The organism is Pyxidicoccus trucidator, assembly GCF_010894435.1.
GTDB lineage: Bacteria > Myxococcota > Myxococcia > Myxococcales > Myxococcaceae > Myxococcus > Myxococcus trucidator.
On sequence record NZ_JAAIXZ010000001.1, the window covers coordinates 278,322 to 393,664 of the forward strand.

The 115,343-nt window shown below is 71.4% G+C and carries 89 protein-coding genes (1 of these 89 only partly in view); 50 read left to right on the forward strand and 39 right to left on the reverse strand.

Features of this window, described 5'->3' with window-relative positions:
• The first annotated feature begins 54 nt into the window (after positions 1-54).
• The gene (locus tag G4D85_RS01245) at positions 55-13,761 is read left to right on the forward strand and encodes an amino acid adenylation domain-containing protein (RefSeq protein WP_240359113.1); all 13,707 of its coding nucleotides are present in this window, start codon (positions 55-57) and stop codon (positions 13,759-13,761) included.
• Positions 13,762-13,807: 46 nt separating this feature from the next.
• Here the strand turns inward: G4D85_RS01245 and G4D85_RS01250 are convergent, their stop codons facing one another.
• From G4D85_RS01250 to G4D85_RS50170, 4 genes are all read right to left on the reverse strand, one after another.
• A complete protein-coding gene (locus tag G4D85_RS01250; protein ID WP_240359008.1) occupies positions 13,808-14,587 on the reverse strand; it encodes an outer membrane lipoprotein-sorting protein in 780 nt (259 codons plus the stop codon).
• Positions 14,587-15,885: an ABC transporter permease gene (locus tag G4D85_RS01255; RefSeq protein WP_164007086.1), complete on the reverse strand. Its 1,299-nt coding sequence runs from the start codon at positions 15,883-15,885 to the stop codon at positions 14,587-14,589. Before G4D85_RS01255 ends, G4D85_RS01250 begins: the two co-directional genes overlap by 1 nt.
• Before the next feature lie 5 nt (positions 15,886-15,890).
• Positions 15,891-17,936, reverse strand: coding sequence for an FtsX-like permease family protein (locus G4D85_RS01260; protein ID WP_164007088.1), 2,046 nt, complete (start codon positions 17,934-17,936; stop codon positions 15,891-15,893).
• A gap of 120 nt (positions 17,937-18,056) precedes the next feature.
• Positions 18,057-21,995 carry an SDR family NAD(P)-dependent oxidoreductase gene (locus tag G4D85_RS50170; RefSeq protein WP_275900259.1) on the reverse strand — a complete coding sequence of 1,313 codons (3,939 nt, stop codon included), beginning with the start codon at positions 21,993-21,995 and terminating at the stop codon, positions 18,057-18,059.
• Positions 21,996-22,079: 84 nt separating this feature from the next.
• Here G4D85_RS50170 and G4D85_RS01270 point away from each other — a divergent pair, with 84 nt between their 5' ends.
• Complete coding sequence (locus G4D85_RS01270) at positions 22,080-23,612, forward strand: class I SAM-dependent methyltransferase (RefSeq protein ID WP_240359009.1); 1,533 nt, start codon at positions 22,080-22,082, stop codon at positions 23,610-23,612.
• 92 nt (positions 23,613-23,704) lie between these two features.
• On the forward strand, positions 23,705-24,688 hold the full coding sequence (locus G4D85_RS01275; protein WP_164007091.1) for a fatty acid desaturase family protein: 984 nt from the start codon (positions 23,705-23,707) through the stop codon (positions 24,686-24,688).
• On the opposite strand, the gene G4D85_RS01280 is transcribed toward G4D85_RS01275, so the two are convergent.
• From G4D85_RS01280 to G4D85_RS01295, 4 genes are read right to left on the reverse strand one after another with little or no spacing between them, the layout of a single operon-like run.
• Positions 24,663-25,829 (reverse strand): pyridoxal phosphate-dependent aminotransferase, encoded by a 1,167-nt coding sequence (locus tag G4D85_RS01280; RefSeq protein ID WP_164007094.1) that lies wholly within the window; start codon positions 25,827-25,829, stop codon positions 24,663-24,665. The genes G4D85_RS01275 and G4D85_RS01280 overlap by 26 nt on opposite strands.
• A gap of 24 nt (positions 25,830-25,853) precedes the next feature.
• Positions 25,854-27,356: a class I SAM-dependent methyltransferase gene (locus G4D85_RS01285; RefSeq protein WP_164007096.1), complete on the reverse strand. Its 1,503-nt coding sequence runs from the start codon at positions 27,354-27,356 to the stop codon at positions 25,854-25,856.
• A 54-nt stretch (positions 27,357-27,410) separates the two neighbouring features.
• A complete protein-coding gene (locus tag G4D85_RS01290) occupies positions 27,411-28,433 on the reverse strand; it encodes an ABC transporter permease (RefSeq protein ID WP_164007100.1) in 1,023 nt (340 codons plus the stop codon).
• On the reverse strand, positions 28,430-29,374 hold the full coding sequence (locus G4D85_RS01295; protein ID WP_164007102.1) for an ABC transporter ATP-binding protein: 945 nt from the start codon (positions 29,372-29,374) through the stop codon (positions 28,430-28,432). The genes G4D85_RS01290 and G4D85_RS01295 overlap by 4 nt, the downstream gene beginning before the upstream one ends.
• 109 nt (positions 29,375-29,483) lie before the next feature.
• Between G4D85_RS01295 and G4D85_RS01300 the strand changes: the two genes are divergently transcribed.
• The 7 genes from G4D85_RS01300 to mhpA all read left to right on the forward strand — a co-directional run bounded on the left by G4D85_RS01300 (position 29,484) and on the right by mhpA (position 36,265).
• Positions 29,484-30,305: a lysophospholipid acyltransferase family protein gene (locus G4D85_RS01300; RefSeq protein ID WP_240359010.1), complete on the forward strand. Its 822-nt coding sequence runs from the start codon at positions 29,484-29,486 to the stop codon at positions 30,303-30,305.
• On the forward strand, positions 30,302-31,234 hold the full coding sequence (locus tag G4D85_RS01305; protein WP_164007106.1) for an SDR family oxidoreductase: 933 nt from the start codon (positions 30,302-30,304) through the stop codon (positions 31,232-31,234). Before G4D85_RS01300 ends, G4D85_RS01305 begins: the two co-directional genes overlap by 4 nt.
• Positions 31,235-31,326: 92 nt before the next feature.
• Positions 31,327-31,800 carry a very short patch repair endonuclease gene (locus tag G4D85_RS01310; protein WP_164009017.1) on the forward strand — a complete coding sequence of 158 codons (474 nt, stop codon included), beginning with the start codon at positions 31,327-31,329 and terminating at the stop codon, positions 31,798-31,800.
• A 63-nt stretch (positions 31,801-31,863) separates the two neighbouring features.
• Positions 31,864-33,045, forward strand: a complete 1,182-nt coding sequence (locus G4D85_RS01315) for a DNA cytosine methyltransferase (RefSeq protein WP_164007108.1) — start codon at positions 31,864-31,866, stop codon at positions 33,043-33,045.
• Positions 33,035-33,697, forward strand: a complete 663-nt coding sequence (locus G4D85_RS01320; RefSeq protein WP_164007110.1) for an Eco29kI family restriction endonuclease — start codon at positions 33,035-33,037, stop codon at positions 33,695-33,697. Before G4D85_RS01315 ends, G4D85_RS01320 begins: the two co-directional genes overlap by 11 nt.
• Before the next feature lie 10 nt (positions 33,698-33,707).
• Entirely contained in the window at positions 33,708-34,541 is an 834-nt protein-coding gene (locus G4D85_RS01325) for an Eco29kI family restriction endonuclease (protein ID WP_164007112.1), read from the forward strand.
• A gap of 128 nt (positions 34,542-34,669) precedes the next feature.
• Complete coding sequence (mhpA, locus tag G4D85_RS01330; protein WP_164007114.1) at positions 34,670-36,265, forward strand: bifunctional 3-(3-hydroxy-phenyl)propionate/3-hydroxycinnamic acid hydroxylase MhpA; 1,596 nt, start codon at positions 34,670-34,672, stop codon at positions 36,263-36,265.
• A gap of 13 nt (positions 36,266-36,278) precedes the next feature.
• Here mhpA and G4D85_RS01335 read toward each other — a convergent pair whose 3' ends face one another.
• Positions 36,279-36,863: an SRPBCC family protein gene (locus tag G4D85_RS01335; protein ID WP_164007116.1), complete on the reverse strand. Its 585-nt coding sequence runs from the start codon at positions 36,861-36,863 to the stop codon at positions 36,279-36,281.
• A gap of 312 nt (positions 36,864-37,175) precedes the next feature.
• Here G4D85_RS01335 and G4D85_RS01340 point away from each other — a divergent pair, with 312 nt between their 5' ends.
• From G4D85_RS01340 to G4D85_RS01365, 6 genes are all read left to right on the forward strand, one after another.
• Complete coding sequence (locus G4D85_RS01340) at positions 37,176-38,402, forward strand: endonuclease domain-containing protein (RefSeq protein ID WP_164007118.1); 1,227 nt, start codon at positions 37,176-37,178, stop codon at positions 38,400-38,402.
• On the forward strand, positions 38,389-39,387 hold the full coding sequence (locus G4D85_RS01345) for a hypothetical protein (protein WP_164007120.1): 999 nt from the start codon (positions 38,389-38,391) through the stop codon (positions 39,385-39,387). Before G4D85_RS01340 ends, G4D85_RS01345 begins: the two co-directional genes overlap by 14 nt.
• 24 nt (positions 39,388-39,411) lie before the next feature.
• Positions 39,412-42,993: a helicase HerA-like domain-containing protein gene (locus tag G4D85_RS01350; RefSeq protein WP_164007122.1), complete on the forward strand. Its 3,582-nt coding sequence runs from the start codon at positions 39,412-39,414 to the stop codon at positions 42,991-42,993.
• Between the two features lie 124 nt (positions 42,994-43,117).
• Positions 43,118-44,572, forward strand: a complete 1,455-nt coding sequence (locus G4D85_RS01355; RefSeq protein ID WP_164007124.1) for an anthranilate synthase component I family protein — start codon at positions 43,118-43,120, stop codon at positions 44,570-44,572.
• The gene (locus tag G4D85_RS01360; RefSeq protein ID WP_164007126.1) at positions 44,569-45,138 is read left to right on the forward strand and encodes an anthranilate synthase component II; all 570 of its coding nucleotides are present in this window, start codon (positions 44,569-44,571) and stop codon (positions 45,136-45,138) included. Before G4D85_RS01355 ends, G4D85_RS01360 begins: the two co-directional genes overlap by 4 nt.
• Positions 45,139-45,960, forward strand: coding sequence for an aminotransferase class IV (locus G4D85_RS01365; RefSeq protein ID WP_164007128.1), 822 nt, complete (start codon positions 45,139-45,141; stop codon positions 45,958-45,960).
• Here the strand turns inward: G4D85_RS01365 and G4D85_RS01370 are convergent.
• Positions 45,957-46,826, reverse strand: coding sequence for a LysR family transcriptional regulator (locus G4D85_RS01370; protein ID WP_164007130.1), 870 nt, complete (start codon positions 46,824-46,826; stop codon positions 45,957-45,959). The two genes, G4D85_RS01365 and G4D85_RS01370, sit on opposite strands and share 4 nt — an antisense overlap.
• A 113-nt stretch (positions 46,827-46,939) precedes the next feature.
• On the opposite strand from G4D85_RS01370, the gene G4D85_RS01375 reads away from it, so the two are divergent.
• Positions 46,940-47,557: a hypothetical protein gene (locus G4D85_RS01375; protein ID WP_164007132.1), complete on the forward strand. Its 618-nt coding sequence runs from the start codon at positions 46,940-46,942 to the stop codon at positions 47,555-47,557.
• A 32-nt stretch (positions 47,558-47,589) separates the two neighbouring features.
• On the opposite strand, the gene G4D85_RS01380 is transcribed toward G4D85_RS01375, so the two are convergent.
• The gene (locus G4D85_RS01380; protein ID WP_164007134.1) at positions 47,590-48,384 is read right to left on the reverse strand and encodes a pseudouridine synthase; all 795 of its coding nucleotides are present in this window, start codon (positions 48,382-48,384) and stop codon (positions 47,590-47,592) included.
• 186 nt (positions 48,385-48,570) lie between these two features.
• Here G4D85_RS01380 and G4D85_RS01385 point away from each other — a divergent pair, with 186 nt between their 5' ends.
• The 4 genes from G4D85_RS01385 (at position 48,571) to G4D85_RS01400 (ending at position 52,134) form a co-directional block, all read left to right on the forward strand.
• A complete protein-coding gene (locus G4D85_RS01385; protein WP_164007136.1) occupies positions 48,571-49,011 on the forward strand; it encodes a hypothetical protein in 441 nt (146 codons plus the stop codon).
• A gap of 14 nt (positions 49,012-49,025) precedes the next feature.
• On the forward strand, positions 49,026-49,526 hold the full coding sequence (locus G4D85_RS01390) for a phage holin family protein (protein WP_164007138.1): 501 nt from the start codon (positions 49,026-49,028) through the stop codon (positions 49,524-49,526).
• Complete coding sequence (locus tag G4D85_RS01395; protein WP_164007140.1) at positions 49,472-50,785, forward strand: hypothetical protein; 1,314 nt, start codon at positions 49,472-49,474, stop codon at positions 50,783-50,785. The genes G4D85_RS01390 and G4D85_RS01395 overlap by 55 nt, the downstream gene beginning before the upstream one ends.
• A gap of 92 nt (positions 50,786-50,877) precedes the next feature.
• On the forward strand, positions 50,878-52,134 hold the full coding sequence (locus G4D85_RS01400; protein WP_164007142.1) for a threonine/serine exporter family protein: 1,257 nt from the start codon (positions 50,878-50,880) through the stop codon (positions 52,132-52,134).
• An 18-nt stretch (positions 52,135-52,152) separates the two neighbouring features.
• On the opposite strand, the gene G4D85_RS01405 is transcribed toward G4D85_RS01400, so the two are convergent.
• Complete coding sequence (locus G4D85_RS01405) at positions 52,153-52,569, reverse strand: DoxX family protein (RefSeq protein WP_164007144.1); 417 nt, start codon at positions 52,567-52,569, stop codon at positions 52,153-52,155.
• A 117-nt stretch (positions 52,570-52,686) separates the two neighbouring features.
• On the opposite strand from G4D85_RS01405, the gene G4D85_RS01410 reads away from it, so the two are divergent.
• On the forward strand, positions 52,687-53,874 hold the full coding sequence (locus G4D85_RS01410) for an AI-2E family transporter (RefSeq protein WP_164007146.1): 1,188 nt from the start codon (positions 52,687-52,689) through the stop codon (positions 53,872-53,874).
• Between the two features lie 85 nt (positions 53,875-53,959).
• On the opposite strand, the gene G4D85_RS01415 is transcribed toward G4D85_RS01410, so the two are convergent.
• Positions 53,960-55,639, reverse strand: coding sequence for a lamin tail domain-containing protein (locus G4D85_RS01415; RefSeq protein WP_164009019.1), 1,680 nt, complete (start codon positions 55,637-55,639; stop codon positions 53,960-53,962).
• A gap of 202 nt (positions 55,640-55,841) precedes the next feature.
• The gene (locus G4D85_RS01420) at positions 55,842-56,312 is read right to left on the reverse strand and encodes a YqaA family protein (protein WP_164007148.1); all 471 of its coding nucleotides are present in this window, start codon (positions 56,310-56,312) and stop codon (positions 55,842-55,844) included.
• Between the two features lie 230 nt (positions 56,313-56,542).
• On the opposite strand from G4D85_RS01420, the gene G4D85_RS01425 reads away from it, so the two are divergent.
• From G4D85_RS01425 to G4D85_RS01435, 3 genes are all read left to right on the forward strand, one after another.
• A complete protein-coding gene (locus G4D85_RS01425) occupies positions 56,543-56,845 on the forward strand; it encodes a hypothetical protein (RefSeq protein ID WP_164007150.1) in 303 nt (100 codons plus the stop codon).
• Between the two features lie 149 nt (positions 56,846-56,994).
• Positions 56,995-58,146, forward strand: coding sequence for an oxygen-binding di-iron domain-containing protein (locus tag G4D85_RS01430; RefSeq protein WP_164007152.1), 1,152 nt, complete (start codon positions 56,995-56,997; stop codon positions 58,144-58,146).
• A 23-nt stretch (positions 58,147-58,169) separates the two neighbouring features.
• The gene (locus G4D85_RS01435; protein ID WP_164007154.1) at positions 58,170-59,246 is read left to right on the forward strand and encodes a serine/threonine-protein kinase; all 1,077 of its coding nucleotides are present in this window, start codon (positions 58,170-58,172) and stop codon (positions 59,244-59,246) included.
• Here G4D85_RS01435 and G4D85_RS01440 read toward each other — a convergent pair.
• From G4D85_RS01440 to G4D85_RS01450, 3 genes are all read right to left on the reverse strand, one after another.
• Positions 59,230-59,901, reverse strand: a complete 672-nt coding sequence (locus tag G4D85_RS01440) for a hypothetical protein (protein WP_164007156.1) — start codon at positions 59,899-59,901, stop codon at positions 59,230-59,232. The two genes, G4D85_RS01435 and G4D85_RS01440, sit on opposite strands and share 17 nt — an antisense overlap.
• A 1-nt stretch (position 59,902) precedes the next feature.
• Positions 59,903-60,706 (reverse strand): DUF2339 domain-containing protein, encoded by an 804-nt coding sequence (locus tag G4D85_RS01445; protein WP_275900267.1) that lies wholly within the window; start codon positions 60,704-60,706, stop codon positions 59,903-59,905.
• A gap of 114 nt (positions 60,707-60,820) precedes the next feature.
• Positions 60,821-62,188, reverse strand: a complete 1,368-nt coding sequence (locus G4D85_RS01450; protein ID WP_164007160.1) for an MFS transporter — start codon at positions 62,186-62,188, stop codon at positions 60,821-60,823.
• Positions 62,189-62,258: 70 nt separating this feature from the next.
• On the opposite strand from G4D85_RS01450, the gene G4D85_RS01455 reads away from it, so the two are divergent.
• The 3 genes from G4D85_RS01455 to G4D85_RS01465 are packed head-to-tail and all read left to right on the forward strand — an operon-like array spanning position 62,259 to position 64,500.
• Entirely contained in the window at positions 62,259-63,191 is a 933-nt protein-coding gene (locus G4D85_RS01455; protein ID WP_164007162.1) for a LysR family transcriptional regulator, read from the forward strand.
• A gap of 32 nt (positions 63,192-63,223) precedes the next feature.
• A complete protein-coding gene (locus tag G4D85_RS01460; RefSeq protein WP_164007164.1) occupies positions 63,224-64,012 on the forward strand; it encodes an endonuclease/exonuclease/phosphatase family protein in 789 nt (262 codons plus the stop codon).
• Positions 64,013-64,032: 20 nt separating this feature from the next.
• On the forward strand, positions 64,033-64,500 hold the full coding sequence (locus tag G4D85_RS01465; protein WP_164007166.1) for a TfoX/Sxy family protein: 468 nt from the start codon (positions 64,033-64,035) through the stop codon (positions 64,498-64,500).
• Between the two features lie 36 nt (positions 64,501-64,536).
• Here the strand turns inward: G4D85_RS01465 and G4D85_RS01470 are convergent, their stop codons facing one another.
• The 3 genes from G4D85_RS01470 to G4D85_RS01480 form a co-directional block, all read right to left on the reverse strand.
• Entirely contained in the window at positions 64,537-65,286 is a 750-nt protein-coding gene (locus G4D85_RS01470) for a hypothetical protein (protein WP_164007168.1), read from the reverse strand.
• A 138-nt stretch (positions 65,287-65,424) separates the two neighbouring features.
• The gene (locus tag G4D85_RS01475) at positions 65,425-65,973 is read right to left on the reverse strand and encodes a hypothetical protein (protein WP_205525377.1); all 549 of its coding nucleotides are present in this window, start codon (positions 65,971-65,973) and stop codon (positions 65,425-65,427) included.
• 63 nt (positions 65,974-66,036) lie between these two features.
• Positions 66,037-67,674, reverse strand: coding sequence for an AMP-binding protein (locus G4D85_RS01480; RefSeq protein WP_164007172.1), 1,638 nt, complete (start codon positions 67,672-67,674; stop codon positions 66,037-66,039).
• A 308-nt stretch (positions 67,675-67,982) separates the two neighbouring features.
• Here G4D85_RS01480 and epsC point away from each other — a divergent pair, with 308 nt between their 5' ends.
• Positions 67,983-68,828, forward strand: coding sequence for a serine O-acetyltransferase EpsC (gene epsC / locus G4D85_RS01485; RefSeq protein WP_164007174.1), 846 nt, complete (start codon positions 67,983-67,985; stop codon positions 68,826-68,828).
• Positions 68,829-68,876: 48 nt separating this feature from the next.
• A complete protein-coding gene (gene cysK, locus G4D85_RS01490; RefSeq protein ID WP_164007176.1) occupies positions 68,877-69,800 on the forward strand; it encodes a cysteine synthase A in 924 nt (307 codons plus the stop codon).
• Positions 69,801-69,804: 4 nt separating this feature from the next.
• Here cysK and G4D85_RS01495 read toward each other — a convergent pair whose 3' ends face one another.
• A complete protein-coding gene (locus G4D85_RS01495) occupies positions 69,805-70,941 on the reverse strand; it encodes an aminotransferase class V-fold PLP-dependent enzyme (protein WP_164007177.1) in 1,137 nt (378 codons plus the stop codon).
• A 155-nt stretch (positions 70,942-71,096) separates the two neighbouring features.
• Between G4D85_RS01495 and G4D85_RS01500 the strand changes: the two genes are divergently transcribed.
• From G4D85_RS01500 to G4D85_RS01510, 3 genes are all read left to right on the forward strand, one after another.
• Positions 71,097-72,563, forward strand: a complete 1,467-nt coding sequence (locus G4D85_RS01500) for a c-type cytochrome (protein ID WP_164007180.1) — start codon at positions 71,097-71,099, stop codon at positions 72,561-72,563.
• A 377-nt stretch (positions 72,564-72,940) separates the two neighbouring features.
• The gene (locus tag G4D85_RS01505) at positions 72,941-74,227 is read left to right on the forward strand and encodes a LamB/YcsF family protein (RefSeq protein ID WP_164007182.1); all 1,287 of its coding nucleotides are present in this window, start codon (positions 72,941-72,943) and stop codon (positions 74,225-74,227) included.
• Entirely contained in the window at positions 74,227-75,105 is an 879-nt protein-coding gene (locus G4D85_RS01510; protein WP_164007184.1) for a 5-oxoprolinase subunit C family protein, read from the forward strand. Before G4D85_RS01505 ends, G4D85_RS01510 begins: the two co-directional genes overlap by 1 nt.
• A 33-nt stretch (positions 75,106-75,138) precedes the next feature.
• Here G4D85_RS01510 and G4D85_RS01515 read toward each other — a convergent pair whose 3' ends face one another.
• Positions 75,139-75,714 (reverse strand): Uma2 family endonuclease, encoded by a 576-nt coding sequence (locus G4D85_RS01515; RefSeq protein WP_164007185.1) that lies wholly within the window; start codon positions 75,712-75,714, stop codon positions 75,139-75,141.
• A 289-nt stretch (positions 75,715-76,003) separates the two neighbouring features.
• On the opposite strand from G4D85_RS01515, the gene G4D85_RS01520 reads away from it, so the two are divergent.
• The 6 genes from G4D85_RS01520 to G4D85_RS01545 all read left to right on the forward strand — a co-directional run bounded on the left by G4D85_RS01520 (position 76,004) and on the right by G4D85_RS01545 (position 83,780).
• Positions 76,004-76,555, forward strand: coding sequence for an RNA polymerase sigma factor (locus tag G4D85_RS01520; RefSeq protein WP_240359013.1), 552 nt, complete (start codon positions 76,004-76,006; stop codon positions 76,553-76,555).
• Positions 76,552-77,319 carry a hypothetical protein gene (locus G4D85_RS01525; RefSeq protein ID WP_240359014.1) on the forward strand — a complete coding sequence of 256 codons (768 nt, stop codon included), beginning with the start codon at positions 76,552-76,554 and terminating at the stop codon, positions 77,317-77,319. Before G4D85_RS01520 ends, G4D85_RS01525 begins: the two co-directional genes overlap by 4 nt.
• 32 nt (positions 77,320-77,351) lie before the next feature.
• Positions 77,352-77,918: a hypothetical protein gene (locus tag G4D85_RS01530; RefSeq protein WP_164007189.1), complete on the forward strand. Its 567-nt coding sequence runs from the start codon at positions 77,352-77,354 to the stop codon at positions 77,916-77,918.
• A gap of 80 nt (positions 77,919-77,998) precedes the next feature.
• Entirely contained in the window at positions 77,999-80,872 is a 2,874-nt protein-coding gene (locus tag G4D85_RS01535; RefSeq protein WP_240359015.1) for a CHAT domain-containing protein, read from the forward strand.
• 99 nt (positions 80,873-80,971) lie between these two features.
• Entirely contained in the window at positions 80,972-82,327 is a 1,356-nt protein-coding gene (locus G4D85_RS01540; protein ID WP_164007191.1) for a hypothetical protein, read from the forward strand.
• Between the two features lie 103 nt (positions 82,328-82,430).
• Entirely contained in the window at positions 82,431-83,780 is a 1,350-nt protein-coding gene (locus G4D85_RS01545) for a cation:proton antiporter (protein ID WP_164007192.1), read from the forward strand.
• Here G4D85_RS01545 and G4D85_RS01550 read toward each other — a convergent pair.
• Positions 83,761-85,371 carry a sigma 54-interacting transcriptional regulator gene (locus G4D85_RS01550; protein ID WP_164007194.1) on the reverse strand — a complete coding sequence of 537 codons (1,611 nt, stop codon included), beginning with the start codon at positions 85,369-85,371 and terminating at the stop codon, positions 83,761-83,763. The genes G4D85_RS01545 and G4D85_RS01550 overlap by 20 nt on opposite strands.
• Before the next feature lie 223 nt (positions 85,372-85,594).
• Between G4D85_RS01550 and G4D85_RS01555 the strand changes: the two genes are divergently transcribed.
• The 3 genes from G4D85_RS01555 (at position 85,595) to dps (ending at position 87,286) form a co-directional block, all read left to right on the forward strand.
• Positions 85,595-86,149, forward strand: coding sequence for a peroxiredoxin (locus tag G4D85_RS01555; RefSeq protein ID WP_164007196.1), 555 nt, complete (start codon positions 85,595-85,597; stop codon positions 86,147-86,149).
• A 6-nt stretch (positions 86,150-86,155) separates the two neighbouring features.
• Entirely contained in the window at positions 86,156-86,680 is a 525-nt protein-coding gene (locus tag G4D85_RS01560) for a carboxymuconolactone decarboxylase family protein (protein WP_164007198.1), read from the forward strand.
• Between the two features lie 87 nt (positions 86,681-86,767).
• A complete protein-coding gene (gene dps / locus G4D85_RS01565) occupies positions 86,768-87,286 on the forward strand; it encodes a DNA starvation/stationary phase protection protein Dps (protein ID WP_275900268.1) in 519 nt (172 codons plus the stop codon).
• A gap of 165 nt (positions 87,287-87,451) precedes the next feature.
• On the opposite strand, the gene G4D85_RS01570 is transcribed toward dps, so the two are convergent.
• The 4 genes from G4D85_RS01570 to G4D85_RS01585 all read right to left on the reverse strand — a co-directional run bounded on the left by G4D85_RS01570 (position 87,452) and on the right by G4D85_RS01585 (position 92,026).
• The gene (locus G4D85_RS01570) at positions 87,452-88,195 is read right to left on the reverse strand and encodes an immunity 52 family protein (protein WP_164007202.1); all 744 of its coding nucleotides are present in this window, start codon (positions 88,193-88,195) and stop codon (positions 87,452-87,454) included.
• Positions 88,196-88,207: 12 nt separating this feature from the next.
• A complete protein-coding gene (locus tag G4D85_RS01575) occupies positions 88,208-89,815 on the reverse strand; it encodes a Tox-REase-5 domain-containing protein (protein WP_164007204.1) in 1,608 nt (535 codons plus the stop codon).
• The gene (locus G4D85_RS01580; protein WP_420821687.1) at positions 89,805-91,187 is read right to left on the reverse strand and encodes a hypothetical protein; all 1,383 of its coding nucleotides are present in this window, start codon (positions 91,185-91,187) and stop codon (positions 89,805-89,807) included. The genes G4D85_RS01575 and G4D85_RS01580 overlap by 11 nt, the downstream gene beginning before the upstream one ends.
• A 368-nt stretch (positions 91,188-91,555) precedes the next feature.
• Positions 91,556-92,026, reverse strand: coding sequence for a hypothetical protein (locus G4D85_RS01585; RefSeq protein ID WP_164007206.1), 471 nt, complete (start codon positions 92,024-92,026; stop codon positions 91,556-91,558).
• A gap of 407 nt (positions 92,027-92,433) precedes the next feature.
• Between G4D85_RS01585 and G4D85_RS01590 the strand changes: the two genes are divergently transcribed.
• Both G4D85_RS01590 and G4D85_RS01595 read left to right on the forward strand, forming a co-directional pair.
• Positions 92,434-93,240 carry a hypothetical protein gene (locus G4D85_RS01590; RefSeq protein WP_240359016.1) on the forward strand — a complete coding sequence of 269 codons (807 nt, stop codon included), beginning with the start codon at positions 92,434-92,436 and terminating at the stop codon, positions 93,238-93,240.
• A 121-nt stretch (positions 93,241-93,361) separates the two neighbouring features.
• Complete coding sequence (locus tag G4D85_RS01595) at positions 93,362-94,654, forward strand: pyridoxal phosphate-dependent aminotransferase (RefSeq protein ID WP_164007208.1); 1,293 nt, start codon at positions 93,362-93,364, stop codon at positions 94,652-94,654.
• Between the two features lie 56 nt (positions 94,655-94,710).
• On the opposite strand, the gene G4D85_RS01600 is transcribed toward G4D85_RS01595, so the two are convergent.
• The gene (locus tag G4D85_RS01600) at positions 94,711-95,307 is read right to left on the reverse strand and encodes an SAM-dependent methyltransferase (protein ID WP_164007210.1); all 597 of its coding nucleotides are present in this window, start codon (positions 95,305-95,307) and stop codon (positions 94,711-94,713) included.
• On the reverse strand, positions 95,304-96,740 hold the full coding sequence (locus tag G4D85_RS01605) for an APC family permease (protein ID WP_164007211.1): 1,437 nt from the start codon (positions 96,738-96,740) through the stop codon (positions 95,304-95,306). Before G4D85_RS01605 ends, G4D85_RS01600 begins: the two co-directional genes overlap by 4 nt.
• A 348-nt stretch (positions 96,741-97,088) precedes the next feature.
• Between G4D85_RS01605 and G4D85_RS01610 the strand changes: the two genes are divergently transcribed.
• Both G4D85_RS01610 and G4D85_RS01615 read left to right on the forward strand, forming a co-directional pair.
• Complete coding sequence (locus G4D85_RS01610; protein WP_164007212.1) at positions 97,089-98,348, forward strand: MFS transporter; 1,260 nt, start codon at positions 97,089-97,091, stop codon at positions 98,346-98,348.
• Positions 98,349-98,510: 162 nt separating this feature from the next.
• Complete coding sequence (locus G4D85_RS01615; RefSeq protein WP_164007213.1) at positions 98,511-99,278, forward strand: hypothetical protein; 768 nt, start codon at positions 98,511-98,513, stop codon at positions 99,276-99,278.
• Positions 99,279-99,348: 70 nt separating this feature from the next.
• On the opposite strand, the gene G4D85_RS01620 is transcribed toward G4D85_RS01615, so the two are convergent.
• The 4 genes from G4D85_RS01620 to G4D85_RS01635 form a co-directional block, all read right to left on the reverse strand.
• Positions 99,349-99,741, reverse strand: a complete 393-nt coding sequence (locus G4D85_RS01620; protein ID WP_164007214.1) for a hypothetical protein — start codon at positions 99,739-99,741, stop codon at positions 99,349-99,351.
• A gap of 29 nt (positions 99,742-99,770) precedes the next feature.
• On the reverse strand, positions 99,771-100,922 hold the full coding sequence (locus G4D85_RS01625; protein WP_164007215.1) for a zinc-dependent alcohol dehydrogenase: 1,152 nt from the start codon (positions 100,920-100,922) through the stop codon (positions 99,771-99,773).
• A 105-nt stretch (positions 100,923-101,027) separates the two neighbouring features.
• The gene (locus G4D85_RS01630; RefSeq protein WP_164007216.1) at positions 101,028-101,699 is read right to left on the reverse strand and encodes a DNA-3-methyladenine glycosylase family protein; all 672 of its coding nucleotides are present in this window, start codon (positions 101,697-101,699) and stop codon (positions 101,028-101,030) included.
• Positions 101,700-101,757: 58 nt separating this feature from the next.
• Complete coding sequence (locus G4D85_RS01635) at positions 101,758-102,246, reverse strand: hemerythrin domain-containing protein (RefSeq protein ID WP_164007217.1); 489 nt, start codon at positions 102,244-102,246, stop codon at positions 101,758-101,760.
• A gap of 462 nt (positions 102,247-102,708) precedes the next feature.
• Here G4D85_RS01635 and G4D85_RS01645 point away from each other — a divergent pair, with 462 nt between their 5' ends.
• The 3 genes from G4D85_RS01645 to G4D85_RS01655 all read left to right on the forward strand — a co-directional run bounded on the left by G4D85_RS01645 (position 102,709) and on the right by G4D85_RS01655 (position 106,372).
• A complete protein-coding gene (locus G4D85_RS01645) occupies positions 102,709-104,829 on the forward strand; it encodes an ATP-binding protein (RefSeq protein WP_205525378.1) in 2,121 nt (706 codons plus the stop codon).
• Positions 104,826-105,236 (forward strand): response regulator, encoded by a 411-nt coding sequence (locus G4D85_RS01650; RefSeq protein ID WP_164007219.1) that lies wholly within the window; start codon positions 104,826-104,828, stop codon positions 105,234-105,236. Before G4D85_RS01645 ends, G4D85_RS01650 begins: the two co-directional genes overlap by 4 nt.
• A 140-nt stretch (positions 105,237-105,376) precedes the next feature.
• Entirely contained in the window at positions 105,377-106,372 is a 996-nt protein-coding gene (locus G4D85_RS01655; protein ID WP_240359017.1) for a GvpL/GvpF family gas vesicle protein, read from the forward strand.
• A 27-nt stretch (positions 106,373-106,399) separates the two neighbouring features.
• On the opposite strand, the gene G4D85_RS01660 is transcribed toward G4D85_RS01655, so the two are convergent.
• The 5 genes from G4D85_RS01660 to G4D85_RS01680 are packed head-to-tail and all read right to left on the reverse strand — an operon-like array spanning position 106,400 to position 112,495.
• Positions 106,400-107,509, reverse strand: a complete 1,110-nt coding sequence (locus G4D85_RS01660) for a hypothetical protein (protein ID WP_164007220.1) — start codon at positions 107,507-107,509, stop codon at positions 106,400-106,402.
• Positions 107,506-109,377, reverse strand: a complete 1,872-nt coding sequence (locus G4D85_RS01665; RefSeq protein WP_164007222.1) for a motility-associated ABC transporter substrate-binding family protein — start codon at positions 109,375-109,377, stop codon at positions 107,506-107,508. The genes G4D85_RS01660 and G4D85_RS01665 overlap by 4 nt, the downstream gene beginning before the upstream one ends.
• Positions 109,374-110,096: an ABC transporter permease gene (locus tag G4D85_RS01670; protein ID WP_164007224.1), complete on the reverse strand. Its 723-nt coding sequence runs from the start codon at positions 110,094-110,096 to the stop codon at positions 109,374-109,376. The genes G4D85_RS01665 and G4D85_RS01670 overlap by 4 nt, the downstream gene beginning before the upstream one ends.
• Positions 110,093-111,022: an ABC transporter ATP-binding protein gene (locus tag G4D85_RS01675; protein WP_164007227.1), complete on the reverse strand. Its 930-nt coding sequence runs from the start codon at positions 111,020-111,022 to the stop codon at positions 110,093-110,095. The genes G4D85_RS01670 and G4D85_RS01675 overlap by 4 nt, the downstream gene beginning before the upstream one ends.
• Positions 111,023-111,073: 51 nt before the next feature.
• Entirely contained in the window at positions 111,074-112,495 is a 1,422-nt protein-coding gene (locus G4D85_RS01680) for a TIGR01777 family oxidoreductase (protein WP_164007229.1), read from the reverse strand.
• Positions 112,496-112,526: 31 nt separating this feature from the next.
• Here G4D85_RS01680 and G4D85_RS01685 point away from each other — a divergent pair, with 31 nt between their 5' ends.
• Positions 112,527-113,489, forward strand: a complete 963-nt coding sequence (locus G4D85_RS01685; protein WP_164007231.1) for an L-threonylcarbamoyladenylate synthase — start codon at positions 112,527-112,529, stop codon at positions 113,487-113,489.
• A 665-nt stretch (positions 113,490-114,154) separates the two neighbouring features.
• Here G4D85_RS01685 and G4D85_RS01690 read toward each other — a convergent pair.
• A protein-coding gene (locus G4D85_RS01690; RefSeq protein WP_164007233.1) for a M24 family metallopeptidase crosses the window boundary here: on the reverse strand, positions 114,155-115,343 show its 3' portion. Its footprint extends 23 nt past the window's final position; only the last 1,189 of its 1,212 coding nucleotides appear in the window; its start codon lies beyond the right edge, outside the window — the gene reads right to left on this strand; it ends in the stop codon at positions 114,155-114,157.

Below are 115,343 nucleotides of genomic sequence, written 5' to 3' on the forward strand. Positions count from 1 at the left end.
GGCCTGGAGCGCGTCGAGCGCGAGGCCAGCTTCTTCCACCTGGGCGGCCACTCGCTGAGCGCCACGCGGCTGGTGGCCCGGGTGCGCCAGTCCTTCGGCGTCCAGCTGCCCCTGGCTGCCTTCTTCTCCTCGCCCACCGTGGCAGGGCTGGCCCGGCAGTTGGCCTCGCTCCAGGCCGCTTCCGCCGAGCTGCCGGAGCCCACTCCTCTCCCCGCCGACGCTCCGCTCGTGCTGTCTCCGGCTCAGGAGCGCCTGTGGTTCATCCACCAGCTCCAGCCCGACTCCGGCGCCTACCACATCCCCCAGGCCGCGGAGCTGCGCGGGGCGGTGGACACCCGTGCGCTGGACTCGGCGCTGCGGTGGTTGCTGGAGCGGCACCCCGTGCTGCGCACCACCGTGTCCTCACTGCAGGGGCAGCCTCACGCGGCGCTGGCGCCCGTACCCTCCCAGGTGCTGCACGTGGAGGGCGCGGCGGCGCAGCCCGGATGGATTGCCCAGAGACTGCACCAGGAGTCATGGCGACCGTTCTCGCTGGAGCGCGGACCGCTGTACCGCTTCCTCCTGCTGAGGACCGGCGAGGAGCGGCACGTGCTGCTCGCCGTCTTCCACCACCTCGTGGTGGACGGGCTCTCGCTGGACATCGTCCTGCGAGAGCTGGGCGAGGCGTATGCCGCCTTCCGTCAGGAGCAGCCGCCCACGGCGGCTCCCGTTCCGCTCCACTACGCCGATGTGGCCGCGTGGCAGCGCTCGGAGGCCGTGCACGCGCGTGACGAGGCGCAGCTGACGTACTGGAAGCGTCAGCTCACCGGGGCCCCGGAGCTGCTCCAGCTCCCCACCGACAAGCCCCGTCCCGCCGTCCTCACGCACCAGGGCGACAACACTGGTCTCCACGCGCTGTCTCCCGCGCTGGCCAGCGCCGTGCGCGCCTTCTGCCGCGAGCACTCGGCCACGCCGTTCATGGTGCTGTACGCCGCGTTCTCCGCGCTGCTGTACCGCTACTCGCGCCAGGACGACTTCTGCGTCGGCACTCCCGTCTCCGGACGCACCCACCCCGCCACCGAGGGCGTCGTCGGCCTGCTCGCCAACACCGTCCCCCTGCGCACCCGCGTGGACACGGCCACCTCCTTCGCCTCACTGGTGGCCCAGGTGCGGGGCACCACGCTGGAGGCGCTGGCCCACCAGGACGTCCCCTTCGAGCGGCTCGTCCAGGCGCTCGGCGTGGAGCGCAGCCTCAGCCACTCGCCCGTGTTCCAGGTGATGTTCGACCTGCACCGGCCGCAAAGCTCGCTCGCTGGCGCCTTCGCCGCGCTCCAGGCCCAGCCGGTGGCCGTCGACCTGCGGGCCAGCCCGTTCGACCTCGCGCTGAGCGTCCTCGAGGGCGCGGACGGCTTCGAGGTCTTCCTGCGCTACAGCGGCGAGCTGTTCGAGTCCGCCACCGCGCGGCGGCTGCTGGAGCACTACCCGCGCCTCCTCGCCGAGGCCGTCGCCGCGCCTCACACGCCTGTCTCCCGGCTGTCGCTGCTGTCGGCCGACGAGCGCGCCCGCGTGCTGCGCGAGGCCCGTCCTCCCACGCACGACTTCGACCTGCGCACCTGCCTGCCCGAGCGCATCTCCGCCCACGCCCGCCAGTCTCCCGAGCGCGTGGCCCTCGCTTCCTCCGACGTGCGCTGGACGTACTCGGAGCTGGAGGCGTGGACGAACCGCGCCGCGCGTCGGTTGGTGGCCCAGGGCGTGAAGCCCGAGTCGGTGGTCGCGGTGCTCGGCCGGCGCAGCGAGGCCACCGTGCGGGCGCTGCTATCGCTGCACAAGGTCGGTGCCGCCTACCTGCCCCTGGATGCGCAGCTTCCCCCGGCGCGGCTGGGCACGCTGCTGGCGGAGAGCCGCGCGCCGTTCATCCTCGCGCTCGACTCCGAGGAGTCGCCGCTGTCCGAGGTGCTCTCGCAACTGCCCGAGACGACCCGGCCTCGCGTGCTGTCCCTGTCCACGGAGGACCTGGCGGCGGAGAGCGCGGAGCCCGTGACGGCGCGCGCCACGCCCGCGACGCTCGCCTACGTGCTGTTCACCTCCGGCTCCACCGGCACGCCCAAGGGCGTCATGGTGGACCACCGCGGCATGCTCAACCACCTGCTCGGCATGCAGCGTGGGCTGGAGATGGGCCCCGAGGACGTGCTCGCCCAGACGGCGCCGCTCTCCTTCGACATCTCCATCTGGCAGATGCTGGGGGCCCTGGCGGCCGGTGGCACCACCCACGTGGTGGAGGACGACGTGGTGCGCGAGCCACCCCGCCTCGCCGCCGCCCTGCGAGACGCTGGCGCCACCGTGGTGGAGCTGGTGCCCTCGCTGCTCCAGGCGCTGCTGGAGGACCCGGTCGAGGCACCGCTCCCGGCGCTCCGCCACATGCTCACCATTGGCGAGGCCCTGCCGCCCGCCACGTGCCGCGACTGGTTCGAGCGCTACCCGCGCGTGCCGCTCGTCAACGCCTACGGGCCGGCCGAGTGCGCCGACACCGCCACGCTGCACCGGATGCACGCGCCGCCCTCGGGCGCCGGCACTCCCATTGGCACGCCCAAGGCGAACATGGAGGTATACGTCCTGGACGACGCGCTCCAGCCCGTGCCTCCAGGCGTGCCCGGAGAGCTCTACATCGGCGGCACCGGCGTGGGCCGTGGCTACGTGGGCCGTCCGGACCTCACCGCCGAGCGCTTCGTGCCGCACCCGTTCAGCGCCGAGCCCGGCGCGCGGCTGTACCGCACGGGAGACCGGGGCCAGTGGAACGAGGACGGCACGCTCGGCTTCCTCGGCCGCGTGGACTTCCAGGTGAAGGTGCGCGGCATGCGCGTGGAGCTGGGCGAGGTGGAAGCCGCCCTGGCTTCCCTGCCCGGCGTGCGCTCCGCCGCCGTCACCGTCCAGCGTCGGGGGCCCGGCGACTCGTGGCTCGTCGCCTGGGTGGTGCCCGCTGCCTCCGACGTCTCCACCGAGTCGCTCCAGCACGCCCTGGCCCGCGTCCTCCCCGCGTACATGGTGCCCTCGCGCTGGGTGCTGCGCCCCTCTCTTCCCCTCACCTCCACCGGCAAGCTGGACCGCAAGGCCCTCGCCTCGCTGCACCTGGACGACACATATAATGATGCGCCCTCCGCGGGCGGCCCCGCACGCGGCCCCGTGGAGGAGCTGCTCGCCCAGCTCTTCGGCCAGGTGCTCGGCCTGGAGCGCGTCGAGCGCGAGGCCAGCTTCTTCCACCTGGGCGGCCACTCGCTGAGCGCCACGCGGCTGGTGGCCCGGGTGCGCCAGTCCTTCGGCGTCCAGCTGCCCCTGGCTGCCTTCTTCTCCTCGCCCACCGTGGCAGGCCTGGCCCGGCAGTTGGCCTCACTCCAGGCGGCTTCCGCCGAGCTGCCGGAGCCCACTCCGCTTCCCGCCGACGCCCCGCTCGTGCTGTCTCCGGCTCAGGAGCGCCTGTGGTTCATCCACCAGCTCCAGCCCGACTCCGGCGCCTACAGCGTCGGTCAGGCCGCCGAGTGGAACGGCCCCGCGGACCTCGAGGCGCTGGATGCCGCCGCGCGGTGGTTGCTGGATCGCCACCCCGTGCTGCGCACCACGGTGTCCTCGGTGCATGGACAGCCACACGTCGCGTTGGCCCCCGTGCCCTCGCGCGTGCTGCACGTCGAGACTGTTGCCGAGGGCCCCGACGCCCCCGTCCTGCTCGCCCGGCGCATCACCGAGACGAGCCAGCGGCCATTCCCCCTGGAGCACGGGCCGCTCTATCGCTTCCTGCTGCTGAAGGCCGGTGGAGAGCGGCACGTGCTGCTCGTCGCCTTCCACCACCTCGTGGGCGACGCGCTGTCGGCCGGACTCCTCCTGCGCGAGCTGGGCGAGGCGTATGCCGCCTTCCACCAGGGCCAGTCCCCCGCGCTGCCCCCCGTGCACCTCCACTCCGCTGATGTGGCCGCGTGGCAGCGCTCGGAGCCCGTCCTCGCGCGTGACGAGGCGCAGCTGGAGTACTGGAAGCGCCAGCTCGCCGGAGCGCCGGAGCTGCTCCAGCTCCCCACCGACAAGCCCCGTCCCGCCGTCCTCACGCACCAGGGCGACAACACCGGCTACCACCCGCTGCCCAGGGCCCTCTCCGAGGACCTGCGCGCGTTCTGCCGCCAGCATCAAGTCACCCCGTACATGGTGCTGTACGCCGCGTTCTCCGCGCTGCTGTACCGCTACTCGCGCCAGGACGACTTCTGCGTCGGCACTCCCGTCTCCGGCCGCACCCACCCGGCCACCGAGGGCGTCGTCGGCCTGCTCGCCAACACCGTCCCCCTGCGCACCCGCGTGGACGCGGCCACCTCCTTCGCCTCGCTGCTCGCGCAGGTGCGCTCCACCTCGCTCGACGCCCTGGCCCACCAGGACGTCCCCTTCGAGCGGCTCGTCCAGGCGCTCGGCGTGGAGCGCGGGCCCGGCCATGCGCCGCTCGTGCAGGTGATGTTCGACCTGCACCGCACCGAGCTGTCCGCCGCCAGCGGGTTCCATGCGCTCGGCGCCCGCCGCGTCCCCATCGAGACGTGGACGTGCGAGGTGGACCTGTTCCTCACCGCCATCGAGGTGGGGGACGGCTTCGAGGTCTACTTCCAGTACAGCACCGACCTGTTCGCGCCCGGCACGGTGGAGCGGCTCCGCAACCACTACATCCGGCTGCTGGAGCACGCGGTGGCCTCGCCGCGCACCTCCGTGGGCGAGCTGTCCCTGCTGTCCCCCGCCGAGCGGGAGCAGGTGCTCCACGCCTTCAACGCCACCGAGCGTCCCTTCGACGCGGAAGCCACCATCGTCTCCCTGCTGGAAGCGCAGGTGGCGAGCACGCCCGACGCGCCCGCCGTCGTCGCGCCCGAGGGCACGCTCACCTTCCGTGAGCTGCACGCCCGGGCCTCGCGGCTGGCGGCGCACCTGGCCGCCGCGGGTGCCGGGCCAGAGGCCGTGGTGGGCCTCTGCCTGGAGCGCTCGCTGGACGCGGTGGTGTCGCTGCTGGCCATCTTCTTCAGCGGCGCCGGCTGCCTCCCGCTGGAGGCGTCGCACCCGCCGGCCCGGCGCGCGGCGCTGCTGCGCCAGGCCCGCGCGCGGCTCGTCGTCAGCCGTCCTTCCCTGTTCGAAGGTGTGGAGCCCGGCGTCCCCCTGGTGACGCCCGACGTGCGAGGCGAGGTGGCCCCGCTGCCCGCGCCCCGGCCTCCGCGCGCCGAGCACCTCGCATACCTCCTCTACACCTCGGGCTCCACCGGCGAGCCCAAGGGCGTGGAGCTCACGCACCGCAACGTCGTGCACTGCTTCGCGGCGTTCGACACGTACTACGCCACGCGGCCGGGAGACTGCTGGGCCTCGTCGGGCAGCCTGTCCTTCGACATCCACCTGGAGGAGCTGCTCTTCAGCATCACCCGTGGCGCGCGCACCGTGCTGCGCGAGGTGGGCCCGCTCGGGCTGGGGCGCGACATCCTCCGCCACGGCATCACCCACGTGGTCATCACCCCGTCCTCGCTGGCCACCGCGCTGGAGGAGCCCGGCGCGCCGGAGTCCTTCCGCGCGCTCAAGGTGCTCGTCACCGGCGGCGAGGTGCTGCCGGATTCGCTGGTGCAGCAGCTGGCGCTCACGGACACCCGGCTGGTCAACACCTACGGCCCCACGGAGACGAGCATCAACGTGGCCGCCGAGGTGACGCTGGCGGACCGGCCCGTGCGCCTCGGCCGTCCGCTGGACCGGTGCCGGGTGTACGTGCTGGACCCGCTCGGCGAGCCCGTGCCCCCGGGCGTCCCCGGCGAGCTCTTCATCGGCGGTACGTGCCTGGGCCGCGGCTACCGCGACCGCCCGGACCTCACCTCGGACCGCTTCGTGCCGGACCCGTTCTCCGGCGACACCGGCGGCCGGCTGTACCGCACGGGAGACCGCGTGCGCTGGTTCGGCGACGGCACGCTGGGCTTCCTGGGCCGCACCGACTTCCAGGTGAAGGTGCGCGGCGTGCGCGTGGAGCTGGAGGAGGTGGAGGCCGCCCTCCTGCGCCAGCCCGGCGTGCGGCAGGCCGCCGTGGTGGTGCGCGGCAGCCAGCGCGACGCGCGGCTGGAGTCCTTCCTCGTGCTGGAGGACGGCGCGGCCGGCTCGGTGGAGCGGCTGCGCGAGCTGCTCGGGCGCTCGCTGCCGGACGCCCTGGTGCCCTCCCGCTTCTTCGTGCTGCCCGCCCTGCCCCACACCACCAGCGGCAAGGTGGACCGTCAGGCACTGGCCGCGCTACCCGTGCCAGCGCCGGAGTCCGCCCCCTCCTCCGGTGAGCGTCCGCGCGGCCCGGTGGAGGAGCTGCTCGCCCAGCTCTTCTGTCAGGTGCTCGGCGTGCCACAGGTGCGGCGCGAGGACGACTTCTTCCACCTGGGCGGGCACTCGCTGGCCGCCACCCGGCTGGTGGCGCGCGCGCGACAGGCCTTCGACGTGGAGCTGCCGCTGCGGGCCTTCTTCTCCGAGCCCACCGTGGCGGGCCTCGCGCGCGAGCTGGAGGCGCGGCGCGGCACCTCGACGGGCCTGCCCGCGCCCACGCCGCGTCCGGAAGACGCCGCGCTGGCGCTGTCGCCCACGCAGGAGCGGCTGTGGTTCATCCACCAGCTCCACCCGGGGACCAGCGCCTACCACCTCGCGGAGTCCGTGGAGCTGGAGGGCGCGCTGGACGCCTCCGCGCTGGAGCATGCGCTGCGCTGGCTGGTGGAGCGGCATGCGGTGCTGCGGCTCGCCGTGCCGTCGCGCGACGGCAAGCCGGCTCCCGTGGTCCTCCCGGTGCCCGCGAGCGTCCTCGAGGTGGAGGTGGCTGCCTCGCCAGAGGAAGCCGGCGCGTGGGCGCGGGACGTGGTGCACCACCCCTTCGACCTGGAGCACGGCCCCCTCCACCGCTTCCGCGTGCTGCGCACGGCGCCGGAGCGGCACGTGCTGCTGCTGGCTTTCCATCACCTCGTGGTGGACGGGCTGGCGCTGGAGGTCCTGCTGCGTGAGCTGGGCGTGGCGTATGCCGCCTTCCGCCAGGGACTGGCGCCCACGCTTCCCCCGGCGCGACTGTCCCACGCGGACGTGGCCACGTGGCTGCACGGTGAGCCCGTGCGCGCGAGGGACGAGGCGCAGCTCGCGTACTGGAAGCAGCAGCTCGCGGGCGTCCCCGGCCTGCTGCGGCTTCCCACGGACAGGCCCCGGCCGGCGGCCCCGCTGCTCTCGGGCGCCACCACGGCGGACCACCCGCTGCCCGCCAGCACCGTGCAGGCGCTCAACGCCTTCTGCCGCAAGCACCAGGTGACGCCGTACATGGTGCTGCTGTCGGCCTTCTCCGCCCTGCTCCACCGCTACACCGGGCAGCAGGACTTCTGCGTCGGCACTCCCGTCTCCGGCCGCACGCACCCGGCGCTCGAAGGCGTCGTCGGCCTGCTGCTCAACACGGTGGCGCTGCGCACGCGCGTGGCCCCGGACGCGTCCTTCGCCGAGCTGGTGGCCGGAGTGCGCGCCACCGTCCTGGAGGCGCTGGCCCACCAGGACGTGCCGCTGGACCGCATCGTCCAGGCACTGGGCGTGGAGCGCGCCGCCGGGCACCCGCCCCTCTTCCAGGTGATGTTCGACCTGGTGCGGCCGGAGCGCACGCTGGTGGAGTCCTTCCCGGACCTGCGCGCGCGCCCGCTGCGCACCGAGCTGCTCACCAGCCCCTTCGACTTGTCGCTGTGGGTGGCGGACTCCGGTGACGGCCACGCCCTGGCGCTGCGCTACGGGACGGAGCTGTTCGACGCGGGCTCCGCGGAGCGGTTGCTGGGGCACTACGTCCGCCTCCTCCAGCACGCGCTGGACGCACCGTCCACGCCCGTCTCCGCGCTGGAGGTGCTGCCGGACGCCGAGCGCCAGCACCTGCTCGTGGAGTGGAACGACACCCGCGCGGACTTCCCGCACGAGAGCACCGTCCACGCGCTCTTCGAGGCCCAGGCCCGGCGCACGCCGGACGCGCTGGCCGTCTCCTACGACGGCACGCGGCTCACCTTCGGCCAGCTGGAGGCCCGCGCCAACCAGCTCGCCCGGCACCTGCGGGGGCTGGGCGTGCGGCGGCAGGTGCTGGTGGGCCTGTGCCTGCGCCGCTCCGTGGACATGGTGGTGGCGCTGCTGGGAGTGCTGAAGGCCGGCGGCGCCTACGTGCCGCTGGACGCGTCCCACCCCGCCTCGCGCCTCGCCTTCCTGATTGAGGACACCGGCGCGCCCGTCCTCCTCACCGAGGAGGCGCTCGCGGACACGCTGCCCGCGTCACATGCGCTCGTGCTGAGCCTGGATACGGAGTGGGCGCACACCGCCGGCCGTGAGTCCGAGGCTCCGCTGGAGCCGGAGGCCACCGCGAGCGACCTCGCGTACCTCATCTACACCTCCGGCAGCACCGGCCTGCCCAAGGGCGTCATGGTGGAGCACCGGGGCGTGGTGAACTACCTGGACTGGGCCCGCCGCGCGTACGCCGTGGACGAGGGCTCGGGCGCCCCCGTCCACTCGTCGCTGGCGTTCGACCTCACCGTCACCAGCCTGCTGCTGCCGCTCGTCACAGGCCAGCCCGTGGAGCTGGTGCCAGAGCAGGAGGGCGTGGACGGCCTGGCCGCAACGCTGCGCGCGGGAGCGGACTTCAGCCTGGTGAAGCTGACGCCGTCGCATCTGCGCCTGCTGGCGGAGCAGCTCACGCCGTCGGAGCGCGCCGGACGCACGCGCGCCTTCGTCGTCGGTGGCGAGGCGCTCACTTCGCAGGCAGTGGAGGCGTGGCGCCGTCACGCGCCGGGCACCCGGGTCATCAACGAGTACGGCCCCACGGAGACGGTGGTGGGCTGCTGCGTGTACACGGTGGACGGCGAGACACCGGTGGGGAGCACGGTGCCCATCGGCCGCCCCATCGCCAACACGCGCCTCTACGTGCTGGACGCGCACCTGCGGCCGGTTCCGGCGGGGGCTCCCGGGGAGCTGTTCATCGGCGGCGTGGGCGTGGCGCGAGGCTACTGGCGCCGCCCCGCGCTCACCGCCGAGCGCTTCGTGCCGGACCCGTTCTCGTCCGAGCCCGGCGCGCGCATGTACCGCACCGGAGACCGCGTGCGGCTGCGTCCCTCGGACGAGCTGGAGTACCTGGGCCGCACCGACTTCCAGGTGAAGGTGCGCGGCCACCGCGTGGAGCCGGGCGAGGTGGAGGCGGCCCTGTGCGAGCTGCCGGGCGTCTCCGCCGCGGTGGTGGTGCTGCGGGACGACGGCCCCGCCGGGCCTCGGCTCGTCGCCTACGTCGAGGGCGAGGGCCAGCGTCCCGACCCGGCGGCCCTGCGCGGCGCGCTTGCACAGCGGTTGCCCGCGCACCTGGTGCCCTCGGTGCTGGTGGCGCTGGACGCGCTGCCCCTGACGCCCAACGGCAAGGTGGACCGTGACGCGCTGCCCGCGCCGGAAGAGGCGCTCTCCGGCACGACGGGTGACGACTTCGTACCCCCTTCCACCCCCACGCAGGAGGCGCTGGCGGCCCTGTGGTGCGAGCTGCTGGGCGTGCGCCGCGTGGGCGCACGGGATGACTTCTTCGAGCTGGGCGGCCACTCGCTGCTGTCCGTCCAGCTCTCCTCGCGAGTGCGGGAGCGCCTGGGCGTGGAGCTGCCCGTGGCGGCCCTCTTCGCCACCCCCACGCTGGAGGCCCTGGCGGCGCGCATCGACGCCTCGCCCCGGCTGTCCACGCCCACCGTGCCCGTCGTCACGGCGCGCCCGGAGCGCATCCCCGCGTCGCTGGTGCAGGAGCGACTCTGGTACGCGATGCAGCTGCCGGAGGCGCCGCCCTTCGTCGTCGTCGCGGCGCTGATGTTGGAAGGTCCGCTGGACGGCGCGCGCATGGAAGCGGCGATGGAGGCCGTGCTGGAGCGCAACGCCACGCTGCGCACCACCTTCGGGCTGGAGGAAGGGGCCCTCGTCGCGCGGGAGCACCCGGTGACGCGGCCGGTGCTGGTCCGGACGGACCTGTCCTCCCTGCCGGCGGATGAGGCCCTCACCGCCGCGCGCGCCATCGCCACGCGGCATGACCGCGAGCACTTCGACATCGCGCGCGGGCCGCTGTACCGCTTCGAGCTGGCACGCCTGGACGCTCCGGGCACCCGCCACGTGCTCGTCGCGTCCATGAGCCACCTCGTCAACGACGGCATCGGCATGGGCGCCTTCCTGGAAGAGGTCGCCGCCGCCTGGGACGCCGCGGGGACGGCGCGGCTCGCGGCCTCGAAGGACCCGCGGACACCGCTGCTGCCCCCGGCCCCGCTCGCCTACGCCGACTTCGCGCTCTGGCAGCGCCGGCCCGAGCACCTGCGCGAGGTGGACGCCTCCGTCGAGACCTGGAAGCAGGCGCTGGCGCACGCGCCCGCCGTCCTCGACCTGCCGCTGGACTTCCCGCGCCGCGCCCCGGCGCTCAACGCGAACATGCGTCCGGAGCCGCTCACCCTGGGCCCGGACGCCATGTCCGCGCTCCAGGCCCTGGCCCGGAGCGAGGGCGTGTCCACCTTCACCGCGGCGCTCGCGCTGGTACAGCTCTGGCTGCACCGGCTCAGCGCCCAGCCGCACGTGGTGGTGGCGTCGCCCTTCTCCGGCCGCGTGCTGCCCGGCACGGAGCGACAGGTGGGCTACTTCGCCAACGTGCTGCCGCTGTGCACGGAGGTGGCCGGAGCGCCCTCCTTCCGCGCGCTGCTGCGACGGACCTGGGATGTGGTGGGGCATGCCACGGCGCACCAGGAGGTGCCCTTCAAGCGCATCGCGGACGCGGCGCAGCCGGACGCGGCCCGCACCGCGCCGCCGCTGGCCCAGGCGCTGCTGCTGCTGGACAGCCCGGCCTCCTTCGGCCTCTCGGGGCTGCGCGCCTCGTACCTGGACGGAGAGAGCATCTTCCCCGCCTATGACGTGGTGGTGCACCTCATCGAGCGTCCCGAGGGCGGCACGCTGGGCTTCCTCGCCACCGACGGGGCCCTCTTCACCGCCGCCACCTCGCGGCGCATGGCCCGCGCCTTCGAGCAGCTCTTCACCGAGGCCGTCCGCGCTCCGGACTCCTCCCCGGCCCGCCTGCCCCTGCTGTCCACCGAGCAGCGCGCCCAGGTGCTCGCGTCCCTCAGCGGAGGCCCCCAGTCCGTCCCCGCCGGGGCCTGCATCCACACCCTCTTCGAGGCCCAGGTGCGTCGCGCTCCGCACGCGCCCGCCGTCGCGCACGGCGACAGCACGTGGAGCTACGCGGAGCTGAACGCGCGCGCCAACCTGCTGGCCGCGCACCTGCTCGCCCAGGGGCTCCGGCCCGAGGAGCGCGTGGGCGTCATCATGGAGCCCTCCAACCAGGGCATGGCCGCGCTGCTCGGCATCCTCAAGGCGGGCGGCGCCTACGTGCCCCTGGACGCGGGCTGGCCGGAGCCTCGCAAGCTCGCGGTGCTGGAGCGCTCCGGAGTGCGGCGGCTGTGGGTGGACGCCGAGGCGCTCTCCGCGCACTTCGACCTCGTGCCCGTGGTGGAAGTCCCTCCGAGCCCGGAGCACGTGGCGGAGGACCTGCGGCCCGGGCCCCGGGCCGTGGCGGACTCGCAGCTCGCGTACATCGTCTTCACGTCCGGCTCCACCGGCGAGCCCAAGGGCGTCATGGTGGAACACCGCTCGGTGGTGAACCACAACGTGGCCCTGGCCGCGCGCTTCGGCCTGCGCCCCGGCGACAGGATGCTCCAGTTCGCCCCGCTCAGCTTCGACGCCGCCGCCGAGGACCTCTACCCGCCGCTGGTGGTGGGCGCCACGGTGGTGATGCGCAGCGGACTGGTGCCCGCGCACGTCATGACGCCGTACCTGGAGGAGACGGGCATCACCCTCATCAGCCTGCCCCCCACGTACATCGAGGAGTGGATTCGCCAGATGGAGTCCCACGGCCAGCGCGTGCCCGCCCGCCTGCGGCTGCTGGCCCCCGGCGGCGACGTGCTCAAGCGTGAGACGTTCGAGGCCTGGGTGCGCGTGGGCGGTGGACATGCCCCGTGGCTCAACGTCTACGGGCCCACCGAGTGCACGATTACCTCCGCCACCTGCGACATTCCCGGCGCGGAGGGGCTCGGCACCGACGCCACCTTCCCCATCGGCCGGCCCATTCCACGCGTCCACGTGCACCTGCTGGACGCGCACATGGAGCCGGTGCTGCCGGGCCTGCCTGGCGGCGTGTACATCGGCGGCGCGGCGCTGTCGCGCGGCTACCTGGGCGCGCCGCACCTGACGGCCGAGCGCTTCATCCCGGACCCGTTCTCCTCCGAGCCGGGCGCGCGCATGTACCACACGGGAGACCTGGCCCGGCTGCTGCCGGACGGGCGCCTGCGCTTCCTCGGCCGCGCGGACCACCAGGTGAAGATTCGCGGCTTCCGCGTGGAGCTGGCCGAAATCGAGGCCTGCCTGCGCCAGTTCCCGCTGGTGGAGGAAGCGGTGGTGCTGGCACGCGCCGGTGCCTCCGGACAGCAGCAGCTCCAGGCCTACGTGCAGGCGCCGCCCGCCACGGTGCGCGTGGACGCCCTGCGCGAGCACGTGGCCGCGCGGCTCCCCTCGTACATGGTGCCCGCCGCGCTCGTCGTCATGGAGGCGCTGCCCGTCAACGCCAACGGCAAGGTGGACCGGCACGCGCTGCCGGACCCGGAGTCCCTCGCGCCTCCGGCCCCCGCCACGCCCGAGCCCGACAGCGCCGGGGAGCACCTGGAGACGCCCTTCCGCACCACGCTGGAGATGGCGATGGAGCGCCTGTGGCGCGAGGTGCTGGGCCGCGAGGTGAGCGCTGGCGACGACTTCTTCCAGGTGGGCGGCGACTCCATCCTCGCCATGCGGCTGCTGGCCCGACTGGAGGAGGAGCTCGGCGTCCCGGTGCCGCTGGCCACCCTGTTCCAGTCCCCCGTGCTGCGGGAGACGGCGGACGCCGTGCGCGAGCTGCTGGAGGAAGGGCCGCCGCGCTCCAGCGTGGTGTCGCTGTCCGGCAAGGCCACGCCCGCGGACGCGCCGCCCATCTTCCTGTTCCACCCGGCCGACGGAGAGCTGCACTACTACCGCTACCTCACCCCGCTGCTGGAGCCCCGGCTGCGCTGCTACGGCGTGCAGGCGCCGGAGACACTGACGAAGCACACCTACGCCACCTTCGACGAGCGCATCGCCGCCTACGCGAAGGACGTGCGCGCCGTGCAGCCCCAGGGGCCCTACCGGCTCGCGGGCTACTCGTACGGTGGCTACCCGGCGCTGGGCGTCGCGGCGGCGCTGGAGGCGCAGGGCGAGGAGGTGGAGTTGCTGGCCCTGGTGGACGCACTGCCCGCGGCGGAAGGCGCCCGCGCGCCGGAGGACCCGGTGCGAGCCCTGGCCGAGGAGTTCGGCGTGCTGGACGCCGCGCTGGAGGCGGAGCTGGCCACGCTCGGCGCCGAGGCGCGCTGGGAGAAGGTGACGGCGCTGGGACGCGGGCTGGGGATGATTGCGCCGCACTCCCAGGTCGCCGACCTGCGCCGCATCTGGCGCGTGCTGGGCGAGGTGCTGGTGCCGCAGGTCATGGGCTGGAAGGTGCCCACGCTCCGCGCCAAGGTGCTGCTGTTCGCCAGCGCCCCGTCGCGCGCCCTGAACGGCGAGGCGCTGGGCTGGGAGCGCCACTTGCCCGGCGAGCGGATGGTGGTGGTGCCGCTGGGCGGCTCGCACTTCGGCACGTTGCAGCCGCCGTGCGTGGAGACGCTGGCGTCCCGGCTGCTCGCGACGCTGGACGGGACGGAAGGCTGAGGGCCGCGGAGGTCCGCGGCCCGGTGAGTCCGAGAGCTCCGGGGGCTTAGCGCCGCCGGGCCTCCAGCCACGCCTTGGTGAAGATGTTGGCGTCCAGCGGCGCCAGCGTCACCTCGTCGTAGCGCACCAGCATCTGCGTGCCTTCCTCCTCCTCCGTCTCCAGCACTTCCTTGAAGTGGAGCACCATGGCCCCGGAGGCCGGGTCCTTGATGCGCTGGTAGCTGCGGACGATGTCGGTGCGCAGCGTGCGGCCGGAGGCCGTGTAGCCCACCCGCTTCACGATGTTGTTCTGCGGGTCCACCCACAGGCGCATCAGCGGGAAGGTCACCATGGTGTTCCTCGCCGTCAGCAACAGCTTGCGGTAGGCCACGCCGCTGACAGTGTCGTTGCCCTCGTCCACGGCGGAGTAGTCCTCCGCCAGCCGGGAGCGGTCGAAGTCCGCCTCACAGGTGAAGGTGTTGAGCAGGTTCGTGCGCTGGGTGTTGCGCCGCCACGAGCCGGTGGTCGGGTCGTAGTCCCACAGGTTGCGGCCGATGCGCAGCGTGCCCATGCCGGCCAGGTGCCTCGGCTGGGTGGACAGGAAGAGCAGGTCATTCGCCTTCTCGCGGCGGTAGACGTGGACCTCCAGCGCGCGCTTCGCGCCGTCCTTGCGCGTCTCGAAGAGCCGGATGACGCCCTTGTAGTCGCTGGTGAAGGACATCTTCTTGTCGATGTGGCTCAGCAGCGCATCCGGAGCCAGCCGCTTCTCCTCTTGCGCCGCGGCCAGGGCGGGCAGCAGCAGGACGCAGCCAAGCAGCAGGGCGGACAGCCGGGGGCGTGCGTTCATCACAGGGACTCCATGGCGGAACGGGGTGGAAGGGAAGCAGCCCGGAAGGCGGGCACCAGCGAGGCCAGGCCCGCGCCCAGCGTCACGAGCACCACCGACGCCACCGCATGCGGCAGGGCCGGCGCCAGCGGCAGCGTGCCGCTGAAGAACAGGGTGGAGAGCGCGTCTGGCAGCGGCAGCACGTCGCGGAGCAGCACGCCCAGCCCCGCCGCCGCGCAGGCGCCCGCCACCGAGGCCACCAGCCCCAGGAAGAGCCCCTCCAGCACGAAGGCGACCACCAGCGCCCGGCGGTGCATGCCCATGGCGCGCAGCGTGCCAATCTCCCGCGTCCGCTCCCGCACCGCCACGCTCAGCGAGACGAACAGGCCCACCACCACCACCGCGAACACCACGCCGCCCACCAGCACCAGCAGCAGCCCCAGTCCCTGGTCGACGAAGTCGAGGAAGGCCGCCTCGTCCTCCCAGGTGCTCACGTCCAGCCGCTGGCCGGCCCAGCCCTCGCGCAGCAGCGGCGACAGCTTGTCGCCGTAGGCCTCGTGCGCGGCGGGAAGCACCTCGAAGCCCGCCTTCCGGAGCGCGCCACGCAGCTCGCCCGCCAGTGGCTCCAGGTCGTCGATGCCGTCACAGGTGAGCTGGAGCACGCTGGCCGCGTCGGGCCGGAAGCCGTACAGCTCGCGCAGCGTGGCGTTGGAGACGAGCAACCCGGCGGACTCGCCCAGCACTCCGGCGCGCTCCAGCACGGCCACCACCTCCAGGTCCACCGCGTTCCGCTTGCCGCCCGGCATCTGCACGAAGAGCGTGGCGAGCTCCCCCACCTCCACCTGGAGCCGCTCCGCCAGGGACGTGGAGAGCGCCACCGTGCGCGGCGCCTCCAGCCCCTCCAGCCGGCCCGCGCGCGGGCGGAAGAGGGACAGCGAGTCGCGCTCACGCGCCACGTCCAGGCTCATGAGATAGGAGCGCACCCGGTGCCGGCCCGCGCCCGCGGTGGCCGAGCCACGGCCCCGCTCACGCACCTGGCAGTCCGCGGGCACGTGCGGCTGGAGGGCGGAGCGCACGCGCGCGGTATCGCCCACCACCGGAAAGAGGGAGTCGGGGTTCTCCTTGAAGTAGCCACCCACGTTGAGGTCGCCGCTGAGGTACGTGCGCACGGCCTCGCGCTGCGCCGCGGCCACGCCGGCCTTCAGGGACATCACCCCCACCAGCACCGCGCTGGCGCCGGCCAACACCACCAGCAGCAGGAGCCCCCGCTCGCGGTGGGCCAGGAGGTTGCGCAGGGCAATCTGGAAGAGCGCGCGCATGTCGTTCAGCCCTCACCCTTGCGCATCGCCGCCACCGGCGCCACCGCGCTGCCGCGCCAGGCGGGCACCAGCGCCGCCACCACCACCACCAGCGTCACTCCGAGCACCACCACCCCGGTGCCTCCCAGCGCCAGCTCCGGACGCAGCACCGGCCCTCCCAGGAAGAACTGCAGCGAGCCATCCTCCACGGCCACCCCGTCACCCATGCCCAGCCGCAGCAGCGAGGCGCCCAGCACCGCGCCCAGCAGGCTGCCCGTACCGCCCAGCAGCAGCCCCTCCAGCAGCAGGGAGACGAACACCTCGCGGCGCTGCATGCCCACCGCCCGCAGCGTGCCCACCTCCGCCACCCGCTCGCGCGCCAGCAGCAGCAGCGTGCCGGCGGCGACGAGCGCCACGAAGGAGGACAGCAGCAGCGCGAACAGCAGCAGCACCGCCTGCGCCATTCCCACCAGCCCGCCCAGCAGTCCGCCCGCCTCCTGCCACCCCACGGTGGCCAGGGCCGCGCCACCCGGGAGCGCGGAGATGCGGGCGGCGAGGTCCTCGGGCGCCACGTCGGGCGCCAGCACCACCGCGGCCTGGGACACGCCGCCTCCGGTGAGCTCGCCCTCGGTGAAGGTGTCCGGCAGGGCCACCGCCTGCTCGAACTGGGGCGCGCCGCCGTGCTCCGTGCCCGCCTCCGCGTCGACGATGGCCGGGGGCTGGAACTCGTCCAGCGAGGCGCGCGGCCCCTCGGCGTCCTTGCCCATGCCGAACGACTCGAGCAACTGTCGCGCCTCCGCCTTCTGGGCCTCCGTGGGCCGGCCGGACAGGTGGCGCGCGGAGACCAGGTCCACGACGCTCATCATGTTGACGCGGCCGTCATCCCCGCCGAGCCCCTTGAAGCGGAAGGTGCCCCACAGGCGCACCGGCACCACGGCGCCCTGCTCCAGCGGCGTGCGCAGCGCGAGCGTGTCCCCGGGCATCAGCCGGTACAGGGGCAGGTGCGGCACCAGCTCGCCCTGGAACTGGGCGTAGCGGGCGTCGAAGTTGGCGTCATCCATCTTCAGGAAGCGGGACAGCAGCGCCTCCAGCTCTCCCGTCTCGCCCAGCGCCCGCGCCAGCGCGGCCTGGAGCGCCGTGGCGCGCTCCACGTCCAGCCGCGCCACCAGGTCCGGCACCTCCGCGACGTTGCGCTCCACCAGGGTGCGCAGCCCCTCGTCCTCGGCCAGGGTGGCGCCCTTCTGGCGCTCGCGGCGCAGCTCGTCCAGGCGCGTGGCGATGCGCAGCTTGAAGTTCTCCTCGTAGGTGGCGTGCCCCATGACGAGGCCCCGCGTGCCCGGCGGAGGAAGCTGCCCCGTGACGAGCTCGAAGCGGGGGAAGGCCCGGGCGAAGCGCGCCACGTCCGTCCCCAGGTAGTCCACGGCCAGCTCCTCGCCCTCTCCAGCCTGCCGCGCCACGCGGTTCTCCAGCACCTCCAGCACGCCCATGGGGTCCTGCGGGAAGCGCTCCCAGAAGGCGGGCGTGGCGGCCTCGCGCAGCACGACCAGGTCGTCCGCGAAGGCGGGCTCTTCCGCGAAGGCCTCACTGCGCCGGTCCACATCCCGGGCCGCACGCTGGAGCGTCAACCGCAGGTCCTCGCCCAACCGCCGCAGCCGCGCATCGCGTGCCTCGGAGGCGGGCTCGCGGGCCACGCCGCGCAGCACGGCCAGCTTCTCGTCCAGGGCGTTGCCCCGGAAGGTGGCGCCCATGCCCAGCTCCAGCGGCACCACCTCCTTCACGCCGGGCAGCGCGCGAAGCTGGGACTCGACGGTGGGGTAGTCCGGAATGGGCACCAGCTCCGGGACGCCTCCGGGCCCGACCACCACCAGCGGCACGCCCGGGGAGGCGGCGGCGTAGACCTGGAGGTCGCCGGCGCCGCTCTCGATGAGGCTGCGCCGCGTGCCCTCATGGATGCTGCGGACCAGGGACACGCCCGGGGTGAGCAGCGCCGCCGCTCCGGCCGCGAGCAGCCCCACCACCCAGCTGCGGGGACGGGCCAGCACACTCTGTACGGTGAGCCACCACAGCGTCACGAGGGCTCCTCACTTCGTTGCCGCCACCGGGAGGGGGGAGCCCGGAGGTACGGGGGCCTCTGCCCCGCGCGGGGACGGTACACCGGAGGACGCGGGCGGACCACCCTGGCCCCGCCCCGCTCAATCCGGCCGCAGCACGCGCAGCAGCAGGTCCACCTGGGCGTCGGTGAGCACGGACACGTCCACCTGCGCCAGGTCCACCACCTGCCGGACATGGGCCGCCAGCGCCGAGGCCGTGGGGTGCTCGAAGAGGGTCGCCTCGCGCAGGCGCAGGCCGGTGCGCTCGTTGATGCGCGCCACCACCCGGGTGGCCTGCAGCGAGCTGCCTCCCAGCGTGAAGAAGTCCGAGCCTGCTCCCACGCCCCCCGCGCCGAGCACCTCGTGGAAGGTCTCCATCACCAGCGCCTCGAAGGGGCCCGCGGGCGCGTCGTCACCAGCGCCGGAGATGCGCGCCGCCAGCGCCTCGCGGTCCACCGCGCCGTCCTCGCGCCGGGGCAGCCCGGACAGGGAGTGGAGCACGGCATTCACCGGGTGCGTGCTGACCTCAGCAGCGACGTGGAAGACATGGGCAGCCTCCAGGGGACGGCCCTCGCCCAGGCCCGCCTGCCGCCAGGGCCACGCGGAGGCTTCCACACCGGCGAGCAGGTGGGCCGGGCCATGCTCCGCGCCGAGCGCGAGCGCGGCCAGTGCCTGGGCGGGCTCCAGCACGCGGTAGCCGGGCGGCGCGGCACCCAGCGAGCGCGCGAGTCCGGTGTCACGCACCTGGCTGAGCGAGACGGCCACGGCGCGCCGTCCCTCCTGGACGAGCCGCTCCGCCAGCCGCTCGAGGAAGCCGGTGGCGGCGCAGTAGCCCGCGTGCCGCCCCGCGCCCAGCGTGCCCATCAACGAGGCGGCGAAGACGAGCACCGCCCGGGGCCGCTCCCGAAGCGCATCCACCACGGCCAGCGCGCCCAGCGCATGTGCCCCGGCACCGCGTGCCAGTCCCACTGGTGTCTCGTCAGCCAGCGCGGTGGGAACCAACATGCCGGCGAAGTGGAAGGCCCCGTCACACGGCTGGTTGAAATGGTCCTCGGCCCGGCGCACCGCCTCGCGCAGCGCGGCAGCGTCCGTAACATCCACCTGCGCGTAGAGCGCCTCGCGGACTTCTCGCTCCAGCTCCTCGGCCTCCGGACCGCGCGGGCGACGTCCCACCAGCAGCAGTCGCGCCCCCAGCGCGCGGCGCAGGTATCGCGCCCACTCCCGTCCCAGCCCTCCCAGCGCGCCCGTCACCAGGTAGAGCCCGCCGCGCATCAACTGGCGAGGCTCCGCGAGCGCGGGAGGCATCCAGGGCGAGAACGTCCGCTCCCATCGCTGGCCGTCGCGCCACGCCACCTCGCGCGCGGCGTCCATGCTGGCCAGCTCCTCCGCGACACACCGGGCGGAGGACTCCGCTCCGGAGGGTGTCCACACCACGCGAGCCTCCAGGCCAGGCACCTCCGCCGTCGCTGCCCACGCGAGACCGGGCACCATGAGGTGCCCCACCCCGCCTTCAATGGAGGTCGGCCCGCTGGCGAAAGCCGAACCCTCGCCAGCCTCCGGAAGCACCGCCAGCAATCGCACGGGAGCGGTGGCCGCCCACGGAGCCAGCGCTTGCACCGTTTGCAGCACCGGCGCCACCGCCGCCGACAGCGAAACCCGCCCCAAGCTCCCCGAAGCCACCACCACGTCCTCGCAGCGCGAACCCCGGGCCCACAGGGACTCCAGCGTCGCCCCCAGCGCACCCGCGTCTCCTGGCTCCACCCCCACCACCTCGCGCCCGGCGGCCAGAGCGCGCAAGGCCGCGACGACCCCCTCCTCCGCCACGACGACCACGGGCCCGCGCGCCCCACCACCGCTCACCTCGGGAAGTGCCCTGGGCACCCACCGCGCCACGGCAAGACACCGGGGCAGCGTCGCGGGGCCACCCAGCACGCGCTCCGCCCGGCGCCGCTCGGTGGCCAGCTCTCCGGCATCGAAGCGGCGTCTCAGCTCGGTGCGCCCGCGCTTGCCCAGCTCGGTGCGCGGCACCTGGTGTCGCTCCAGGGGCACGATGTACGCGGCCTGGAGACCCAGCCCCCGTCCCACCCGCTCGCGGATGGAGCGCAGCAGCTCCGCCAGCGGAGGCGCGTCGGGAGTCGGCACGAAGAGGACGACCAGCTCATCCGTCTGCGCCCCCGCACCGCGCGTCGGACAGGCCACGGTGTACGAGGGCAGCACCCCGGGCACCTCCTCCACCACCGCCTCGATGTCCTGCGGGTAGACGTTGTTGCCATGAAGGATGAGGACCTCCTTCTGGCGCCCGGCGATGCACAGCTGGTCTCCCCGGAAGACGGCCAGGTCTCCGGTGCGCAGCCACCCACCCTCCGCGAAGGAGCGGGCGTTGAGTTCCGGGTCATCCAGATAGCCGGCCAGCACCTGGGCGCCGCGCACCTGGAGATGTCCCACGGTGCCCTCCGGCACCACCGCGTCCGCGTCGTCCACCACGCGCAGCGCCGCGCCCCGGGGAGGCGGCCCCAGCTCCGCGGCGCCCTCGGTGGGGTGGGCGCGCACGCCACGCGTCACGGTGAAGTAGGACGACGTCTCCGCCATGCCCCAGCCCGGGCAGACCGCGTCCTCGCGGAGCCCGAACGCGCGCAGGGGCCTGACGAAGCGCTCCATGGTGGCGGGAAGGACGGGCTCGCCTCCGCAGGCCAGCACCCGGACGCGCGACAGCTCCCACGCGCGACGCACGCCATTCTCCAGCCGGTCCGCCACCAGCCCGAAGGCGAAGTTGGGCGCCCAGCTCATCGTCCCACCGAACTCGGTGAGCAGGTCCAGCCAGCGCGTCACGTCCGCCAGCACGTAGTCGCGCGCCACCAGCACGTGCGGAGTCCGCGTGCGCAGCGCGAGCAGGTGCGGGTACGCCGTCCCCGCCACGTGGTCCAGGGGCATCCAGCTCACGCCCACGTCCTCGGGGAGGTACCAGCCGCCAGCCACCATGCCCTCGCCCATCGCCATGAGGTTGGCATGGGTCAGCACCACCCCCTTGGGGCGCCCGGTGCTGCCGGACGTGAAGGAGAGGATGGCGGGCGCCTCCGGCTCCACCGAAGCGGGGCGTCCCGGACTCACGCCCTCCAGCGCGGAGGGCGCCAGCGTCTTCAGCCCCATCGCCTCCAACGGTCCGGCCGCACGAGCATCCGTGATGACGGGCGGGCTTCCCAACCGCTCCGCCACCGACAGCAGTCGGGCGATGCCGGGGTGGGCGCGGTCCAGCGACGACGGCAGCGCCAGCGGCACCGGCACCACGCCGCCGAGCGTGCACGCCCAGAAGCCCCGCACGTAGTCCCCGGGACGCTCCACGGCGAGCACCACCCTGTCCCCGGCCCGCACGCCGCGCGCCTCCAGGCCGCCCCACATGCGGAGCGCCGCGTCCCACAGGCCCGCGAAGGTCAGCGTCTCCCGCCGGCCCTCCACGTCGAGGAAGGTGATGACGCGCTCCGGGCTCTGCTCCACCGCCTGGCGCAGCAGCTCGACGAGCGTCTCCGGCGCCCCGGCGGGCCGTTGACGCGGCCCCGAGTCGATGAGGGAAGGCCCACCCGACACCTGCACCGTCGTCGCGACAGCAGGCTCGGAGGGAGCCGGCGCGTCGGCCCCCGTTCCCCTCGGCAGCAGGGACTCCGGCAGCAGCGCATCGAGCGGCTCGAACGTCTCCTCTTCCCGGCGAGGCCCCACGAGCGCCACGGCCTCGGCGCCCGCCTGACGCAGCGAGTCCTCCAGGTGCTGAAGGCGCGAAGGCACGGGAGCGTCCAACCGCGCGAGCGCCTCGATATCCACCGCCCCGGAGTCCCGTCGCGGCAGCGCGTCCACCAGCGCCACCGCCGGGGCCGCCGTGCCCAGCCGCTCGCGAAGGAGCGCCACCAAATCCTCGGAGCGCACCGCGCGGCGGGGCACCACCCACGCCACCGCCTCCGAGCCCTCACCCGCCACCCAGACGTCCCGGACCCGTGAGTCTCTCCGGAGCAGCTCCTCGGCGTGACGACCCATCCGCGCTGGCGATTCCATGCCTTCATCCTACCAGCGCTCCGGGGGTCACAACCCTCCCCCCGGGTTGCGCGCATGGGAGCGGAGCGACGAAGCTGTCAGTCCATGTCCGCCCCCTCCAGCGCCGAGTCCCCCTCCCTGGCGCAGTCGCTCCACTTCTGGGCCCGCAACGCCTCCAACGAGTCGGCCCTGCTCCAGGCTTCACTGCGCCTGGGCCTCTTCGACGCACTCCCCGTGGAAGGAAGCGGCGAGCCGGTGACGGTGGCGCGGCTGGCGGAGACAGCAGGAGCCTCCGCACGCGGAGTCCGCTCCCTGCTGGAGCTGCTCGTCTGCCTGGGCTTCGCGCGGATGGACGACGCCCGCCACTTCAGCCTCGCGCCGGCCACCGCCGCCCTGCTGAAGGACCCGGCCTTCCGAGCGCGCCTCGAGGCGGAGCTGCCCTGGTGGGCCCCGCTCGGCCTGCTGGACGAGGCGGTGAAGCGGGGTGAGCCGGTGGAGCACGGCGGGCGCCCCTGGGACGTGCTGGGCCACTACCGCGCCCTCCTGCTGGACGCCCCCCAGGCCTCCTCCCCCGGAGCCGAGGACTTCTTCGACCGCTTCGCCCGGAGCGCGGCGCGCACCCAGCTCCTCATCAGCGCGGGCCGGCTGGGCGTGCTGGAGCTGCTCGCCGCGTCACCGCGCACGCTGCCCGAGCTGGGCGCGGCCACGTACCTGACCACCACGGGCCTGCGAGTCCTGGTGGAAGGACTCGCGAAGCTCGGCCTCGCCCGTGAGGAAGGCGGAGCCTGGGGCCTGTCCGCGGAGGCGCGACAGCTCCTGGAAGGCAAGGCGCTGGCGTACCTCGTCCGCTCACTGTCCGTGTCCGCGCAGTACTGGGAGGCGCTGGGCCGGCTGGACGAGACGGTGCGCCACGAGCGCTTCGTATTGGACTTGAAGGACCCGGAGGTGAGCCGCCGCTTCTACGCGGACAACTCCAACCAGATTACCGCCGTGTTCGCCTCGCACTTCCAGCTCAGCCGGCGGGCGGCGGCCACGCTCGCGCAGGCACGTCCGCTGGAGGGCGCTTCGGTGCTGGACATCGGCACCGGCTCCGGAGTGTGGGGCGCGGCCTTCGCGCGTGCGACGCCCACCACGCACGTCACCTACTTCGACCAGGCGGTGGTGCTGGAGCAGGTGCGCCGCAACACGGAGAGCCTCAAGGTGGCGGACCGGGCGCGCTTCTGGCCCGGTGACTTGTTCACCCAGGACTTCGGCGCCGGGGCCTTCGACGTCATCATCCTGCCGCAGGTGCTCAACGTGCTGCGCCCGGAGGACCTGCCCGGCATCTTCGCCCGCGTGGCGCGCGCTCTCCGGCCGGACGGCGTGCTGCTCATCGCCGAGTACGTGCTGAACGAGCGCCGCGACGGCCCGCTGGACCACCTCTACTTCGGGCTGCGGCGCTTCATGACCAACGAGGGGGACCTGCTGTCCGCCTCCGAGTACGGAAGCCTGCTGTCGGACGTGGGCCTCACCCAATCCGTCTGCATCCCCCTGCCCACGCAGGAGATGCTCCTCGCCGCGCGCCCGGGGGTGGCACTTCCGACCCAGCTGGCCCCGGCGGACAGCGTGCCGCGTCAAGAGTCGCCGCGCCGCGCGTGAGGGATTTTCGGCGCCGTCCCCTTGCCGCTGCGAACACCCGCCGGTAGCGTCCAGGTCTTCCCCGCGTACGAGCCTGCCCCCGGAAGGTCCCGATGCGCGCCGTGCCCCAGGTGGACAGCCCCGGCCTCCCCAGCCAAGGCACCGCGCCCGAGGCCGGAGTGCGTCCGGACTCCATCGCCGCGCGGCTGCGGGCCCGGTACGCGCGCCACGTCGTCTCCCTCGGCTACGAGCCCCAGTCGCTGCCCACCGCGGTGGGCCACCTGGGAGTGCACGTCGCCCTCGGGGTGGTGGCCGCGCTGGCCACCGTCGCGCTGACGCGGTGGCAGCCGGTGGTGGGCTGGGCGCTGTACCCGCTGGCGGCCTTCTTCATCGGCACCCGCTTCCGCGCGCTCGGCAACATGCTGCACGAGGCCTGTCACGGCATGCTCGTGCGCGGCAAGCGCCGCAACCGCATCCTCGGGCACCTGCTGGCCATCATCGACCTCACCGCGCTGGAGCCCTACACGCGCGAGCACTTCACCCACCACCTGCACCTGGGTGACCCGGTGAAGGACCTGGACTTCGTGCCCCGCAGCCGCTTCGGCTTCGCGGACCCGAGCCGTCCCTTCCTGCGTCACCACCTGCTGCGGCCGCTGCTGCTGCTCCACCTGCCCTCCTTCCTGCGGCCGGTGTTCTTCCACCGCACGGACCCCTGGCGGGTGACGCTGGTGCGGTGGACGTTCCTCGCGGGGCTGGTGGCGCTGGCCCACTGGGGCATCGGCTGGAAGGCCTTCCTCCTCTTCTACGCCCTGCCCTACCTGCTGCCCTACCAGGTCATCCGCTACTGGTCGGACGCGGTGGACCACGCGGGCATCATCGGCTCCGAGGACGAGTTCCACCGCTCGCGCAACCACATCCTCTCGTGGGCGCCGCTCAACCCGGTGCTCTTCCCCCGGCACGACGTCTACCACCTGACGCACCACCTGTTCCCGGCGGTGCCCACCGCGCACCAGGGCCACGTGCACGCGCTGCTGATGCATGACGCGGACTACGCCGCGCGCGAGCACTCCTTCAGCGCGCTGTGGCGCGCTCGATAGCCTCCAGCGCCTCCGCGAAGCGCTCCGGGGCCATGCCCAGGCCCAGCCGGAAGCCGTACCCCCGCTCCAGCGGGTGCGTGCCGTCGAGCTCGCCCACCTCCATGGCGCTCAACGGCAGCACGAACACGCCCGCCGCCGAGAGCGCCGCCAGCCGCGCCTCATTCCCCTCCGCATCGGTGACACCGCGCAGGCCGATGCAGGTGACGAGTCCTCCGGAGGGCGCCGCGCCGTACACGCCGCGCGAGCGCTCCAGGAAGGCGCTCAGCGTGGCGCGGTTGCGCCGCCACCCGTCCCGGGCGAGGCGCAGCGCGGGGCTGTCCAACTCCTTGAGCACCTCGTGGGCAATCCACTCGGTGACGGGGTTCACGGTGTGCGTGGTGTAGTTCTTCTCGTTCTGCATGCCGGCCAGCACGGCCGTGTCGCCCACGCACCAGCCGATGCGCAGTCCCGGGCAGCCCAGGCACTTGATGAACGAGCCGGTGACGAAGGTGCGCGAGCCCGGCCGGTACACCGTGGCGCCCAGCACCTGCGTGTCCGACGACAGGAAGCGGTAGTGCTCATCCCCCACCACGGTGGCACCGGCGGCCTCCGCCCAGCGGGCCACCGCGTCCAGCAGGGCCGGCTCCAGCACCAGGCCCGTGGGGTTGTGGGGCGTGTTGAGGATGACGACCTCGGGGCGCTCGCGCTCCAGCCGCTCCAGCCACTCGGCCGTGTCGACGGAGGGCACGCCGCGCGCGTCCCAGCGCACGGGCAGGCGGACCACCTCGGCGCCCTGCTGCATGGGCAGCTCATAGAGGAGCTGGAAGGCGGGCCACGCCAGGGCCACCCGGCGCGGGCGGAGCTGGCGGAAGAGCAGCAGCAGCGCCTCGCTGGTGCCGGTGGTGATGAGGACGTTGTCGCGCGTGGCGCCCGGGTGCATGGCCGCCACCGAGTCCCGCAGGTCCGCGCGCCCCCAGTTGGGGCTATCGTTCAGCGGCGTGGAGAGGAAGACGTCCGCGGCCCGCTCGGGGCTCACGCCCGAGCCGCCGAGCAGCTCCCCCACCGTGACGGGACGGCCACCGGACTCACCCAGGTTGTAGCGGGCCGTGAAGCGCGAGCCCTCCAGGTAGTCTTCCATGAAGAAGGTACGCAGCGGGTCCATGGTGCTCTCCAGGCGGGAAGCGGGTCAGGCGGCGGTGGCGGAGTCGGGCCAGGCGACGTCGCCCCGGTGGGCGATGACGACCTGCTGAATGGGCATGTCGAAGCCGCGCGAGGCGGTGAGCCCCACCGGCTCCAGCAGCGCGCGGAAGTCCGGCAGCGACAGCACGTCGCCCTCGTTGGACACGTAGCGCCGCAGCGAGAAGTAGAGCGCGTCCAGCGGGCCGTCGCGCCGGTCCGTCAGCAGATAGCCGGAGATGAGCAGCAGCCCACCGGGCCGGAGCGCGCGGGCCAGCTGCCCGAAGAAGCGCGGCAGCTCACCGGGCGGCAACGCGGGGATGATTTGCGGCAGGAGGATGACGTCGTACGTGGCCTCGCCATAGTCCACGCCCAGGCAGTCTCCGGCCCACAGCTCCGAGCGGGCATCCAGCTTGAGCCGCGCCAGGTGGGGCCGCACGGCCTCCAGCACATGGGGCGAGTCCAGGTAGGTGACATGGGTGGTGGGGTCCACCAGCCCGAAGGCCGCGCCCCACACGCCGGAGCCGGTGCCCACGTCCAGCACGCGGGCGCCCGCGAGGGGACGCATGCGGCGCGCCAGCTCCGCGGCCTTGCGGCTCAGCCGCAGGTGCGAGGCGAAGATGCTGGAGATGCGTGAGGCGTTCTCCTGGTAGACGCGGCGCGCGGTCTCCGGGTCCCTCAAGTCCAGGCGGAACCGCTGTTCCCTCACGGCCTCGTCCAGGTGGCCGAGCGCCTCCCAGTAGACCTGCGTCGCCGGCAGCGCCCGCTGGATGTACGGCACACTCGTGGCGTCCAGCGCCAGCGCCGCCGTGGGTGAGAAGCCCCAGCGCCCGTCGTCCTCCCGACGCGCCAGCCCCATGGCCCCGAGCACCGCCACCAGCAGGCCCAGCCCGTCCGGGTGCACGCGCAGCTCGCGCGCCAGGTCCTCCACTGCCGAGGACCCCGTCACCCAACGCTCCAGCAATCCCACGTCGGAGGCCGCCGTCAGCACCTGGGTGCGCAGGCCATTGCGCACGGCCCGGTCCTCATAGTCCGACTCGGAAGGACTCTGGCCCGAGGGCGCCTCCGAGAGGAACGCCGAGCGGTAGGCGCCGAGCACGTCCCGCGGCGTCCCCTCCCACGTCACCGGGCTTCCGGTGCGAACCGCCTCCGTCAGCCGCGCCGCCACGTGCCACCCGCGTCGAGCCTCCTCCAGGCGCGCCAGGAAGCCAGGTGAGCGCAGGAAGCCGGCCTCCTCTGGGAGCGAGTACCCCCGGCCGGGCTCGAAGTGGACGAAGCCCAGCCCGACCAGCGGCTCCACCACGGCGCGAACACCGCGCACGGCGCAGCCCATCCGCGTTGCGAGGGCCTCCAGCGGAAGCGGCGCCCCGCCGATGGCCTCGGGCAGGTGCGTGAAGAGGCCGAGCGCGGGGGCGGCCAGCAGCGCGGCCGACTCGTTGCTCGCGTCGCGGGCCCAGAAGTTGAGGCGCCGGACGAACTCGGGAGGAGGGGCCGCGGAGGGGGACTCACTCAAGGAGGACTCCTGTCGGTTGCGAGCATGCGAGTGGCCAGCGGTGCCATGCGGGCGTCAGTTCCATCGGAAGATGCGAAGGGCGGTGAAGAAGAACACCACGCTCCAGCCGGCGAGCAGCGTCAGGGGCATGCCGAGCGCGGCGAGCCCCGCGCCGTCCAGCATGATGCCGCGCAGCGCCTCGTTGAGGGGCGTCAGCGGCAGCACCTGGACCACGGGCTGCATCCAGGCGGGGAGCCGGTCCGTGGGGAAGAAGACGCCGGAGAGGAACACCATGGGCAGCGTGACGAGGTTGAACACGCCGTTGGCGGACTCCTCGTTGTCGATGCGGCTGGCGGCCAGCAGGCCCAGGCCGGCGAAGCACGAGCCACCCAGCAGGACGACGCCGACGAAGGACGCATAGCTGCCCACCATGGGCACGTGGAACACCCACCGCGCGAAGGCGCAGAAGAACGCGGCCTCCAGCAGGGCGAAGACGCCGCGCGCCAGGACGAAGGCAGCGAAGAAGTGGCCGCGCTGCATGGGCGTCGCGCCCAGCCGCTTGAGCAGCCGTCCGGAGCGCATGAAGACCAGCGGCAGCGCCAGGGTCCAGATGCTGGTGGACATCAGCGACAGGCCGAGCAACCCGGGGACGAGGAAGTCCACATAGCGGCTGCCGGGCTCGGACACGCGCGTGGTGCGCAGCCGGGCCGGCGCGGGCCCACCGGGAGCCAGCGCGGACTCCGCCAAAAGCCGCGCGGAGAGGCCCTCGGGCTGGCTCGGGTCCACGAGCAACTCCGGCTCCGCGCCGGGCAGCACCACCAGCGCCACCCGGCCCTGCGTGAGGCGCCGCCGCGCCTCGTCGTGAGACAGCCGCACCACCTCCAGCTCGGGCGAGGCGGCCAGCCGCTCCGCCAGCGCCTGGGCGCCCTCGCGCTCCACCACGGCGACCTTCACCGTGGGCGCCTCCTGCCGCTGGAAGGCGGGGCCCAGCACCAGCGTGGCGACGATGGGGAAGGCGAACGTCCAGAACAGCACCGACGGCTGGCGCCACAGCGGGCGCATGCGCAGCAGGAAGAGCTGGGCCAGGGGGTGTGTCATGCGGCCTTCGCCTCCTCTCGGAGCGAGCGGCCCGTCAGCCCGAGGAAGACGTCATCCAGCGTGGGGCGCCGGGTGGACAGGTGCCGCAGCACGCCGCCGGCCGACTCCACCTCACGCAGCAGGGCCGGCAGCGCCAGGTGCAGCTCGCGCACGCGGAGGCTGAGGCGCGAGTCCTGCTGCTGCACTGTCACCACCGATGGCAGCCGCTCCAGCCGCTCCAGCGGTGGAGGGGGCACGGCCTCGAACTCGATGACCTGCTCGGCGCCCAGTCCGGCCACCATGTCGCGCGGTGTGCCCTGGGCGATGACGCGCCCGTGGTCGATGATGACCAGCCGGTCGCAGAGCACCTCGGCCTCTTCCATGTAGTGGGTGGTCAGCACCACGGTGCACCCGCGCCCCTTGAGCCCCGCCACCACGTCCCACACCGCGCGGCGCGACTGCGGGTCCAGGCCGGTGGTGGGCTCGTCGAGGAAGAGGACCTCCGGGTCCGCGACGAGGGCCAGCGCCAGGGCCAGGCGCTGCTTCTGGCCGCCGGACAGCGAGGAGATGCGGGCGCGGCGCTTCTCCTCCAGCCGCACCCCGGCGATGGCCTCGGCCACCGGCAACGGGCGCGTGTAGAAGGAGGCGAACAGCGTCACCATCTCCTCCACGGTGAGCACCTCCACCAGCCGTGTCTCCTGGAGCGTCAGGCCGATGCGCTGACGGAGGCGCTCCGCATCCCGCTCCCAGGAGAGGCCCAGCACGCGCACCTCGCCCGAGGTGGGGCGCTGGAGTCCCTCCAGAATCTCCACGGTGGTCGTCTTGCCGGCGCCATTGGGTCCGAGCAGCCCCAGGCACTCGCCCCGGCGGATGGCGAGGTCGATGCCATCCAGGGCCACGGCGTCACCGAAGCGCTTGACCAGGCCCTTCACCTCGATGGCGAGCTCGTCCTTGGATGTCATGAGGGGTTGGGGGGCTGTCCGGCAGTATGGCGCAACGGCCGGCGGGTGCCCACCCAGGGAAAGCTGGGAAAGCAGCGGGACCGCGCAGGGGGTGCTACCGTCACGCGCCGTGTCCCAGAGCGACTCACTGGAAGCGCGGGTTGAACGGCTGGAGCTGCCGTTCAACGAGTACGGGGTGGACCCCTATGGCATCTCCAAGCGCCACCTGAAACAGGCGCTCCAGGTGTTTGCCGCGCTGTACCGGTACTACTTCCGGGTGCGCTGCTTCGGCATCGAGCATGTCCCCGCGCGAGGCCGGGGGATGCTGGTGGGCAACCACTCCGGCGGCGTGGCGGTGGACGGGGCCATGGTGCTGACCTCCACCCTGCTGGAGATGGACCCGCCCCGGCTGGCGCAGAGCATGGTGGAGCGCTTCCTCCACAACCTCCCCGTGTCCTCGCTGTGGGCCAGCCGCACCGGCCAGTTCACCGGCCTGCCCGAGCACGCGAAGCGGCTCCTGGAGGACGACCGGCTGCTGGTCATCTTCCCCGAGGGCGCGAAGGGGACGGCCAAGCTCTACCCCCAGCGCTACTCGCTGGTGGACTTCGGCACGGGCTTCGTGCGGCTGGCGCTGCAGACGCGCTCGCCCATCATCCCCTTCGCCTTCCTCGGAGGTGGCGCGGCCATCCCCACGGTGTTCAACGCCCGTGCGCTGGGGAAGCTGATGGGGGTGCCCTACATCCCGCTCACCCCGTGGGTGCTGCCGCTGCCGCTGCCGGTGCAGCTCGAAATCCATTACGGCGAGCCCCTCGTCTTCCATGGCACCGGGGACGAGGAGGACCATGTCATCGAGGGTTACGTGCAGAAGGTGAAGGCGCGCATCGCGGGGCTCATCGAGCGGGGCCGCGCGCAGCGTCACGGCCGTGGGCTGGTGGGGAGGTTGCTGCCATGAGGGTGCTCATTCCGGGCATCTCCGGAGGAATCGCGCGCAAGCTGGCGCTGCGGCTGCATGAGGCGGGGCACCAGGTGGCGGGCATCGACATCCGCCCCTGGGAAGAGGCGCGCGAGGTGGGCATCGAGGTGTTCCGCGGCGACGTGCGCAAGCGCGCGGCGGAGGACGTGTTCCGGCGCTGGCATCCGGACGCGGTGGTGCACATGGCCACCGTCACGGCCTTCACGGTGCAGGGGGCGGAGCGCGGCCGCATCAACCTGGACGGCACCAAGGCGCTGTTCGACCACTGCGCGACGCACAGCGTGAAGCAGATTCTGTTCGTGGGGCGGCACACGTTCTACGGGGCGGCGCCGGACTCACCGCTGTACCACTCGGAGGACGAGCCGCCACGGGCCCTGGAGGCCATTCCCGAGCTGGCGGACCTGGTGGCCGCGGACCTGTACGCGGCGACGGCGCTGTGGCGGCTGCCGAAGGTGACGACGACGATATTGCGGCTGCCGTACACGCTGGGAGCGCCGGGCACGGGCACGCTGGCGTCCTTTCTGAAGGGGAGCCGGGTGCCGCTGGTGCTGGGGTATGACCCGCTGTTCCACGTGCTGCAGGAGGAGGACGTGGTGGCGGCGCTTCAGCTGGCGCTGGAGAAGGGGCCGAGGGGCATCTTCAACGTGGCGGGACCGCCGCCGATTCCGCTGTCGGTCATCGTCCGGGAGACGGGACGCATGGGGGTGCCGCTGCCGGCGCCGGTGCTGAGGCTGCTGCTGGGACGGGGCGGCTTCCCGCGGCTGTCGGTGGGAGCGCTGGACCACCTGCGCTTCCCCATCGTCGTGGACAACCGCCGCTTCCTGGAGGCCACGGGGTTCCAGTTCCAGCACAGCGTGGCCGACATCCTGCGCCTGTACCGCGAGTCGGCGCCGGTGCCTCGGAGCTAGCGCGAGCCAGGCAGCGTGTGAAAGGAGACACGCACGCCGCCAGGTAGCCCAGAGCGGGCCCCTGGCGACGCATCATCCACGTGGCCTCCCGCATGGACACGCTGACGCCCAAGCAACGCAGCGAACGGATGTCCCGGGTGCGCAACAGGGATACGAAGCCCGAGCTGCGCGTACGGCGCCTCGTGTCGGCGATGGGCTACCGCTACCGGCTCCAGTACAAGAAGGTGCCTGGGCGCCCCGACCTCGCCTTCCCTGGCCGCAAGAAGGCCATCTTCGTGCACGGCTGTTTCTGGCACCGGCATCCAGACCCGACGTGCCCCCTCGCGCGCGTGCCGAAGTCCCGGCTCGACTTCTGGATGCCGAAGCTGGAGGGGAACCGCGTACGGGATTTGCGCAAGCTTCAGGAACTGCACGCCCTCGGATGGTCCGCGCTCGTCATCTGGGAGTGCCAGCTGCGCGACGAGGACGCGCTTCGCGTGAGCATCCGCGAATTCCTGGATGCACCGCCGCGTCCCCCTGCCCCCACGTCAGGCGTCCCCGCTTGGAAGAATGCGACGCCCCTGTAGCACCGCGGCTCGACGCATGAACCCCTTGCGCTTCGGGGCCAGGATCGACATGGATACTCCGCCATGAACTCCATCGAGCTGTTCACCGGCGCGGGTGGACTGGCCCTGGGTACGCACCAAGCCGGGTTCCGTCATCGCGGTCTTGTCGAGTGGAACGAGGACGCCTGCGACACGCTCCGCAAGAACGCGAGCGCCAACGCGGTTCCCGGAATCGACCACTGGCGGATTCACCACGCCGACATCCGCATCCTGCCCTTCAACATGTTCGGGAACGGGGACATGGACCTCGTGGCGGGCGGAGCGCCGTGCCAGCCCTTCAGCCTGGGCGGCAAGCACCGCGCTCAGGACGATGCTCGCAACATGTTCCCGGAGTTCGTGCGCGCGGTGCGCGAGCTGCGGCCCCGCGCCTTCATCCTGGAGAACGTGAAGGGGCTCCTGCGGGCGAGCTTTCGCAACTACTTCGAGTACATCAAGCTCCAGCTGACGTACCCCACCCTCACGAAGAAGCACCTCGAGGACTGGACCGACCACCTCGCGCGCCTGGAGAAGGTACACACGCGAGGCCGCTTCCCAGGTGTTCACTACAACGTGGTGTCTCAGTTGTTGAACTCCGCCAACTATGGCGTGCCCCAGCAGCGCGAGCGGGTCTTCGTCGTGGGCTTCCGCGCGGACACGGGCCTGGAGTGGAACTTCCCCGAGCCCACGCACAGCGAGGACGCCCTGCTGTGGGACAAGTACATCAGCGGCGACTACTGGAAGCGGCACGGGCTCAGCCCACGAGACCCTGGAAAGGGCGTGGCGCTGAGCAGCGTGCGGATGCGTGACCTGGAGGACGGCGAGCCCCTCAAGACGAAGCCCTGGGTGACGATTCGCGATGCCCTCGCGGACATGCCCGCCCCGCGCGCGGACCGCGAGTCGAAGGAGTTCAGCAACCACCGGCTCATCCCGGGAGCGAAGGTGTATCCGGGCCACACCGGAAGCCCCATTGACCAGCCCTCCAAGACGCTCAAGGCGGGTGTCCATGGCGTGCCTGGCGGCGAGAACATGATTGCCTACGAGGACGGCAAGGTGCGGTACCTCACGGTACGCGAGGCAGCACGCGTCCAGACGTTCCCGGACACGTGGCACTTCGAGGGCGCGTGGTCCGAGGCGATGCGGCAGCTCGGCAACGCGGTGCCCGTGGGCCTCGCGGAGGTGGTGGCGAAGAGCGTGGCCGCGAAGCTGGAGAGCACCGGTGGCCACTGACTCCGGTGACGAATACAACCCGCTCGACTACGACAATCTCACCAAGCACTGCGTCCAGGAGCTGATGCTCCGGGGGCCGGACTCGCTCGACTTCCCCGAGCCCTTCACCGGCTCCGGCGTCTACGCGCTGTTCTACAAAGGGAGCCTGGACCTCTACCGGCCCATTCGCTCTCCCAAGGCCGAATGGCCCATCTACGTGGGCAAAGCCGTTCCTCCTGGGGCGAGGAAAGGCGGGAAGACCTCGCGGCGCTCGAAGGCGCTCTATTCGCGTCTGCGGGAGCACCACGAATCCATCAGGACGGCCAAGAACCTCGACCCCAAGGCTTTCCTATGTAGATATCTGGCCGTGACCCCGCTGTGGATCACGATGGCCGAGCGGCTCCTCATCGAGGACTTCCAGCCATTGTGGAACGTCTGCATCGAGGGCTTTGGCCTGCACGACCCGGGAAAACGTCGTTACGAGGGGCAACGGAGTTGGTGGGATGTCCTTCACCCGGGGCGAAACTGGGCCGGGCGACTACCCCAAGGGCCCCGTAGCGCGGCCAAAGCGAAGCAACGGGTGCGGGACTTCTTGAAGAACCACAAGCCCGGGTCTCGTATGCCAGCGCTTCGGGAAGACCCTTCGCGCTTCATGCAAGATGACGAAGACTGAGAGCGTTTGAGTGGACCCGACTGATCTGAAGGAACTCGCCAAACGCCTTGAAGAAGTACTGTCGGGCATTCCTGAGGATGCACTTGGGGAACTGCCTCGCGGCACCCAGAAACATCTGGACCAGATAGACAGCGTTCTTGCTCGCATTCGAGACCGACTGTCACCTCATTCCGACGTCCAAGAGCCGCCATCGTTCTTCGACCCCGCCGACCCGCGCCTTTTCGGCGCGTTCGCGGCACTGGCGCTCGTTGGACAGGATCGCAAGTCCATGGCTTCGTTCGGGAGGCCCAAGTTCTACGGCTCTGGAATCTATGCAATCTACTACATGGGGGACTTCGAGCCGTATGAGCCAATCAGCGATACAGAACACCCCATCTATGTTGGCAAAACCGATCCCGCCAAGCCGCATGCCAAGTCGACGCGTGAGCAGGGCACCAGCCTTTGGGAACGCCTGACCAAGCATAAGTCCAACATTGGCCTGGCAAGCACCCTACGGCTTGAGGACTTCGAGTGTCGCTATCTTGTGGTCGCGAGCGGATGGCAAGTTGCAGCAGAGAGTGCGCTTATAGGGTTGTTCAAACCGCTCTGGAACAAAGAGACGAAGGTTGTCCTCGGATTTGGCAAGCACGGCGACGCCGCCGACACCCGCAGGAACACAAGATCTCCCTGGGACACACTGCACCCGGGACGCAAGTGGGCTGACAATGAAGCCACCAAGGACAGACTGGAAAAGCACGCGATAGAGGAGCGCATCAAGAGACATTTCCAGGATTCGCCTCCAGTCCCTAACGCGGACGAGATTTTACATGCGTTCCTTCAAAGCGTGAGCATGCGCACGAAATAGTTGCGAGCAGAGCCGGCTGAACCATCGAGCCGCCACGCTCTCGACGGCTGCGCCGCATCACGGACCCCTGGCGGTCGTACAGGTCGGTATAAACTCACCGGCCGTAGGCAGATTTCCGGGGGGAGCACATGGCGGCGAACACCGAGGAAGTAGACGTCATCATCGCGGGAGGCGGCCCGGTGGGACTGCTCACCGCCAACCTGCTCGGCCTCCACGGAGTCCGGGTCCTCGTCCTTGAACGCGAGTCCACACCGCACGGCCAGCCACGGGCCTTCTCCTGCGACGACGAAGCCCTGCGCATCTACCAATACGCGGGGCTCATCGACGCGCTGAGGCCGGACCTGCGGCAGAGCCGCCACGTCACCTTCACGGGCGTCGGACGTCACCCCATCGCGCAGGTCCGCCTGAGCGAGGTGGACTTCGGCTTCGGCTACACGCCGCTCTGGTTCTTCTACCAGCCCCTCCTGGAGAAGGCGCTGCGACAGGGGCTCACCCGCTTCGAGCACGCCGAGCTACGCCAGGGCACCGAAGTCGAGGCCCTCGAACAGGACCATGCCGGAGTCACGGTGCGCACCCGCGACACGGCCACGGGCGTGCGAGGCGCCGTGCATGCCCGCTACCTCATCGGGTGCGACGGAGGCCGGAGCACGGTGCGCGGTCTCCTGAGCATCCCCCTGGAGGGACGCAGCTACGAGGAGCCGTGGATTGCCATCTACGGCACCGTGCCCGAGGCGGATGCCCCAACCGAGACCAGCATCGTCTGCGACCCGCACCGGCCCGGCTTCGTCGGACGGGGCCCCGTGGGCCAGTTCCGCTGGGAGTTCCGGCTGCGCCCCGGTGAGACACCCGAGGAGATGGTGCAGCCCAACTCGGTCCGCCGGCTCATCGCCCCCTACGTGAACCCGGAGAAGGTGCGCGTGGAGCGCGCGCAGCTCTACACCTTCCACTGCCTCGTCGCGCCACGCTGGCGGGAGGGCCGCACCTTCCTCGCGGGCGACGCGGCCCACATGATGCCGCCCTTCATGGGCCAGGGCCTCGTCTCCGGCCTGAGGGACGCCGCCAACCTCACCTGGAAGCTGGCGCGAGTCCTTCACGGACAGGCCCCGGAGGCCCTGCTGGACACCTACGACCAGGAGCGCCGCCCGCACGTGCAGGCCATGCAGGATGCCACGGTGCGCCTGGGCTACGTCTTCCAGGCGCGCAATACCCCCATGGCCCTGCTCCGGGACACCCTGCTCCGCGGCCTCCAGCTCGTCCCGAGCGTTCGCCGCTTCGTGGAGGGCTTCGGCTTCAAGCCGCCTCCCTCCATCGAAGAGGGCTGGCTGCTGGGAGGCCGCCGCTCCGGACGAAGCGCGCCGGAGGGCAGCTACTTCCCACAGCCGCGAGTGCGGCTCGCGTCCGGAGAGGAGCGACTGCTGGATGACGCGCTGGGCTCCGGGTTCGCCGTGCTGAGCCGGAAGAACGGCCCGGCCACGGAGGCGGCACGAGACCTCGCGGACGCGCTCGACGGCAAGGCCATCACCGTGGTCCCCGCGGGCCTGAGCAGCACGGAGGAAGGGAGCGTGGAGGACCACACCGGAAAGCTGGCGGAGTGGTTCACCCGGCACGGCGTGGACGTAGCGGTGGTACGCCCGGACCGCTTCGTCTTCGGAGCGGTGCCGCTGGCCCGGCTCCCCGAGCTGCGCACCGCCCTGCGCGCCACCCTGCGCATCGACCGCGACTGAATCGCTCGACTGCTCAGAGCGCCAGGGCAGGCGCGGCTCGCGCCGCCGAGCCCTGCGCGGGCTGCTCCGTCCCGGACTGCACGGCGGTGTTGAGGTTGGCGAGGCCCTCCTCGAAGTTCTTCCCCAGCAGCGCGTCCATGTCCATGAAGGCGGAGATGGCCTTGCCCATCAACGAGTTCTCCCCCTCCATGCTCCACGTCACCCGGGTTCCAGTCCCGGAAGGCACGAGCGTGAAGGTCGCCTGGTTCGTGGCGGCGAAGGGCTTGAAGAACTCGAGCTTGAGGGTCACCAGTTCGCCGGGCCGGCTCTCCAGGATGGTCATGCGTCCCTCCCCGGCCTTGCTGTTCCCGGTCCACGCATAGACGGCCCCCGGACCCGAGGAAGGCCCTTCGAAGCGCCGCTCGATGTTCGGATCGAGCTTCTCGTAGGGCGACCACTGCCCCCACTGGTGAAAGTCATTGATCATCGCGAAGACGGTGTCCGGGGGCGCGTGAATCTGGGCGCTCCGCTCGATCCGGAAGTGGTCCGGACGCGAGCGGATGAAGAGGACCACCGCGACGATGAGGACGACAACGACGACTCCAATCAGCTTTGCCATGAGAGCAACCCTCTTTCGAACCGCGAACCTGGGAGCCGGACGTCCGCTCCAAAATGACGTCGAATAAGGGGCCGGGAGATCGACACGTCGCCCGGTCTTTCTGCACGGCACGGCCAACCCCGCGGAATCGCACGTCCCTCGCCGGCTGACCGAGCACCTCCCGTCCGAGCTGACGCAAGCGCTCGCATGGAGGCCTGCCGACCGAAGCACGACAATCCCAAGGCCCCCAGACTTGCCAGCGAGCCGCCCGGAAGCGCAGGCTTCCGCCCCACTGTGACGGGTCGCTGCCACGCAACCCGTGGGGGAGTCTGCTTGCTGTTGCCGGTGCACACCGCGCTGCTCGACTCGTTGGACCGGCATGCCCGGCGGCGAGCGGAAGGCATTGCCACGCTGAGCACCCTCGTGGGTCCCCCCGAGCAGGGGCTCGCGGTGCTGACCGGGTGGATCCACCGCAAGGGCCTGAGCGTCGTCGTCGCGGAAGGTGACGACGCGCGCGCGGTGGTCCGCACCTGGGCCACGGCGCTCGCCCGGGAGCGGGACCTGACGTCGGACGCGGAGTCCTTCGTCGTCCTCTCCCAGCCCACGAGCCCCCGGCGCGAGCTGCTCTTCCGGGGCAAGACGGTCCACGAGCGCCGCATCCTCCTGGACGGCCTGACGCCCCCACACTCCGGGCCCGCCACCTGGGAGCTGTGCCGGAGCCTGCTGGAATCCCCTTCCCTGCCCTCCGCCGGAGCCGGAGCCCTCCCCGCCGCGGTGAACGACGCCATCGAGCAGGACCCGCTCGCGGCGCTCCAGTCCCTGCTGGCCCTCGTCCCCTCGGGAAGCGCGCCCGCGCTGCGAGTCCGTGCCGGGCCGTCCGACTTCCGCGCGCTCCGTACCGCCGCGTCACTCTGCGCCACGGCCCCCGCGCTCACCACGGTGTGTGTGCTCGCGCCGGAGTCCCTCGCCGAGCACCTCCGCCGAGGAGAGTCCCGCGTCCTCGCCATGCTGCGAGAAGGCCTGCTGGACCTGCCGGAAGCGACTCCCGAGATACGGGCCGCGACACCGACGAGCGCGGTGGCTCCGACGCTGGCCCGGCTCCAGCAAGAGGGCACGCCGGAGCCCATCATGGAGCTCTACGCGGAGGCGGCCCGCGCCATGACCTCCGGGCGCAGGGAGGCGGACGACCAAGCCCGCAGCGCGGCCGAGCGCTACCTGAAGGCCCAGCTCCAGGGGCGTCCCACCACCCACAACCTCTTCAAGCCCAACGTCCGCGTCGACGTCGGCGACCACCAGCGCCCGTTGGAAGTGGACCTGCTCTGTCGCGAGCTGCGGCTCGCGGTGGAAATCGACGGGTACTTCCACTTCCGCGACGCGGAGGACTTCCGGAGAGATCGCCGCAAGGACGTCGCACTGCAACGCGCGGGCTACTGGGTTGTCCGCTTCCTCGCCGACGACGTCGTCACCCGGCTGGAAGAGATTCTCGAAACCCTCGACACGCTGATTGCCGCCCGGAGGCACGAGTCCTCCGGGAAGGAGACCCCACATGGAAACCGCTGACACCCGGCTGACAGGGCTCGCCCTCTCCTGGTTCACCACGCGCACCGAGCGGCGCGGCACGCGCAAGGAGCTGGAGGGCGCGCTGCGGCCCTTCGTGGAGCACCGCCTCAGCCGCGCCGAGTGGAAGGAGCGCTTCGACACGCTGCTGGAGGCGCTACTCGCCAACGGGCTCGCGACGGAGCGTGGCCGCAGCGGCCTGGAGCTGACGAAGGAAGGCCAGGCCCGGGCGCTCGCGTTCCTCTCCCTGGAGCAGCTCCCGCGAGGGCTCACCTGGAAGAAGCTGAAGGCGACGTACCTGCTGGCCCGAAGCCTGGACCTGTCCCCCACGAAGCCGGTGCTGGCCCGGCTGACGGACGCCGATGGAGTCCGCGCGGCCCTGCTCAAGCGCCAGTACCCGGTGGAGGACACGGACGCCCCCTCCCTCGCTCAGATGAGGGACCGGCTGTTGTGGCGCCAGCTCGGGGTGGAGACGGAGCGGCCCTTCTCCCTGAGCGCAGTGCAGGCCCACCTCCTCGGGAAGCTGCTGGACGCGGAGACGAAGGACCCGCGCAAGGCGGTGGAGCAGCTCGCGGCCCGCGCTGCCGGTGCCGCACGGGTGGACGCGGAGGCCGTGCGGCTGGCCGTGCTGCGCCGGTGGGCCCTGCCCGAATCCGAGCCCACGCCCTCGAACAGAGCCACTGCAGCGGAGCGGGACACCGAGCCCCAGGACTCCGTGCCGGACTTCGCCGAGCGGGTGCTCGCGGTGGCGCGGGCGCTGCCTACGGGCCGCTTCGGGCAGAACAAGGTGTTCATCTCCCACGTCTGGAAGGCGCTGCAGCCGGAGTGGGCCAGCCGCGAGGCCTTCGACGTGGCGCTGCTGGAGGCGAACCGCACGCGCCAGTTGTCCCTGACGCGAGCGGACCTCGTGTCGGCCATGGACCCCCGGGACGTGGCCGAGTCCGAGGTGCGCTCGTACGGCGCCAGCTTCCACTTCGTCGTCGTCTAGCCCGTCATCCTTCCTGGAGCGCCCGTGCCCATCGACCCTCGACTCGAGGCCTTTCTCACGGATGGCCGTGAGGTCTTCAGCAGCGTCCAGCAGGGCCAGCACCTCTGGCAGGCGGACCCGTTCGACGTGGAGGCCCTCAACGCGCCGGCCCGCCGCGCCTTCAAGCGGTTGCTGGAGCGCGCCGCGTCCGACACACCTCCAGACGCAGGTCGCCTGCTGCTCCTCCTGGGAGAGTCCGGCAGTGGCAAGACGCACCTGGTGCGGGCCTTCCGCAACCTCGCGCACGGCCAGCGCCAGGGCTTCGTCGGCTACATGCCGATGACGGTCGATGCGACCAGCTATGACCGCTACATCCTCTCCAACCTCATCGACTCGCTGGACCGTCCGTATGGCGGGGCCACGGGAGATGACAGCGGGCTGATGCGGCTGTCGGACGCGCTGATGGCGAACTGCAAGAGCGCCTTCGCCCCGCTCATCCCGGACGAGGATGTGCTGGAGGACGAAGAACTGCACGGCACCATCCACGCGGTGGCCGACGAGCTGCTGGAGGACGCGCGCTTCCAGACGGTGGAGGTGGACCTGCTGCGCGCGCTCATCTACCTGCAGCGCAGGGACCCGCGCATCAGCCGCCGCATCTTCCACTGGCTGCGCTGCGAGGAGCTGTCCGCGGTGGACCGCAAGGTCATCGGGGAGCTCATCCCCCGCACGGCGGACGACGGGCCGGCGCGGATGGTGGAGCACCTGGGACGGTTGATGGGCGCGCTGGGCCAGGCGCTGGTCCTGTGCGTGGACCAGGTGGAGGACTTCAACGACTTCGAGGAGCGCCCGCGGCTGGAGAGCTCCTTCCGCAGGGCGATGAGCAGCCTCTCCGCCATCGCGAGCCGGGTGCCCCGGGCGGTGGTCGTCGTGTGCTGCCTCTCCGACTACTGGGTGGACATGCGGCCGCACCTCACCCAGTCGCTGGTGGACCGCATCGAACACGACCCGGAGCCGGTGCACCTGGAGCAGACGGTGACGTCCGACACGGCCCGCGACATCGCGGCGAGGCGGCTGCGCGCGCTTTACGAGCTTCGAGGCGTGGCCATCGACCCCACGAATCCGACGTGGCCCATTCCCGCCAGTGGCTTCGATGAACTCGGAGGCCAGCGTGCGCGCGACGTGCTGAACGAGTGCCGCCGCTACCGCGAGCGGGCACTGCAGGACCAGCAACTCCCCGAGACCTTCCCCCTGGTCCGCCCGAAAGCAGGGCCCGCAACCACCACCAAGGACACGTCCCCGCCGAAGGTGAACCTGGACCAGGCCTGGACCGACTTCAAGGCCACGTACAGGCCACAGCTTCCCGAGGAAGCCTCGGACATCGCCATGCTGCTCGCCTGGGCGATTGAGCTGGGCAGTGACGAGCTTGGAGGCTCGCCGCGCTTCGCCGTCAAGCCGAAGGCGGATGAGGCCATGGACGTCACCGTGCAACCGGACGGCGGCAAGCTCCATGTCGCGCTCTGTGAGAGGGACACGATAGGTGGAGCGCTCGGCAGACAGATGGCCGAGGCGCTCAAGGCGGCCACCGGCAAGACTCCGGTCCTCGTGCGGACCTCCGACTTCCCACCTGCGAGGCCTGGGGGCCTCGTCGCCGAACAGCTTGGCCTGCTCACCCGCAAGGGCGGGCGACGCGTCGTGCTGGGGGATGGTGAGCTCCGGGAACTTGTCGCGCTGCGGGAGTTCCGCAAGGACCATGAGGGCAAAGCAGCGCTCACGGAGTGGAGCCGCACGGCCCGTCCCGTCACCCGGCTGAAGTCCGTGGGAGACATCCTCGGCCTGGAGCGACTGGGCGCCAGCCCGCCGCCCTCATCGCCTCCTCCCTCGGAGCCGACGCCACGGAACACCGCAACGGGCGGCACCCAGAGCGCCGCGTCGCGCGCCGAACCGCGCGGCGCACAGGCGGCACGTCAGTCGAACCTGTTCGCGGATACGAGCACCACACCCTTGCTCCGCGAGGACACCGGCCATGGAGCCAGGGCCGAAGCCACCGGCGCAAGCACCGCCTCACGTCCGCAAGCCGCGCGTCAGGAGTCTGCCACTCGCAAGCCCCCGCCCTCCCCTGGGGCCCCCGATGACGCGCCGATGGGGCTCACGGTAGCGGGCTCCATGCTCTCCTCGTCCTCGCGCACGGCGACTCCACCAGCGGGCACACCCGTCCCCGCGTCCTCACTCGCGGTGACGCCACCGGCGGGCACACCCGTCCCCGCCGGGCTCCAGCTCCGCAAGCACTCGGTGACGCCCACGCCCGTTCCAGCGGCTCCGCGAGAGCTGCTCACCGGCCCGGTGCGCCTGGGCGCCTCGGAGGGCTTCTTCACGCAGACAATCTCCCTCGAACCCACGGAGCTGACGCGGCACAGCGCCTTCCTGGGCGGCACGGGCAGCGGCAAGACGACGCTGGCGCTCAACGTGCTGGAGCAACTGCTGCTCCAGGGCGTGCCCGCCATCCTCATCGACCGGAAGGGGGACCTGGCCACCTACGCGCGCGAGCTGTCCTGGCAGGAGAAGCTGGAGGAGCCCTCGCTCAACGAGCGGCGGCGCCTGCTGCGCGAGCGCGTCGAGGTGGCGGTGTACACGCCGGGCCGCTCGGACGGGCGGCCCCTGGCCATCCCCGTGGTGCCCCGGGGCCTGGAGACGCTCCCCGCCGAGGAGCGCGAGCAGGGCGTGCAGCAGGCCGCGGACGCCATCGCGGGGATGCTCGAATACAAGAGCGGCCCCAATGACAAGGCAGCGCGCGCACTGCTCGCCCAGGCGCTCCGCCTGCTGGTGCAGCGCCCGCTCGGCAGGGACGTCACGCTGGAGCTGCTTCAGCAGTTCGTCGCCGACCAGGACGAGTCCCTGCTGCAAGAGGCAGGCGGACTCCCACCGAAGACGTTCTCCAAGCTGGCCCAGGACCTGGAGGTGCTCCGCCTCAACCTCCGCTCCCTGCTGGCCGCGGGCGGCGAGCGACTGGACCTGGAGGAACTGCTCGGGCGTGGTGCCGCGGGCACTCCGGGCAAAACGCGGCTGAGCATCATCAGCACCAAGTTCCTGGGCGACAACAACCGCATCCTCTTCTGGGTGTCGCAGCTCCTGCTGGAGACGAACCGGTGGACGAGCCAGCATCCCGCGTCCCAGCTCCAGGCGGTGCTGCTCTTCGACGAGGCGGACCTGTACCTGCCGGCGACGAGCAAGCCCGCGACGAAGCAGCCCCTGGAGGACCTGCTCAAGCGCGCGCGCTCGGCGGGAGTCGGGGTGATGCTGGCCACGCAGAGCCCGGGAGACCTGGACTACAAGTGCCGGGAGAACGTGCGCACCTGGTTCGTGGGCCGGGTGAAGGAGGACAACGCCATCAAGAAGCTGCGCCCCATGTTCACCGAGGCCCGCGTGGACGCGGACGCGAAGCTGCCCTCCCAGAAGCAGGGCCAGTTCCACGTGCTGCGAGACGGCCAGGTGCAGCAACTCAAGGCGGACCGCTCCGTCATGCGCACCGAGCAGCTCGCCGAGGATGAAATCCTCAAGCTCGCGCGCCAGACGCTGGAGAAGGGCCGGAGCACGCCCACCGGCACACCGAAGGCCGGCGGCTCGCGCTGAGACACGAGCCGTGGCCCGCGCCCCTCCCAAGAGGCGCCCCGGTCCCCCACGGAGCCGCCAGTCATGCGAGCCCGTGGACGCGGCACGGACGCGAACGGAGGTTCCTGCTAGGAAGCGCCCCGGCATGGACCTCCCGTCTCCTTCCCCCAACACCTCCGACCGGGCGCACTTCGAGGCGCTCGTGGCCCGGGGCTACAACCAGGTGCCGGTGGTGCGGCGGCTGGCGCTGGGGACGCTCCGCCCGACGGACCTGCTCCGGGCCCTGCCCGCCGGGCACCGCTTCCTGTTGGAGAGCACCCGCGTCAGTCCGGAGGGACGCTACTCGCTCCTCGGCTCGCGTCCGTTCCTCCGCTTCACGGCGAAGGCTGGCCAGTGCTTCCTCGACGGTGTACCCCAGCCGGGCGAGCCCCTGGACGTGCTGCGCGGCCTGCTGCGGCGCTGGCGGGGCGTGCGCCTGCCAGGACTGCCCCTCTTCTGCGGTGGCGCGGTGGGCTTCTTCGCCTACGAGGCGAACCACTACTTCGAGTCCCTGCCCCGCCACCCGCGAGACGACCTGAAGCTCCCGGACATCGCGCTGTCCTTCGTGGACACCTTCCTCGCGGTGGACCACCAGGAGGGCCAGGTGCTCATGGTGGCCACCGGCTCGGACTGGGAGGACTGCGCGCGGCGATTGGAGCCGCTGGAGGCGTGCGTGCGCCGGGCCGTCCCCACCCCGCCACCGGCGCCCACGTCCCTTCCAGCGCCGACGGTGGAGTACCGCTCCAACTTCACGCAGGAGGCCTACCTCACCGCGGTGGAGCGCGTGCGCGAGTACATCCGCGCGGGAGACACCTATCAGGTCAACCTCTCGCAGCGGCTGGAGGTGGACTTCCCGGGCGAGCCGCTCGCGCTCTACGAGACACTGTCCGCCACCAACCCCGTCCACTTCGCCAGCTACCTGGAAGGTGACGGCTTCCAGGTGGTGAGCGCCTCACCGGAGCGGCTGGTGCGCGTGGAGGAGGGCCGGGCGATTACGCGCCCCATCGCGGGCACGCGGCGCCGGGGCACACCGGAGGAGGAGGCCCGCTTCGTCCAGGAGTTGCGCACCAGCGAGAAGGAGCGCGCCGAGCACGCGATGCTGGTGGACCTGGAGCGCAACGACCTGGGCCGCGTCTGCGCCTACGGCACGGTGGAGGTGGCGAAGCTGATGGAGATTGTCGAGTACGCCCACGTCCTCCACATCGAGTCGGAGGTGACGGGAACGCTCGCGCCGGGGATGGAGCCGCTGGACGTGGTGGGCGCGCTGTTCCCCGGGGGCACGATTACGGGCGTGCCGAAGATTCGCACCATGCAGCTCATCACCGAGCTGGAGCCACACGCGCGGGGCCTCTACACGGGCTCGCTGGGCTACCTCTCCTTCACGGGGGAGCTGGACCTGAACATCGTCATCCGCACGCTGGTGGTGAAGGACGGCCGCGCCTACGCGCAGGTGGGCGGCGGCATCGTCCACGACTCGCAGCCGCGCCAGGAGTACAAGGAGACGCTCAACAAGGCGCGCTCGCAGCTCCTCGCGCTGTCGGCGTGTGGGAGGACGGAATGATTGTCCTCATCGACAACTTCGACTCCTTCACCTTCAACCTCGTGCAGGCGCTCGGTGCGCTGGGGGCGGAGCTGAAGGTGGTGCGCAACGACGCCATCACCGTGGCCCAGGTGGAGGCGCTGCGTCCGGACCACATCGTCATCTCCCCCGGGCCCTGCACTCCGGCCGAGGCGGGCGTGTCCCTGGACGTCATCCGCGCGTTCGGCGGACGGGTGCCCTTGCTGGGCGTGTGCCTGGGGCACCAGTGCCTGGGGCAGGTCTTCGGAGCGAAGGTGGTGCGCGCTCCGGTGCCGGTGCATGGGAAGACGGCGGAGGTGGAGCACTCGGGCCAGGGCGTGTTCCGGGGCCTGCCCGCGCCCTTCACCGCCGCGCGCTACCACTCGCTGGTGGTGGAGCGGGAGGGACTGCCGGAGTGCCTGGAGGTGACGGCCTCGCACGACGGGCTCATCATGGGCATGCGGCACCGCGAGCTGCCGCGACTGGAGGGCGTGCAGTTCCACCCGGAGTCCTTCCTCACGCCCCAGGGGCCGAGACTGCTCGCCAACTTCCTTGAGCCGGAGCGCTGAATGTTCTCCACGGTGGCGGTGGACGGTGAGGTGCGGCGCTGGGAGGACCTGCGCCTGCACGACTTCGCACAGGGCTTCTTCTTCGGCGCGGGCTTCTTCACCACCTTCCGCATCGACGCGGGCACCCCACTCTTCCTCGCGCGCCACCTCGCGCGGCTCCGGGCCAGCCTCGCGGCCTTCCCCGGCGCCGTCCGAGCGCCCGCACCGGAGCAAGTCTCCGAGGCCACGGTGCGCGACACGCTCCACCGCTGCCTGCACACGGATGCGGCGCTGGGACCGGGCTTCACCGGCGTGGGCAAGCTGTCCGTGAGCGACGGCCACGTGCTGCTCACCTTCCGCCCGGCGGCACCCGACGCGGAGCGCCTTCAGCGCGAGGGCCGCACCCTGGACACAGTGGAGCCGGGCGCCTACCGGCGCGGAGAGCGCACGCTGAACCACAAGGGCCTCTCCTACTTCCGCCAGTACGCGCTGATGCAGCAACTGCCCCTGCTGGGCAACGAGGCCGGCGAGGTCTGCGAATTGCCCACCGCCAACCTCTTCTTCCACCTGGACGGCGCGCTCGTCACCCCGCCGCTGGACGCGCCGTGCCTGCCGGGCATCGTCCGCGAGGTGCTCCTGGAAGCAGGACACGTGGGCGGCCTGCCCGTGGTGGAGCGCCCAGTGCCCCTCGCACGCCTCGCGGACGTCAGCGCCTGCGTCTTCACCAACTCCGCCGTCCTGGCCACGGGCGTGCCGCGCCTGCTCGGGCGGGAGCTGCCCGGAAGCCTGCCGCTCGCGGAGGAAGCCAGGGCCCTCATCGAAGCCGCGGCGCGGCGCCGCTAACGCCCGAGCGTCTCCCTCAAGAAGTCCTTGAGCACCTGGACTCGCGGCGGCACCGCCCTTCCGGGCCGTGACACCAGGAAGAGGGGTGCATCCCGGAAGGCGGTATCGGGCAGCAGGCGCACCAGCGAGCCCAGGGCCACGTCCTGCGCCGCGAGGAAGGTGGGTAGGAGCGCCACGCCCCCTCCCGCCCGGGCCAGCTCCGCCAGGAACCCGAAGTCGGAGCACTCCACCGACGCGGCCGGAGGTGGCCTTCCGCTCCCCACCCCGAAGGGCCCGCGTCCGCGGGGCGGCGGGGGCCAGAGACACTCGTGGCGTTCCAGCTCCGTGAGCGTGGAGGGAGCGCTCCGGCGCTCCAGGTACCGGGGCGACGCGAAGAAGCCGGCCTCCAGGTCCATCAGCTTGCGCGCGACGAAGGTGCCGGCGCCGGGGCGGCCGACGCGCAGCGCGAGGTCCACGCCCTTCTCCAGCAGGTCCACCACCTCGTAGGAAAGCACCGCTCGCACGCGCACCAACGGGTGCCGGAGCCGGAACCGGGCCAGCACGGGCGCCAGCAGCGCGCGGCCCACATCCGGGGGCGCGGTGAGCGTCACCTCACCCGTGGGCAGGGTGGGCTTGTCGGGCGTGCCCTCCACGGCGACCCGGAGTCCGGCGAGCAGCGGCGCCACCTGGCGCAGCAGCGTCTCCCCCTCCGCGGTCAGCCGCACCGAGCGCGTCGTGCGCGCCACCAGCGTGGTGCCGAGCGTCTCCTCCAGGGCCCGCAGCGCGCGGCTCACCCGAGACTTGTCGAGCCCCAGCCTCGCGGCCGCCTTCGTGAAGCTCTGCGTCTCGGCGACCGCCTGGAACACGGTGAGGTGGTTCAGGTCCATTGTTGCCTGCATACAACAGTGAGTTGAGGGATTCGCGGATTGTTGCGAGCGCGGCCCAGGCGCAAGGTGCTCCACGAGCATCCCGCTCCCTGACGCCCTTCCACGAGACGACCATGACCCTCCGGATTTCGATGACGCTGCTGGTGCTCCTCACGCTCGCGGGCTGTGGCTCCTCGCGCGGGGGGATGGTTCCCCTGGACGTCGGGCCCGGTCCGGAGCCCGTGCTCACCCTGGTGTGGGTGGGCCGGGGAGAGGCGGAGCTCCTGGAGGGTGGAACCTGGAAGCGCATCCCCGAGTTCGACTACGACTTCACCGTGGAGCAGCGCCGATACGCCGGCCACTGGGAATCGGTGAAGAGCCTGCGCCGCCGCCACCCCGGCTATGACGAGAGCGCGGGGCCCCGGGAGCAGACGATGTTCTTCCGGCTCGACTACACCGCGCCGGACTCGCAGCGCCGCGTCTCCAGCGCCATCCACTCGTCGCTCGGTAAGGGCACCGGCCACACCGACCCCGATTTCCGTGAGGCCGTCATGGAGCTGCGCCCTGACATCAGCCGCTTCGCGCCGTTCAATCGCTACCGCATCTCCCAGGTGTATGCGTACGAGCGGGGCACGCTGGAGGAGACTGTCGAGCTCCTCGACGGAGAGACGCCCTGGGTCCGCAACACCGAGAAGGCCACCCTCTACGCCCCGCACCAGTTCACCGCGGCCCCCACCTCCGCGAGCCGGTAGGCCCGCTCGCGAACACGTCCACGGGGCACACCTCAGCGGAACCCCAGCCCTTCCGCCACCTCCTCCTCCCTCAGCAACCGCCAGTCGCTCTCGGCCACATCCAGCACCACGCCGCCCACGGCCTCCCGGTGCAGCGCGAGCACCGGGTGTCCCACGGCCGCCAGCATCCGCTTCACCTGGTGGTGCCGTCCCTCGGTGAGGGTGAGCTCCACCACGTCCGGCTCGCGCAGCCTCGCCCCGGCGGGCCGCGTGGGCCCGTCCTCCAGCACCAGTCCGTCCCGCAGCGCCTGCAGCGCCGCCTCCGGAGGACATCCCTTCACGCGCGCCACGTACCGCTTGGGCAGGTGCGTCTCGGGTGACGTCCCGTGCCGCACCAGCCTCTCATCGTTGGTGAACAGCAGCAGCCCGGTGGTGTCCCTATCCAACCGCCCCACCGCGAGCCACTCATAGCCGCGCAGCTCCTCGGGCAGCACCGCGCGCAGCCGCTCGAACACCGTGCCCACGCCCTCCGGGTCCGAGCCGTGCACCACCGGCCCCGCGGGCTTGTGGAACGCCAGCCCCAGCAGGCGGGCGGTCAGCTCGCGTGCCTGCCCGTCCACCCGCACCTCCGCGCCGGGCCTCACGGGCGCGAAGGGCTCGCGCTCCACACGCCCCGCCACCTCCACACGTCCCTCGCGAATGGCGGCCTCGGCCTCGGCGCGGGGCAGCACGCCTGCCCGGCCCAGCGCCCGAGACAGCCAGTCCGCGCGGCCGTCCGCGGCCAGGTCCTCGGGCCCCCGGCGCCGGGCCGCCTCCAGCCACTTCGGGGTTCGCTGTCTGCGTGCCATCCGCTCGCCTCCTGCTCCGCTCATCCCACGGCCGGCGCTTCCTCTCCCGCCTGCCCCCCCTTCGAGGCTGCCGTACCGTCGAGCAGCAAACGTGTCGTGCCTACCTTCAGGAACAACGGGGCGCGGGCACTAGGGCGCCGGGCAGCCCCCTCTCGACAGGTCATCAAGCGCACTGGAGGAGACTGCATGGGCAGCGTACTTGAAGGTTCCAACGTTCAGGGCAGCAACTACTCGCCGCGGACCGGAGTTGCCACCGGAGTCTCCGATGGACCGCACTCCGCGGGCGGCATCGCGCAGGCCGGCAAGGAGCAGGTGAAGCACCTGGGCGGCGTCGCCAGGGACCGCGTCATCTCCCAGGTGGACAGCCGCAAGGGTGAGCTCGTCAAGGGCATCCAGGGGCTGGTGTCCTCGCTGGAGACCGTGGCGAACAACGACGAGGCCGCCATCGCGCGCCCGCTCCTCACCAGCGCGGTGGGGCTGCTGCGCAAGACGTCGGACCGGCTGGAGAACGGCACCACCGAGGAGCTCCTGGCGGATGCGCAGGAACAGGTGCGCCAGCGGCCCGGCCTGTTCGTCGTGGGCTGCGTGGCCGTGGGCTTCGCGCTCGGCCGGTTCATCAAGGTCTGACGGAGGGCACGCGGATGGATCCAACAATTCCAAGAAGTGACGGAGACGGGTTCCGGGCACGGGGAGACGGTGGCTCGGACACCCGGGACTTCAGCTCCGACAGCGCCTTCGGGAGCCGCGGCTTCGGAGACCTGTTCTCCGAGTTCATGGAGCAGGGACGCCGCCTGGTCCGCGCCGAGGTGACGCTGGCGCGCGCCGAGCTGCGCGCGGAAGTGAAGAAGGCGTCCGCTGGTGCGGGGCTGCTCGCGGGTGGCGGCGTGGTGCTGCTCCTCGGAGCGCTGACGTTCGTCGCGTTCCTGGTGGCGGCGCTGGCCGAGCTGATTCCCGTGTGGGCGTCGGCCCTCATCGTGGCGGTGCTGCTGCTGGCGGTGGGGGGCGCGGTCGCCTGGGCGGGCCTCGGGAGACTGAAGCGCATCCATGGACCTCAACGGACGATTCAAACCCTCAAGGAGGATGGGCAATGGGCGAGCAGGACCGCGCACTCCATGAAATCGCAGATGCACGGGCACGCCTGAGCGAGCTGGCGGATGAGCTGGCCCGCAAGGCCGAGCCGGACCGCCTCAAGGCAATGGCCCATGAGAAGGCCGAGGAGCTGAAGGTGCGTGCCAGGGAGTTCGCCGTGGAGAAGACGGCCGAGCTCAAGCAGCACGCCAAGGATGCCGCCGTGGAGAAGGCCACGGAACTCAAGACCCACGCCAAGGAGACAGTGATGCAGAGGACCACGGAGCTGAAGGAGCGTGCCGACACCCCGAAGGGGTGGAGCCTGCTGGGTGCCCTCATTGGCGCCGGCGTGGGGTCGGCCCTGATGCGCAAGGCCTTCACCCGGCGCGAGGAGCACCGGTACGAGGACGACCGTGACAACCGGTGGCGCGACGAGGACCGCTGGCGCTACGACGGCATGCGCGCCGCGCGCACCGACCCGCGCTACTCCGACGAGGACCGCTATGCCTCCGCCGAGCGGAGCGACATTGGCTATCGCGACGTGGGTGACTACCAGGGCGCGTCCGTCGGCTACCAGGGCGTCTCCTCCAACTACGACGTAGGGAGCGTCGACTACGACCGCTCCGCCGACACCGGTGGCCTCAAGGCGCGCGCCAGCGAGACGGCTTCCAACGTGAAGGAGCGCGCGTCCGAAGCGGCTCACTCCGTGAAGGAGCGCGCCGTCGACGTGAAGGACCGAGTGATGGGCAAGGCCTCCGACGTGCGTGAGCGCGCCTCGGGCTCGATGGACCACCTGAAGGAGCGGGCCTCGCACCTGCGCGAGCGCATCCCCTCGCGCGACGTGGTGCAGTACCGCACCACGGACTGGTTCAACCGCACGGTGGACGAGCAGCCCATCCTCCTGGCGCTGGGCGGCATCGCCCTGGGCATGCTGGCCTCCACGCTCATCCCCGTGTCGAACAAGGAGCGCCGCCTCATCGAGCCGGCCAGGCGCCGCGCCGAGGAGGGCATCTCCCACCTGGGCGACCAGCTCAACCAGAAGCTCCAGGGCAGCGAGGAGCCGTCGTCCGACTACGAGGGCCGCCAGGGCTACTCGGGCCTCTCCGGGGCGTCGGACCTGAACACCCCCGCCAGCACCACCACCGGCTTCGGGGCGAGCAGCATCAGCAGCCCGGTGAGCTCGAGCGGGCTCGGCGCCACCTCGTCGCCCCCCACCTCCGGCGTGAGCGTGGCGGGCACCGAGGACAGCGCGGACGCCCTGGCCTCGCCGCCGACGGGCACGTCCCGCATCCCCCCGCTGCCGCCGCTGGATGACGTGACGAAGGTGCACTGAGCCACGGAAGGCCTGAAGTCCAGCCAGGGGAGCAGCGGTCCGTCACCGGGCCGTTGCTCCCCTTCCGTTTGACTGGACCCGGGGGGTCTGCCATGTGCGCCGCCGTGGCCGTCCCTCCCGAGCTCGTCGCGTCCCTGCCCCCACCCCCACCGGGCCCCGCCGTGGCCTTCACGCTGCGGCTGGCCGAGGCGCTGCACCGCTACGGCACGCCCGCCCACCGGCTGGAAGGGCTGATGCAGCGCGTGTCCGAGCGGCTGGGCCTGGAGGGCCGCTTCTTCTCCACCCCCACCTCCCTCTTCGCGTCCTTCGGCCCGCCGGAGGCGCTGCGCACCAGCCTCATCCGCGTGGAGCCGGGGGACATGGACCTGGAGCGGCTGACGCTGCTGGACGTGCTGACGGACGACGTCATCCAGGGCCGGCTCTCCCCGGCCGAGGGCGCCCGGAAGGTGGAGGAGATTCTCGCGCTCCCGGCCCGCTTCGGCACCGCGCTCCAGCTCCTCTGCTGGGCCCTGGCCGGCGGCGCCGCGGGCCGGCTCTTCGGCGGCGGTCTGAAAGAGGTGGCGGTGGCGGCGCTGAGCAGCCTGGTCATCGGCACGATGGGCGAGCTGACGCGGCGTCAGCCCAGCACGGCGCGGGTGATGGAGCCGGTGGCGGCCATCCTCTCCTCGGCCATCGCGGTGCTGGCCGCCAGCCTGATGGGCCCCCTGTCCGTGAAGGTGGCCACGCTGGCGGGCCTCATCGTCCTGCTGCCGGGCCTGTCGCTGACCGTGGCCATCAACGAGCTGGCCACGCGCCACCTCATCTCCGGCACCTCGCGCCTCACCGCGGCGGCGCTGGTGTTCCTGCAGCTGGGCTTCGGCGTCGCGCTGGGCAGCCGGCTGGCGGAGCTGCTGCCTCCGCCGTCCCTGACGCCGCTGCCCCCCGCGCTGCCCGGGTGGACGCAGGCCGTGGCGCTGGCCGTGGCCACGCTGGCGGTGGGAGTGCTCTTCCGGGCCCGCCCTCGCGACTGGGGCTGGATTGCCGCGGCGTGCACCTTCGCCTTCGCGGGCTCGCGCCTCGGGGCGCTGCTGCTGGGCGCGCAGCTGGGCGCCTTCGTGGGGGCGCTGCTGCTGGGCATCGCCAGCAACGCGCTGGCGCGGCTGCGCAACCGGCCCTCCGTCACCACGGTGGTGCCCGGCCTCATGCTGCTGGTGCCCGGCAGCGTCGGCTTCCGCAGCCTGTCCTCGCTGCTGGAGCGGGACGTGGTGGCCGGGGTGGACACCGCCTTCTCCATGCTGATGGTGGCCGTGGCGCTGGCGGCGGGCCTGCTGTCCGCCAACGCCCTCGTGCCTCCGCGCAAGGTGCTCTGACGAGCTCCGCGGCCTGCTTCAGCGCAGGCGGGTGACGTACACGGCCACCAGCGACAACAGGAAGTACGCCACCAGCACCGCGGCGCCCGCGTACTCCTTGGCCATGCGCTGGCCGAAGAAGAGGGCGATGAGGGTGACGGCGGACAGCAGCGCGCCCCAGAAGGCCAGCGTGGCGCCCCCGGTGACGACCAGGGCCACCAGCCCCGCCGCGCAGAGGGCGCCGGCCGCCAGCTCCATCAGGGTGAGGGTGCCCAGCATCAGCGGCACCACGCTCCGCAGGGGGCTCTTGGCGAAGTGGCCGGAGAGCCAGCCCAGGTTGCCCTTCCAGTCGAACACCTTGTCCAGGCCGGACTGGAGGAAGAGGATGGCGAGGAAGGCCGAGCAGAGCGCCTGCAGCAGCCAGAGGGTGAACTCAGTGGTTTCGAAGGACGGCATGGCGCGCGCACTCTAACCGGCTGGCGCCCGGGCCCAAGTCTTCTCGCCAGGAGAGCAGGCAGGCAGGTGTGGAGCGCTCCCCTGCCTTCCCGCCGGGGCGTGCCTACCTTGACGGGTATGGCATCCGAGCTGACCGCTCGCCGGATCTTCACCGGCCTCATCCTGCTGTCCCTCTTCCTGCTGGCCCTGGTCATCCGCCCGTTCGCCGAGGCGTTCTTCCTGGCGGCCGTGCTGGCGGCGACGTTCTACGGGCTGCACAAGCGGCTCACCCGGCGGCTGCGCGGCAGGAACCACCTGTCCGCCGGCATCCTCACCACGGGCGTCGTCCTCGCCCTGCTGCTGCCGCTGGGCGGCCTCACGGCCTTCATCGTGACGGAGGTGACGGAGGGGGCGCAGTTCGTCACCCAGACGGTGCAGAAGGAAGGCGTGAGCGGGCTGGTGGACAGGCTGCCCGGGCCGGTGCGCGGCATGGCGGACGGGGTGCTGAAGCGGCTCCCGATGGAGCAGCAGAACCTGGACCAGACCATCCAGGACCAGGTGACCACCCAGGGTGGCACCGCGGCCAAGGCGGTGACGGGGGCGGTGGCGGCCACGGGCTCCATCGCCTTCCAGGCCATCATGATGCTCATCGCCCTCTTCTTCTTCTTCACGGACGGCGTGCGGCTGGTGGAGTGGATAGAGAGCGTTTCACCGCTGCGACGCGGGCAGACGCGCGAAATCATGCGCGAGTTCCGCAGTGTGTCCGGCGCGGTACTCCTCTCCTCGGTGGCCACCGCGGGCGTGCAGTCGGTGGCGGCCCTCATCGGCTTCCTCATCGCCCGGGTGCCCGCCCCGCTGTTCTTCGCGGGCCTGGCCTTCTTCCTGGCGCTCATCCCCGCGGTGGGCGCGGCCATCGTCGTGCTGCTCGCGGCGGCGCTGATGTTCTTCAGCGGCCACCCCTGGGCCGCGCTCTTCCTGGCCGTCTGGGGCACGGTGGTGGTGGGCCTGGTGGACAACATCGTGAAGCCGCTGCTGGCCAAGCGCGGCATGCACCAGCACGGAGCCATCGTCTTCTTCGCGCTGCTTGGCGGCCTGGCCGCGTTCGGCACGGTGGGCCTGCTGCTGGGCCCGCTCATCGTCGCCTTCTTCCTGGCCCTGGTGCGCATCTGGGAGCGCGACTATGGGCGGGCCACTCCCCGCGCCGGTGACCCGGCCACGCCGGGCCCGGGCAGTGCGGGCGACGGGGGCCGCACCCTTCCCTCGGTGCGCTCCGAGGCCACGGGCGAGCAGGTTCCCCTCACACCCACGCCCCCAGATGCCCACTGAAAAGCGTCGCGCTGCACCCTGAAGACAACGCGGCCCCGACCTCCGGTCCTCACCGGAAGCGGGGCCGCGGTGCTGCTTCAGCGACTCAGAACGACGAGCCGCTGGCGCGCCGTCCGGGGGACGCCGTCAGGCTGGACACGCCCGTGTGCAGCACGAAGGTGGCGCCGGCCGTGGCATCCGGGCTCCGGTTGGCGGACACGCCATCCGTGCCGCTGAGGCCCGAGCCCACCGTGGCGGTGTCCACCGTCGTGCCGGACGCGTTCTTCAGCGTCACCGTGTCACCGCTGTTGGACAGGCCCAGCGTGCCCGTGGACGCGATGACGGCGCCCGGCGTGCCCGAGGGAATGCCCGCCGAGCCGCCGAACACCACCACCGCCGCGCCCGCCGCCAGCGTGGTGCCGCTGGGGAAGGTGTGCCGCACCAGGGCCGCGTCCGCCACCGTCCAGCCGCCCAGGTCCGCCGCGCCCGTGCCCACGTTCACCAACTCCACGAACTCGCCCGTGACGTCCGAGCCCGGCTCGTTGACCAGCACCTCGTTGACGATGACGCTGGCCGTGCCCCCACCGCCCGTGGTGGTGATGGTGAAGGCCGCGTTGCTCGTGTCGGTGGTGCTGGCATCGGCCGCGTCGCTCACGCGCACCCGCGCGGAGGTGCTCGCGGTGGAGGGCACCGTCCACGCGACGCTGCCCGCCGAGGCCGAAGCGCTGGAGGTGAGGGTGGTCCAGGTGCTGCCGTTCAGCGTGTACTCCACCCTCACGTTCGTCACGCCGGACGCCGACCAGGTGATGTTGCGCGCGCTGCCGGCCGCCCAGCTCTCGCCGCCGTTGGGCGCCGTCACGGTGACGCTGCTGCTCACCGAGTCGCTGGGGACGAGGAAGTCCTTGATGACGCCCATGTGCTGCATGCCGGACGCGCCGCTGTCGCCGGACGCCGCGGGGGACAGCTCGGAGATGGGCGAGTACACGCGCGTGTCCGCCACCAGCCCGTTGGCGAACGAGCTGCCGCCGATGACCACCGCCGTCTGGAGCGGGCGCAAGTCACTGTCCACCAGCACGTGGTCATACGGCGAGTTGCGGCCCGCGTTGGTGTTGGTGTTGCCATTGCGGTCCGCCGGGTAGGGGCTGGCCGTCGTCACCACCTGGGCCAGGGTGCTGAAGCACGCCTCGGAGCGGCTGCCGGTGTTGAGGTCGCCGCCAATCACCAGGTAGTCGCCGGTGGGGATGTTGGCCTTGATGCGGCTGACCAGACTGGTGGCCTCCGTGTTGCGGTTGCCGCTGCTCGTCGTCAGCAGGTGCACGCTGACCGCCCACAGGTCCTTCGGGCCCGGGATGTCGATGCGCGCCCACGCGAAGTCGCGGTTGGAGACGGCCGGGTCATCCCACTCGCCCGAGGCGATGATGGGCCAGCGGCTGATGATGCCGTTCGGAATCTGGGCGCCGGCCTCGCGGTAGTAGCTGAAGCCCGTGCCGAAGGCCGTATCGACGAAGGAGCGCAGGTCCGCCGCGGAGTTCGTCTTGTAGTTGAACTCCTGAATCATCACCACGTCCGGGTCCGTGCCCTGGAAGATGCGGATGCCGTGGCCCGGGTCATAGTCCTGGCCGGTGCCGCTGGAGATGTTCGCCGCCATCAGCCGGATGCGCGTACTGGCCAGTCCGTCCTCACGGGCGCCGACCTCGGTCTCCTCGTGCGTGGGCTCCACCGCCGGGTCCACGCCACCGCACGCGGCCAGCACCAGGGAGAGCACCACGGCCCCATACCGCCACATCGACTTCGCCTGCCTTGCTGGAGTCTTGCAGTTTCGCACGCTGTTGGGTCCTGCTCCTGACAAGGAGCGGTTGAGGGAGTCGGAGAAGACACCTGAACGGTGTTTCACACGTGCGACAGCACGCGCGTCACCAGTCTCGCTTATCGAGGCGAAGCGCGGGAGCGTTGCGTGAAACCTGGGTGAAAAGGCTTGGATGTGACAGCTACATCGCAGCCGTCGTGGAGAGCGCCACGAACAGGTAGCGCAGCCCCTTGCCCAGTGTGACGAAGAGCACGAAGGGCAGCGGCCGGACGCCGAGCATGCCCCCGGCGATGACGAACGCATCGCCCAGCACGGGCATCCAGGACATCAGCAGCGCGGGCGCGCCCCACTTCCGCACACGCGCCTCGACGCGCTCCAGGCGGGGGCCTTCCTTCGCGCGCCGTCGCACATACCACCGCCCCAGCGGGCCGCCGCCCCCGCTCGCCACCCACCGGCCCAGCGCGTACAGCGAGAGCGCGCCCAGCACGTTGCCCACGGTGCCCACGGCAACGGCCATCACCGGAGGCGTGCCCCCGTAGATGAGCGCGGCCAGCACGGCTTCCGAGGGCACGGGCACCACCGAGCCCGCCAGCATGGCGACGAGGAAGAGGCCCGGGAGCCCCCAGGCGGTGAGTGTGGACGGGTCGGGCATGGAGCGCGCGGGCGAAGGGCGGCGAGCTTGCCACGCGACCGGCGAGCCCGGGCGGTGATGTTGGCGTCATGGCATCTCCTCCCCGGAGTGAGCAGGCCTGAACGGTTTGTGAGCCCGGCGCCCGTCCGCTCCCAGGCAGCCAGCCCCCGGGCCGGATTGCCTGGCCACGGGGTTGGATGCATGGAGACCTGGCGGGCCCGCACCTGGCCACGCCTCACGACGGAGGGCGCATGCGTTCCATGGAGTCGGCGGATGCCCGGGTGGCCTCCATCCTCGTCGCGGATGACCCGGACCTGCCACGGCGCGACGGAATGGACGTCGTGGTGCGGCTGAGCGACGGCCGGGGCTTCACCCTCACCCTCGTCCCCCTGGACGTGCTCCAGCGTCGGCTCGGCACGGCCCCGTCCCTGCTCGCCACCCGACTGGTGCTGGTGCGGCAGCTCACCGATGAGGCCGTGCTGCATGCGGTGCGCTCCGCCGTGGACGAGGGCATCGAGCGCTTCGGCACGCTACAGCCGCCGCTGCAGCAGTAGCCGCGCACGGGATGCGCCATTTTGCCCGGGAGCGCAGGAACTGCGCCCTCCGCGGGCAAGGTGCGCCCGGAGCGGGGAGACCTTCCGGGCGGCGCGCGCCTTGCTACGGGGCCGGAGGAGTTCTCCCCCCTCGAAGGAACGCCGAGCCCATGAGCAGCACCGTTGCCCCTGTCCCGAGCCCGTCCCCTGACTTGCGCCTCGTCCCGGTGGAGATTGCCCCCGAGACGTTCTGGGTGGGCAAGCGAGAGCCCGGAGCCATCTTCTTCGCCAACCCCTACCTTCGCCGCTTCCGGGGCGCCGACACGAAGACGCAGCGGCAGACCGAGTTCAACCTCCTCATCGACCCGGGCTCCAGCAGCGACTTCTCCACCATGCACACCAAGGTGACGTCGCTCATCGGTGGGATGGAGCGGCTGTCGGCGATGTTCATCAACCACCAGGACCCGGACGTGGGCTCGTCCGCGAGCCTCATCTCCGCACGGTATGCGCCCCGCGCGGGGCTCCTCTGCTCGGAGGACACCTGGCGGCTCATCGTCCACCAGAACCTGCCGCGCCACCGCTTCATCCCCACGGAGAAGTTCGCCCAGGGGCTGAGCGTGCCCACCGGCCACAAGCTGCTGCCGGTGCCCTCGCCCTTCTGTCACTTCCGGGGCGCGGTGATGCTCTATGACCCGCAGACGCGGGTGCTCTTCACCGGAGACCTCTTCGGGGGCCTCACGGACTCCAACGCGAAGGGGCTGTGGGCGGAAGAGTCAGACTGGGCGGGCATCCGCGCCTTCCATCAAATCTACATGCCGGTGAACGCGGCGCTGGTGCGCGCGGTGGCGGCCATCCGCAAGCTGGAGCCCGGGGTGGAGATGATTGCCCCGCAGCACGGCCGCATCATCCGGGGCCCGCTGGTGCAGCAGTTCCTGGAGCGCATGGAGAAGCTTCAGGTGGGCCTGGACATCATGGACGAGGCGCAGGACCGCACGCACCTCCAGGCGTGGAACGCGGTGCTGGAGCGGGTGCTGTCGCTGGCGCGCGGCTACCTGGGGGCCTCGGTGGAGGCCAAGCTGGCGGCCAGCAAGGACCTGGCGGACACGGCGCGCTACGACGGCACGAAGCTGGTGGTGAGCCGGCTGGGCAAGTGGACGCTGGAGCACGTGGTGGACCTGCTCTGCCATGGCGAGCCGCCGGAGATTGCCGGCCCCATCATCGTCGAGGCCACCAGCGCCGCCTCTGAATACAACCTGCCCACCCCGCACCTGGACATCGAGGGCGTCGGGGCGCCGTCCCACGTCTCGCTGCTGGACCCCTGAGCCCGGGAGCAAGGAAGGACACGGTGCAATCGACGGATGACGAGGCCGACGACGTGGCGTACCTCGGAGGTGCCGCGGCGCAGGCGGTGCCGGAGCGGAGGAACGCCGGGACGCCGCCGGAGGCCTGGGTCCAGCCGGTGACGCCCCCGCCAGCGCTGTCGCTGGCGGATACGCTGCGGCCCATCACTCCGGTCTCCCCCCACGGCACGCTGCTGCAGGGCGTGGTGACGCCACTCCCGCCCTCCCCCGTCGCACGAGGGCTGATGCCGGGGCAGGTGGTGGCAGGGCGCTACCGCGTGGAGCGGTGGCTGGGCGCGGGAGGCAGCGCCGCGGTGTACGAGGCCACGGACCTGCGGCAGAGCGAGCGCGTGGCGCTCAAGGTGCTGGCGGTGCCGCACGCGAACGACGCCCTGGTGGCGCGCTTCCATCAGGAGCTGGAGCACGTCCGGGCCCTGGAGCACGTCAACATCCTCCGCGTCTTCGACGCCGGCGTGGACGGAGACCGGCACTTCCTCACCATGGAGCTGCTGGAAGGCTCGGACCTCCGGCAGCTGCTGGCGGAGCGGCGCGCCACGCGGGCCGAGGCCCTGCGCTGGCTCACCCACGTCGCCGTGGCGCTGGAGCACGCGCACGGGCGCGGGGTGCTGCACCGGGACGTGAAGCCCGCCAACCTCTTCATCACCCGCCTGGGCGTGCTGAAGCTGATGGACTTCGGCCTGGCGAAGAGCACGCACGTGGCGGGCGCCACGGCGCAGGGCGCGGTGCTCGGCACGCCGGAGTACATGGCGCCCGAGCAGGTGATGGGCAGCTCCCCGGTGTCTCCCGCCACGGACCTGTATGCGCTGGGCGTGGTGGCGTACGAGCTGCTCACCGGGCAGCTCCCCTTCCGCCACGCCCAGCCGGTGCCGCTGATGTTCCTGCACGTGCAGCAGGCCCCGGTGCCGCCTCGCACGCTGTGCCCGGACCTGCCGGAGCCCTTCGAGCACATCGTGCTGAAGCTGCTGGAGAAGCGGCCCGAGGACCGCTACCGGGACGCGGCCTCGCTGCGCTCCGCCCTGTCGAAGCTGTGGCCCTTCGTGCTCCTCAAGGCACCCGCGTGAGCAGCACGTCCGTGGGTGCGCCTTCCGCGGGCCAGCGCGACAGCGTGAGCGCGCGCCCGGGAGACTGGCACAGGGTGAGGTAGCGCCCGCCGCCCGGGTGCAGGAAGTAGAGCGCGCGCGGCGCCTTGAAGGCCGCGGGCACGGACGCCTCGCGCTCCGGCCAGACGCTGCGCCCCGTGCGCCACGAGCGCACCACGGGCCGCTCTCGCAGGTGGTGGTGGACCTCCACCACCACGCCGTCCACGTCCGCCGCGTTCCAGTCCAGCACGAGAGTCTCGCCAGCCTGCCGCCGCTCGCTCAGCAGCGGGAAGGTGCGGGCCTCCGCGGAGGCGGTGGCGTCCACCTTGGCCCCTCGCAGCGGCTCCAGGAAGGACACCTCCAGGCGCGAGGTGCCGGCCGGGAAGCGGAACGTATAGGCCATGCGGCCGGGCTTCGGCTTCGTGGCGCCCACGTAGGCCCTGGGATTGGACTCCAGCAACTGCACGGGCTCGCCCACGCGGAACTGGTCCACGTCCTCGGCGGCGGCGAGCGCGGGCGCCTCGGTAGGAAGCTCCACGCGCTTCCACCCCGCGGTCTGGTCCGAGGGCTGCCAGCACGTCCCCGCCGGAGCGATGGCCAGCAACACGGCGCTGGTGAGGGAGAACAGGGCGCCCATGTCACGCGCTCCGGGAAGCGGACGCACGGGAGGACATCCACGCCGCGCCCACCATCAGCGCGCCCGCGGCGGCGAGCCCCACCACGCGCAGCGAGCCATGGAGGTTCATCGTGTCATAGAGGAGCGCCTTGCCCACGGCGATGCCCACGAAGGCGAAGCCCGCGTCGCGCATGACGGGCAGGCCGCGCTGGCGGCCGGTGAGCACCAGGACCACGCCCACGACGAGCCACCCCAGCGTGAGCACCAGCCGGCGGGCCACGTTGTCCTCGGCGATGCCGAGCGTGAGGAAGTGGAAGTAGAAGCCCCAGGAGGCGGCGATGGCGGTGGCGGCGAGCCCGTACCAGACGAGCACGTCCCGCACGCGGTCTCTCTCCGCGTCGGGCTGACTGCCCGCGCGCAGCACCGTCACCGTGGCGATGGCGAACGTCAGGGCCAGCCCCACGAGCAGCAGCCCCTCCTTCGTCGCCGCGTACCAGAGGCCACCGGCCACGGCGCAGACGAGCACGGTGATGGGCCCCGCGAGATTGCGCGTGTGCGGCACGTTGAGGAAGGTGAGGCCCGCGGCCCCGACGGCGGCCACCGCGAGCAGCAGCTCGCGAGGCACCTGCAAATCACGCCACAGGAACACCACCGCCAGGAGCAACAGCCCCGCTCCCACGCCTCCCAGCACCTTCACGTCCCACTTCGTCGTCGCCGTGTGCATCTGACTCCTCCATCGCCATCTGACTGCGCGTGGGGAAGCCCTGAATGCAGCCGCCCTGCCAACGTGTGACGCAAGGCAGCAAGCGGAGTTACGCGGGCACACCGTGCAGCGGGTGTGCAGCGGAGCGCACAACCGTGTTCCAAGGTGTGCACGGCAGCAGCCGCCGGACGGAGCGCCTGACGCCTCCGTGGAGCCACCTCCCGCCGGCCCCTGTCCTCACGCCGCCGCCGGCTCCGTCCTGCCGGGAGCGAACAGCCCCAGCACGAGCGCCGCGGTGGCGGTGAGCCCGGCGGCAATCGCGAACTGCGCGGCGAAGTGCCCACGAGCCAGCGCCAGCAGGGCCACCGACAGCGCGCCGCCCAGGAGCCGCGTCGCGTAGAGGCTGCTCGTGACGATGCCCCGGTGGTGCCAGGGCGCGCGGGACTGCGGACCAATCAGCGACGTGCTCGCGGCCGGCCCCAGCCCCATCCCCAGGATGCCCAGGCCCACGAGCGCGGCGGGCACGCCCCACCCCAGCGCGGCGGACAGGGACAGGAACCCCGCGCCCACGGCCGCCACCGCGAAGCTCACGCCCGCGCTCAGGCGCATGCCCCCGAGCACCAGCAGCTTCACGCCGAAGGTGGAGCCCACGGACCAGCCCAGCAGCATCGGCAGCAGCGCGAGTCCCGCGGCCACCGGCGAGTGCCCGCCCTGCTCCGTCATCCACAGCGGCACCCACGCGGCCATGCTGTACAGCAGCGCGCCACCGGCGATGCTGCCCGCCACGCCGCTCAGCACGGTGCGGTCCTTCAGCAGCTCCGTCGGCAGCAGCGGGGCCACGGACGCGCGCTGCTGGCGCACCAGCACCGCGCCCACGAGCACGGCGCCCAGCGCGCACAGCCACCGGGCCTCCGCGTGGCCGGGCTCCAGCGAGAAGAGGAGCAGCGCGGCGGAGGTGCCCGCCAGCAGCGGCCCCCAGCGCTCCAGCTTCACGTCCGAGCGGCGCGGCGGGTCGCGGTAGGACAGGTACAGCAGCGCCGCGGCGAACAGGCCCACGGGCACGTTGACGAGGAACACCCAGCGCCACGACGCGTGCATCACCAGCCACCCGCCGATGAGTGGGCCCACGGCATTGCCCACGCCCCACGCGCCGGTGAAGAGGCCCTGCACGGCGGCGCGCTCGCGCAGCGTGTAGAGGTCCGCGCTGATGGTGAGCGTGGTGGGCTGGAGGGCCCCGGCGCCCAGGCCCTGAAGCACGCGGAAGGCGATGAGCATGGGCACGGACTCGGCCAGGCCGCATAGCGCCGAGCCGACGAGGAACAGTCCCATGCCGCCGAAGAAGACGGGCCTGCGCCCCAGCCGGTCCGCCAGCTTGCCGGAGATGAGCACGCCCACGGTGGAGGCGAAGAGGAAGCCGGAGAACACCCACGAGTACAGGTGCTGGCCACCCAGCTCGCGGGTGATGGTGGGCATGGCGCTCGTCACCACCGTGCCCTCGAAGGCGCTGACCACCAGGGCCAGCAGCACCGCGCCCGTGGCCATCCGCCGCGCCGTGCCCGGGCGCGCGCTGGCCAGGGGCTCCACCGTCAAGCCACTTCCATCCATCCTCTACGTGTACGCCCTTGAGGGCCATGCGAAAACCGCATCTTCCGCATAGAGTGCTTGCGGAAACCGCATGACGACCGAACAGCTCAGGGCCTTCCTCCAGGTGGCGCTGGAGGGCCGACTCTCTCTCGCGGCGAAGGGGCTGGGCCTGTCCCAGTCCGGCCTGTCGAGGCAGCTCCAATCGCTGGAGGCGGAGCTGGGCACGCGCCTGCTCGTCCGGACTCCAGGCGGGGCGGTACTGACGGACGCGGGGGAGCGCTTCCTCCCCCACGCGCGGCGGGCGCTGGAGGCGCTGCTGGCGGGTACGTCGGAGCTGGAGCGGCTGTCCGGCACTCCGCGCGGCCTGGTGTCGCTGGGCACGCTGCACACGGTGGGCGCGTACCTCCTGCCGGACATCATTCCGGCCTTCGCCCAGCGGTATCCGGAGGTGCGGCCCCGGCTGAGCGAGGGCATGGCCCCCGCGCTGGAGGAGAGCGTGGCGCGGGGCGCGCTGGACCTGGCCATTCTTTCGCTGCCGGTGCGGCACGCGGACCTGGTGGCGCAGAAGCTGTGGGAGGAGGTGCTGGTGCTGGCGGTGCCTCGCGGGCACCGGCTGTCGCGGCTGGGGAAGGCGGTGGAGCTGTCGGAGGTGGTGGAGGAGCCGTGGGTGGTCATCCCAGGAATGGGCGGCACACGCGCGCTGGAGGCGGCGTGCGAGGCGCGCGGGGTGACGCCGAAGCTGGCGCTGGAGACGGACAACGCGGAGGCCATCCGCCGCATGGTGGAGCGAGGGCTGGGCGTGGCGCTGGTGCCGGAGCTGATGGCGAGGGACCACCAGTCCCGGGGCTTCGACGTGGTGCCGCTGGTGCGGGGCCCGAAGCGGCAGGTGGCGCTGGTGCACCGGGGCGAGGGCTACCTCACGGCGGCGGCGCGAGCCCTGAAGGAGTTCATCGTGGAGAGCGTCCGTGTGATGCCCGAGCCATGGGGCGCGCGGAAGGGTGGCTCGGGAGGCCGGGTGCGGTAGCGTGCCGCCGCTCTCCGTACGCGAGGCGTTCCATGGCACTGAAGGTGATGACGTTCAACGTCCTGCAAGGAGGAGAGGAGCGGTTCGACGCCATCCTCACCTTCCTCGCGCGGGAGCCTCCTGACGTGCTGGTGCTGCAGGAGTGCCTTGGCTGGGACGACGGCGGGCGCCTGCGCCGCGTGGCCGAGGCGCTGGACGTGCCCCAGGACGACGCGCACCTGGTGCTGGGGCAGTCCCGCTCGCGGCCGAGTGGACGTTGCTACCACGTGGCGGTGGTGAGCCGTCCTCCGCTGCGCTCGGTGAGCGTGCACAACGACAGACACTTCCTGGGGCACTGCATCGTCCAGTGCGAGCTGGAGTCGAACGGGCCAGTGACGCTGTTCGGGACGCACTTCGACGCGCACCACGAGAAGCTGAGGTACGTGGAGGCGCGCTACCTGCGCTCGGTGCTGGACGCGGCGGCGTTCCGCGAGGGGCAGTTCCTGCTGGTGGGGGACCTGAACTCGCTGTCGAGGAAGGACCCGTATCCGGTGGACCTGGAAGACAGGCTGCGCAAGGCGGGGACGGACAAGTACGGGCACCCTCCGCGCTTCGACGTGATTGACGACGTGGAGGAGTACGGCTGGGTGGACACGCTGCTGGCGCGGCCGGCGTCGTCGAAGTGGGTGACGGCGCGGAGGAACCGGGGCGGCGTGACGATTGATTACCGCACGGACTATGTATTCGCATCGCCGAGGATGGCGGAGCGGCTGGTGTCGGCGGAGGTCATCGACGTGGGAGACGCGTCGGACCACAACCCGCTGGTGGCGACGTTCCGCTGAGTGAATCGAAGGGAGGGGCCATGGCCCGGACGGACAGCTTCGTGGAGTACACGGTGGAGTTGCTGGAGAAGCTCGGGCCCGTGCAGTCGCGGTCGATGTTCGGCGGCTGGGGGCTGTACTTCGGTGGGCGGATGTTCGGGCTCATCGGGAACGGGCAGCTGTTCCTGAAGGTGGACGACGTCACGAAGCCGGACTTCCAGGCGGCCGGGTGCCGGCCCTTCGTCTACGAGGGCGCGGGCAAGCCGGTGGAGATGGGCTACTGGACGCCACCCGCGGACGCGGCGGATGACGCCTACGCGCTGCTGCCCTGGGCCCGCCGCGCGGTGGACGCGGCACAGCGGGCGGCGCTGAAGAAGGCACCGAAGAAGAAGGCAGCGGCGAAGAAGGCCGTGGCGAAGAAGGCGGGGGCGGAGCGGAAGCCCGCGGGGAAGAAGCCACCTGAGCGCAAGAAGGCGGCTTCAGTGAAACCTCCACGCGCAGGCAGGTAGCGCCACAAGCCGCCCGCCCCGGCCTCACGTGGCGACCTACTGGGGAATCAGGTGGCCGAAGAAATAGCGGCTTCCTGGCTCGAACTTCCTGCACTCTTTCGACGCCAGAAAGGATTCAGCGATAGCGGCCGCCGCCAGGGGGACGACGCTCTTCCCACTGAAGACCTCACTGCAATCGATGCCGGTGGCCGGCTCGAAGCGCTCGCGCAGCGTGGCCAGTTCCGAGGACTGATACGCCGTGGTGAGGTGGCGCATGCGCTCCGCGACTGCGCGGACCGAGGAGAGCCCCCCCCGGAAGATGATCACCTTGTCAGAGCCCTGAGCAGAAACAACGGCCTCGTACTGGCTCATGACCAGGTTGAGGTAGTCCTCCAGAAGGTCATCCGGAGGCTCGTGCGCGAGCATGGAGTTCTCGTCGTCCACGAGCAAGCCCGCCATCAGGAGCGGCAGCGACGAGATTTCCGGCGTCCGCTTCAAGCGCAGAGTGAGGTATTGGTCCATCAGCACCGGCACGACGTCGAGTCGGCCCCATAGTGCGAAGGTACGGCAGTAGAGCAGGACGAGCTCTCGCGCTGCGACATCGACACGCTCTTGCTTGCGCAGGGGGTGCTGCTCGATTTCCTCTCGCATCTGTTTGAAGCAGTCAACGGTGCCTGCATGCCCTAGCGCTCGCGTCGCGGCGTACTTCACCCGCCAGTCTTCCGTCTCGCGACAGAGGCGCAGGAGGGCTTCGGCCGCGGAGAAGTCCCCTGACTTGAGCCTGTCGAGCAGCGCTTCGAGTCGCACCCAGTGAGCATCCACACCCGTGAGAGGACGCGCGGACAGGGTGGTTACCAGTGGCCGGGTGAAGTACGCAAAAGCGCCGGAAGTCCAGGCCTGCGTCCTTCAGCGTCGGGCGAGACTCAATTGGTATGTTGTTCATGTCTACCACCACGACGGAGTGAATCCCGCTACCCGCCAACGCTTGATTCGAGATTCCCGGAAGGCTGTGTTCCACTTGCCTCTCCAGCCGGGATTGTTGTTTTGCCATTCACCGAACTGGTCGTCAATCAGCTTACATGCCGCACACAGCGTGTCATGGGGTTGCAGATTGCCTGGATTGTCAGGACACCCTCCCGCGCTCTTTGGCGTCAGGTGATTTGTCTTGTTGAATCTCGGCCCCCCGCTGGGAGGGAACTCCTTCGGGTTGGCGGCACGGAAATCCGCGATGGCGCTCGGATTTTCGGTGATGAAGTCAGTGTAGAACTTCCCCATCGTCTCAGGCTCGCTCCAATGGCCCTCGATTGCGGCCTTTCGCGCCGGATCCGGCGGCCTGAATACATCGCAAGGAGCACTCGGAAAGACGCGCCCACCGCAGGTGCAATTATTGGCCTTTATTCCGAGCATGGCCTGGTAGGTCTTCATCCTATCAGTCGCTTCAGCAGTCGGTTTTCCATCCGGCCCTTTCTCGTTCAGGCCGTAGAAATCTTCCATGCTCTGCGGCGTTAACTTCATCGAGCCTCGTCCTGCAAAACAGCCCGAGATATACGCATCCCCTCACGCCGTCTTGATGGCCGCCGCATCCTCCAGTCCCAGCTCGCCCACGGACACCTCGCGCATGCGGAACTTCTGCACCTTCCCCGTCACCGTCATCGGGAACGCGTCCACGAACTTCCAGTAGCGCGGCACCTTGTACGTCGCGATGCGCCCCGTGCAGTGCTTCGTCAGCTCCTCCACCGTGAGCGTCACGCCCGGCTTCGTCTTCACCCAGGCCATCACCTCCTCGCCGTACTTCTTGCTCGGCACGCCGATGACCTGCGCCTCGCTCACGCCCGGGTGCGTGTGCAGGAACTCCTCCACCTCGCGCGGGTAGATGTTCTCCCCGCCCCGGATGATCATGTCCTTGATGCGGCCGACAATCTTCACGTAGCCGTCGGCGTCCATCGTCGCCAGGTCCCCCGTGTGCATCCACCCGGACCTGTCCACGGCCGTCGCGGTGGCCTGCGGGTTCTCCCAGTACCCGAGCATCACGCTGTACCCACGCGTACACAGCTCGCCCGCCGAGCCGCGTGGCACCACCGCGCCCGACTCGGCGTCGACAATCTTCACCTCCAGGTGCGGATGGATGCGCCCCACCGTGGACACGCGCTTGTCCAGCGGGTCATCCAGCGCGCTCTGCGTGGACACCGGAGACGTCTCCGTCATCCCGTAGCAGATGGTCACCTCGCGCATGTTCATCCGCGACTGCACCTGCTTCATCACCTCCACCGGACACGGTGAGCCCGCCATGACACCCGTGCGCAGCGACGTCAGGTCGAACTCGCCGAAGCGCGGGTGGTCCAGCTCCGCGATGAACATGGTGGGCACGCCGTACAAGGACGTGCAGCGCTCCGCCTGCACCGTCTGCAGCACGGCCAGCGCGTCGAACGCCTCGCCCGGAATCACCATGGTGGCGCCGTGCGTGGTGCAGGCCAGGTTGCCAATCACCATGCCGAAGCAGTGGTAGAAGGGCACCGGGATGCAGACCCGGTCCTCCGGTCCGTAGCGCAGCGCCTCCCCGATGAAGAACCCGTTGTTCAGCACGTTGTGGTGCGACAGCGTGGCGCCCTTCGGGAAGCCCGTGGTGCCGGACGTGTACTGGATGTTGATGGGGTCATCGAACTGGAGCGACGCCTCCCGGTCCTCCAGCGTGCGCTCGCTCACGTGCTTCGCGTTGGAGAGCAGCAGCTGCCAGTCATCATCCAGCACCATCGTCACGCGCAGGCCGGCGCAGCGCGGGCGGACCTCCTCCAACATGGCCCGGTAGTCCGTCTGCCGGAAGCCGCGAGCCAGCAGCAGCACGCTGACACCGGACTGGTTGAGCGCGTACTCCAGCTCCGAGGTGCGGTAGGCGGGGTTGAGGTTGACGAGGATGGCGCCGATGCGCGCGGTGGCGTACTGGGCCACCACCCACTCGAAGCGGTTGGGGGACCAGACGCCCACCCGGTCTCCCTTCTCCACGCCCAGGGCCAGCAACCCCAGCGCCACCTGCGTCGTGGCGTCCCAGAGCTGCCGGTACGTGGCCCGGTAACCCTGCGAGGCCACCACCAGCGCCTCCCGCTCGCCATGCCGCTCGACGGTGCGGCGCAGGTTCTGACCAATCGTCTCCCCGAGCAGCGGGGTGGAGCTCGTGCCGTGGACGTAGGAGGGAGTCATGTCGCCATCGTCCCGCCGTCCCGTGGCGTACGGCAAGCGCCCCCTTGGAGCAGCTCGTCCACGAGGTCACCTGCTCCATCGAATAGGGAATGGAGCGCGGTGGAGTTGACCCGGTTCCGCGAGTCAGCTCCACCTGGCCGCCTCCTGCCCGCTCGGCCTCCTGCCGGAGTGGCCCGCCCGTGCCCTCCTGGCCCGCCCTTCCGGCTCCCCTGTCCTACATCTTCAGGGATTCGAGTTTCGCCCCTGGCCAACGGAAGCCGCACTCAGGCCGTGCGGCACTCCCACGCGACGCGTTAAATGAAGGGCCCATGGACGAATCCAACTCCCGGCTCGTCGCGGCCCTGCTCGAAGCCCGGCAGCGACACTGCTTCCCTCCAGACGTGCGTCGCGCGGCGCCCGAGTTCGTTGCCCAGGTGCTCGGCCTGCTCTTCCCGCACTTCGCGGAGCGCCTGGAGTGCACCGCCGCCGCCGTCCGCCGCGACGTCACCACCGTGGAGGCCAGCCTCCACCGCATCCGCGAGACGCTCGCCCCGCTCTACCCCGAAATCAACCCGTCCCTGCCCGCGCGCTTCATGGAGCGGCTGCCCGGGCTCTACGACTGGCTCCGCCAGGACGCCCAGGCCATTTTCGAGGCGGACCCCGCCGCCCGCACCGTGGACGAGGTCATCCTCACGTACCCGGGCTTCTACGCCATCGCCATCTACCGCGTGGCCAACGCCCTGCACACCCTGGGCTTCCCCCTGCTGCCGCGCCTGCTCACCGAGTACGCCCACCAGCGCACCGGCGTGGACATCCACCCCGGCGCCACCATTGGCCGGCGCTTCGTCATCGACCACGGCACCGGTGTCGTCATCGGCGAGACGACGCTGATTGGCGAGAACGTGAAGCTCTACCAGGGCGTCACCCTGGGCGCGCTCATGGTGGAGAAGGGCCTGGCGGACAAGAAGCGCCACCCGACGATTGAAGACGACGTGGTGGTCTACGCCAACGCCACCATCCTCGGCGGCGCGACGGTGGTGGGCCGGGGCAGCATCATCGCCGGCAACGCCTGGCTCACGCAGAGCATCCCCCAGCAGTCCGTCGTCACCCGCCGCAGCGAGGTGCGTCCCCGCGGCGCGGACGGCACGCTGGACGCCATCGAGTTCCATATCTGAACCTGACCCGCCGCACTCCGCGCAGCTCCACCCGACGAGGCCCATGACATGAAGGCGAACAACATTCTGGAGACCATCGGTAACACGCCGCACGTGCGCATCAACCGGCTGTTCCCGGCGCGTGTGACGGTCCACATGAAGCTGGAGCGCGCCAACCCGGGCGGCAGCATCAAGGACCGCATCGCCCTGTCGATGATTGAAGACGCGGAGAAGCGCGGCATCCTCAAGAAGGACAGCGTCATCATCGAGCCCACCAGCGGCAACACCGGCATCGGCCTGGCCATGGTGGCCGCGGTGAAGGGCTACAAGCTGGTGCTCGTCATGCCGGACTCCATGAGCATCGAGCGCCGCCGCCTGATGGCCGCCTACGGCGCCACCTTCGAGCTCACCCCGCGCGCCCAGGGCATGAAGGGCGCCATCGCCCGCGCCCAGGAGCTGGTGTCCCAGGTCCCCAACGCGTGGATGCCCCAGCAGTTCGAGAACGAGGCCAACATCGAGGTGCACCGCCGCACCACCGCGCAGGAAATCCTCAAGGACTTCCCGGACGGGCTGGACTACCTCATCACCGGTGTGGGCACCGGCGGCCACATCACCGCGTGCGCCGAGGAACTCAAGAAGGTCTGGCCGAAGCTGAAGGTGTTCGCGGTGGAGCCGGTGAAGTCCCCCGTCATCAGCGGCGGCGCGCCGGGCCCGCACCCCATCCAGGGCATCGGCGCGGGCTTCATCCCGAAGAACCTGCACAAGGAGGCGCTCGACGGAGCGATTCAGGTGACGGAGGAGGACGCCTTCGAGTTCACCCGCCGCTCCGCGCGCGAGGAGGGCATCTTCGTGGGCATCTCCTCCGGCGCCGCGCTGGCCGCGGTGAACCAGAAGCTGGGTGAGATGTCCGACGGCAGCCGCGTGCTGTGCTTCTGCTACGACACCGGCGAGCGCTACCTCTCCATCGAGACGCTCTTCCCGGGCCAGCCGTAGCCCGTCAGCCCAGGCGCGTCCGCACCAGCTCCACCAGCCGGTCCATCTCCTCGGGCAGGTTGTAGAAGTGGGGCGACAGGCGGATGCGCCCCCGGCGCACGGACAGGGCGACGTTTCGCTCGGCGAGCCAGGCACCGAGCGGGCGCGCCTCGCCCCCGGGCGGCAGGAAGGTGAGGATGCCCGCGCGGTGCTCGGGCGAGGGCCCCACGTCGCAGCCCAGCCCCCGCAGGCCCTCCTCCACCCGCGTCAGCAGCCCGCGGATGCGCGTCTCGATGGCGCCCACGCCCACCTCCTGCAGCAGCTCCAGCGCGGCGCCCAGCGCGTAGATGCCGGTGTACGCGGCGCTGCCCTCCTCCAGCTTCCCGGCGTCCGGGCGCAGCTCGAAGTGGCTGCGGTTGAAGTTCCACGCGTCGGTGGTGCTGCGCCAGCCCACCAGCACCGGGCGCAGCCGGGGCAGCACGTCCTTCGCCACGTAGAGGAAGCCGATGCCGGCGATGCCGAGCATCCACTTGTGGCTGTCCGCGCTGAGGAAGTGGATGCGGCTCTTCTTCACGTCCACGGGCACGCAGCCCACGCTCTGGATGCCGTCCACGCAGAAGAGGACGCCCGCTCGCTCGCACAGGGCGCCGATGGCGTCCAGGTCCGCGCGGTGGCCGGTGGCGAACTGCACGGAGGACAGGGCCACCAGCCGGGTGCGCGGGGTGAGGGCCGCGGCCACGGCCTCCGGGGTAACGCCGCCGGAGGGCGACTCAATCTCTCGCACCTCCACGCCCCGGTCCTTCAGGTGCAGCCAGGGGTAGACGTTGGAGGGGTACTCCAGCGAGGAGGCCACGGCCACCTGGTCGCCGGGCTTCCAGTCCAGCCCCTCGGCCACGAGGCCCAGGCCATGGCTGGTGTTGCGCACGAAGGCCACCTCGCCCGGCTCGGCGTTGATGAGGCTGGCGGCCAGCGCTCGCACCCGCTCGCAGTGGGCCTCCCAGCCGCGCTCGTGCTTGATGCCGTGGTAGACGAGGTCGTCCATCCACCCACGCACCGCCTCCGCGGCACGCAGGCTGGTGGGGGCCACCCCGGCGTGGTTGAGGTAGAGCTGCTCCTGGAGCACGGGGAAGAGGGCGCGGTAGGACTCGAGCGAGCGCGACATGACGGCGAGTGTACCCGCCGGTCCACGCCCTGGCGGGCTCCTCGCGGGGGGGGTGGGTCTCGGATGTCCACCCCCTGGCACCCGCCCCCCCCTCCTCCCGCGCGGCGGGCGGATGCGGTATTCGTCGGGGGCTGGCCAGGAGCAGAGGACACCACATGCGCCGAGACGTCGGGGAAGCCGTGAGGAACACGCTGCTGGCGGGGCTCACGTTGCTGGCGGGCTGCGCCGGCACGGTGAAGGCGCCTTATCCGCCCATCCGCGCGGACACCTCTCCGGCGGCGCTGGAGCGCGGGGCCGCCATCTTCCATGCGAGCTGCGAGTCCTGCCACCGCGGCGGTGACGCGGAGACGGCCTCCGGCGCGCCGCTGCGCGAGCTGCCCTCGTACATGGGCAGCTTCCACGCGGCCAATCTCACGGCGCACCCGAAGGCAGGCATCGGCTCCTTGACGGACGAGGAGCTGGCGCGCGCCATCCGCTACGCGGTGAGCCGTGACGGACGGCTGATGGTGATGCCCAGCTATGGAATGGGCGACTCGGACCTGGCGGCGGTGCTGGGGTTCATGCGCTCGGGGCATCCGCTGTTCACGCCGGAGGCGCAGCCCGCGCCGCGCTCGGAGTTCAGCTTCTTTGGCGGCCTGGGCTTCCGGGTGATTACAGGCAACGAGCCCATTGAACGTCCCGTCTCGGGCATCCCCGTGCCGGCCAAGGCGGCGACGCTGGAGTACGGCCGCTACATGGCGCACGACGTGTACGACTGCGCGTCGTGTCACACCGACGGCTTCAGCCCGCGCAAGACGGAGGGCGACGACGTCTACTCCGGCGGAATGGCTTTCATCGACCCGGCGGGGGACAAGGTCCGCTCCAGCAACATCACCTTTCACGAGACGGGCCTCGCCCACTGGACGCTGGAGGACTTCACCCGCGCGGTGAGAGATGGCCTCGCCCCGGATGGCTCCGCGCTGCGCTCGCCCATGCCGCGCTTCCGGGGCATGGACGACGTGGAGGCTCGCGCCCTCTATGACTTCCTGCGCTCCGTGCCCGCGAAGGACAACGAGGTGAAGGGCGCCCGGCCCCGCCTCACCGCCACCTCCGTGCGCCCGACCTGGGTGGCCACGGGAGCCGCGACGGAGACCGCTCCCGAGGCCGGGGCCGACGTCGACCCGGAGACCGCGAGCACCGTGGCGGAGGCCGCGGCCCTGAGCCACCAGGAGCCCTCCGGTGCCGTGGGCACGCAGGCGGCGACGGGCGGCACCGCGTCCACGAGCGCCTCGCCAGCGGAGACGAGCGGCGCGGTGGGGACCTCCTCCACGTCGGCACCGACCGTGCGTGCGGCGCCCCAGCGGAAGCCGCGTCCCGCCGAGCCGAAGGTGGATGCGCCGAAGCTCTTCGTTCAGCTCGGCTGTGCGAGCTGCCACGCGCCGGGAGCCCGCTACCACGACCGGCTCGCGCGAGCGTCCAGCCGGAGCGACGCGGAGCTGGTGCGCTGGGTGCGCAACCCTGAACAGTTCCTCCCGGGCACCCCCATGCCCACCTACGCGGACCTCATCGACGAGCGGACCGCGCGGGCCCTGGTGCGCTGGGTGAAGGCCGGCGGTCCGGCCTCGCTGCCTCCGACGCGCTGAGAGGGTTCCGCGCCCGGCGTGCGCGAAGTCTGGCCATGTCGGGTCCTCGCGACAGGTGTTGAGCAGGCTTCGCACTCGACGTGTGCCCAATCTGGCGGTGTCACGTCCTGCCAGTGCGTGCCGGAGTGATTCGCACCCGGGCGGGTGGGAAATGACAGGCGAAATAGCCAGAGAAACGCCCCCTCGACGTATCCGGTTTGGAAGTTCCTCGTGGGTGCGCCTTTGGTTGCACTCCCGGGGCGCGTGCCACTCCGGTGCTAACCGGCCCCTGCCCCGGGGTGGCACGTGTAACTTCCCTTCGCACGGACTGTCGTGCCGCGCGTGCCCCGAGGTAGCGAGGGCTGCGCCCGGAGCCCGGCTCGCATAGCGTGGGCCCCATGACGGAGTGCCTCCTCAACATCGACCTGGGCGAGCTTCCCGGGGAGGACGAACAGCTCTACACGCTCGCCCACGTGGCCAACATCGCCTGTGGCGGACACGCGGGGGACGACGCGTCCATGCGCCGCGCGCTGGAGCTGTGCGCTCGTCATGGCACCCGCGCCGGCGTGCATCCTTCGTATGAGGACCGCGAGGGCTTCGGCCGCCAGGCCCTGGACGTCACGCCCGAGGTGCTGCGAAGCCAGGTGGCCGGCCAGTGCGCCCGGCTCGCGCGGCTGGCCGTGGGCCAGGGCGTGCCGGTGCGCTACGCCAAGCCACATGGAGCGCTCTACCACGCGGCCAATGCGTCCCCGGCCCTGGCCCGCGCGGTGGTGGAGGGCGTGGTGGAGGCGCTGGGACGGAGCATCACCGTCATCGGCCCGGGCGCGGGAGCCCTGCGGGACGCGGCCCGGGAGGCAGGGCTGGACTACGCCCGAGAGGGCTTCGCGGACCGGGGCACCCGGACGGACGGAACGCTCATTCCGCGCGGGCAGCCCGGGGCCGTCCTCACCGAACCCGCGCGAGCCCGGGAGAACGCCGTGCGCCTGGCCACGGGCGGCGCGGTGGACACCCTCTGTGTGCACGGTGACACGCCGGGCGCGGTGGAGCTGGCCCGCGAGGTGCGCTCCACGCTGGATGCGCTGGCCCTGCCCTCCGAGCCCCTGGGAGACGGCGCGCTGCGGCTGACGCTGCCCGAGGGCCTGGAGCGCCGGGCCGCGCACGATGCGCTGTGCGCCCTGCCCGGGGTGGTGGACGCCGTCATCGCCGAGGAGCACGCCTGCGTGTACTTCGACCCGGACGCGCCACCCGACGAGCCCCGACTGGCCCTGGCGCGACTGCTGCGAGCGCCAGCGCCCACGGACCTGCGCCCGCCCACCACCATCCGCGTGTGCTACGACGGGCCGGACCTGGAAGCGGTGGCGACCCGCGCGGGCTTGACGGTGGAGGCGGTGACGAAGCTCCACACGGCCCGCGAGTACACGGTGCGCTGCGTGGGCTTCCTGCCAGGCTTCGCCTACCTGGGCGAGGTGGACACGCGCATCGCCGCGCCCCGGCTGGCCACGCCGCGCACGCGGGTGCCGGCGCTGGCGGTGGGAATCGCCGGTGGGCGCACGGGGGTGTACCCCTTCGCGTCGCCCGGAGGGTGGAACCTCATCGGCACCGCGCTGGACTTCACCGCCTTCACGCCGGAGCAGGGCGCGCTGCTGCGGCTCGGAGACCGGGTGCGCTTCGAGCGGGTGGAGTGATGGCGGGCTGGCTCGAAATCACGGGCGTGGGAGGCCCGGCCACGGTTCAGGACGCCGGCAGGCCCGGGCAGATGCACCATGGCGTTCCATCGGGAGGACCGCTGGTGCCGGAGCTGCTCGCCCTGGCCAACCGCGCGGTGGGCAACGCGTGGGGCCTGGCCGCCCTGGAGTCCTTCGGTCGGCTGGAGCTGCGGGTGCGCGGTCGGGAGGCGCGAGTCTCGGTGGACGGCCGCGCCTTCGAGGTGGCCGAGGGAGAGACCTTCACCGTGCCCGCGCCGGAGTCCACGAGCGTGCGCTACGTCGCGGTGGCGGGTGGGCTCGCGGTGCCGGAAGTGCTGGGAGGACGGGGCACGCTGCTGGTGGCGCGCCTGGGCGGACACGAGGGCCGCGCGCTGCGCCCGGGGGACGTGCTCCCGCTGGGTGACAGGGAAGGCACGCCAGAGACGCTGGAGCCCGGAGACGCACTGGATGCGACGGCGCCCATCCGCGTGACGCTCGGCCCGGACCTGGAGCGCTTCGACACGGCAACGAGGGCCTCGCTGCTGGCCGACACCTTCACCGTGTCACCCGCGACGGACAGGGTGGGAATGCGACTGAGGGGCCCCGCGCTGGCACATGGCGACGAAGGGGCAGGCACCTCACGCCCCATGGTGCGCGGAGCCATTCAAGTGACGCTGTCGGGCGAGCCCATCGTGCTCGGCCCGGACCACCCGACGACGGGAGGCTATCCCCTCATCGCCGCCGTCATCCGCGCAGACTGGGGCCGTCTCAGCGCACGCCGTCCGGGCGCGCCCGTGCGCTTCCAGGCCGTCAGCACGGCGGAGGCCCGAGAGGCGTGGCGCCAGCATGTGGAGCGCTTCGGGTCCGCCCTGCGCTGATGCCCCAGGCCGACGCGCGAGCGAGAGGCGACGTCAGGGCGCCTCCAGCTCCGGGGGCCACAGCGCACCGAGGTGCAGCTCGAGGTCCTCGAAGGGCTCGGCCCGGACCCGGGCCTCGCCGGAGTACGTGCCTCGCGGCAGCCATTGCTCACCCTGCTTCCGGAAGACCTCCAGCGTGCGCGACGCCGGGTCCACCAGCCACACGTACTCCACACCCTCGCGCGCGTAGATCTCCCGCTTGCGCTTCCGGTCCAGCGTCGCGGTCGACGGAGAGAGCACCTCGCAGACCCAGTCGGGTGCCAGGGTGAAATAGGGCACCCGCCGCATCTGCGGCATGCGCTCGCGCCGCCAGCCGGCGATGTCCGGAACCAGCACGTCCTGGCCGAAGTGCAGCTCGGGCTCATCGACAATCCACCAGCCGCCGGGACCTCCCTGCCCGACCTGGAAGGCCGTCAGCAGCAGACCTCCCAGCACGGAGTACGCCACCGCATGCGGGCTCGCCGGCCGCGGCATGGCGATGAGCTCTCCGTCGATGATCTGCCCGACCATGTTCTCGGGCAGTGCCTCGATGTCCGCATACGTCGCCGGACGCTTCGTCTCTTTGCTCATCTCGGTACTCCCCGGTCCTCCAAGCTCCAACCCTTCCATCATCAGCCCTGCCTCCCAGGAGTGAAACCCCACCTGCGACGGTGTGTCCACTCCTTCCTACTCCCCAGGTCTGACAACCGGCCGGGCGACCCTCCCCTGCCGGGTGGGCCGGAAAAATCGTCCGGAAGGGGTGAGGAAAAGAATCCGCCACCGCCGTTGAGAGGGACAGAAGGGGAGACTGGCCTTGCAACCTGCTTGCTCGGGTACAGAAGTTTCGAAGACCATGGGCACCTCGCGGAGGAAACGCCACGTGGAGCTGCGACAGAGCCCAGCACCTGCCGTGGGGGCCTCGAAAGACGCGGGGCTCGAGCAGCTCCGGCGCGACCTGGCACAGGCCGTCTCCCGGGTCTGCCCCCCCACCATGGCCGACCGACGCGATGACCTGGTGCAGAACGCGATGATGCGCGTCATGGAGCTCCAGCGACGAGCCCCCGAGCATGCCCCGCTGTCGCCGGCCTACCTGTACCGCGTCGCATACACGGCGCTCATCGACGAGGTACGCAACGTGGGTCGGCGCCGCGAAGTGGCGATGGACGTGGTGGAAGCGCTGCCCGAGCAGCCGACCTCACCGGACAACCCGGAGCGCGCCGCGGGGGCCGCGCAGATTGGCCGCGCGGTGCGCGACTGCCTGCAGAAGCTCGCGGAGGACCGCCGCCTCGCGGTGACGCTGTACCTGCAGGGCCACACCATTCCAGAAGCCGCGGCGCTGCTCGCCTGGGAAGGCAAGCGCACCGAGAACCTTGTCTACCGTGGGCTGAGCGCGCTGCGCGCCTGCCTCGCGCTGAAGGGAGTCGAGCCGTGAGCGAGCGCCCGCCCGACGACGACACGCCCGATGCCGCCGCCGTCGAGCGCCTCCGCGCGGCCTTCCGTTCCGGGGATGCGCCGGAGCAGGACGGCGAGCCCGTGGACCCGGACCGCATCTGGCGCGCGGTGACGGGTGAGGCGTCCCCCGAGGAGCGCCGTGAGGTCATCGCCCGCGTGGCGGCCGACCCCGCCTGGGCCACCGCCTGGCGCCTCGCCCACGCCCTGTCGCAAGCCGCGGCGGCGGCGCCCCAGGAGGCTCCGGCCAGCGTCACGTCCCCCGCGGACCTGCGCGCCCGTCGCGACACGGAGGGTTCCAGGTCCCGGGGACGCCGCTTCCACTTCGCCTGGAGCCGCCCTGTCTGGGGCGCGGTGGCGACGGCAGCGCTCGTGCTCATCGTGGTGGGCGTCTCCGTGCGGCAGTCGGGCGTCCCCGGGCAGGAGGGCGGCGACACGCCCACCCTGCGTGGAGGGGACTCGCTGGCCGTCGTCTCCCGGCTCCCCGAGGACGCGCCGCTGCCCCGGACCGACTGCGTGCTGCGCTGGAGCGAGGGGCCCGAGGGTACGCGCTGGTCGCTCCAGCTCTCGTCGGAGGACCTGAGCCTGGTCCACCGCGCGGACTCGCTGACGAAGAGCGAGTACCGGGTGCCCGCCGAGGTGCTCGCGGCGGTGCCGCCGGGAACGAAGCTGCTGTGGCAGGTCGAGGCGCGCCTGCCGGACGGACAGGTGCAGCGCAGCGCCACGTTCGTGAACCGGATTCAGTGAAGCTGTCCGCTCGAAAGAAGAGGGGGACTCATATGAAGGCAACGAGGATGACGATGGGGTGGACCGCGGTGCGCATCGGAGTGCTGGCGCTCGCAACCTTGCTGGGGGGCATGACGGAGGCGCAGGCACAGACACAGGTGACGTCGACGACGCCAAACCCGACCGTCAAGGTGACGACGCCGCTCGTCGTCGGCGCCACGCATGACACCGTGGTGGCCTCGCTGGTGGATGCCGGCATCATGACGGGTGACACGGTGATGGTGACGCTGCGCCTGGTTGACGCCGCCGGGGCGGTAGTGGCCCAGACCTCGGGCCTGGTGAGCGAGAGCATGCCCCTGCGCTTGAGCTACCGGGCGACCTCGGCCGGCGGGCTCTCCGCGCAGGTCCTCGTCCCGCTGACGGAGGTCGGGCTCTCCCTGCCCTTGTTGTCGGTGGAACGCTGGAGTCCCGCGGTCTGGCCGCCTCCGCGGGAGCCGGAACCGGAAGCCTGCCTCATGCCTCGCACCCAGAGGCCTCCTCCAACCGAGGGGCCGGTGACGTTCTGCCTGCAGCTCGACCCCAGGTGCCCCTGCGGCATGGTCCCTGCCGGCCCGCAGTGACTCCGGCCGCGCCCCGCCACATGGCCGCCACGGGGCAATGACTTCCGGCGGTTCCCGTCACCCGGTAATAGAGTGGCGGGGTGCCGAGGCTGGGGCGAGGACATCCAAGGGCTGTCATCCTCTTCGCTCTCGTGGCGGGGGCGGCCCTCGCCGCGTCCGGCCCGGATGCGGGCACCGAGACTCCTCCCGCGCTGGCCGCCTGCAAGGCCCGCTTCGGCGAAGCGCCCCAGGGCTCCGAGTCGGCGATGTGCTTCTACCGCAACGCCCAGGGCGCGTCGGGGCGCGACGCCGCACGGCGGCTGCTGACGGAGCTCCTGGAGCACCACCGCGAACATCCCTGGCTGCTGATGGTGCTCGGCCATGTGGAGCAGCTGTCGGAGCCTCGTGCGGCCGAGGCCTCCTACCGGCGCTCCGCGCTGGAGTTCCGCCGCCTCCAGGACGCCGAGGGTGAGGTGCTGGCGGCCATCAACCTGCGCATCATCCTCATGAACCAGAAGCGGATTGATGAGGCGCGTGAATGGACGCGGCGCATCGCCGAGGTGGCGCGGGCCTCGGGGAGTCCTGAGCTGAACGCGCGCGCCCTCATCGTCGAAGCCAATGAGCTGGCGGAGGTGGAGCTCGACCTGGGGCGGGCCTTCCGGCTGCTCAAGCGCGCCGAGGCGCTGGTCTTCCCTGACGGCACCGACGGACTGAAGAAGCAGTGCCTCTCCTCGCTGGCGGTGGTGAGCACCAACCTGGGGCGCCTGGAGGAAGCCGCGGACGTCTACCAGCGGCTGGTGGAGCTGGCGCAGCGCACGCGCGAGGCCCCGTTGGAGGCACGCGTGCGCGTCTCGCAGGCCAACCTCGCCGTCACGCTCCACGAGCGGCGCCCCGAGCCCGGCGGGCGCGCACGCCTCCTCGCCCTGGCGCGCGAGGCGCTGGCCGCCTCGGAGCTTGCGGGCAGCAAGTCCATGGAGGCCATGTCGCTGCGAATCGTGGCGGACCTGCTGGGCCCCTCCCCCGAGGAGCGGCTCGAGGCCGAGCAGCACCTGCGGCGCTGCCTGACGCTGGCGGACGAGCTGGGCAAACCCGAGCGGCGCATCGCCTGCCTCTGGACCCGCGCGGAGCGCTTCGCCGCGTCCGCGCCCGAGGCCGCGGACCGGGACGCGGAGGAAGCGCTGCGGCTGGCCTACGCGTATGCCGACCCGCAGTACCTCGCCCTGGCCCTGCGGGCTCGCGCGACGGTGGCCTTCCACACGAAGCCCCTGCCCGACGCGCTTCACCATGCCGAGCGCGCGCTGGACGCGGTGGAGTCGCTGCGGAGCCTGCAGCGCGATGCCTCCAGCCAGGCCGAGCTGTTCGCGAGCTGGGCCAGCGACTACCACCGCCTCGCCGGGTGGACGCTCGAAGCGGGTGGCGTCACGGGGAAGGCGGCCACGCTGGCACCGCGCGAGGCCCTGGAGCGCACATTCCAGGTGAGCGAGCGGCTGCGGGCGCGGAGCCTGCTGGATACCCTGGTGGCGTCACAGGCGCTGTCCACCTCCGGAGAGGAGCCGGGCCGGCGCGCGGCCCGCGCGGAGCTGCAGCGCCGGCTGGTGGCGGTACAGCGGCGCCTGCTGGAGTCCACGCTCGGCGCGCCGGAGCGCGAGGCGGCACTGAACGAGCTGAGGGAGCTGGAGCGCAACGAGCGCGACCTGCGCCCCGCGCCCCGCCATGGCACCACGGAGTTCGCCACGCTCGAAGCCGTGGAAAAGGGGCTGGCGCCGGACGAGGCGATGCTCGCCTTCCTCGTGGGCGTCGACCGCGACATCTATGGCGACCCGGCGGGCAGCGCGTGGCTGCTCGTAGTCACCCGCGAGGGCTCGCGAGCCCACCGCATCCCCGAGCGCACCCGGCTGACGCCCGCGGTGGCCCTCTTCTCCGGCCTTCTCGAACGCCGGGACGGCTCCGAGGTGGGTGCCGCCGTGGCACTCCATGCGCAACTGCTGGGCCCGGCCCTGGCCGCGCTGCCCCCGGGCGTGCGCCGGCTGCTGCTGGTGCCCGACGGGCCGCTGCATGACCTGCCCTTCGCCGTGCTGCGGGAGCGACCGGACGCACCACCGCTGGTGGCGCGGTACGAGCTGGCGGTGGTGCCTTCCGCCAGCCTCTGGCGCTACTGGCGTGAGCAGCCGGCCCTGTCCCCGGGCGGCGAGGCGCTGGTGCTGGCCGACCCCGAGCGGGGCACGGCCTCGCCGGTGAAGCGGGCTCCGGCGTCCGAGCGGGCCGGAGTCTTCGACGAAGCCGCCCAGCTCGCCGCGCTCCCGGAAGCACGCCGGGAGGGGCACGCGGTGGAGCGGCTGCTCCAGGACACGAAGGTCGCCCCGCGCCTGCTCGTGGGCCTGGAGGCGTCGGAGCGGGCCCTCAAGAGCGCGCGCCTGGACGGGGTGCGGGTGCTGCACCTGGCGGCGCATGCCATCGTCGACGCCGAGGCCCCCGAGCGCTCGGCGCTGGTGCTGGCGCCGGGCGCGGAGGAGGAGGACGGCATCCTCCAGCCCCGGGAAATCGCCGAGCTGCACCTGGAGGGCGCGATGGTGGTGCTGTCGAGCTGCCAGAGCGCGTCCGGGGCAATGCTCCCGGGCGAAGGCGTGCTGAGCCTGGCGCGGGCCTTCTTCGAGGCGGGCTCGCGCGCGGTGGTGGCCAGCCTGTGGCCCCTGCGTGACGACGAGGCCGCCAGGCTCGTGGAGCGGTTCTACCGGCACCTGGCCCGGGGAGTGAGCGCCTCGGCGGCGCTGCGGGCCGCGCAGCTCGAGGCCATCGAGGACGGACAGCCCCCGGCGGCCTGGGCGGGGCTCGTCGTGCTGGGGGACGCGTCCCTGGTGGCCCTGGAGCCGCGAGCGCGCACCGGAGCGGGCGGAATCCAGGTGGCCCTGGGGGCCCTGGCCGTCCTCTCCGCGCTGGTGGCCGCGGCCGTCTGGTTCCGCCGAGCGCGCCCGTAACCCACTGGATTCACTCGGCGCCATGAACTTACCCACACCGTGGGTAGAGGTCGCAGCAGGGCACGCAACTTCCGCCTCTCAATGGTCGATACTTTACGCATGAAGCCCACTGTCACCGGCCCCCGCGTCCAGCCCCGTCCCGTCGAGACTCCCGAGCCGGTCCGTCCGCGCAACGAGGTCAAGCCCGCCCAGCCGCAGACCCCGGCCGCGCGCCCCGACACGACGGGCGTGTCCCGGTTCGATTCGGGCAAGGGCCGCCAGCCGAACGTGGCGCTGACCACGCCGGTGAAGGCGCCTCCGGGGGGAAGCATCGCCCCGGGCAGCTACCCCACCGCGGCGGACGTGAAGGCCATCGCCGCGATGAAGGACCCGGTGGCGCGCAACTACGCGATTACGCAGGGCTACCACGACCTGTCCGACGCGATGGGCAAGCTCGTCGGCGACGACAACGCCAACTGGGCCACCTACGGCACCTGGGCCTCGAAGCAGGCCGGCGTGAGCATCCGCGGCGAGGACATGCCCAAGGTCTTCACGGATGCGCTCAAGGGCGCTGGCGCCCTCGGTGGCCCCCTCTCCAAGGTAGACGACTTCCTGCGCAAGCTCGGCCTGCCCGGCATGCCCGTCGGCGACCTCGGCGCGGCCGGTCAGGAGGCGCTCGCCAAGGTCAGCAATGAGATTGCCGGCGGCAACCAGTTCGTCTTCAACGAGATTGGCCAGGAGTTCGCCCGCTTCATCGACACCTTCAAGGGCGACACGAAGCCTGACCCGGCCAAGCTGCAGCAGTACCTGGACGGCTTCCCCAAGGACAAGCCGCTGCTCCGCGAGGCCTTCAGCCACTACGCGGAGGCGATGACGGAGAAGGACCCGAACAAGAAGGCCGAGCTGATGCTCATGGCCAACAACAAGGTCGGCCTCCACGAGCAGACGCAGCTGCAGCCGTACGTCGAGCGGGCCCTCAACGCGCCGGTGAAGGAGACCTTCCGCAACATCCTCAAGCAGTCCGTGGAGGGTGCCATCAACGCGCTCCCCTTCCCCGCCAACCTGGCCGGCAAGGCCGCGCTGAAGTCGGGCGTGGTGGACTCGATGCTGGACTCCGTGGTGGACAAGGCGGCCGGCGTGTTCCGCGGCATCGCCACCGAGCACATGATGAAGCTCGCCGTCCCCGGTGGCGCGCTCAAGATTGGCAATGACCTGCCCCCGCCCAAGGGCATGGAGTCCACCCTCTTCCCGCCGCACCTGCGCACCATCCAGAACCCGGAGCTGAAGGCCCTGCTCAACAAGCTGGACCACAGCCCCGACAGCCTGAAGGGCACCGCCGCGAAGGACTGGAGCCGGCTGGACCAGCGGATGGACTACATCATCGACCTCTTCCGCACGCGCCAGTCGGACCCGCACCTGTTCGACCAGCCCTTTGGCCGCAGCGCGACCTACCCGCTGCCGACCGCGCCCCGCTGAGCTGAAACGCCGCCCGCCCGCACTGGGAACTGTCAGGCAGGCGGCGTCCGGTACACAGGAGCCTTGGGGCAGGGCGTGGGAGTGGCCAACGTAGGCCACTCCCATGCATGGCATCGCCTGGTACATCATCATCGGGCTGCTCCTGGTGGCGATGGCGCTGGGTGGCTCCGTCCTCAAGCGCCTGCCGCTGTCCACCTCGCTGCTCTACCTGGGCGTGGGCTTCGCGCTGGGCCGGCTGGGACTGGGCCACCTGGACCCGCTGGAGCACGCCGCCCTGCTGGAGCGGCTCACCGAGGTGGCCGTCATCATCTCCCTCTTCAGCGCGGGGCTGAAGCTGCGCCTGCCGCTGAAGGACCGGGAGTGGCGCGTCTCCCTGCGCCTGGCGCTCTGGGCCATGGTGCTCAGCGTGGGCCTGGTGACGCTGGTGGGCGTGGGCGCGCTGGGCCTGTCCCTGGGTGCCGCCATCCTGCTGGGAGCCATCCTGTCGCCCACGGACCCGGTGCTCGCCTCGGACGTGCAGGTGTCCCACGCGCTTGACCGGGACCGGCTGCGCTTCGGCCTCACCGGCGAGGCCGGGCTCAACGACGGCACCGCCTTTCCCTTCGTCATGCTGGGCCTGGGGCTGCTCGGCCTGCACGAGGTGGGGGCCGGGCTGTGGCGCTGGGTGGTGCTGGACGTGCTGTGGGCCGCGGCGGCGGGGCTCGTCGTCGGCGCGCTGCTGGGAGACCAGGTGGGCCGGCTGGTGCTCTACCTGCGCAAGCACCACCGCGAGGCGGTGGGCCTGGACGAACTGCTGGCCCTGGGCCTCATCGCGCTCGCGTACGGCACGGCGCTGCTGGTGAAGGGCTACGGCTTCCTCGCGGTGTTCGCCGCCGGGCTGGCGCTGCGGCGCATCGAGCGCAAGCACACCGGGCAGCGCCCACCGGAGCAGGTGGAGGACGCCGCGCGGGGCAAGGACAAGCTGGAGGCGGCCACCCACCCCGAGCACGCGCACGCCTACATGGCCAACGCGGTGCTCGGCTTCAACGAGGCGCTGGAGCGAATCGCCGAGGTGGCGCTGGTGGTGGGGCTGGGGGTGCTGCTCGCCTCCACGCCCGTCGCGCCGGAGGTGTACTGGCTGGCGCCCCTGTTCTTCTTCGTGCTGCGGCCGCTGTCCGTGGCGCTGGCGCTGCTGGGCTCGCGGGCCAACACCCACCAGCGGGTGCTGATGGCCTGGTTCGGCGTGCGGGGCATCGGCTCGCTGTACTACCTCTTCTACGCCATCGCCCACGGACTGGAGGACGGGCTCGCGCAGCGAATGCTGTCGCTGGTGCTGTGGGTGGTGGCCGTGTCCGTCGCCGTCCACGGCATCTCCGTCACCCCGCTGATGACACGCTACGAGCACCGCTCCGGGCGACCGCGGGAAGCCACCCCCGTGAAGGAGGCTGCTCCGCTCACACCTCGTCGACGATGAACTGCTCCAGCCGGGCGATGCCCAGCTTCTTCATCCGACTCTGCAGCGTGGAGGGCTTCAGCCCCAGCAGCGCCGCCGCCCCGCCGGGCCCGTAGACACGGCCCCGCGTGAGCGACAGCACCCGCATGATGTGCTCTCGCTGCACCGCCGCCAGCGTGGGCACCGCGCCCTGCTTCAGCGGCGCCTCCGTGGGCGACACCTCCGCGGTGGGCGCCACCGCCTGAGCCACCTCAGCCGCCACGCCACCGCGCGTCGGCAGGTCGAACGCGCCCGGCCCCAGCTCCGCGCCCGGCGAGAGGATGGTGGCGCGCTCCAGCACATTCGCCAGCTCGCGCAGGTTGCCCGGCCAGTCGTAGGACTCCAGCCGCTCCAGCCCGGCCGGCGTCACCCGCATGCCCCGCCGTCCCGTGCGCCGCGCCTGCTCCTCCAGGAGGAACGCGCACAACTGCGGCAGGTCCTCGCGCCGCTCGCGCAGCGGGGGCAGCCGCAGGGGGAAGACGCTCAGCCGGTAGTAGAGGTCCTCGCGGAAGCGCTTCTGGGCAATGGCCTGCTGCAGGTCCACGTGCGTGGCGGCGAGGATGCGCACGTCCGCGCGCACCGTCTTGTCGCCGCCCACCGGCTCGAAGGTCTTCTCCTGCAGCGCGCGCAGCAGCTTCGACTGCAGCTCCACCGGCAGCTCGCCAATCTCGTCCAGGAGCAGCGTGCCCCCGTGCGCCATCTGGAAGCGCCCCGCCCTGTCCCGCGTGGCCCCGGTGAAGGCGCCCTTCACGTGGCCGAACAGCTCGCTCTCCAGGAGCCCCGCCGGAATCGCCGCGCAGTTGAGGGTGACGAAGGGCTGGTCCGCCCGCGAGCTCCACCGGTGCAGCGCCCGCGCCAGTCGCTCCTTGCCCGTGCCCGTCTCACCGGTAATCAGCACCGGCGTGTCCGTCTCCGCCACCTGCTTCGCCCGCCGAGCCAAATCCCGCATCACCGGGCTCAGCGACGTCTCGAGGATGCCCTCCGAGTCCCCGCCCAGCTGCGCCTCCAGCAGCTTCGCGTGCTCGTGGTCCTGCCGGTGCAGCTGCTCGAAGGCGGCCCGCTGCTCCGCGGCCTGCAGCGCCGTGGCCAGCATCTGCCCGTACACCTCCACCAGGTCCACCACCGGCTGCGGGTACGTCTCGCACTCGGCCCTGTCCAGCGACAGCACGCCGTAGCAGCGCTCGCCCGCGCACAGCGGCACCACCATGCACGAGTGGCCCGGCGGCAAGTCCAACACGCCGTCGAACGGGTCTCCGTCTCCGTGCGAGTGGTCCTCCTCCGTGAAGGCCCGCGCGCGCCGCGTCTCCAGCGCGTGACGCAGCGAGGGGAACTCCGCCAGGTTCAGCGAGTGCTGCCGCACCTTCGCGTTGGCCAGTGGACCTCGCGCCGCTACGGATACCAGCCGCCCCTCTTTGAGGAGGAACAGCGTCGCCAGGTCGAAGCGCACCACCCGCGTCAGCCAGTCCAGTCCTCGACGGAGCAGCTCCCCCACCGAGTCTTCCGTGGTTGCCAGCTCGACCAGGTCCCGAGCATCCTGCGCGCCTTCGATTCGGCCTGACATTTCGTCCGACATGCTGCACGAATAATAGCGGTCCACCGAAATTGCAGTGGCGAAACCCACCGAGATTTCGTTATTCACCGACCCAGCAGCACCGACCAGTCGGGGGATGAAGTCAACCCCCTGGAATCATTGAAGTCAAAAGCTGGCACGGGGCCTGCTTTAGCAGTGGTCACCTCAAACGTTCCCCGGGCCGTCCATGAGGGCGGTCCCTACCCCCCAAAGGAGTCGTAACGACATGCTGACCGTTGGCGACAAGATCCCGAGCTTCAAGGTGAAGGCCACCGTGTCCCTGGAGAAGGGCAAGGAGTTCCAGGACATCACGAACGAGACCTTCAAGGGCAAGTGGCTGGTGCTGTTTGCCTGGCCGAAGGACTTCACCTTCATCTGCCCCACGGAGATCGCGGAGTTCGGCAAGAAGAACAAGGACTTCGCTGACCGCGACGCGCAGGTGCTCGGCCTGAGCACCGACAGCGAGTTCGTGCACCACGCGTGGCGCACGCACCACCCGGACCTCAAGGGCCTGCCCTTCCCGATGCTGGCGGACCTGAAGCACGAGCTGTGCAACGCGCTGGGCATCCTCCACAAGGAGGAGGGCGTGGCCCTGCGTGCGACGTTCATCGCGGACCCCGAGGGCATCATCCGCCACGTGACGGTGAATGACCTGTCCGTGGGCCGCAACGTCTCCGAGACGGTGCGCACGCTGGACGCGCTCCAGACGGACGAGCTGTGCCCCTGCAACTGGACCAAGGGCGAGGAGACCCTCACCCAGAAGCTGGCGAAGGCGGGGTAAGCAACCATGGCCTCGCTCGAAGTCGTCCGCTCTGAGCTGGCGGACGCCCACAAGGACACCCGCCTCAACCTCCAGGCCGTCCTGGAGGGAGGGAGCCTCACCCCCGAGCAGCGCTGGGGTGTGGCCGTCGCTTCCGCCTATGCCGTGCGTAACGAGCGGCTGAAGGAGGCGATGCTCAACGAGGCGAAGAAGGCCCTCGCGAACCCGGAGCCGGTCATCGAGGACGCGCGTGCCGCGGCGTCCCTGATGGCGATGAACAACGTCTACTACCGCTTCCGGCACATGATCGGGAAGGAGTCCTACTCGACCAAGCGCGCCGGGCTGCGGATGAACCGGCTCGCGCAGGTGCTGACGAACAAGGTGGACTTCGAGCTGGTCTGCCTCGCGGTCAGCGCCATCAACGGCTGCGAGATGTGCATGCAGTCCCACGAGAAGGTCGTCCTCGAGGGCGGCCTCTCCGAGGACCAGGTGCACGACGCGGTCCGCGTCGCCTCCGTGATTCACGCGGCGGCGGTGGGCCTGGAGTCGTAAGCCCTCCTGTCGCGAGACATCGAAGTGGATTCAAGGCGCCCTCCGGTGGAAACACCGGGGGGCGCTCCTTTTTGGCCCACCGGGCATCTGACCTCACGTCAGACACGAACGAGACGAAAGGACGTCACCATGTACCGCAGCCCCAGCCCCCTTCCCGAGAAGGCCCGCTCCGCCATCGCCGAGTCGCTCAACGAGCGGCTGGCGGATGGCCTGGACCTGCATTCGCAAATCAAGGTGGCCCACTGGAACATCAAGGGCCCGCAGTTCGCCGCGCTCCACCCGCTGTTTGAAACCTTCGCGGTGAGCCTGGCCAACCACAACGACTCCATCGCCGAGCGCGCGGTGACGCTGGGCGCGAAGGCCTACGGCACCAGCCGCCACGTGGGCAAGACGAGCCGCCTGCCGGAGTACCCGCAGGAGACCTCTCGCGACATGGAGCACGTGAAGCTCTTGGCCGAGCGCATCGAGGTGTACCTGGACGGCCTGCGCAGGAGCCGCAAGACGTTCGAGGAGAACCAGGACACGGACTCCGTGGACCTCGTCACCGGCATCATCACCGAGTTCGAGAAGCACGCCTGGTTCCTGCGCGCGTCGCTGGACAGCTGAATCGCACGAATTGAAACGGCCCGGCCCCTCACGAAGAAGAGGAGCCGGGCCGGAAGGGCAGTTCGGGCGCGGTCGACGCGTGCCCCGCTGGACTTTGGCCCCCGGTCGATGGAGACGCCCCCGCTGCGGGCACTCCTGATGCGGGAACCGTCGATGCCGACGTGCTTAGCGCGTGACAGGCTGCATGAGCCCCGCCCGGTCCAGTAGCTTGAGCACCCGCTGGCCCAGCTCGACGTGGGTGGGATTGCTCGCGGTGAGGCGCTCGGGGGTGAGGACCACCAGCGTCCCCTGGCCTTCCACGGGTTCGATGCGCACGGGCGCGGGCAGTGGAGGCACCACACCCCGGCGCCGCGACAGATACGTCACCCAGCCTACGAATGTGCCAGCGGGGCCCTCCTCCGAGAGGAGGTCACGGTGGATGCGTGACGTCGCCATGGCCCAATCGGGCTCCCAGGCCAGGGCCATGCTGCGCACGACATGGGCCAGCACGGGAGCAGTGAGCACCCGGTCAGCGTTCGGCCCATCAGTGGGCAGGGTCAACACACAATAGTTACTGCCCCCGCTGTAGTCCCCGCACTTGATGCGCAGGGCCGCACAGTCACGGGTGGGCCCGCCGTTGTCGAACCAGAAGGTGAAGCCCAGGTCCTCGAAGATGGGCCCGCCCTTCTCGCGATTGACGCCGCGCCGGAACAACTCGGTGAGCGTGGGCAGGTCAGGCGGCATGAGCGGATGCTTTCGTGCGTCCTTGAGCCTGCGCGCGGGCTTGTACCAGTGAGCCAGGAAGGGGTCGGCCGGGGCCAGCAGGTCGAGGAAGTCCGCCGCGCGCCGGGCGCACTCCTCGGGCGACTCCTTGCGAGGGCCCCAATAGGCACCCGCGAAGTAGGTTTCAGGGTCGGGCTTATCGCTCACGCCGCACTCTCTTTACTTCATCGGGGTGTGGAAGACGCTGATTCCCTTGACATCTTCATTCCTGAGTAGTTCGCGGATGGCCTTCGCCGCATCAGCTTCGGCCACATGCCACTCGATGCGGAGCCCCATGCCCTCAACCTTCTTGCGCTGACGGTCGGCCTGTTCAATGAGTGCCTTGGCTCCCGAGTGCCGGAACCACTCCTTGGGCTCCAGGCCCTCAAAGAACTTCGCATAGCCGGGGCCCTTGGCCTCCAGTAGCGCGTCGTTCTTGAAGCCGTCGAACTTCACGCCCCCTTCCTTCGTGCTCATGCCACCGACCCAGTAGGCGTCATCGGCGGAGTGCCCCGTAATCTGCTCCTGGTAGGCGCGGGACCGGGGCCTCATGGACTCCTTCGCCGGTCCCCATTTTCCCGGGCCGCCGGAGGGCGCGGGGGCCCTGGCCGCCGTGTTGGCGCGGTGGAGGATGACGGCGGCCCCGGGCCCGCCCCCCAGCACCGCCGCCGCTCGGCCCACGGGCACCGCGACGCGCTCCAGCACCAGTGCGCCTTCGGCCGTGAGCGACAGCGCGGGCACGGTGGCCTCGGCGCCCGCGAGCGCCCCCGTCAGCGTGCGTGTGGTGGCCGATGCGGCACCCCAGGTGGCAATCAAGTTGGTGAGCAGCTTGGAAACCTCCCTCACCTGTTCGCCCTCCGTCATGTACCGGAAGCGCTCCAGGTACTCGGGCGAGGAGGCCACCAGGGCCGCCAGTCCCGAGGGCAACTGGCGCAATGCGGCCAACGTGTCAGCAGGGTGGGTGGTGAGGAGTTGGCCCACGGCCACGGCCAGCCCCACGAATGCCTCCTCGGCGCCGTCCAGCGTGCGCGAGAGGTAATCCGCGTCGTCGTACACCTCCGCCAGCACGCCCCCGTCCGCCGCCCCCAACCGCGCGTCCAGGGCGCGGAAGGCGCCGCCCCGGCCGGAGTAGAAGCGTCCCAGCTCGAAGGGGCCCGCGCGCAGGGCACCGTCCCTCCACTCCACCGGGCCCACGCGCTGCTGGGTGCGCCCACTACGAGTCCAGGCGAGGCAGCCATCCGGGCGCAGCACTGCCACCAGCGTGAAGCGCTCCACCCGGCGCAGGAGTTCCCCGCGTGAGGCTGCACCGCCCTCCAGCACCTCGCGCAAGAGGTGGCCGGCCGCCATGCGCGGCGGGAAGGTGCCTGGCGTCACGGGGCGTTGCCCCAGCAGCATCAGCAGCCGCGCCGCGTCCTCGGGCGTCAGCGGCCCGTTTCGCGGGGGCAGTGTGTCCCTGTCCTCCAGGCCCGCGCGCACCAGCAAGGCCTCGAAGGCGTCCACGTCCAGCAGGCCCGGCTCCACCGCCCGCCGCGTCCGCTCCTCCACGCTGAAGGTGAGCACCGCCGTGCTGGGCAGGCGCACGGGCCGGCGGTGGCGGCTGCGCGCGTCCTCACCTGTCGCCGTGTGGGTCGGTGGTGAAGCGGGGGAGCCGTGCCCGTTGCCCTGCAGCCCAGGCGCGGCGGCGAGCTGGCGCGGAATCATCAGGCCCGCACGGCCGGATGGCGGAGGCCGCGAGGCGCAGCCGGTGGCCAGCAGCACCACGCCCAGCAGCAGGGCCTTAGCGGGCATGGTCCACCCCCAGGCCGAAGGAGGCGAATGCACCCGAGCGCAGCGTGCCGCCGGCCTCCGGAAACAGCAGCGTGCCACCGCTGGCCAGCGCGTAGAGCTTCCCGGCGAACCGCCAGCGCGCCTCACCGGAGACGAGGTAGCGCGGACCCGGCTGCCCCAGGCCCACCGCCAACCCCTCCACCGCCACTTCCAGGCGTCGGTGGAAGAGTTGCACCGCCGCGCGCCCGTCCACGTCCACCCGGCCCCAGGTGAAGGCTTCCGCGCCCAGGGCGAAGTCCAGGTGACGTTGGAGCACGCCCCCCAGCGCTTCAGCGTCCCAGGTCACCGCCGCTTCTCCATACGCTGAATAACCGTCCGGGAAGGGCGCCAAGGCCAGCGGCACGCCAGCGAAGCCCGCCGCCAGGAAGCGCCCCACCTCGTAGTCCGGACCGAAGAAGGCTTGACGGAAGCCGCCGTGTTGCCGCCGCGCTTCCAGCCGGAGCGTCATGACCCGTGTGGGCGTGTGCGAGTCCGCGCCCACGCCCGCCACCGCGCCCCAGGCGCCGCCGTCTCCCGGCCTGCCACCCCAGCCCGCCAGGACGTGCAACTCGTAGCCCGGGCGCACCAGCACCACCGCCGCGGTGTCCAGGTGCGCCAGCGTCATCGCGGGCGAGGCGCCCCCGGTCTTGCCCCACTCGTGCACGGCGGAGAGGGACAGCGTGTAGCGCTGGCGTTGCTTCGGCCGGCCGAAGAGGACGTGCTCCACGTCCACTTCGACTTCGGCGCCCATGAGGCGCGCGCCCAGCATGTCCGAGGTGAAGGCTTCCACGTACAGGGGCGCCCACCAGCCTGTCAGCAGAGCGCCCGCCGGGTGGTAGTCGGGATTCGCCCGGTTGGAGTAGCGCCGCACCAGATGCGCGGAGAGAAGGCTGTAGCGCTCCAACGCGCCCAACCAGACACCCAGCGGCGCGTTGTCGGAGCCCAGCTTGAGGGCGCGCACCATCTGCCCGAAGTCCGAGAGGCTGTCCCAGTCCTCCCGCCGCACCCAGCCGCCGTCCCCGCCCCACAGCCGTACCCGCAGCGGCGCGCCCAGATTGACGCCGAAGTCCTCGCCAAGCTCCGCCACCAACATGGGCGTCACCTGCAGATACCCGGCGTCTTCGCCCGCGCCCTGCCGGGGCAGCAGTGCCAGCGTGGCGCCCTCCAGCCGCATCAGGTAGCCCCACCGGGGGCTCGGCCCGAGGGCAGGCGGGTTCACCACTGCATCGGGTGGCGCGGCAGCGGCGGGACCGTCCGAGATGTCCTCCTCGCGCGGCGCCTCCGCCGCTGACCCGCCAGGTTGCAGCAGGAACACCAGCCCCAGCAGCACGGCCCCACGTCGCATCCTGCGCATTCGCGTCTCCCGGACAGGCACTCAAGCGAGGAGAGGACAGAGCTTCCCCTTCCGGTCCGACGTGAAGGCGTCAAACCGCTGCGCTGAGCCCCTCCCGGAGCCCGCGTGCGTGCGGCCTCCTACGGTGCGGTCGGGGGGCAGGAATCGCGTGCTCTTGAATGCACGGTCGCCAGGGGGAGCGCAGCTTCTGGGAAGCAGACCCTCGTGCCCGCGCGGGTGGCCGAGAAGCGGCATGTCCGGCGTGTCCGCCACGTCCAGCACGCCAGCCTCGCGCGAGGACGGACCCGGCCGGAGGTCCTCGCCTAAATGAAACGGCCCGGCCCCTCACGAAGAAGAGGAGCCGGGCCGAGCAGAGGACACCGCGGCGGTCAGATGCCGAAGCAGCCGCAGTAGGTGGCGTAGGTCACCTTATAGCTGTAGCAGGTGGGCACGCCGGGCTTGTTGCAGGCCTGGATGAGGTAGCTCGTGCCCGCCTTCTGCGTGCCGGTCTGCCAGCAGATGGGCTTCCCGTTGGGACCCATCTCGCACTCGCGGCAGGCGACGGTGCCGGTACACGCGCTCAGGCTGCCGGTGCAGGCCGTGGGGACGGTGGACCAGCTGCCGCAGCTGTAGTCGCCCGGGCAGGTGTAGTCGGCGGGACAGACGTCCATCGCGTGCATCAGCCCGTCATCCGGAGCCGCCGAGTTGAGCACGTCCTCGACCTGCTCCACCGTGGCCTGCATGTCGCTCGTGTCGATGCCCTCGAGCGCCAGCGCCTCCATCTCCTCCGGGGTCACCGGGCCGCATCCCACGACGACGCTCGCCACCAGCACTCCCAACCACTTTCCAAAGTGAGTCACTGCGTTCTCCATGCTGAAGGCTCCCGCCGTGGGAGCGATGTTCCAGCGCGCTGAGCGGGGGTCACGGCCGGGGGGGAGACGGGCACGGCGGCACCTCTTCCCGAGGACGCGCCCGGCGGACCGCTGGCGCGGCACCGCGCCCGGACCATAGCCGTCCCGCCCTTCCACGTGAAACATGGAAGCACAGCATTACCAGCAAGACATGCCAGCTATGACTTCGCGTCTGAAGACACCCGGACGCGCCGTCGGAGGTCTCCGTGACCCCGGGCAGGCCCGCCCGGAGTGTGCACCGGGCTTCACGCACCCGGGGTTCGTCTGGAGGGGCCACCCTCCTGTTCTCGCGAGGTTGGCCGGGGCATGGTGGTTGCTCTGGATGCGGCGCGAGTCCATCCCTGGAGGAGCGCCCCATGAGACGCATCGCCTGGCTGTCCGTCGCCGTCCTCACCGCCGCCTGCGGTGCGGAGACCCCCACGAAGGAAGAGGTGGACGCCGCGCGTGTCACGGTGGAGCGCGCGGTGGCCGCCGCCCACCAGGCGCGAGGTGCGCTGGAGGTGCTGGGTGTGCTGCCCGTGTACACGTGTGGCGAGCCCCGGCGCTCCTTCGTGGGCCGGGCGGCGGAGGGCGTGCATGCGCGATATGCGTGCGCCACCGCCGTGGTGGAGGCGCACGACAGCGTGACGGACGCGGTGGTGATGACCTTCGACGAGGGCGGCTGCGACATCCACGGCCTGCGCTTCACCGGACAGGTGGCCTTCCTGTACCGCGGCGGCGAGGACCTGATGGAGGTACACGCGAACCTGCGCGGGCTGGCGGTGGACGGGCACACCGTGCAGGCGGAGGTGGGCTACGGCACCTGCGGTGACGAGACGCGCCTGTTCGCGGACGTGGCGGGCAGCGTGCCGGGCCGCGAGGACCACACCTTCCACATCGACGGCCGCGTGGGCCTGCGCTCCGGAGTCCCCGTCATTGGCGGCTCCGAGCTGGTGCTGGACGGCCCGGGCGAGCTGACCGGCCCGGAGGGCACGGACCGCCTCACCCTCACCTCGCTGCTCTACGACGTGGGCCAGTACCTGCCGAAGGAGGGCACCGCGGTGCTGGAGACGGCGAACGGCCACCGGCTGGAGGCCCACTTCCAGGAGGTGCTGTGGCGGGTGGGCAAGGTGGAAATCACCATCGACGACAAGGAGCCGGTGACGGTGCCCATCGTCCGCTGAGGCACGGGCGCGCTCGCGCCCTGGCGGACGGTGCCAACAGAGCAACATGGCCCGCTCGCGCGGCGCCTCCCGGCAGTTCCCGGGCACCACGGGCACCCGACTTCCGCTAGGGTGTCGCGCCGTGAGCGACGACGTCACGATTCCGGCCTTCCGCACCGTGCCCCGCACGGGCGTCATCTTCGTCACCGCCGAGGCGAGCCGCCGCGGCTACCGTTCCAGCGACCCCGACTGGTGCAACCTGGGCCAGGGGCAGCCGGAGACGGGAGAGCTGCCCGGCGCCCCGCCCCGCCTGGGCTCGGTGAATATCGACGTGGCGGACATGGAGTACGCCCCCGTCGCGGGCCTGTGGGAGGTGCGCGAGGTCATCGCGAGCCTCTACAACAAGCTCTACCGCAAGGGCATGCCGAGCCAGTACAGCGCGGAGAACGTGTGCCTGTCCGGCGGCGGACGCGCGGCCCTCACGCGCGCGGCGGCGAGCCTGGGCTCGGTCAACCTGGGCCACTTCCTGCCGGACTACACCGCCTACGAGGAGCTGCTGGACGTCTTCAAGGCGTTCACCGCCATCCCCATCCTCCTGGAGGGGGACCGCGGCTACGCCTTCACTGCGGATGACCTGCGGCGCGAGGTGCAGGGCCGCGGCCTGTCCGCGCTGCTCTTCTCCAACCCGTGCAACCCCACCGGCAAGCTGGTGCAGGGCGACGAGCTGGCGCGCTGGGTGGGCGTCGCCCGCGAGCAGGAGTGCTCGCTGCTCATCGACGAGTTCTACTCGCACTACATCTGGACGGGCCGTCCGGGTCACCTGCCGGTGGAGAGCGCCGCGCGGTACGTGGAGGACGTGAACAGGGACCCCATCGTCATCTTCGACGGCTTCACCAAGAACTGGCGCTACCCGGGCTGGCGCATGACGTGGACGCTGGGTCCCCGGCAGGTCATCGAGGCGGTGTCCAGCGCGGGCAGCTTCCTGGACGGCGGCGGCAGCAGGCCGTTGCAGCGCGCCGCCATTCCCCTGCTCCAGGAGGAGGCGGTGGTGGCGGAGACGATGGCCATCCACAACGCCTTCCGCGAGAAGCGGGACAAGTTCCACTCGCGGCTGGAGCGGCTGGGCATCCGCACGGACCGGGCGCCGGATGGGACGTTCTACGTCTGGGGCAACGTGTCCGGCCTGCCGGCGCCGCTCAACGACGGCATGGGCTTCTTCCGGGCGGCGCTGGAGCAGAAGATCATCACCGTGCCCGGCGAGTTCTTCGACGTGAACCCGGGCAAGCGCCGCGCGCGGAGGCCCTCGCGCTTCCGCAGCTACGTGCGCCTGTCCTTCGGCCCCTCGCTGGAGGTGCTGGAGAAGGCGCTGTCCCGGCTGGAGGCCATGGTGCTGCACTACACGAACTCGCCCCAGTCGGCTCCGCCGAAGACGTGAGATGCGAGGACGGCCCGGCCCCTCGCGAGAGGACGCCGGGCCGCGAGCCGGCGGGCTCAGCGCGCGGAGCTGGCGCCTCCGCGCTCGGGGACGACCCACAGGTACAGGGTGCGGCCGCCCTCCTGGATTTCCTTGTCCGGCTTCCAGTCCCCCATGTCGAAGCCGTGGGACACGATGCGCGTGCCCGGCTTCAATTCGGACAGCAGCTTGGGCTTGAGGCGCTCGTTGACGGAGGGCAGCAGGTAGAGCGTCACCACGGTGGCGTCGCTGATGTCCGCGTCGAAGAGGTCGCCCTGGCGGAACTCCACCTGGTCCTCCACCTTCGCGCGGCGGGCGTTCTCATTGGCCTCGGTGATGCGCTCGGGATTGATGTCCACGCCCACCGCGCGCGACGCCCCATGCTCCCTCACGGCGGAGATGACGATGCGTCCATCTCCACTGCCCAGGTCATAGACGACGTCACCCGGCTTCACCTCCGCCAGCTTCAGCATGCCCGTCACCGCCTCCTCCGGCGTGGGGACGTAGGGCACCTCGGGGGCCTGGATGGCCACCGCGGAGGGCTCGGGCACCTGGACGGACTGGCGGACGGTGACGTCCTGCGCGGATGCCGTGGCACCCACCACGAGCGACAGGATGAGGGTGGACCGCTTCATGTGGCCTCCTTGGTTCGTTGCAGCCTGGGGGAGAGCCGCTGGCTGCCACGCGGCGTGCGGCGGGTGCGGGCCAGCTCCACGGCGAGCAGCACGGCGCCGGTGCCCAGCACGGCCAGCCCCGCCAGCGCGCCGGGCCCGGTGTAGGCCAGGCTCGAATAGAGGACGTACGCGCAGAGCCCGATGAAGAGCAGCGGCGTGAGCGGATACAGCGGCACGCGGAAGGGCCGGTGCACGCCCGGCTCGCGCACGCGCAGCACCAGGAGCGACACGCCCGTCAGCAGGAAGAAGAGCCAGAACACGGGCGCGGTGTACTCCACCATCGTCTGGAAGCCCTGGCGCGTCACCGTGCCCAGCCCCACCAGCGCCAGGGTGATGGCGCCCTGCACGAGCAGCGCGCGGGTGGGCGTGTTGGCCCGCGCGTGCCAGCGGCCCAGCCCGTTGAACAGCACGCTGTCGCAGCCAAAGGCATAGTGGGTGCGGGCGCCGGTGAGCACCGTGGCGTTGGCGGAGGTGAGCGCGGAGATGGCGATGAGCACGCTGATGGCCACCGCGCCCCCCGTGCCCAATGCCCGCTTCATCAGGTCCGCGGCCACCGCCTCCGAGCCCGCCATCCCCGCGTGTCCCAGGCCCCGCAGGTACGCCAGGTTGACCAACAGGTAGAGCGCCGTCACCACGCCGATGCTCACCAGCAGCGCCCACGCGAGGCTGCGCCGCGTGCCCTTCACCTCCGCTGACAGGTAGGCCACCTCGTTCCACCCGCCATAGGTGAGCAGGACGAAGACCATGGCCAGCCCCCACGACGCATTGGAGGAAGCAGCCGCCACGGGCGCCGGCACCGAGGGCGCGGGCGCGAGCAGCAGCCCCGCGACGATGACGGCTCCCACGCCCAGCACCTCCAGCGCGGTGAGCAGGTTCTGCGTGCGCGTGCCCTGTCTCAGCCCGGCGATGTTCACCGCCGTGAGCCCCACCACCACCGCCGCCGCGTACACGGAGGTCGAGTACGGCCCGAGCGGGACGAGCTGCGAGGCGTAGTCTCCGAAGACGAAGGCCAGCAGCGCGATGGAGCCGGTGGGAATCACCGTCAGCCTCGCCCAGGCGAAGAGGAAGGCCGGCCCCCGCCCGAGTGCACGGTGGAGGTAGTGGTATTCCCCGCCCGGATGCGGCCACGCGCTGGCGAGCTCCGCGTAGCAGAGCGCGCCCACCAGCGAGGCGACGCCGCCCAGCAGCCACGCCAGCAGCATGGCGCCGCCGCTCGACGTCTGCGCCGCCACCAGCGACGGCGCCTTGAAGATGCCGGCGCCCAGGACGATGCCGACGGTGAGCGCCACCGTGTCGATGATGCGCAGCGAGGGCGAGGGAGCGGCCGGGCCTCCCAGGGGAGCAGGCGCTTCCGCTGCGCGCTGTCCGCTCGCCACTACCTGCTGCTCCCGCATGGTGTCGCTCCGAGCGCCGGGGTGTCTGCTGCACGCCACAAGCTGCACCTGCGGTATGGGTCCGGGGAGACATGAGACTTCGGGTCACCTGTCCCCCACCCTTGCGCCATGGGGCTCCGCCGCGCGCACGTAGGGGAGGCACCACAGGCGACCGGGCGGGCCTCCGACTCCCGCGCGCCCCGGCCCCGAGGTCTGGGTTCCTGGCGCCCCGGCGCGGCCGTCTCACGGTGCCCGCCATCGGCTGCGAGGCCTGATGGAGCGATGGCGCGGACGGAGCTCCAGCGATGGAGTGGCCGGGGCTGGCATCCGCGCGGCGGCACCGGTGAGAAGGTCTATGCTGGGCCCGCCATGAGACTTCCGCCGCCCCGGCTGCTGCTGCTGAGCATGCTCTATCTCGTGCAGGGCATGCCCTACGGCTTCCAGACGACCGCGCTGCCCGTGTTCCTGCGCACCCGCGAGGTGCCGCTCATGGCCATCGGGTTCGTCGGGGCGCTGGCGCTGCCGTGGGCACTCAAGGCCCTGTGGGCCCCGCTGGTGGACCGGTATGGCTCGGCCCGCCTCGGTCGGCGCAGGTCGTGGATCCTCCCCATGCAGCTGGGGCTGGCGGCGAGCGCCGTCGTCGCCGCCTTCGCGGCCTCCCGCGAGTCCCTGTCCCTGCTGCTCGGGATGGTGTTGCTGATGAACCTCTTCGCCGCCACGCAGGACATCGCGGTGGACGGCTTCGCCGTGGACACGCTGCGGCCGACCGAGCTGGGCCTGGGCAACACCGCGCAGGTGGTGGGCTACAAGCTTGGGATGATGGTTGCCGGAGGCGGAATCATGGCGTGGACCGGCAACCGCATCGGCTGGCCGGGCATGCTGCTCGCCATGGCGGCGCTGAGCCTGGCCGCGTTCGCGGTGATGCTCTTCGTGCGTGAGCCTCCACCTCGGGACACCTCCCCGACCGAGCCGTCCTCGCAGCTGAGCTGGGCGGAGGTCTTCGGGCGGCTCAAGCAGGCCCTGCTGCTCCCGGGCACCGTGTGGCTGCTGCTCTTCATCGGCACGTACAAGCTGGGCGAGAGCATGTCGGACGTGCTCTACAAGCCGTTCCTCGTCGACTCCGGCATTCCCCCCGAGCGCATCCTCCTGTGGGTCAGCACGTGGGGCACGCTGGCCTCGCTCCTCGGCTCCGCGGCGGGAGGACTGCTGGCGGCCCGACTGCCACTGCTCGGCGCGGTGGGCCTCACCGCCGCGCTGCGGGTGGTGCCGCTGGTGGGGCGGTGGCTGCTCGCGACGACTGGTGTCACCGACTCCGCCGTCATCGGCATCACCCTGGCCGAGGAGTTCTTCGGCGGCGCGCTCACCGTGGCCATGTTCGCCTTCATGATGTCGCGCGTGGACCGCCGCATCGGCGCCACGCACTACACCCTGCTGGCCAGCCTGGAGGTCTGGGGCAAGGCGCCCGCGGGGCCGCTCGCGGCCTGGCTCGCGGACCCGAAGTACGGCCTGGGCCTGGGCTACGCGCGCGTCTTCCTGCTCGGCACCGTCCTGTCCGTGGCCTTCCTCGCACTGCTGCTGCCGATGCGACGCCAACGCCGCGCCGAGACCTCGGCCCAGGCCGCGACCTGAGGACCCACGCAGGGGGCGGTTGCACTCCCGTGACAACACCCTGTCTGTAATTTCCCGCGACACAGGAATGTCGCGAGAGCCGTGTCAGTCAGGCGTGTTAACTGCGGGCCGCAGCACTCCCCCCCCCACCCGTGAGCCCCTGGCTCACGAGAGGTCCACCGCATGTCCATCTCATCCCTGAAGTCACTCCTGAGCGGCGCCGTCCTCCTGGCCTCGTCCGCCGCCTTTGCTGGCAGCGCCACCACCATCCCCGCCTTCGACGCGAAGATTGCCACCGCCCGTGGCTCCTCCAGTCCCGGCGGCACCACCATCAACCGCGCGGAGATGCAGGGCGCGGTGGACGTCTTCCTCCAGGACGACGGCCAGGTGGACTCGGCCGAGCGTGCCCACCTGACCCCGAAGCTGAGCAACACCACCTTCCTTACCGGCATCACCGGCTCGGCCAGGAAGCTCCTCAGCGACTTCCACGAACTGAACGACGCGGCCACCGTCGCCGCGCCGCTGGGCAACTTCCCCGTGGCGCAGACGCCCGCCGTGCTGTTCGGCGCCACTGGCTCGCTCGCCGCCAACACCGAGATTCGCGAGGGCTACATCCCCAACGGCCAGGGCGTGGCCAACCAGGCCACGCTGGTGGAGACCTTCAACGCCAACGCCATGTACGGCAAGACGGTGGACCACTTCACGCCCATCACCACGCAGGAGCTCATCAAGGTGCTCGGCACGCAGTACCTCCACACCAAGGCCACCCCGGACGAGGTGGACGGCGCGGTGACGTACATCCAGCAAATCTCCCGCAACAGCGACCGGCTCTACTTCGCGTCCTGGGCCTACAGCTACCACAGCGGCTACACCACGGGTTTCGTCGTGGCGGCGGTGAGCAGCGACCGGCGCTTCGTGCGGTTCGTGGACGTGCTGACCTACGGCGAGTAGCCGCCGTCAGGTGACACCTCCGGCCGGAAGGCGCAGGTCTCGCGCCTTCCGGCCGGAGCCGCCCCAGGGCTCAGGCCCGCGACAGCCGCCGCCAGCTCACGCCGGCGACGAGGAGCGCCGCAGCAGCGGGAAGCCCCCATGGAAGGGACCTCCGCAGCCGGTGCTCCCACACGTCCACCCGGTCCGCGAGCAGCAGCATCATCCAGTGCCGCGGCAGGTGGTCCGGGTAGCTGTAGGCCGTCTTGCGCAGCAGCCCGCTCAGCCCCTTGGGAGGCTGCGCCGTGCCGTACACCGGCGGCATGTGCTTGCGCCCCGCGTGCTTGAACACCGGCACGTCCGCGTGCTGCGGCGTAATCGGCGCGCGCGCGCCGGCCAGCGGCTGCGCTTGCGTCTCCATGGGGACGCCGGGGCGGTCTCCAGGCTCCAGGTCCGCGGCGGCGCCGGGAATCGGTCTATCGGGCATGGCTCGTCGCCTCCTCTTCGTTGTCGTCGTCATGCGTGGCCGTGGGGGCTGAGGACGCACTTGATGCACCCGTCCCGCTTCTGCGCGAACAGGTGGTACGCCTCCGGCGCCTGCTCCAGCGAGAAGCGGTGGGAGATGATGGCCTTGGCATCCACGCGACCGCTGCGGATGTGCTCCAGCAGGCGCGGCATGTAGCGGCGCACGTTGCACTGGTTCATCCGCAGCGTGAGCCCCTTGTTCATCGCCGTGCCGATGGGGATGAAGTTCCACGGCGGGCCATACACGCCGACGATGGAGACGTTGCCACCCTTGCGCACGGCGTTGATGCACCAGGTGAGCACCGTGGGCGCGCCGGCCTCCAGCTTCAGGCCCAGGCCCAGCACGCGGTGCGCCCGCGAGCCCTCCGCCTCCATGCCCACCGCGTCGATGCAGACGTCCGGGCCGCGGCCGTCGAACATCTCCTTGAGGGAGAGCACGACGTCGTCCACCTCCTTGAAGTTCACCGTCTCCACCTTCGCGAAGTGCGCGGCGAAGGCCAGGCGCTCCGGCACGTGGTCCACCGCCACCACGCGGCCCGCGCCCATCAGCCACGCGGACTTCATGGCGAACAGGCCCACCGGGCCGGCGCCGAACACCACCACCGTCTCGCCGCCCTTGATTTCGCCCATCTCCGCGCCCTGGTAGCCGGTGGGGAAGATGTCGCTGAGGAAGAGGACGGACTCGTCGTCCATGTCGTCCGGAATCTTCATGGGCCCCACGTCCGCGAAGGGCACGCGCACGTACTCGGCCTGTCCCCCGTCGAAGCCGCCGGTGGTGTGCGAGTAGCCGAACACGCCGCTGGCCACGTCGCTGGCCGGGTTGCTGTTCTCACAGTTCCCCGTGAGGCCGCGCTGGCAATAGAAGCAGGTGCCGCAGGAGATGTTGAAGGGCACCACCACCCGGTCGCCCTTCTTGAGCTGTGACACCTCGCTGCCCGTCTCCACCACCTCGCCGGTGAACTCGTGGCCGAAGGTACAGCCCACCCGCGTGTCCGGGACGAGCCCGTGCAAGAGGTGCAGGTCCGAACCGCAGATGGCCGCGCGAGTCACCTTGAGGATGACGTCCTGCGGGTGCTCCAAGCGGGGGTCCGGCTTGTTCTCCACTTTGACCCGGTAGGGTCCCTGGTAGGTCAGTGCGCGCATCGAACGGTGTTCCTCCGTCCTTTACGGGTGAGGATGCACACCGCCCGGGGCAAGGCACGGAGCACTCACGGCCGTCGCTCGGCCGGCTGCTTCGCGCCGTCCTCCTCAGGGCTTGAAGGACTCCGGCGGCAGCTCCGTGGCGCGCCACAGGTACCAGCTGGCCACCGTGCGCCAGGGCCGCCAGCGCTCACCGTGCGCCAGCAGCTCCTTCGGACTGGGCATGTCCTTCAGGCCATAGGCGAGCATGAAGCCCTTGCGCACGCCATAGTCGTCCACCGGCAGCACGTCCGGCCGGCCGAGCCGGAAGATGAGCAGCATCTCCACCGTCCACTGACCGATGCCGCGCACCTGCGTGAAGTGCTCGATGAGGGCCGCGTCGTCCATGCGCCGCACGCGCGCCAGCGGCGGCACCGTGCCCTCCAGCGTCTTGAGCGCCAGGTCCCGCATCGCGGCCAGCTTGTTGGCGGACAGGCCCGCCGCGCGCAGCTCCGCGTCCGGCACGGCCATCAGCGCCTGGGGCGTGAAGCGCCGCCCCTGCCCCACGCGCTCGCACACGCGCCCGAAGATGGTGGCGGCCGCGCGGCCATGGAGCTGCTGGTAGACGATGGAGCGCGCCAGCGCCGCGAAGGGGCTGTGCAGCGGGCTGAGCTCGAGCCGGAAGGGGCCCACCCGCTTCATCAGCGAGCCCAGCACCGGGTCCGCCCGCACCAGGGCACGGCGGACCGCGGGGGTGAAGTCTTCGGGAAGGCGCGGGGCGACAGGGGCGGGACGGGGCATGGGGAGGCATGCTGCCGCCCCCGCCGTCCCGCGCAACCCGATTCTTGTCCGCGACGCCTCAGATGGGCGCGGCGTGGTCCGTCTGGGCGGAGACCTGGGCGCGCGGCTCGTTCTCCATCAGCTCCTCGAACTCCTGCTGCATCTGGACGCCCAGGTCCTCGAGCTGCTCCTTGGAGAGAAGCTTGCGGACCTTCTTGAAGAGGTCGCCCTCCTCCTCCTCCACGTGGTGCTCTATCTGCTCCTGGAGCACCTGCATCTTCGCGTCGAACTCCTCGTCGGAGGCCTCCATGTCCAGCAGGTCGGCCATGATGCGCTTGGCGGAGAGGTGCTCCTCGGTGGCCTCGCGCAGCAGGTCCTCGGTGTCCTCGGCCTTGGCCGCCGGATAGAAGTACTGCTCCTCGATGGAGGCGTGCGCGCTGAGCCGGTCGGCGATGGCCTCGAACAGCTCCTGCCGCTTCTCGTCGGCGTGATCGGCGAGCTTTCCGTACTGCTTGAAGAGCTTCTTCACCTCGTCGTGCTGCTGCTTCAAGAGGTCGAGTGCGTTCATGGGCCCAAGCTAGGAATGGAGCGTGGGTGCGATAACCCAGCGCGTTGGCCGCGAGCGCCTGCCCGCCTGCCCAGCTTCAGGGCCTTTGAGATGTGTACGAACGGACAGTGTCGGCCCCCGGGTGTTCGCAAGTCACGGTGGCCGGGAAGCGATTCTGGGGAGACCTGCTTCCCCGCGTTACAAGACGGTCAGGCGTGGGCCGGAAGCCACCACCCGCCGCGAGCCCAGGAGCCCTACGGATGCCCGTGGAAAGAACGGCCGGAAGCACCAGCCTCGTCGATGTCCTGGACCGGGTGCTGGACCGCGGCCTGCGGTGGGACCCGAGCGTCCGCGTGCTGCCGGGACGGGCCTCCCCGCCCTGGAGCGCCGAGCGCATCGTGGTGACATTCATGGATGTGAGGACCGACGACCCCCCTGCCCCTGGAGACGCTCCACGGGCCCCTTCCCCTGGAGCCTGACGCATTGGCCTCCCCTGTACCGCTGCCCACCGCACCCATGCCCGACGCCGGGGCGCGCCTCGCCCTGGCGGAGCAGCTGCTCGCCTGTGACGCGGCCCGTCCTTGCGCCGAGGCCGTGGTGGAGTGGCTTGCCCGGCACACGCGGGCCAGCGCCGTCGCCTGCCTGGTGCGCGAGGAGCCCGGGGACCGGCTGCGGTGCCTCTCGGCCCGGGGCGTCTCCGACGCGCAGCGCGCCATGCTGGAAGCGGCGTCCGAGGGCGCAACCCATCCGCTGGCGGAGGTGCTGTCCCACGCGGCGCCGCGCTTCTTCCCTGCCTCGCGCGCCCTGCTTCCGGCCGTGGCCGGCGGAGGCGACATCGCGGTGCCACTCGGCCGTCCGGGCGTCCCCGCGGTGGGGCTGCTGCTGCTGTCCGTGAGCGAGCCGGCGCTCCCGTCCGAGGTGGCGTGGGTGGCCGCGCACGTGGGGTCCACGCTCGCGCGCCTGGTGCCCGCCGTGTCCTCGGGGCGGCGCGAGGTGTCGGGCGGAGCGCTGCTCCGCCGCATCATCGACGCGGTGGCGGACCCGGTGCTGCTGACGGACCTGGAGGGACGGCCGCGCATCGCCAACGCCCGCGCGGAGGCGCTGCTGGTGGCCGGCGCCGAGTCAAGCGAGGGACGCCGCCGCGCGGTGGAGCTGAACCAGCGGGTGTTCTCCACCGCGCTGGCCAGCGCGAGCAGCGGAGGCGCGTCGGGGACACGCCGGCGCGAGGTGCCGCTGGTGGACCCGGCGGAGGGCATGGACCTGCTCTTCGAGCTCATCAGCACGCCGGTCCACGAGCCGGACGGCCACGAGGCCATGGTGAGCGTGCTGCGCAACGTGACGGACCTGGGCCGCGCCACCCAGGCACTGGGAGAGAGCTACCGCCGCCTGCGGGCCACCGAGCGCGAGGCGCGCAGCGAGCGCCACCGGCTGGACCGGGTGCTGGACTCGGTGGCGGACCCCATCATCCTGTCGGACCCGTCCGGCGGCACGGTGATGATGAACGACCCGGCGGAGAAGCTCTTCGCCATTCCCCTGGACGGGGGCAAGGCCGCGCAGCGCCGCGTGCGCTCCAACGACGCCACCTTCTCCTCGTTCCTCGTCAACCTGGTGGACGGCGGGGGCAGCCTGCGCTGGCGCGGCCAGCTCAGCCTGGCGGACCCGGCCACCGGCGCCACCATCCCCGTGGAGGCGGTGGCCAGCAAGGTGCTGGGGGACACCGGCGAGCTGACGGGCATCGTCACGCTGTTCCATGACCGCACCGAGGCGCTGGAGAAGGCGCGCCTGCTGGAGCGGGTGAAGGAGGTCTCCACCCAACTGGAGGCGCGGGTGCAGATTGCCACCGCGGAGCTGGCCGAGCAGAACGAGAAGCTGCGCCGGCAGGCGATACAGCTGGAGCAGGCAAGCGCGGCCAAGTCGCAGTTCCTGGCCAACATGTCCCACGAGTTCCGCACGCCGCTCAACGCCATCCTCGGCTACACCAACATGCTCCTGCAGGGCGTGTCCGGTGAGCTTTCGCCCGCGCAGAAGCGCAACCTCACCCGCATCGACTCCAACGGCAGGCACCTGCTGGAGGTCATCAACGAGATTCTCGACATCACCCGCATCGAAGCGGGGCGGATGCCGCTGCACCTGTCGGACTTCGGGATTCCGGAGCTGCTCCAGGAAGTCGTAGCGGAGCTGGACCCCATCATCGCCCGCAGCAAGCTGGCGGTGAGCACCCAGCTGGGCGCGCGGGTGCCCGCCGTGCACAGCGACCGGCAGAAGGTGAAGCAGATCGTCCTCAACCTCCTGTCCAACGCGCTGAAGTTCACCCACGAGGGCTCGGTGACGGTGATGGCGGAGTACGTCGCGGCCACGTCCACGCTCGCCATCTCCGTGCAGGACACGGGGATTGGCATCGACCCGGCGTACCAGGAAAAAATCTTCGAGGACTTCCAGCAGGTAGACAGTTCACCGACGCGGGCCTATGGAGGAACGGGCCTGGGGCTGTCCATCTGCCGTCGGCTGGCCACCATGCTCGGAGGGCGCGTCTCCCTCCAGAGCGCTCCCGGCCAGGGCTCGACGTTCACCCTGCACTTTCCACGACGCGCGAGGCGCGCATGACCAACCCCTCTCCGACTCTCAAGCCGCTCGTGCTGGTCGTCGACGACTACCAGGATGCCCGGGAGATGTACGCCGAGTACCTCGAGTTCTCCGGCTTCCGCGTGGCCGAGGCGAAGAACGGGCAGGAGGCGTTGGACAAGGCCTTCGAGCTGCGGCCGGACATCATCCTGATGGACCTGTCGCTGCCCATCATCGACGGCTGGGAGGCGACGCGGCGGCTGAAGAACGATGACCGCACGCGCACCATCCCCGTGGTGGCCCTCACCGGCCATGCGATGACGGGCCAGTCCGACGAGGCGAAGGGCGCGGGCTGCGACTCCTTCGTCACCAAGCCATGCCTCCCGGACGCGCTCGTGGACGAGGTCCGGCGCGTCCTCGCCACACGCGGAGGCCCCCAGCCAGGGTGAGACGCACGATGCCCCGGACGTCACGGCCCCGAAAAGGCACCACTGGCAAGGCGCGGAGTACCTCCGGAGCGGAGAAGGCCACCGCTGCGACTCCGAAGAAGCCGCGGACGAAGCGCCCCGTGGCCACGGAGGCGATGAGGGTGACGGCCTCGCTCCTCTCCGAGACGAAGGCGAGCGCCATGGCCGCCCCGGTGGCTCCGGAGGCGGACCTGGCGTCGCCGCCGTCCGGACAGGTGTCCGTGGAGTTCCCGAGCGAAGCGTTCCCCGTGGCGGCTCGCGTCCCGTCGGAGACGTCGCGTCCACCGGCCTCCGCGAAGCCGCACCTGGAGGCGGAGGGCACGCCGGGAGCGCCCTCCGGAAGCACGGAAGCCGCTCCGGCCCGCGCGCCCCGGGTGGAGGTCGAGGACGGCCCGCAGTACCTCTACGGCGTGGTGCGCGCGGCGGGAAACCTGGACTTCGGGCTCATTGGCCTGGGCGCGCCCCCGGCGGACGTGCGCGCGGTGCGCGAGGGAGACCTCGCGGCGCTGGTGTCCACCTCGCCGGCACTGGTGGTGGACCCGACACGGTCGCACCTGCTGGTCCACCAGCGCGTCACCGAGGCGATACTTCACGAGCACACGCTGCTGCCGGTGGCCTTCGGCACGGTGCTGCGCTCGGAGGCCCAGGTGCGGGCGCTGCTGCGCACGGCGCATGGCTCGCTGTCGAGCGCGCTCGCGGCGCTGGAGGGCAAGGTGGAGCTGGGGCTGAAGGTGATCTACCACCGCGAGCACCTGGCCCGGCGCCTGGAGCTGGAAGACGCGCAGCTGTCCCGCCACGACGGAGAGCCGGAGGCGGACCACGAGCGCCGCCTCGGCGCCGCTGTCGAGGTCCGCGCCGCGCAGGACATGGCCTCGCTGCTGGAGGGCCTGCGTCCGCTGGCCCAAGCCTCGCGAACCTCGCCGCCCGTGGGAGACAGGATGCTGCTCAACGCCGCCTTCCTGGTGGAGCGCCAGGCAGTGCCCGCCTTCGAGGCGAAGGTGAAGTCGCTGGCGGCGCGCTCGGACATCTACTCCTTCCGCTTCACCGGCCCGTGGGCGCCCTACAGCTTCGTGGACGTGCGCCTGGGGCTGGAGCCGGAGCCCGACACGGCGGCCTGAGACGAGGCCGCCGCGCGGTTCCGGACGTCACTTCCCCGAAGCGGAGGACACCGGCGCGGCCACCTTCGCCGCCTCGTTGGCCAGCGAGTCCACGCCCGCGTGCAGCCGGGCCCAGCCGGTGGTGTGCTCGGTGCGGGCGAAGAAGCTGCCCTGGCCACGCGCCACCCGCAGCTCGCCCACGGGCTTGCCACCCTTGCGGTACTCCACGCGGAAGGCCTCTTCCAGCTCGCCACCCGGCGGCAGCTCGTCACGGCCCAGGAAGTCCAGCGGCATCAGCCGCCACACCCGGTCATGCCAGTTGCGGGCGAACTCGTCCGGCCGGTCCGGCGACTCCTCCGGCACCAGGGACACCGGCCCGGCGGGCGCATTGCCGCTCGCGCGGAAGGTGCGCGACGCGCCCCCGGCGGAGATGACCACCGCGTCGAAGTCTCCCAGCTCGAAGGTGTGCAGCCGCCGGTCCACCAGCCGGCTGGTGGCGTTCTCCAGGTCGGGCAACAGCGCCGGGCCGAGGAGGAACACGCGGCCGTCCGCCTCGCGCCGCAGGTACGGCGTGCCCCAGCCTCCCGCCGGCGAGGCCAGGGAGAAGGCCTCCGGCTTGCCCCCCACCGTCAGAGTCAACTTGCGCGGGGTGCTGGCCAGGCCCACCTCTTCGAGCTTCTTCGCGTCCAGCTCGCCCAGGGCGCGCATGGCCCGCAGCGGCGCGAAGCGGGCGAACAGCTTCTCCGCCGTCTCATTTGCCCGAAGCTCACGCGGGGGCGGAGGAGGCTCCACGGGAGCGGCCACCGGAGGCGTGCCGGCATCCATCGCCGAAGCCATGGCCGTGCCCGCGTCACCCGCACTCGCGCTCGGAGCGGCGACCGGCGTGCCGGCGTCCGTGTTGACGGGAATCACCGTCGGCGGCTTCGGCGGCTTGGCGCCCAGGCGCACCCACAGCCTGTCGCGGTCCTCGGCGTCGCGGAACAGCTCCACGAAGCGCGTGTCGTCCTCGTAGCGCACGGCGTCCAGCGCGCGCACCGGAGCATCCACCACCGTCACCTCGCCCGGAGCGCCCGCGGGCTCCCGCTGCCAGACGAGGAAGGCGGCCACCAGCGCCACGGCCGCGAGGCCCCCTTGCAGGGCCAGGTCCCTTACCTTCATCGCTCACCTCCCGCCGCCACCGCGGCCCGTGGAGCGCGCCGGCCCCGCCGCCGCGTCTTCACGAAGCCCACCGCCAGCACCAGTGCCGGCCCCAGGAAGACGGTGGCGTAGAACCAGGCCACGTCCTGCTCACGCGTGTGTTGAATCGGCACGTCCTCCTCGGTGGACACCGTGCCGGACAGCGCCTCCTCGCCGGTGAGCCACCGCAGCGTGTCCACCGCGAGGTACGCGTTGCCGAGGTTGCCCAGCAGCTGGTCGCTCAGCCCGTCCGCGTCCGCCATGACGACGACGCGCGTCGTCTCCTTGCCGGCCGGAGAGGGCCTCTCCACCGCCACCACCAGCGGCCACGTGCGCCGCATCTCCCCCGCGTCCTGGGTGAAGTTGCCATTCGCGTCCGCGAAGGTGGCGCCGTGCGCGCGCACGGAGATGTCGTGCAGGACGCCGTTGGGCAACGGCTGAATCTGGTCCATGGCGCCCGCGCCGGGGAAGGCCACCGGGGCCTGCCCCGCCAGCGCCGACAGCGCGGTGACGGACGGGTGCGAGGAGAAGCTCGCCGTGCCCAGGTTGCCCCGGTCGCTCTGCTGCCGCGAGGTGCGGAAGAACACCTGGTCATTGGCCAGCGGCGTCTTGAGATACTTCAGGCCCAGGGGCTCCAGCACCTGGTGGAAGTCCGGCCCGTCCGGCTCCAGCGCCAGCCACAGGCGACCGCCCCGGTTCGCATACTCGTTCAGGGCGGTCAGTTCCTCGGGGAGGAACTCGCGCGTGGGGCCCACCACCGCCACCACGGCGGCGTCCTTCGGCACCTCGGAGCCCAGGCCCTCGGACACGCCCAGCGGACGCACGTCCACGTTCTGCGCGCGCAGCAACTCCTTGAGCTGCGCCACGGACGGACGGGCCATCTCGCCCGGCACCGGCCGAGACTCGGCGCGCTCGCCATGGCCCGCGGTGAAGTAGACCACCCGACGGGGCCGGGCCACCGCCAGCAGCCGGCGTTGCACCTCCTGGTCCAGCCGCTGCAGCTGGCCGCGAGCCCGGTCGATTTCGAGCCCCACCGCGAGCGGCTCCTTCCGGTCACCGCGCGAGAGCACGACGGTGCCGTTGTTGTGGACACCCAGCGCCTTCGCCCGGGAAGGCTCCACCGCCTGGTCCAGCCGCTCCACGTTGAGCAGCTGCGGGCTCTCCGCCGACAAGTCACGGAAGTACTGCGCCACCGCCTCCCCCACCTCGTTCGCGGGCGGGAAGAAGAGCGTCACCTGCAGCGGCTCGTTGAGGCCGCGAATCACCTTGCGCGTGGAGTCGCCCGGCTTCGCGGTGCGGAAGTAGGACAAATCCCACGTCGCGTCCGCCTGCGTGGCCACGAACATGGACGCGAAGGCGAAGATGACGACGAAGGCCACCCCCAACCCGGAGTAGAGCGCGCTGCGCACGCGCCCCGTCTCCATCACCGGAGCACGGAACATCGCCGCGGCGGCCACCTCCACCAGCGCCAGCGGCAGGAGCGTGCACAGCAGCAGCGCCGGGAAGAGCGCCGCCAGCACCACCGCCAACCGGGGAGCCTTCTGCGACAGCGCCCCGCCGAAGAGGGCCGCTCCCGCGTCCGACTGGACGAAGTAGAGCAGCAGCGCCACCAGCCCCAGGCCGTACAGCCCCAGCACCCAGCCCTCCACCGCGCGCCGGTCCGCCGCGGCCGAGCGCATGCGGGTGAAGCGCCAGGCCGCCGCGCCCACCGCCAGCGCGACGCCGAGCGCGGAGAGGACGGTGCGGCCGGTGCCCGCACCGAGAATCCGCTCGCCGATGAACACCGCGAGCAGGCCCGCGACGAACACCAGCGTCACGGGCAGACCGCTGCCAACAGGACGCGTGCTCATCGCCACCTCCGGGCCTCGAGCACCCGGGTGGCCGAGAACAGCGCCACGTAGGTGACCACGAGGTAGTAGACGACGTCGCGCACGTGGACGAGCCCCGACTGGAACGGCGGGAAGTGCTGGTTCCACAGCGACATCGCGCTGAAGACGCTCGACAGGGGCTGCTCGGTGATGCGCGCCAGCAGCCAGCAGAGGATGAGGGCCACCAGCAGCACCGCGGAGGTAATCGCCGCGAGCAACTGGTTGCGCGCCAGCGCCGAGCCGAACGTGCCCACCGCCAGCGACGCACTGCCCAGCAGGAGCAGGCCCAGGTACCCGGCGGCCACGTGGCCGAACGACACCTTGCCGTTCACCAGCACCAGCAGCGGCATGTACAGCGTGCACAGCACATACAGCGCGAGGAAGGCCAGGCCCGCCAGGTACTTGCCCAGGACGATGTCCCTGTCCCGCAGCGGCGACGAGTACAGCAGGGGCAGCGTGCCCGTCTGCCGCTCCTCGGCCAGCAGCCGCATGGAGATGAACACCGAGGCGACGATGGTGAAGCCGCTCGAATAGTAGAAGAACTGCGACAGCACCTCGGCGGAGCGCTTGCTCGCGCCGCCCAGGGCGTACGCGTTGAAGAACAGTCCGTTCAACCCGAGGATGATAGCGATGACGACATAGCCGCTGAGCGTGCGCAGGTAGGCGGCGAGCTCGCGGCGGGCAATCAGTAGCGCCTTCACGCTCGCACCTCCTGGCCGTGCGTCAGCCGCAGGAAGATGGACTCCAGCTGGCCCGCGCCCTGGTCCAGCCGCAGCAGCTCCAGGCCCGCGCCCACCACCGCCTGCGCCACCCGGGGCCGCATGTCTGGCGAGGCCCGCACCGTCAGCGCCACCACTCCGTCCGCCACCCGACCCACCTCTACCGCGCCGAAGCCCTGGAGCACCTCCACCGCGCGCGCCCTATCGCCACGGACCTCCAGCTCGATGGAGCCACCGCCGCCCATCTTCGTCCCCAGCTCCTCCTCCGTGCCCTGCGCCACCAGCGCCCCCTTGTGGATGATGAGGAGCCGGTCGCAGGTCTGCGAAATCTCCGGGAGGATGTGGCTGGAGACGAGCACCGTGTGCGTGCCCTTGAGGCCCCGGATGACGTCGCGCATCTCGACAATCTGCCGGGGGTCCAGGCCGCTGGTGGGCTCGTCGAGGATGAGCAGCGCCGGCTTGTGCACCAGCGCCTGCGCCACGCCCACGCGCTGGCGGAAGCCATGGCTGAGCGTGGAGATGAGCTCGCCGTCCACCTCGCGCAGCCCCGTCTTCTCCTCCGCCTCGCCCACGCGGGACGGGGTGTCCCTCGACGTCACGCCGCGCAGCTGGGCGACGTAGGCGAGATACTCGCCCACCGTCATCTCCTCGTAGAGCGGCGGGACGTCTGGCAGGTAGCCGATGCGTTGCCGGACCTCGTGGGGGTTGTTCACCACGTCATGGCCGTCGATGACGACGCGCCCGGAGGTCGGCAACAGCACGCAGCCCAGGATTTTGAGCGTGGTCGACTTACCCGCGCCATTCAGGCCCAGAAAGCCGATGACCTCGCCCTGGCCAATGGTGAAGGCCAGCTCGCGGATGGCCGCATGCTCACCGTAGTACTTGGTCAGCCCTTCGACCTGGATCATATCGGCGTTTTTTCTGGCGCAGCCGTGGGGAATGTCAAGCGACCAAACTGGCTATTCATGGCGGTATTCCGGCCCCTCCGCCGTGAGTCCCAGGGTGAAACGGAGCGCGGCTTCCAGGTCGGGGAGGAGGAAGGGGAAGCCGAGCCGCTCGGCCGCCGTGGGGAGGACCCGGGCCCCCACCAGCACCGTCTCCTGGCCCATCTCCCCGAAGAGGGTCCGGATGACGGGGGCCGGCACCGGGAAGAAGGCCGGCCGCCTCAGCACCTTGCCCAGCGTCCGGGCGAAGTCCACCTGCCGCACCGTGCCGGGCGCCACCGCGTTGATGGGGCCCCGCGCCGCCTCGGTGAAGAGGGAGAAGTGGATGAGGCCGATGACGTCCTCCAGCGACACCCAGCTGAACCACTGGCGGCCGGAGCCGACGGGGCCACCGCCGCCCGCCTTGAACGCGGGCACCATCTTCGCCAGGGCGCCCTCGCGCGCGTCCAGCACGGGGCCGATGCGCAGGCGCACCACGCGGATTCCGGCGGCCTCGGCGGGAGCGGTGGCGGCCTCCCAGGCGCGGCACACGTCGGCGAGGAAGCCGGTGCCGGGGGCACTCTCCTCGGTGAGGGGCTCATCGCCCCGGTTGCCATAGATGCCGGTGCCGACGGCGCACACCAGCACCTTCGGCTTGCGCTTCATCCGAGCCAGGGCCTCGCACAGCGTGCGGGTGCCCTCGGTGCGGCTCTTGAGGATGACGTCCTTGTACTCGGGCGACCAGCGCTGGCCGGCCACGTTGGCGCCGGCGAGGTGCACCACCGCGTCCACGCCCTCCAGCGCGTCGGTGTCCACCTGGCCCTTGTCGGGCGACCAGGCCACCTCGCCCTTCGCGGCGTCCGCCTTCCCGCGCACCATGCGCTTCACCCGGTGGCCCCCCGTGGTGAGGAAGGGCGCCAGCGACGAGCCCAGCAACCCCGAGGCCCCGGTGATGGCCACGGTGAGCGGCCCCTGCCCCGCGAAGGCGGCGTGCCGGCGCAGGTCCTCGCACGTCACCCGGTGCCGGTAGGCGAACATCCGCGACAGCTTCGTGCGGGTGAAGCCGCCACCGAAGGCGCTGCCGAGGAAGCCCACGGGCAGGACGTACTCAATCTCGTCCTGAAGGGTGGAGGACGTGGCCGACGCCGGGTCCGGCAGCATCCTGTGGGTGTGGACCCACTTCGAGAAGGGGCCGGACACCTGGGTGTCCTGGAAGTGGGAGCCCTCCTCGTAGACGGTGTGCTCGGCCACCCAGCGCTGGGAGATGGGCCCTACCTTGAGGCGGACGACGGCGCGGGTGCCCTGGCGGATGCCGTCGCCGGTGCGCTCCACGACTTCCACCCGCTCCCAGGGGGGAGACAGCCGCTCGAACGCCCCCTCGCGGGCATGCCAGGTGAATACCTCCGCGGCGGAGACTGGCATCCGGCTGCGCGCATCGAAGACGTGCGACTTGCCCATGTTCCCTCCCGGGGCGACAGTGTGGCCGCTCATGCTTACCCCGGACCCCATCGAGCGCGCAGTGGATTTGCTGCGGCGCGGCGGCGTCGTCGCCCTGCCCACGGAGACGGTGTATGGCCTCGCGGCCAACGCCGAGGACGAGCTGGCCGTGCGCCGCGTCTTCGCCATCAAGGGCCGCCCCGCCACCCACCCGCTCATCGTCCACATCCCGGGCGTCGAGCACCTGGCCTCGTGGGCGCGCGTGGTGCCGGAGGCTGCTCACCGTCTCGCCAGCGCGTTCTGGCCGGGCCCGCTGACGCTGGTGCTGCCGCGCACGCCGCGAGCGACGGACGCCGTCACGGGCGGGCAGGACACGGTGGCGCTGCGGGTGCCGAATCACCCCATGGCGCTCGAGGTGCTGCGGAGGCTCGGAGGTGGGATTGCCGCGCCGAGCGCCAACCGCTTCGGCCGGGTGAGTCCCACCACGGCGGAGCACGTGGCGCGGGATTTGTCGGGAGACGTGGACCTGGTGCTGGACGGGGGCCCGTGCACGGTGGGCGTGGAGTCCACCATCGTGGACCTGAGCACGGACGAGCCCTCGATTCTGCGGCCCGGAGGGTTGGCGGCGGAGGAAGTGGAGCGCGTGCTGGGGCGGAAGGTGCCGGTGCGGACCGAGTCCAAGGTGCGCGTGTCGGGCTCGCTGGCATCACACTACGCGCCACGCGCGGGGGTGGTGCTGGCGGAGCCTCGCGAGGCGTTGGCGCGAGTCCAGGCGCTGCGGAGCCAGGGCCTGCGCGTGGGAGTGCTGGGCCCAGAGAGTCTCGGGCTGCCGCCGGACGTGCCGCGCTTCGACGTGCCCGAGGACCCGGCCGGGGCCGCGCGCGTGCTGTACGCGCGACTGCGCGAGGCGGATGAGCAGGGCCATGACGTGCTGGTGGCGTGCCTGCCCGCAGCGAGCGGATTGGGCATCGCCGTGCGCGACAGGTTGGCCCGGGCCGCCGCGCCTCGCGACTGACCTTCCCAGCAACCTGGCGCAAAGACTTGCCGCGTCTGGCTGAACGCTGAAGGTCCTGAAGTTGCCCCGGTCGGAACCGGGGCAACTCCAGCGCAAGAAGCGGCGCCCGCTTATCAAGCGAACGCCACTACACCTGGCACGACCGCCAGACCATCAATAACAGTCGCAGTGCGTGTCGATGCAAGACCAGTTGCTGAAACCCAAAGACGTACAATACGGCTTGCATTCAGCGTCCTGCTCCGAAAAACACCGAACGTTCACCTCCAACGGAAGCGGCTCGGCGACGGCGCTGTTCACACCAAAGCCGACGAACGCACCAACCCCTACCGCTGCCACCAACTGCAGAACACCGCGGACGTGACGGTTCATGTTGCTCTCCCTCTGGCTGTCAGATGCCCTTGCGGCACCTGGTTGACGAGTCGTTGCGGCGAAGACGCGAACCCTCGCTCCGGCCTGTGAATGCCCGCTGCATTGCCAGACCAGAATTCATCTGGCACGCATAAGAATAGCAACAACACCAGTCGCCAAGTCAATCAAGAACAAGTATCTGTCTGACAGAAATGCGTGGCACCAGCGGCCATTCTGGAAATAATCAGCAGCACCGTCAGACCCAGCTCCCCTGCCCGCGTCAGGCAATGACTTCCTCACCAACGCCGCCTCGCGGCTCAGACGCCAGCGAGCTTCCGCACAATGGAAGCCCGCACGCGCTGCTTGAGGCTCGGCTTCCCGAACGTGAGGCTGCGGAGGTCCGTCGGCAGCTCCGTCAGCACCCGATACCCATCCGCGGTGACGAGCACCGTGTCCGAGTGCCGGTATCCCCCGACACCGCGCACGTAGATTCCGGGCTCGATGGAGATGAGCATGTTCCGCTCCAGCCGGTGCTCGCTGCCCAGGGCAATCCACGGCGGCTCATGGTTGCCCAGACCAAAGCCATGCCCGGTGCGGTGCAGGCGCTGATTCGGGTCTCCAAATCCCTCCCGGGCCAGGAACTCCGTCACGGCACTATCAATGTCCGCCGCGAAGACACCGGGGCGGACCAGGTCGAAGGCAATCCGCCGGGCCTCCAGCATCAGCGCGAAGAGCCGCCCCTGCTCCGCCGTGGGAGACACGGTGAAGAAGGTCCGCTCGCACTCCGCCGCATAGCCATTGACGCGCGTGAGCACCAGCGCCACATGCGGCCCCCCGTCGAGCGTCATCGTCGCGCCGGGCACCGAGTGCGGCTCGCTGCTCAGCGGCGCGGGCCACGGCGCCGCGAGGACATCCGTGGCGAGCGCGTCGAAGTGCTCCTCCTCCTGGATGATCTTCCGCCGCAGCGAGGTGGTCGTCATGTACCCCTCGATGACGCTCGCCCCCTGGTATGCCGAGCGCAGAATCTCCTCCACGCCCCACACCGCATACCGAGCCGCCCGCTCGATGCGCTCCACCTCGAAGTCGGACTTCACCATGCGGATGGGCTCGAGCAGCTCCAGCGCGTGCCCACCGGCGGCCACCAGCACCGCCGCCCTGACATGCGGAGTGCCCGGCTCGAACGCGAAGCCCGTCCTCAAGAGCGTCCCGAGCGCGTCCTGCCACCCCTGCCCCACTGGCGCCGGAAACTCCGCGTACGCGAGGACCTCCTGCGAGCCCGGCCCCCACCCCTTGCGCAGGTGCTCCTGCTCCAGCAGCGGAACCAGCAGCAGTCGCCTGTCCCGGGCCGCATCGACGACGAGGAAGAACGGCCGTTCCAGCGGCTCGGCGGTCGCCCCGGTGAGGTAGAAGATGCTCTCCGTCGAGGTGAGCACCAGCTGCTCCACGCCTCGCGCCCGCATCGCGGCCACCAACAGGTCATGCCGGCGCTGGAACTCCGCGCTCTCG

Excerpts from the sequence above, each read along its gene's own strand:
- G4D85_RS01270 (WP_240359009.1), top strand. The coding sequence starts at position 22,080 with ATGTCCGCCCCCTCCAGCGCCGAGTCCCCCTCCCTGGCGCAGTCGCTC.
- G4D85_RS01315 (WP_164007108.1), top strand. The coding sequence starts at position 31,864 with ATGAACTCCATCGAGCTGTTCACCGGCGCGGGTGGACTGGCCCTGGGT.
- G4D85_RS01385 (WP_164007136.1), top strand. The coding sequence starts at position 48,571 with ATGGGCAGCGTACTTGAAGGTTCCAACGTTCAGGGCAGCAACTACTCG.
- G4D85_RS01370 (WP_164007130.1), bottom strand. The coding sequence starts at position 46,826 with ATGGACCTGAACCACCTCACCGTGTTCCAGGCGGTCGCCGAGACGCAG.
- G4D85_RS01685 (WP_164007231.1), top strand. The coding sequence starts at position 112,527 with ATGCTTACCCCGGACCCCATCGAGCGCGCAGTGGATTTGCTGCGGCGC.
- G4D85_RS01290 (WP_164007100.1), bottom strand. The coding sequence starts at position 28,433 with ATGACACACCCCCTGGCCCAGCTCTTCCTGCTGCGCATGCGCCCGCTG.
- G4D85_RS01420 (WP_164007148.1), bottom strand. The coding sequence starts at position 56,312 with ATGCCCGACCCGTCCACACTCACCGCCTGGGGGCTCCCGGGCCTCTTC.
- G4D85_RS01440 (WP_164007156.1), bottom strand. The coding sequence starts at position 59,901 with ATGGGCGCCCTGTTCTCCCTCACCAGCGCCGTGTTGCTGGCCATCGCT.
- G4D85_RS01400 (WP_164007142.1), top strand. The coding sequence starts at position 50,878 with ATGTGCGCCGCCGTGGCCGTCCCTCCCGAGCTCGTCGCGTCCCTGCCC.
- G4D85_RS01510 (WP_164007184.1), top strand. The coding sequence starts at position 74,227 with ATGGCGGGCTGGCTCGAAATCACGGGCGTGGGAGGCCCGGCCACGGTT.
- G4D85_RS01540 (WP_164007191.1), top strand. The coding sequence starts at position 80,972 with ATGAAGCCCACTGTCACCGGCCCCCGCGTCCAGCCCCGTCCCGTCGAG.
- G4D85_RS01390 (WP_164007138.1), top strand. The coding sequence starts at position 49,026 with ATGGATCCAACAATTCCAAGAAGTGACGGAGACGGGTTCCGGGCACGG.
- G4D85_RS01425 (WP_164007150.1), top strand. The coding sequence starts at position 56,543 with ATGCGTTCCATGGAGTCGGCGGATGCCCGGGTGGCCTCCATCCTCGTC.
- G4D85_RS01500 (WP_164007180.1), top strand. The coding sequence starts at position 71,097 with ATGCGCCGAGACGTCGGGGAAGCCGTGAGGAACACGCTGCTGGCGGGG.
- G4D85_RS01615 (WP_164007213.1), top strand. The coding sequence starts at position 98,511 with ATGTCCATCTCATCCCTGAAGTCACTCCTGAGCGGCGCCGTCCTCCTG.
- G4D85_RS01620 (WP_164007214.1), bottom strand. The coding sequence starts at position 99,741 with ATGCCCGATAGACCGATTCCCGGCGCCGCCGCGGACCTGGAGCCTGGA.
- G4D85_RS01575 (WP_164007204.1), bottom strand. The coding sequence starts at position 89,815 with ATGCCCGCTAAGGCCCTGCTGCTGGGCGTGGTGCTGCTGGCCACCGGC.
- G4D85_RS01395 (WP_164007140.1), top strand. The coding sequence starts at position 49,472 with ATGGGCGAGCAGGACCGCGCACTCCATGAAATCGCAGATGCACGGGCA.
- G4D85_RS01250 (WP_240359008.1), bottom strand. The coding sequence starts at position 14,587 with ATGAACGCACGCCCCCGGCTGTCCGCCCTGCTGCTTGGCTGCGTCCTG.
- G4D85_RS01665 (WP_164007222.1), bottom strand. The coding sequence starts at position 109,377 with ATGAGCACGCGTCCTGTTGGCAGCGGTCTGCCCGTGACGCTGGTGTTC.
- G4D85_RS01475 (WP_205525377.1), bottom strand. The coding sequence starts at position 65,973 with ATGGAAGATTTCTACGGCCTGAACGAGAAAGGGCCGGATGGAAAACCG.
- G4D85_RS01650 (WP_164007219.1), top strand. The coding sequence starts at position 104,826 with ATGACCAACCCCTCTCCGACTCTCAAGCCGCTCGTGCTGGTCGTCGAC.
- G4D85_RS01555 (WP_164007196.1), top strand. The coding sequence starts at position 85,595 with ATGCTGACCGTTGGCGACAAGATCCCGAGCTTCAAGGTGAAGGCCACC.
- G4D85_RS01515 (WP_164007185.1), bottom strand. The coding sequence starts at position 75,714 with ATGAGCAAAGAGACGAAGCGTCCGGCGACGTATGCGGACATCGAGGCA.
- cysK (WP_164007176.1), top strand. The coding sequence starts at position 68,877 with ATGAAGGCGAACAACATTCTGGAGACCATCGGTAACACGCCGCACGTG.
- G4D85_RS01630 (WP_164007216.1), bottom strand. The coding sequence starts at position 101,699 with ATGCCCCGTCCCGCCCCTGTCGCCCCGCGCCTTCCCGAAGACTTCACC.
- G4D85_RS01380 (WP_164007134.1), bottom strand. The coding sequence starts at position 48,384 with ATGGCACGCAGACAGCGAACCCCGAAGTGGCTGGAGGCGGCCCGGCGC.
- G4D85_RS01365 (WP_164007128.1), top strand. The coding sequence starts at position 45,139 with ATGTTCTCCACGGTGGCGGTGGACGGTGAGGTGCGGCGCTGGGAGGAC.
- G4D85_RS01405 (WP_164007144.1), bottom strand. The coding sequence starts at position 52,569 with ATGCCGTCCTTCGAAACCACTGAGTTCACCCTCTGGCTGCTGCAGGCG.
- G4D85_RS01465 (WP_164007166.1), top strand. The coding sequence starts at position 64,033 with ATGGCCCGGACGGACAGCTTCGTGGAGTACACGGTGGAGTTGCTGGAG.
- G4D85_RS01505 (WP_164007182.1), top strand. The coding sequence starts at position 72,941 with ATGACGGAGTGCCTCCTCAACATCGACCTGGGCGAGCTTCCCGGGGAG.
- mhpA (WP_164007114.1), top strand. The coding sequence starts at position 34,670 with ATGGCGGCGAACACCGAGGAAGTAGACGTCATCATCGCGGGAGGCGGC.
- G4D85_RS01660 (WP_164007220.1), bottom strand. The coding sequence starts at position 107,509 with ATGAAGGTAAGGGACCTGGCCCTGCAAGGGGGCCTCGCGGCCGTGGCG.
- G4D85_RS01680 (WP_164007229.1), bottom strand. The coding sequence starts at position 112,495 with ATGGGCAAGTCGCACGTCTTCGATGCGCGCAGCCGGATGCCAGTCTCC.
- G4D85_RS01375 (WP_164007132.1), top strand. The coding sequence starts at position 46,940 with ATGACCCTCCGGATTTCGATGACGCTGCTGGTGCTCCTCACGCTCGCG.
- G4D85_RS01480 (WP_164007172.1), bottom strand. The coding sequence starts at position 67,674 with ATGACTCCCTCCTACGTCCACGGCACGAGCTCCACCCCGCTGCTCGGG.
- G4D85_RS01415 (WP_164009019.1), bottom strand. The coding sequence starts at position 55,639 with ATGTGGCGGTATGGGGCCGTGGTGCTCTCCCTGGTGCTGGCCGCGTGC.
- G4D85_RS01295 (WP_164007102.1), bottom strand. The coding sequence starts at position 29,374 with ATGACATCCAAGGACGAGCTCGCCATCGAGGTGAAGGGCCTGGTCAAG.
- G4D85_RS01275 (WP_164007091.1), top strand. The coding sequence starts at position 23,705 with ATGCGCGCCGTGCCCCAGGTGGACAGCCCCGGCCTCCCCAGCCAAGGC.
- G4D85_RS01355 (WP_164007124.1), top strand. The coding sequence starts at position 43,118 with ATGGACCTCCCGTCTCCTTCCCCCAACACCTCCGACCGGGCGCACTTC.
- G4D85_RS01675 (WP_164007227.1), bottom strand. The coding sequence starts at position 111,022 with ATGATCCAGGTCGAAGGGCTGACCAAGTACTACGGTGAGCATGCGGCC.
- G4D85_RS01335 (WP_164007116.1), bottom strand. The coding sequence starts at position 36,863 with ATGGCAAAGCTGATTGGAGTCGTCGTTGTCGTCCTCATCGTCGCGGTG.
- G4D85_RS01460 (WP_164007164.1), top strand. The coding sequence starts at position 63,224 with ATGGCACTGAAGGTGATGACGTTCAACGTCCTGCAAGGAGGAGAGGAG.
- G4D85_RS01410 (WP_164007146.1), top strand. The coding sequence starts at position 52,687 with ATGGCATCCGAGCTGACCGCTCGCCGGATCTTCACCGGCCTCATCCTG.
- G4D85_RS01590 (WP_240359016.1), top strand. The coding sequence starts at position 92,434 with ATGAGACGCATCGCCTGGCTGTCCGTCGCCGTCCTCACCGCCGCCTGC.
- epsC (WP_164007174.1), top strand. The coding sequence starts at position 67,983 with ATGGACGAATCCAACTCCCGGCTCGTCGCGGCCCTGCTCGAAGCCCGG.
- G4D85_RS01280 (WP_164007094.1), bottom strand. The coding sequence starts at position 25,829 with ATGGACCCGCTGCGTACCTTCTTCATGGAAGACTACCTGGAGGGCTCG.
- G4D85_RS01625 (WP_164007215.1), bottom strand. The coding sequence starts at position 100,922 with ATGCGCGCACTGACCTACCAGGGACCCTACCGGGTCAAAGTGGAGAAC.
- G4D85_RS01580 (WP_420821687.1), bottom strand. The coding sequence starts at position 91,187 with ATGCGCAGGATGCGACGTGGGGCCGTGCTGCTGGGGCTGGTGTTCCTG.
- G4D85_RS01550 (WP_164007194.1), bottom strand. The coding sequence starts at position 85,371 with ATGTCGGACGAAATGTCAGGCCGAATCGAAGGCGCGCAGGATGCTCGG.
- G4D85_RS01450 (WP_164007160.1), bottom strand. The coding sequence starts at position 62,188 with ATGGATGGAAGTGGCTTGACGGTGGAGCCCCTGGCCAGCGCGCGCCCG.
- G4D85_RS01345 (WP_164007120.1), top strand. The coding sequence starts at position 38,389 with ATGGAAACCGCTGACACCCGGCTGACAGGGCTCGCCCTCTCCTGGTTC.
- G4D85_RS01310 (WP_164009017.1), top strand. The coding sequence starts at position 31,327 with ATGGACACGCTGACGCCCAAGCAACGCAGCGAACGGATGTCCCGGGTG.
- G4D85_RS01560 (WP_164007198.1), top strand. The coding sequence starts at position 86,156 with ATGGCCTCGCTCGAAGTCGTCCGCTCTGAGCTGGCGGACGCCCACAAG.
- G4D85_RS01635 (WP_164007217.1), bottom strand. The coding sequence starts at position 102,246 with ATGAACGCACTCGACCTCTTGAAGCAGCAGCACGACGAGGTGAAGAAG.
- G4D85_RS50170 (WP_275900259.1), bottom strand. The coding sequence starts at position 21,995 with ATGGAATCGCCAGCGCGGATGGGTCGTCACGCCGAGGAGCTGCTCCGG.
- G4D85_RS01530 (WP_164007189.1), top strand. The coding sequence starts at position 77,352 with ATGAAGGCAACGAGGATGACGATGGGGTGGACCGCGGTGCGCATCGGA.
- G4D85_RS01255 (WP_164007086.1), bottom strand. The coding sequence starts at position 15,885 with ATGCGCGCGCTCTTCCAGATTGCCCTGCGCAACCTCCTGGCCCACCGC.
- G4D85_RS01495 (WP_164007177.1), bottom strand. The coding sequence starts at position 70,941 with ATGTCGCGCTCGCTCGAGTCCTACCGCGCCCTCTTCCCCGTGCTCCAG.
- G4D85_RS01455 (WP_164007162.1), top strand. The coding sequence starts at position 62,259 with ATGACGACCGAACAGCTCAGGGCCTTCCTCCAGGTGGCGCTGGAGGGC.
- G4D85_RS01605 (WP_164007211.1), bottom strand. The coding sequence starts at position 96,740 with ATGCGGGAGCAGCAGGTAGTGGCGAGCGGACAGCGCGCAGCGGAAGCG.
- G4D85_RS01430 (WP_164007152.1), top strand. The coding sequence starts at position 56,995 with ATGAGCAGCACCGTTGCCCCTGTCCCGAGCCCGTCCCCTGACTTGCGC.
- G4D85_RS01360 (WP_164007126.1), top strand. The coding sequence starts at position 44,569 with ATGATTGTCCTCATCGACAACTTCGACTCCTTCACCTTCAACCTCGTG.
- G4D85_RS01545 (WP_164007192.1), top strand. The coding sequence starts at position 82,431 with ATGCATGGCATCGCCTGGTACATCATCATCGGGCTGCTCCTGGTGGCG.
- G4D85_RS01600 (WP_164007210.1), bottom strand. The coding sequence starts at position 95,307 with ATGAAGCGGTCCACCCTCATCCTGTCGCTCGTGGTGGGTGCCACGGCA.
- G4D85_RS01610 (WP_164007212.1), top strand. The coding sequence starts at position 97,089 with ATGAGACTTCCGCCGCCCCGGCTGCTGCTGCTGAGCATGCTCTATCTC.
- G4D85_RS01305 (WP_164007106.1), top strand. The coding sequence starts at position 30,302 with ATGAGGGTGCTCATTCCGGGCATCTCCGGAGGAATCGCGCGCAAGCTG.